The organism is Cobetia sp. PS-4MA, assembly GCF_057670765.1.
This window is the reverse complement of the sequence record NZ_CM173107.1, coordinates 2,476,225-2,589,750: the sequence shown is the minus strand read 5'-3', so window position 1 is coordinate 2,589,750 and position 113,526 is coordinate 2,476,225. Positions and strand designations below refer to the sequence as shown.

Annotated in this window: 100 protein-coding genes (2 of these 100 cut by a window edge); 57 read left to right on the top strand and 43 right to left on the bottom strand. The window is 63.8% G+C overall.

Going from position 1 to position 113,526, the window contains the following annotated elements; translation table 11 throughout:
• On the top strand, positions 1 to 945 hold the 3' portion of the coding sequence (serB, locus tag AC26AR_RS10955; protein ID WP_488107020.1) for a phosphoserine phosphatase SerB. It extends 267 nt beyond the left edge of the window; only the last 945 of its 1,212 coding nucleotides appear in the window; its start codon lies off the left edge, out of view; its stop codon occupies positions 943 to 945.
• 221 nt (positions 946 to 1,166) lie between these two features.
• Positions 1,167 to 1,415: a TIGR02647 family protein gene (locus tag AC26AR_RS10950; protein ID WP_488107019.1), complete on the top strand. Its 249-nt coding sequence runs from the start codon at positions 1,167 to 1,169 to the stop codon at positions 1,413 to 1,415.
• Positions 1,416 to 1,522: 107 nt separating this feature from the next.
• On the opposite strand, the gene AC26AR_RS10945 is transcribed toward AC26AR_RS10950, so the two are convergent.
• The gene (locus tag AC26AR_RS10945; RefSeq protein WP_077374236.1) at positions 1,523 to 1,882 is read right to left on the bottom strand and encodes a 5-carboxymethyl-2-hydroxymuconate Delta-isomerase; all 360 of its coding nucleotides are present in this window, start codon (positions 1,880 to 1,882) and stop codon (positions 1,523 to 1,525) included.
• Between the two features lie 174 nt (positions 1,883 to 2,056).
• Positions 2,057 to 3,223, bottom strand: a complete 1,167-nt coding sequence (epmB, locus tag AC26AR_RS10940; RefSeq protein ID WP_488107018.1) for an EF-P beta-lysylation protein EpmB — start codon at positions 3,221 to 3,223, stop codon at positions 2,057 to 2,059.
• A gap of 93 nt (positions 3,224 to 3,316) precedes the next feature.
• On the opposite strand from epmB, the gene efp reads away from it, so the two are divergent.
• Positions 3,317 to 3,883 (top strand): elongation factor P, encoded by a 567-nt coding sequence (gene efp / locus AC26AR_RS10935; RefSeq protein WP_077374233.1) that lies wholly within the window; start codon positions 3,317 to 3,319, stop codon positions 3,881 to 3,883.
• Positions 3,884 to 4,003: 120 nt separating this feature from the next.
• Complete coding sequence (gene epmA / locus AC26AR_RS10930; RefSeq protein ID WP_488107017.1) at positions 4,004 to 5,080, top strand: EF-P lysine aminoacylase EpmA; 1,077 nt, start codon at positions 4,004 to 4,006, stop codon at positions 5,078 to 5,080.
• Positions 5,081 to 5,564: 484 nt separating this feature from the next.
• Here epmA and asd read toward each other — a convergent pair whose 3' ends face one another.
• On the bottom strand, positions 5,565 to 6,473 hold the full coding sequence (gene asd / locus AC26AR_RS10925; protein WP_488107016.1) for an archaetidylserine decarboxylase: 909 nt from the start codon (positions 6,471 to 6,473) through the stop codon (positions 5,565 to 5,567).
• 154 nt (positions 6,474 to 6,627) lie between these two features.
• Positions 6,628 to 7,521 (bottom strand): sulfurtransferase, encoded by an 894-nt coding sequence (locus tag AC26AR_RS10920; RefSeq protein WP_488107015.1) that lies wholly within the window; start codon positions 7,519 to 7,521, stop codon positions 6,628 to 6,630.
• A 477-nt stretch (positions 7,522 to 7,998) separates the two neighbouring features.
• On the opposite strand from AC26AR_RS10920, the gene AC26AR_RS10915 reads away from it, so the two are divergent.
• On the top strand, positions 7,999 to 9,333 hold the full coding sequence (locus AC26AR_RS10915) for an NCS2 family permease (RefSeq protein WP_084208211.1): 1,335 nt from the start codon (positions 7,999 to 8,001) through the stop codon (positions 9,331 to 9,333).
• A gap of 100 nt (positions 9,334 to 9,433) precedes the next feature.
• Here AC26AR_RS10915 and AC26AR_RS10910 read toward each other — a convergent pair whose 3' ends face one another.
• The 9 genes from AC26AR_RS10910 to rsxA all read right to left on the bottom strand — a co-directional run bounded on the left by AC26AR_RS10910 (position 9,434) and on the right by rsxA (position 19,827).
• A complete protein-coding gene (locus AC26AR_RS10910; RefSeq protein ID WP_077374218.1) occupies positions 9,434 to 9,721 on the bottom strand; it encodes a hypothetical protein in 288 nt (95 codons plus the stop codon).
• A gap of 159 nt (positions 9,722 to 9,880) precedes the next feature.
• Positions 9,881 to 12,088, bottom strand: a complete 2,208-nt coding sequence (locus AC26AR_RS10905) for a putative bifunctional diguanylate cyclase/phosphodiesterase (RefSeq protein WP_488107014.1) — start codon at positions 12,086 to 12,088, stop codon at positions 9,881 to 9,883.
• 149 nt (positions 12,089 to 12,237) lie between these two features.
• Positions 12,238 to 12,873, bottom strand: coding sequence for an endonuclease III (gene nth / locus AC26AR_RS10900; protein ID WP_077374212.1), 636 nt, complete (start codon positions 12,871 to 12,873; stop codon positions 12,238 to 12,240).
• A 134-nt stretch (positions 12,874 to 13,007) separates the two neighbouring features.
• A complete protein-coding gene (locus AC26AR_RS10895; protein ID WP_084208213.1) occupies positions 13,008 to 13,718 on the bottom strand; it encodes an electron transport complex subunit E in 711 nt (236 codons plus the stop codon).
• Complete coding sequence (gene rsxG, locus AC26AR_RS10890) at positions 13,711 to 14,490, bottom strand: electron transport complex subunit RsxG (protein WP_279855250.1); 780 nt, start codon at positions 14,488 to 14,490, stop codon at positions 13,711 to 13,713. Before rsxG ends, AC26AR_RS10895 begins: the two co-directional genes overlap by 8 nt.
• Positions 14,487 to 15,527 (bottom strand): electron transport complex subunit RsxD, encoded by a 1,041-nt coding sequence (gene rsxD / locus AC26AR_RS10885; RefSeq protein WP_077374202.1) that lies wholly within the window; start codon positions 15,525 to 15,527, stop codon positions 14,487 to 14,489. Before rsxD ends, rsxG begins: the two co-directional genes overlap by 4 nt.
• A 91-nt stretch (positions 15,528 to 15,618) precedes the next feature.
• Entirely contained in the window at positions 15,619 to 18,597 is a 2,979-nt protein-coding gene (gene rsxC / locus AC26AR_RS10880) for an electron transport complex subunit RsxC (RefSeq protein WP_488107013.1), read from the bottom strand.
• Positions 18,597 to 19,244, bottom strand: coding sequence for an electron transport complex subunit RsxB (gene rsxB, locus AC26AR_RS10875; RefSeq protein WP_488107012.1), 648 nt, complete (start codon positions 19,242 to 19,244; stop codon positions 18,597 to 18,599). Before rsxB ends, rsxC begins: the two co-directional genes overlap by 1 nt.
• Position 19,245: 1 nt before the next feature.
• On the bottom strand, positions 19,246 to 19,827 hold the full coding sequence (rsxA, locus tag AC26AR_RS10870) for an electron transport complex subunit RsxA (RefSeq protein WP_077374196.1): 582 nt from the start codon (positions 19,825 to 19,827) through the stop codon (positions 19,246 to 19,248).
• Between the two features lie 341 nt (positions 19,828 to 20,168).
• Between rsxA and AC26AR_RS10865 the strand changes: the two genes are divergently transcribed.
• Positions 20,169 to 20,669: a DUF3465 domain-containing protein gene (locus tag AC26AR_RS10865; protein WP_077374193.1), complete on the top strand. Its 501-nt coding sequence runs from the start codon at positions 20,169 to 20,171 to the stop codon at positions 20,667 to 20,669.
• A 109-nt stretch (positions 20,670 to 20,778) separates the two neighbouring features.
• Here AC26AR_RS10865 and metG read toward each other — a convergent pair whose 3' ends face one another.
• Positions 20,779 to 22,830, bottom strand: a complete 2,052-nt coding sequence (gene metG / locus AC26AR_RS10860; protein WP_488107011.1) for a methionine--tRNA ligase — start codon at positions 22,828 to 22,830, stop codon at positions 20,779 to 20,781.
• 247 nt (positions 22,831 to 23,077) lie between these two features.
• On the opposite strand from metG, the gene AC26AR_RS10855 reads away from it, so the two are divergent.
• Positions 23,078 to 23,551 (top strand): tellurite resistance TerB family protein, encoded by a 474-nt coding sequence (locus AC26AR_RS10855; RefSeq protein WP_488107010.1) that lies wholly within the window; start codon positions 23,078 to 23,080, stop codon positions 23,549 to 23,551.
• A 122-nt stretch (positions 23,552 to 23,673) separates the two neighbouring features.
• Here AC26AR_RS10855 and AC26AR_RS10850 read toward each other — a convergent pair whose 3' ends face one another.
• Complete coding sequence (locus AC26AR_RS10850; protein WP_084208219.1) at positions 23,674 to 24,378, bottom strand: cell wall hydrolase; 705 nt, start codon at positions 24,376 to 24,378, stop codon at positions 23,674 to 23,676.
• A gap of 404 nt (positions 24,379 to 24,782) precedes the next feature.
• Between AC26AR_RS10850 and AC26AR_RS10845 the strand changes: the two genes are divergently transcribed.
• From AC26AR_RS10845 to AC26AR_RS10830, 4 genes are all read left to right on the top strand, one after another.
• Positions 24,783 to 25,496: an RNA pseudouridine synthase gene (locus AC26AR_RS10845; RefSeq protein ID WP_141392602.1), complete on the top strand. Its 714-nt coding sequence runs from the start codon at positions 24,783 to 24,785 to the stop codon at positions 25,494 to 25,496.
• Positions 25,497 to 25,668: 172 nt separating this feature from the next.
• Positions 25,669 to 26,469 carry an iron-sulfur cluster carrier protein ApbC gene (gene apbC, locus AC26AR_RS10840; RefSeq protein WP_488107009.1) on the top strand — a complete coding sequence of 267 codons (801 nt, stop codon included), beginning with the start codon at positions 25,669 to 25,671 and terminating at the stop codon, positions 26,467 to 26,469.
• Positions 26,470 to 26,596: 127 nt separating this feature from the next.
• Entirely contained in the window at positions 26,597 to 27,163 is a 567-nt protein-coding gene (dcd, locus tag AC26AR_RS10835) for a dCTP deaminase (RefSeq protein WP_043334107.1), read from the top strand.
• Positions 27,164 to 27,425: 262 nt separating this feature from the next.
• A complete protein-coding gene (locus AC26AR_RS10830; RefSeq protein ID WP_289864886.1) occupies positions 27,426 to 29,417 on the top strand; it encodes an autotransporter outer membrane beta-barrel domain-containing protein in 1,992 nt (663 codons plus the stop codon).
• A gap of 132 nt (positions 29,418 to 29,549) precedes the next feature.
• Here the strand turns inward: AC26AR_RS10830 and purN are convergent, their stop codons facing one another.
• Together purN and purM are read right to left on the bottom strand one after the other, a co-directional pair.
• Positions 29,550 to 30,326 carry a phosphoribosylglycinamide formyltransferase gene (purN, locus tag AC26AR_RS10825; protein WP_084208222.1) on the bottom strand — a complete coding sequence of 259 codons (777 nt, stop codon included), beginning with the start codon at positions 30,324 to 30,326 and terminating at the stop codon, positions 29,550 to 29,552.
• Positions 30,323 to 31,405, bottom strand: a complete 1,083-nt coding sequence (gene purM / locus AC26AR_RS10820; RefSeq protein ID WP_077374169.1) for a phosphoribosylformylglycinamidine cyclo-ligase — start codon at positions 31,403 to 31,405, stop codon at positions 30,323 to 30,325. Before purM ends, purN begins: the two co-directional genes overlap by 4 nt.
• Positions 31,406 to 31,713: 308 nt before the next feature.
• Here purM and AC26AR_RS10815 point away from each other — a divergent pair, with 308 nt between their 5' ends.
• The 3 genes from AC26AR_RS10815 to AC26AR_RS10805 all read left to right on the top strand — a co-directional run bounded on the left by AC26AR_RS10815 (position 31,714) and on the right by AC26AR_RS10805 (position 34,136).
• On the top strand, positions 31,714 to 32,823 hold the full coding sequence (locus AC26AR_RS10815; RefSeq protein WP_103751398.1) for an AI-2E family transporter: 1,110 nt from the start codon (positions 31,714 to 31,716) through the stop codon (positions 32,821 to 32,823).
• Between the two features lie 37 nt (positions 32,824 to 32,860).
• Complete coding sequence (gene hda, locus AC26AR_RS10810) at positions 32,861 to 33,559, top strand: DnaA regulatory inactivator Hda (RefSeq protein ID WP_084208224.1); 699 nt, start codon at positions 32,861 to 32,863, stop codon at positions 33,557 to 33,559.
• Between the two features lie 103 nt (positions 33,560 to 33,662).
• Positions 33,663 to 34,136 carry a phosphate-starvation-inducible protein PsiE gene (locus tag AC26AR_RS10805; protein ID WP_488107008.1) on the top strand — a complete coding sequence of 158 codons (474 nt, stop codon included), beginning with the start codon at positions 33,663 to 33,665 and terminating at the stop codon, positions 34,134 to 34,136.
• A 55-nt stretch (positions 34,137 to 34,191) separates the two neighbouring features.
• On the opposite strand, the gene AC26AR_RS10800 is transcribed toward AC26AR_RS10805, so the two are convergent.
• The 3 genes from AC26AR_RS10800 to AC26AR_RS10790 form a co-directional block, all read right to left on the bottom strand.
• On the bottom strand, positions 34,192 to 34,974 hold the full coding sequence (locus AC26AR_RS10800) for a hypothetical protein (protein WP_488107007.1): 783 nt from the start codon (positions 34,972 to 34,974) through the stop codon (positions 34,192 to 34,194).
• A 55-nt stretch (positions 34,975 to 35,029) separates the two neighbouring features.
• A complete protein-coding gene (locus tag AC26AR_RS10795; RefSeq protein WP_488107006.1) occupies positions 35,030 to 35,470 on the bottom strand; it encodes a secondary thiamine-phosphate synthase enzyme YjbQ in 441 nt (146 codons plus the stop codon).
• A gap of 148 nt (positions 35,471 to 35,618) precedes the next feature.
• Positions 35,619 to 36,527 carry a LysR family transcriptional regulator gene (locus AC26AR_RS10790; protein ID WP_077374153.1) on the bottom strand — a complete coding sequence of 303 codons (909 nt, stop codon included), beginning with the start codon at positions 36,525 to 36,527 and terminating at the stop codon, positions 35,619 to 35,621.
• 811 nt (positions 36,528 to 37,338) lie between these two features.
• On the opposite strand from AC26AR_RS10790, the gene AC26AR_RS10785 reads away from it, so the two are divergent.
• The 3 genes from AC26AR_RS10785 to AC26AR_RS10775 all read left to right on the top strand — a co-directional run bounded on the left by AC26AR_RS10785 (position 37,339) and on the right by AC26AR_RS10775 (position 40,751).
• A complete protein-coding gene (locus tag AC26AR_RS10785; protein WP_488107005.1) occupies positions 37,339 to 39,360 on the top strand; it encodes a TonB-dependent receptor domain-containing protein in 2,022 nt (673 codons plus the stop codon).
• A 428-nt stretch (positions 39,361 to 39,788) separates the two neighbouring features.
• Positions 39,789 to 40,250, top strand: coding sequence for a flavodoxin domain-containing protein (locus AC26AR_RS10780; protein ID WP_077374146.1), 462 nt, complete (start codon positions 39,789 to 39,791; stop codon positions 40,248 to 40,250).
• Positions 40,251 to 40,337: 87 nt separating this feature from the next.
• Positions 40,338 to 40,751, top strand: coding sequence for a hypothetical protein (locus AC26AR_RS10775; protein ID WP_077374143.1), 414 nt, complete (start codon positions 40,338 to 40,340; stop codon positions 40,749 to 40,751).
• Positions 40,752 to 40,852: 101 nt separating this feature from the next.
• Here AC26AR_RS10775 and ppnN read toward each other — a convergent pair whose 3' ends face one another.
• Both ppnN and AC26AR_RS10765 read right to left on the bottom strand, forming a co-directional pair.
• A complete protein-coding gene (gene ppnN / locus AC26AR_RS10770; protein WP_077374140.1) occupies positions 40,853 to 42,265 on the bottom strand; it encodes a nucleotide 5'-monophosphate nucleosidase PpnN in 1,413 nt (470 codons plus the stop codon).
• Between the two features lie 16 nt (positions 42,266 to 42,281).
• Positions 42,282 to 42,581: a hypothetical protein gene (locus AC26AR_RS10765; protein ID WP_077374137.1), complete on the bottom strand. Its 300-nt coding sequence runs from the start codon at positions 42,579 to 42,581 to the stop codon at positions 42,282 to 42,284.
• Positions 42,582 to 42,874: 293 nt separating this feature from the next.
• On the opposite strand from AC26AR_RS10765, the gene AC26AR_RS10760 reads away from it, so the two are divergent.
• Together AC26AR_RS10760 and scpC are read left to right on the top strand one after the other, a co-directional pair.
• A complete protein-coding gene (locus tag AC26AR_RS10760) occupies positions 42,875 to 43,816 on the top strand; it encodes a LysR family transcriptional regulator (protein ID WP_077374134.1) in 942 nt (313 codons plus the stop codon).
• Positions 43,817 to 44,100: 284 nt separating this feature from the next.
• Positions 44,101 to 45,792: a succinyl-CoA:acetate CoA-transferase ScpC gene (gene scpC, locus AC26AR_RS10755; protein ID WP_488107004.1), complete on the top strand. Its 1,692-nt coding sequence runs from the start codon at positions 44,101 to 44,103 to the stop codon at positions 45,790 to 45,792.
• Positions 45,793 to 45,945: 153 nt separating this feature from the next.
• Here scpC and AC26AR_RS10750 read toward each other — a convergent pair whose 3' ends face one another.
• The 5 genes from AC26AR_RS10750 to AC26AR_RS10730 all read right to left on the bottom strand — a co-directional run bounded on the left by AC26AR_RS10750 (position 45,946) and on the right by AC26AR_RS10730 (position 51,098).
• On the bottom strand, positions 45,946 to 46,275 hold the full coding sequence (locus AC26AR_RS10750) for a YkgJ family cysteine cluster protein (protein WP_077374131.1): 330 nt from the start codon (positions 46,273 to 46,275) through the stop codon (positions 45,946 to 45,948).
• Positions 46,276 to 46,354: 79 nt separating this feature from the next.
• Positions 46,355 to 48,760 (bottom strand): YjbH domain-containing protein, encoded by a 2,406-nt coding sequence (locus tag AC26AR_RS10745; protein WP_488107003.1) that lies wholly within the window; start codon positions 48,758 to 48,760, stop codon positions 46,355 to 46,357.
• 99 nt (positions 48,761 to 48,859) lie between these two features.
• Positions 48,860 to 49,828 (bottom strand): hypothetical protein, encoded by a 969-nt coding sequence (locus AC26AR_RS10740; RefSeq protein WP_488107002.1) that lies wholly within the window; start codon positions 49,826 to 49,828, stop codon positions 48,860 to 48,862.
• Complete coding sequence (locus AC26AR_RS10735) at positions 49,828 to 50,601, bottom strand: YjbF family lipoprotein (RefSeq protein WP_077374126.1); 774 nt, start codon at positions 50,599 to 50,601, stop codon at positions 49,828 to 49,830. The genes AC26AR_RS10740 and AC26AR_RS10735 overlap by 1 nt, the downstream gene beginning before the upstream one ends.
• Complete coding sequence (locus AC26AR_RS10730; RefSeq protein WP_488107001.1) at positions 50,601 to 51,098, bottom strand: hypothetical protein; 498 nt, start codon at positions 51,096 to 51,098, stop codon at positions 50,601 to 50,603. The genes AC26AR_RS10735 and AC26AR_RS10730 overlap by 1 nt, the downstream gene beginning before the upstream one ends.
• A gap of 1,284 nt (positions 51,099 to 52,382) precedes the next feature.
• Here AC26AR_RS10730 and AC26AR_RS10725 point away from each other — a divergent pair.
• The 11 genes from AC26AR_RS10725 (at position 52,383) to glmS (ending at position 68,258) form a co-directional block, all read left to right on the top strand.
• Positions 52,383 to 53,579, top strand: a complete 1,197-nt coding sequence (locus AC26AR_RS10725; RefSeq protein WP_084208231.1) for a polysaccharide export protein — start codon at positions 52,383 to 52,385, stop codon at positions 53,577 to 53,579.
• 70 nt (positions 53,580 to 53,649) lie between these two features.
• A complete protein-coding gene (locus tag AC26AR_RS10720) occupies positions 53,650 to 55,998 on the top strand; it encodes a polysaccharide biosynthesis tyrosine autokinase (RefSeq protein ID WP_488107000.1) in 2,349 nt (782 codons plus the stop codon).
• A 274-nt stretch (positions 55,999 to 56,272) separates the two neighbouring features.
• Positions 56,273 to 57,568, top strand: coding sequence for a sugar transferase (locus AC26AR_RS10715; protein WP_240499683.1), 1,296 nt, complete (start codon positions 56,273 to 56,275; stop codon positions 57,566 to 57,568).
• Between the two features lie 2 nt (positions 57,569 to 57,570).
• Positions 57,571 to 58,638, top strand: a complete 1,068-nt coding sequence (locus tag AC26AR_RS10710; RefSeq protein WP_077374117.1) for an EpsG family protein — start codon at positions 57,571 to 57,573, stop codon at positions 58,636 to 58,638.
• Positions 58,635 to 59,987, top strand: a complete 1,353-nt coding sequence (locus tag AC26AR_RS10705) for a polysaccharide biosynthesis protein (RefSeq protein WP_176504009.1) — start codon at positions 58,635 to 58,637, stop codon at positions 59,985 to 59,987. The genes AC26AR_RS10710 and AC26AR_RS10705 overlap by 4 nt, the downstream gene beginning before the upstream one ends.
• 100 nt (positions 59,988 to 60,087) lie before the next feature.
• On the top strand, positions 60,088 to 61,584 hold the full coding sequence (locus tag AC26AR_RS10700; protein WP_488106999.1) for a polysaccharide pyruvyl transferase family protein: 1,497 nt from the start codon (positions 60,088 to 60,090) through the stop codon (positions 61,582 to 61,584).
• Position 61,585: 1 nt separating this feature from the next.
• A complete protein-coding gene (locus AC26AR_RS10695; RefSeq protein ID WP_167592981.1) occupies positions 61,586 to 62,824 on the top strand; it encodes a glycosyltransferase in 1,239 nt (412 codons plus the stop codon).
• Positions 62,817 to 63,572, top strand: coding sequence for a glycosyltransferase family 2 protein (locus AC26AR_RS10690; protein WP_077374105.1), 756 nt, complete (start codon positions 62,817 to 62,819; stop codon positions 63,570 to 63,572). The genes AC26AR_RS10695 and AC26AR_RS10690 overlap by 8 nt, the downstream gene beginning before the upstream one ends.
• 43 nt (positions 63,573 to 63,615) lie before the next feature.
• The gene (locus AC26AR_RS10685) at positions 63,616 to 64,482 is read left to right on the top strand and encodes a glycosyltransferase family A protein (protein ID WP_167592982.1); all 867 of its coding nucleotides are present in this window, start codon (positions 63,616 to 63,618) and stop codon (positions 64,480 to 64,482) included.
• Between the two features lie 266 nt (positions 64,483 to 64,748).
• Complete coding sequence (locus AC26AR_RS10680) at positions 64,749 to 66,095, top strand: UDP-glucose dehydrogenase family protein (protein ID WP_141392678.1); 1,347 nt, start codon at positions 64,749 to 64,751, stop codon at positions 66,093 to 66,095.
• Between the two features lie 210 nt (positions 66,096 to 66,305).
• Positions 66,306 to 68,258 (top strand): glutamine--fructose-6-phosphate transaminase (isomerizing), encoded by a 1,953-nt coding sequence (gene glmS / locus AC26AR_RS10675; RefSeq protein WP_084208238.1) that lies wholly within the window; start codon positions 66,306 to 66,308, stop codon positions 68,256 to 68,258.
• A 124-nt stretch (positions 68,259 to 68,382) separates the two neighbouring features.
• Here the strand turns inward: glmS and AC26AR_RS10670 are convergent, their stop codons facing one another.
• Positions 68,383 to 68,679: a hypothetical protein gene (locus tag AC26AR_RS10670; RefSeq protein ID WP_303563997.1), complete on the bottom strand. Its 297-nt coding sequence runs from the start codon at positions 68,677 to 68,679 to the stop codon at positions 68,383 to 68,385.
• Positions 68,679 to 69,440 carry a sulfite exporter TauE/SafE family protein gene (locus AC26AR_RS10665; RefSeq protein ID WP_167592983.1) on the bottom strand — a complete coding sequence of 254 codons (762 nt, stop codon included), beginning with the start codon at positions 69,438 to 69,440 and terminating at the stop codon, positions 68,679 to 68,681. Before AC26AR_RS10665 ends, AC26AR_RS10670 begins: the two co-directional genes overlap by 1 nt.
• Before the next feature lie 500 nt (positions 69,441 to 69,940).
• On the opposite strand from AC26AR_RS10665, the gene AC26AR_RS10660 reads away from it, so the two are divergent.
• The 17 genes from AC26AR_RS10660 to AC26AR_RS10580 all read left to right on the top strand — a co-directional run bounded on the left by AC26AR_RS10660 (position 69,941) and on the right by AC26AR_RS10580 (position 90,361).
• Positions 69,941 to 70,945 carry a glycosyltransferase family 2 protein gene (locus AC26AR_RS10660; RefSeq protein ID WP_077374088.1) on the top strand — a complete coding sequence of 335 codons (1,005 nt, stop codon included), beginning with the start codon at positions 69,941 to 69,943 and terminating at the stop codon, positions 70,943 to 70,945.
• Positions 70,942 to 72,123, top strand: coding sequence for a glycosyltransferase family 4 protein (locus tag AC26AR_RS10655; protein ID WP_488106998.1), 1,182 nt, complete (start codon positions 70,942 to 70,944; stop codon positions 72,121 to 72,123). Before AC26AR_RS10660 ends, AC26AR_RS10655 begins: the two co-directional genes overlap by 4 nt.
• 113 nt (positions 72,124 to 72,236) lie before the next feature.
• A complete protein-coding gene (locus AC26AR_RS10650; protein ID WP_077374081.1) occupies positions 72,237 to 73,346 on the top strand; it encodes a glycosyltransferase family 4 protein in 1,110 nt (369 codons plus the stop codon).
• 1,142 nt (positions 73,347 to 74,488) lie between these two features.
• Positions 74,489 to 74,707, top strand: a complete 219-nt coding sequence (locus tag AC26AR_RS10645) for a hypothetical protein (protein ID WP_077374078.1) — start codon at positions 74,489 to 74,491, stop codon at positions 74,705 to 74,707.
• 27 nt (positions 74,708 to 74,734) lie between these two features.
• Positions 74,735 to 75,868 carry a polysaccharide export protein gene (locus AC26AR_RS10640; RefSeq protein WP_077374075.1) on the top strand — a complete coding sequence of 378 codons (1,134 nt, stop codon included), beginning with the start codon at positions 74,735 to 74,737 and terminating at the stop codon, positions 75,866 to 75,868.
• A gap of 5 nt (positions 75,869 to 75,873) precedes the next feature.
• A complete protein-coding gene (locus AC26AR_RS10635; protein WP_084208242.1) occupies positions 75,874 to 78,093 on the top strand; it encodes a polysaccharide biosynthesis tyrosine autokinase in 2,220 nt (739 codons plus the stop codon).
• Between the two features lie 54 nt (positions 78,094 to 78,147).
• Positions 78,148 to 79,458, top strand: a complete 1,311-nt coding sequence (locus AC26AR_RS10630) for an exopolysaccharide biosynthesis polyprenyl glycosylphosphotransferase (protein ID WP_240499685.1) — start codon at positions 78,148 to 78,150, stop codon at positions 79,456 to 79,458.
• Positions 79,459 to 79,554: 96 nt separating this feature from the next.
• Positions 79,555 to 80,697 carry a DegT/DnrJ/EryC1/StrS family aminotransferase gene (locus tag AC26AR_RS10625; protein WP_077374068.1) on the top strand — a complete coding sequence of 381 codons (1,143 nt, stop codon included), beginning with the start codon at positions 79,555 to 79,557 and terminating at the stop codon, positions 80,695 to 80,697.
• A gap of 3 nt (positions 80,698 to 80,700) precedes the next feature.
• Positions 80,701 to 81,534 (top strand): WbqC family protein, encoded by an 834-nt coding sequence (locus AC26AR_RS10620; protein WP_488106997.1) that lies wholly within the window; start codon positions 80,701 to 80,703, stop codon positions 81,532 to 81,534.
• The gene (locus AC26AR_RS10615) at positions 81,525 to 83,003 is read left to right on the top strand and encodes a lipopolysaccharide biosynthesis protein (RefSeq protein ID WP_488106996.1); all 1,479 of its coding nucleotides are present in this window, start codon (positions 81,525 to 81,527) and stop codon (positions 83,001 to 83,003) included. Before AC26AR_RS10620 ends, AC26AR_RS10615 begins: the two co-directional genes overlap by 10 nt.
• Positions 82,993 to 84,114: a glycosyltransferase family 2 protein gene (locus AC26AR_RS10610; protein WP_077374058.1), complete on the top strand. Its 1,122-nt coding sequence runs from the start codon at positions 82,993 to 82,995 to the stop codon at positions 84,112 to 84,114. The genes AC26AR_RS10615 and AC26AR_RS10610 overlap by 11 nt, the downstream gene beginning before the upstream one ends.
• Positions 84,111 to 85,127 (top strand): phosphoribosyltransferase family protein, encoded by a 1,017-nt coding sequence (locus AC26AR_RS10605; protein WP_488106995.1) that lies wholly within the window; start codon positions 84,111 to 84,113, stop codon positions 85,125 to 85,127. Before AC26AR_RS10610 ends, AC26AR_RS10605 begins: the two co-directional genes overlap by 4 nt.
• Before the next feature lie 52 nt (positions 85,128 to 85,179).
• Positions 85,180 to 85,977, top strand: a complete 798-nt coding sequence (locus tag AC26AR_RS10600; protein ID WP_341542219.1) for a glycosyltransferase family 4 protein — start codon at positions 85,180 to 85,182, stop codon at positions 85,975 to 85,977.
• An 8-nt stretch (positions 85,978 to 85,985) separates the two neighbouring features.
• Entirely contained in the window at positions 85,986 to 87,104 is a 1,119-nt protein-coding gene (locus AC26AR_RS10595; protein ID WP_077374048.1) for a hypothetical protein, read from the top strand.
• A 118-nt stretch (positions 87,105 to 87,222) separates the two neighbouring features.
• Positions 87,223 to 88,395: a glycosyltransferase family 4 protein gene (locus AC26AR_RS10590; RefSeq protein WP_488106994.1), complete on the top strand. Its 1,173-nt coding sequence runs from the start codon at positions 87,223 to 87,225 to the stop codon at positions 88,393 to 88,395.
• A gap of 326 nt (positions 88,396 to 88,721) precedes the next feature.
• Complete coding sequence (locus tag AC26AR_RS10585) at positions 88,722 to 88,916, top strand: hypothetical protein (protein WP_141392035.1); 195 nt, start codon at positions 88,722 to 88,724, stop codon at positions 88,914 to 88,916.
• 338 nt (positions 88,917 to 89,254) lie between these two features.
• Positions 89,255 to 90,361 carry a glycosyltransferase family 4 protein gene (locus tag AC26AR_RS10580; RefSeq protein WP_341542217.1) on the top strand — a complete coding sequence of 369 codons (1,107 nt, stop codon included), beginning with the start codon at positions 89,255 to 89,257 and terminating at the stop codon, positions 90,359 to 90,361.
• Between the two features lie 28 nt (positions 90,362 to 90,389).
• Here AC26AR_RS10580 and AC26AR_RS10575 read toward each other — a convergent pair whose 3' ends face one another.
• The 3 genes from AC26AR_RS10575 to AC26AR_RS10565 all read right to left on the bottom strand — a co-directional run bounded on the left by AC26AR_RS10575 (position 90,390) and on the right by AC26AR_RS10565 (position 93,813).
• Positions 90,390 to 91,646, bottom strand: coding sequence for an NAD(P)/FAD-dependent oxidoreductase (locus tag AC26AR_RS10575; RefSeq protein WP_176494388.1), 1,257 nt, complete (start codon positions 91,644 to 91,646; stop codon positions 90,390 to 90,392).
• Positions 91,647 to 91,847: 201 nt separating this feature from the next.
• On the bottom strand, positions 91,848 to 92,420 hold the full coding sequence (locus AC26AR_RS10570; RefSeq protein ID WP_176494387.1) for a carboxymuconolactone decarboxylase family protein: 573 nt from the start codon (positions 92,418 to 92,420) through the stop codon (positions 91,848 to 91,850).
• A gap of 64 nt (positions 92,421 to 92,484) precedes the next feature.
• The gene (locus tag AC26AR_RS10565) at positions 92,485 to 93,813 is read right to left on the bottom strand and encodes an aspartate aminotransferase family protein (protein WP_488106993.1); all 1,329 of its coding nucleotides are present in this window, start codon (positions 93,811 to 93,813) and stop codon (positions 92,485 to 92,487) included.
• Between the two features lie 164 nt (positions 93,814 to 93,977).
• Here AC26AR_RS10565 and AC26AR_RS10560 point away from each other — a divergent pair, with 164 nt between their 5' ends.
• The 4 genes from AC26AR_RS10560 to eat all read left to right on the top strand — a co-directional run bounded on the left by AC26AR_RS10560 (position 93,978) and on the right by eat (position 98,999).
• Positions 93,978 to 94,910 carry a MurR/RpiR family transcriptional regulator gene (locus AC26AR_RS10560; RefSeq protein WP_488106992.1) on the top strand — a complete coding sequence of 311 codons (933 nt, stop codon included), beginning with the start codon at positions 93,978 to 93,980 and terminating at the stop codon, positions 94,908 to 94,910.
• A gap of 295 nt (positions 94,911 to 95,205) precedes the next feature.
• Positions 95,206 to 96,612 carry an ethanolamine ammonia-lyase subunit EutB gene (locus AC26AR_RS10555; protein WP_271303283.1) on the top strand — a complete coding sequence of 469 codons (1,407 nt, stop codon included), beginning with the start codon at positions 95,206 to 95,208 and terminating at the stop codon, positions 96,610 to 96,612.
• A complete protein-coding gene (eutC, locus tag AC26AR_RS10550; RefSeq protein WP_488106991.1) occupies positions 96,609 to 97,496 on the top strand; it encodes an ethanolamine ammonia-lyase subunit EutC in 888 nt (295 codons plus the stop codon). Before AC26AR_RS10555 ends, eutC begins: the two co-directional genes overlap by 4 nt.
• A gap of 96 nt (positions 97,497 to 97,592) precedes the next feature.
• A complete protein-coding gene (gene eat / locus AC26AR_RS10545) occupies positions 97,593 to 98,999 on the top strand; it encodes an ethanolamine permease (protein ID WP_141392052.1) in 1,407 nt (468 codons plus the stop codon).
• Positions 99,000 to 99,092: 93 nt separating this feature from the next.
• Here eat and thiE read toward each other — a convergent pair whose 3' ends face one another.
• Both thiE and thiM read right to left on the bottom strand, forming a co-directional pair.
• Positions 99,093 to 99,716: a thiamine phosphate synthase gene (gene thiE / locus AC26AR_RS10540; protein WP_488106990.1), complete on the bottom strand. Its 624-nt coding sequence runs from the start codon at positions 99,714 to 99,716 to the stop codon at positions 99,093 to 99,095.
• Positions 99,706 to 100,545 (bottom strand): hydroxyethylthiazole kinase, encoded by an 840-nt coding sequence (gene thiM, locus AC26AR_RS10535; protein ID WP_488106989.1) that lies wholly within the window; start codon positions 100,543 to 100,545, stop codon positions 99,706 to 99,708. The genes thiE and thiM overlap by 11 nt, the downstream gene beginning before the upstream one ends.
• Before the next feature lie 379 nt (positions 100,546 to 100,924).
• On the opposite strand from thiM, the gene AC26AR_RS10530 reads away from it, so the two are divergent.
• Positions 100,925 to 102,016: an endonuclease/exonuclease/phosphatase family protein gene (locus AC26AR_RS10530; protein ID WP_488106988.1), complete on the top strand. Its 1,092-nt coding sequence runs from the start codon at positions 100,925 to 100,927 to the stop codon at positions 102,014 to 102,016.
• Positions 102,017 to 102,178: 162 nt separating this feature from the next.
• Here the strand turns inward: AC26AR_RS10530 and yghX are convergent, their stop codons facing one another.
• Positions 102,179 to 103,066, bottom strand: a complete 888-nt coding sequence (yghX, locus tag AC26AR_RS10525) for a YghX family hydrolase (RefSeq protein ID WP_141392026.1) — start codon at positions 103,064 to 103,066, stop codon at positions 102,179 to 102,181.
• A gap of 220 nt (positions 103,067 to 103,286) precedes the next feature.
• Between yghX and AC26AR_RS10520 the strand changes: the two genes are divergently transcribed.
• From AC26AR_RS10520 to AC26AR_RS10510, 3 genes are all read left to right on the top strand, one after another.
• Entirely contained in the window at positions 103,287 to 103,463 is a 177-nt protein-coding gene (locus AC26AR_RS10520) for a hypothetical protein (RefSeq protein ID WP_157109441.1), read from the top strand.
• A 181-nt stretch (positions 103,464 to 103,644) separates the two neighbouring features.
• Positions 103,645 to 104,058, top strand: coding sequence for a Lin0512 family protein (locus tag AC26AR_RS10515; protein ID WP_077374004.1), 414 nt, complete (start codon positions 103,645 to 103,647; stop codon positions 104,056 to 104,058).
• The gene (locus tag AC26AR_RS10510; protein WP_176504033.1) at positions 104,055 to 104,432 is read left to right on the top strand and encodes a Lin0512 family protein; all 378 of its coding nucleotides are present in this window, start codon (positions 104,055 to 104,057) and stop codon (positions 104,430 to 104,432) included. Before AC26AR_RS10515 ends, AC26AR_RS10510 begins: the two co-directional genes overlap by 4 nt.
• Before the next feature lie 144 nt (positions 104,433 to 104,576).
• Here the strand turns inward: AC26AR_RS10510 and AC26AR_RS10505 are convergent, their stop codons facing one another.
• Together AC26AR_RS10505 and AC26AR_RS10500 are read right to left on the bottom strand one after the other, a co-directional pair.
• Positions 104,577 to 105,608, bottom strand: a complete 1,032-nt coding sequence (locus AC26AR_RS10505; protein ID WP_084208260.1) for an HlyD family secretion protein — start codon at positions 105,606 to 105,608, stop codon at positions 104,577 to 104,579.
• Positions 105,609 to 105,630: 22 nt separating this feature from the next.
• On the bottom strand, positions 105,631 to 107,169 hold the full coding sequence (locus AC26AR_RS10500) for an MFS transporter (RefSeq protein ID WP_488106987.1): 1,539 nt from the start codon (positions 107,167 to 107,169) through the stop codon (positions 105,631 to 105,633).
• A 124-nt stretch (positions 107,170 to 107,293) separates the two neighbouring features.
• Between AC26AR_RS10500 and AC26AR_RS10495 the strand changes: the two genes are divergently transcribed.
• The gene (locus tag AC26AR_RS10495; protein WP_488106986.1) at positions 107,294 to 108,043 is read left to right on the top strand and encodes an IclR family transcriptional regulator; all 750 of its coding nucleotides are present in this window, start codon (positions 107,294 to 107,296) and stop codon (positions 108,041 to 108,043) included.
• A 149-nt stretch (positions 108,044 to 108,192) separates the two neighbouring features.
• Here AC26AR_RS10495 and AC26AR_RS10490 read toward each other — a convergent pair whose 3' ends face one another.
• The gene (locus tag AC26AR_RS10490; RefSeq protein ID WP_279856099.1) at positions 108,193 to 108,888 is read right to left on the bottom strand and encodes a haloacid dehalogenase type II; all 696 of its coding nucleotides are present in this window, start codon (positions 108,886 to 108,888) and stop codon (positions 108,193 to 108,195) included.
• 290 nt (positions 108,889 to 109,178) lie between these two features.
• Positions 109,179 to 109,697, bottom strand: coding sequence for a lactoylglutathione lyase family protein (locus tag AC26AR_RS10485; RefSeq protein WP_077373992.1), 519 nt, complete (start codon positions 109,695 to 109,697; stop codon positions 109,179 to 109,181).
• A gap of 221 nt (positions 109,698 to 109,918) precedes the next feature.
• Between AC26AR_RS10485 and AC26AR_RS10480 the strand changes: the two genes are divergently transcribed.
• Positions 109,919 to 110,794, top strand: a complete 876-nt coding sequence (locus AC26AR_RS10480; protein ID WP_077373989.1) for a LysR family transcriptional regulator — start codon at positions 109,919 to 109,921, stop codon at positions 110,792 to 110,794.
• Between the two features lie 26 nt (positions 110,795 to 110,820).
• On the opposite strand, the gene AC26AR_RS10475 is transcribed toward AC26AR_RS10480, so the two are convergent.
• The 4 genes from AC26AR_RS10475 to AC26AR_RS10460 all read right to left on the bottom strand — a co-directional run.
• Positions 110,821 to 111,789, bottom strand: coding sequence for a LysR substrate-binding domain-containing protein (locus AC26AR_RS10475; protein ID WP_141392023.1), 969 nt, complete (start codon positions 111,787 to 111,789; stop codon positions 110,821 to 110,823).
• 234 nt (positions 111,790 to 112,023) lie between these two features.
• Positions 112,024 to 112,500: a GFA family protein gene (locus AC26AR_RS10470; protein WP_077373983.1), complete on the bottom strand. Its 477-nt coding sequence runs from the start codon at positions 112,498 to 112,500 to the stop codon at positions 112,024 to 112,026.
• Between the two features lie 123 nt (positions 112,501 to 112,623).
• Positions 112,624 to 112,950, bottom strand: coding sequence for a gamma-glutamylcyclotransferase family protein (locus AC26AR_RS10465; RefSeq protein WP_488106985.1), 327 nt, complete (start codon positions 112,948 to 112,950; stop codon positions 112,624 to 112,626).
• 262 nt (positions 112,951 to 113,212) lie between these two features.
• On the bottom strand, positions 113,213 to 113,526 hold the 3' portion of the coding sequence (locus tag AC26AR_RS10460; protein ID WP_077373977.1) for an HD domain-containing protein. 286 nt of this gene lie beyond the right edge of the window; the window shows 314 of its 600 coding nt (coding positions 287-600); its start codon lies beyond the right edge, outside the window — the gene reads right to left on this strand; its stop codon occupies positions 113,213 to 113,215.

Genomic DNA, 113,526 nt, shown 5'->3' with positions numbered 1-113,526 from the left:
CTGGAGCGCCCGCGCTGGATTCTGACGCTGCTGGCGCCGCGGCTGCCGGCGGGCATTCTCGCCGAGGTCGGCGGCCTGACGGCGGAATTCGGTATCACCGTCGAGCTCATGCATCGCCTGTCGGGGCGTGAACCGCTGGATGGCGAGTCACCGGCCGAAGGCGCCTGTGTCGAGTGCTGGCTGCGCCTGCCGGAGCACGAGACCGACATCAATGCGCTGCGCGAGAAGGCGCTGGCGCTGGGCGCGCTGCATGGTGTCGATATCGCGATCCAGGAAGACGATATCTGGCGTCGTCATCGCCGCCTGATCTGCTTCGACATGGATTCGACCCTGATCAAGACCGAGGTGATCGATGAGCTGGCGCGTCGTCATGGGGTCGGCGAGGAAGTCTCGCAAGTCACCGAGCGTGCCATGCGCGGTGAGCTGGATTTCCAGGAAAGCTTCCGTGAGCGCATGAGCAAGCTCAAGGGGCTGGACGAGTCGGTACTGGCGGAGATCGCCGCCAACCTGCCGCTGATGGATGGGGTCGAGCGTTTGATGGCCAATCTCAAGGCGCTGGGCTATCGCACCGCGATTCTCTCCGGTGGCTTCACCTACTTCGCGCGTCACCTCCAGCAGCTGCTGGGCTTCGATGAGATCCACGCCAACGAGCTGGTGATCGTCGATGGCAAGGTGACCGGTGAGGTGCGTGAGCCTATCGTCGATGCCGAGCGCAAGGCGCTGCTGCTGCGCGATATCGCCGAGCGTCACGGCCTGCGCATGGAGCAGACCATCGCCGTCGGGGATGGTGCCAACGACCTCAAGATGCTTGCTGAAGCGGGGCTGGGCATCGCCTTCCGCGCCAAGCCGCTGGTACGTGAACAGGCGCGTCAGTCGATCTCGACGCTGGGGCTTGATGCCGTGCTCTATCTGATGGGCTACCGCCAGCAGGACCTCAAGCACTGAGTCTGCAGTGAGTGCCTGACGGTGCCTCATCGAAAACGCCCTCACTGCGGTTGCGGTGGGGGCGTTTTCGATGTTCGGGGCGGATGGGACGGGGCCTAGTCCCAAAGCAGCAGGGTGGTTTTGCGCACGGTGACTAGACTGGTGACAGACGCCGACGACTCGGAGTCTGTCTGTTGTCGCCATCCCAAAACGCCATTCGCCACGCCGTCAGGAGTTTGCCCATGCCGTCACCCTATGACGATGAACTGCACCTGCTGTGTCTGTTCCCGCATGACGCCGCCCTCAAGGGCTTGAAGATTCGCCACGATGCCAGTCCTGACATGGTCGCTGCGGCAGAACGTCTGCACGCCAAGGGCCTGACCACGCTGCCCGATGGTGGCTATCTGACCTCCGTGGGTCGTGAGGCTGCCGAGCATGCCCATCGTCTGAACGATCTGCTGCACGTTCCCCAGGTCATGACAGGGACCTGAACACCGCGCATGAGCCCCGGATACGGCGATATACGGGGCAGGTGCAATAACGCAAGACGCCCCGCGGCAGCCTGCCGGCGGGGCGTCTTGCGTTATCGCCTGAGGGGTCAGGCCTTGTGCTTGCGGTAGGTCGCGCGCGTGATCTCGACGATCTCCACGCTGACCTCGCGAGCGGCCTCGCAGTGCGGCTTGAGGGCTTCCATCAGGATGTCCGCCAGACGCGACTTGTCGTCATCGCTTCGGCCTTCCAGCTGATGGCAGTGAAGGTTGACGAAGCCATGCTTGTGCGCCAGCGGTGCCTGATTGCCCGCCAGGCGCCAGTGACGCCAGCTTTCCGCGCGCACCTTGATGTCGCTTTCCTTGAACAGGCCGCTTTGCATGGCGGCGGCATGCAGGTCATCCATGATCGCGTCCATGTCGAGGCTGGGGGCCAGACTGTCGGCATAATCAATGACGAGATGAGGCATGTGATGGGCTCCTTGAGCGTGGCCACGCCTCTTGGGGCGTGTGCCGATGGTGATGATGGCCAGCGATTCTAGCGAAATGGGGCCGCGATGGTAGCAGATTTTCGCAAGCGCACCGCGCATGGCGCAGTGCTGACCTCAAGGTCTGACCTCATCGGCTGATCTCATCGGTGGATTTCAACTGCGGGCAATCAGCGTGGCTCTCGTCGGGTCCGGATGGTCATCATGGCCGACAGTCTGGGCGTGGTCTGCAAGGTGGCCCGGGGAGTGAGCACCACTCAGGGGCGTCTTGGAGCGGCGCCCGGGGATCTCGCGTACCAGACGTGGCATCAGGAAGCCGGGCAGATGCTCCAGCAGTGCCTCCATCAGGGCACAGGCGTCTTCATCGCTGACCGCGAAGTGGGCGGCGCCCTGGACGGGGTCGAAGGCATGCAGGTAGTAGGGCAGCACCCCGCACTCGAACAGTCGCTCGGCGAGGGACGTCTGCGTTTCCACCGAGTCATTGACGCCGCGCAGGATGACGCTCTGGTTGAGCAGGGTGACCCCGGCTGCCTTGAGGCGTGTCATGGCCGCGGCGACCTCCGTGTCCAGCTCGTTGGCGTGGTTGCTGTGGATGACCAGCACCTTCTGCAGTCGCGTCGCCTTCAGCCAGTCCAGCAGCTCGGCATTGACGCGATCCGGTATCACCACCGGCAGGCGGGTGTGGATACGCAGACGCTTGAGATGCGGTATCTCGCCCAATGATTCCACCAGCCAGGCCAGTCGCCTGTCGGGAGACACGAGCGGGTCGCCACCCGAGAGGATGACCTCGTGGATGCGCTCATCGGCGCGCAGGTAGTCGAGAATGTCCTGCCATTGCGCGCGGCTGGGCTGGTGGTCTTCATAGGGAAAATGGCGCCGGAAACAATAGCGGCAATTGATCGCGCAGCCACCGCTGGCCATCAGCAGCACCCGGTTGGTGTACTTGTGGATCAGTCCCGGGAGCGGGGTGTGCTCCGCTTCTTCCAGCGGGTCGGTGACATAGCCGTCGAGCACGTCCGTCTCGCTGTCCAGTGGCAGCACCTGACGCAGCAGCGGGTCATTCGGGTCTTGGGGGCGGATGCGGCTGGCATAGGCCTCGGGAACGCGGATCGAGAACAGGGCATGGCCGTCGCTGGCGCCGGGAAGCCATTCGTGATCAAGTCCCAGGCGGTCCAGCAGCGCCTCGGGAGAGCGAATGACGTCGCGCAGCTGTGCACGCCAGTCACCGCGCGGGCTCGAGTGGAGTGCGAGGGGCGTCACATCGTGACTTTCGCACGTCTCATGCGTGATGGTATGCAAGGATGGCGAGGTTCGGGTTATCATGCGCATCACTTCTTAGTCATGGTTGCTGCCCGTGAGGCGGCAATCTGGAATTCATGGCGGGCAAGACCCGTTAACGAGTCGAGAGCGAGCAAGATGGCCAATTATTCTACCAACGAATTCAAGTCCGGTCTGAAAGTGATGCTGGACAATGACCCCTGTGCCATCGTTGACAATGAGCTGGTCAAGCCGGGCAAGGGGCAGGCCTTCAATCGCGTCAAGCTGCGCAACCTGAAGACCGGTCGTGTGTGGGAGCGGACGTTCAAGTCCGGTGAGAGCATCGAAGCTGCCGACGTCATGGAAGTCGACATGGAATACCTCTACACCGACGGGGAAATGTGGCACTTCATGCGTACCGATGGCTCCTTCGAGCAGTATGCCGTCGATGGCAAGGCGCTGGGCGACAACATCAAGTGGCTGAAAGAGCAGGTCGTCTACACCATCACGCTGTGGAATGACAACGCGATCGCGGTGACTCCGCCGAACTTCATCGAGCTGGAAGTCGTTGAGACGGATCCGGGCCTCAAGGGCGACACCGCCAACGGTGGCTCCAAGCCGGCAACGCTGTCTTCCGGTGCCGTGGTGCGTGTCCCGCTGTTCATCAACCAGGGCGAAGTGCTCAAGGTTGATACGCGCAGCGCCGAGTACGTCTCGCGCGCCTGAGCCTTTTCGCTCACGTCGTGACCCCTCTGATGCCTCGCCTCGTGCGGGGCATCATCGTTTGTGCCGGTCAATCCTGCAGGCTGGCCACTGTCCCTTGCTGATCCACTCGTCGAGCTCGCCATGTCAGACGTCGATATTCCCTCTGATTCTCCCCAGACCCCCTTGCCGCAAGACTGGGCGCCCACCGCGACGCGAGAGCGCCTCGTGCAGCGCGCACGACTGATCAATGAGGTGCGGGCCTTCTTCGCCGAGCGTGAGGTGCTGGAGGTGGAGACGCCGGTGCTGGGGCAGGCCGGCTCGACCGACGTGGGGCTGGCCTCGTTGTCATCGTCGTTGCAACTGCCCGGTGAGCGTGAACGGGTGCCGATGTGGCTGCAGACCTCGCCGGAATTCCACATGAAGCGTCTGCTGGCGGCCGGCAGCGGGCCGATCTTCCAGATCGCGCGCGCCTTCCGCGATGGTGAGGTCAGTCGTCGCCACAATCCGGAGTTCTGCATGCTGGAGTGGTATCGCCCCGGCATGAGTCTCGAGGGCCTGAGAGAGGAAACCTGTGAGCTGGTCCAGCGCGTGATGGCGCTCGGGGCGCAGCTGACCGGCAAGTCGTCGCTGCTGGACACCTCTGATGCATCAGACGCCTCAGGGGCTGGTCCTGCCGTCACGGCCTACCGAGATCTCTTCCGGCGAGTGCTGTCACTGGACCCGTTCAGTGCCTCTCTGGACGAGGTGCGCGCGGCATGCGGGCGTGAGTGCGCTGTCGATGCCAGTGACTGGTCCCATGAGACCTGCCTGGATGCGCTGATGAGTCTGGTGATCGAGCCGACATTGGGGCAGGGCGCCGTGGAGCTGGTGACGGACTATCCCGCGGCCCAGGCGGCGCTGGCACGCAAGCATCGGGATGCTGAAGGCGATTGGGTAGCCTCGCGTTTCGAGGCGTATGTCGCAGGGATCGAGTTGGCCAACGGTTACGATGAGCTGACCGATGCCGCCGAGCAGGCATCGCGCTTCGCGGCTGACAATGCCGAGCGTCATGCGGCAGGCCTGCCGCAGGTCGCGGCAGACCAGCGCCTGGTGGCCGCCTTGCACGCCGGGATGCCGGCAGGCAGTGGTGTGGCGCTGGGGCTGGATCGTCTGATCATGCTGGCACTGGGTGAGCGTGATATTGCCGCAGTGGTTGCCTTTCCGGCAGCACGTGCTTGAGGTGTCACGTTGCTCGCAAGCAATTGCGTTTATCTTTGACACGCTAGGGACATCTGAGTCGTCTAGACTGCAGGTATCAGACAGGGAGTCTGATGTCGTCATACCGGCGTCGTAGCGGGGCAGACATTCCCTCTGGGTACCTGCTCCATCGATCGGCACGGGGTGAGGCGATTCACATGACCGAAGGAGTGGCTGTCGGGCGCCTTTCATCGGGCATGGTGACAAGGTGTCGACAGGGGTCTCGCATGAGCTTCTCGGAGCCGCTCATGAGAGATTCCGGCAGTAGAGCCTCAAGAGAACTACGCCATTCAGGGAGGAAGACTCGCAGTTGGACGAACAGGCATGTCCAGGCACGTTGGCGAGATGCTGACGTGCAAGGATGCCAGAGGGGGCCGGTTGATACTGGTGCCTCAGTTGAAAAGGGAAGCCTGGCGGCTTCCCTTTTTTATGTGTCATCCATTGCCTTCGGCAGCGCTCCTGCCTGTCATTCGCTGTCTGGCGCGAAGGTTTTTTCATCGCCGAGGACCGACTCGTCAACGACCTGCGACTCGCAGGAGGCTGGCCGCATGCCGAGTGACTGCCCCATGCTGACCTTCTGGCCCGGCATCAGGGTGTCATCGAACTCGACGCTGTCCGGGAAGCACATCACCACGGTGGAGCCGAGCTGGAAGCGACCCATCTCGGCGCCCCGTGCCAGTTCAATGAGTTGATCGAAGCGGGTCGTCTCGACATCGCCGGACAGTGGCGTGACCTGGCCGCTCCACACGGTCTTGATCGCCGCGACGATCATCGCGCCGACCAGCACCATGGCCATCGGGCCGTGTTCGGTCTCGAAGATGCAGACCAGGCGCTCATTGCGGGCGAAGAGGCCCGGCACATGCGTGGCGGTGGCTTCATTGACCGAGAACAGGCGCCCCGGCACGTAGGCCATCTCCACCAGGCGGCCCGCCAGGGGCATGTGGACGCGGTGATAGTCCTTCGGTGACAGATAGACGGTAGCGAAGCGGCCGTTGCGGAAGGGGGCGGCACGCTCCTCGCTGCCACCCAGCAGCTGGGTCAGCGAGAAGGCCTGACCCTTGGCCTGCACCAGGGTGCCGTGGCTGATGGCTCCGAACTGCGACAGCACACCATCGGCAGGCGAGACGAGTCCTTCCTCGATGGGGCGGGCCTCTTGCTTGAGGGCACGGGTGAAGAAGTCGTTGAAGCAGGCGTAGGCGCGCGGATTCTCCTCGAGCGCCTCGCTCATGTTGACGTCGTAGGCCTTGATGAAACGTTCGATGAAGGTGTTCTTGACCCACGGGTTCTCGCAGGCGGCGATGCGCCCGATGAGGCGTGAGATCAGGTGCTGGGGTAACGGGTATTGGCTCAGAGAGAACAGCTTGGCACGATCCACGATGTTGATCCTTGCAGAAAAGAGAAGCCCGCCCCGAAGGGCGGGCGCTGACCAACGAGATGGCGGCCAGCAGGCTGGCAGCACCTTAGCCCATCGTCATTGGCCGCTCAAGCGCGGGGGCAGGCAGGGGCAGCAGCGAGCCCCCTCCGGCCGCTCAGCGTTCTATCGGCGTGTCCTCGCGATTGCCCCATTCCTTCCAGGAACCGGGATAGGCGCGAATGTCCTCGAACCCCAGTGCACGCCCCACCAGCCAGGTCAGGCCTGAGCGGTGGTGGCTCTGGCAGTGCGTCACCACATGCTGCTCGGGACTGATGCCCCGCGCGCCCAGCTCGGTGATCAGCTCGGCATAGTCACGAATGCGCAGGTCGCGCTCGCGGTCCATGGCCTCGGTCCACTCGAAGTGCACGGCGCCCGGGATATGGCCAAGGCGCGCGTTCTGGCCTTTTTCTCCGCGATACTCCTCCAGTGAACGGGCATCCCACACCACGACCTTCTCCTCGGGGGCCTCGGTGGACAGGCGCTCGAGAATGTCCTCGCGGGTCGCCATCACGCTGGTATCGACATAGGCGGCGTGATATTCGCTGGCCTGCCATGCGCTGGCAGCCTCACTCAGGGCAAGTCCTTCACCCTGCCAGGCATGCAGACCGCCGTTGAGATAACTGAAGCGCGTGTGGCCCAGCAGCGCGAGGGTCCACAGCAGACGACCTGCCCAGCCACCGCCTTCGTCGTCATAGGCGACGACATGGCTGTCCCGCGTGATGCCCAGCTCGGACATGATGTCGGACAGCGCCTGTGGGCTCGGCACGCCGGGGATCTCGTCCTCGTTGCTGCCGACCAGGCGCTTGAAGTCGAGCAGGCGTGCACCGGGCACATGACTGGCATGACTCTCGGTCTTGAGCGGAACATCGACGATCACGATGTCCGGGTGGTCAAGCAGCGGCAGCAGCTGTGCAGGCTCGACGATCAAGGGCAGCAGGTTCTGCTCGGAGCTGAACGAGGCGGAGGCCGTCGGGTCGCAAGACGTTGACTGGGAAGAGGAGGGTGACATGGCGTGGTCCTTGCTTCATCGATGGGGATGATCCTTGTGAGCATCATGGCATGCTGGCGGCCAGTGGCGTCAAGTCGCGGCTTGCGGGGCAGATGGCGGACGCCAGGCGGTAGATGGCAGGCACCGCCATGTGCCGCTGCAGCGGTCCTGGCGAGAAACGCTCAATTCGTGCTGACTTTGCGTCTATAATGCTGCCCGTCACATGCCGGGCGAAGAGTGTGACGCGCAAGTGGTGGCGAGCGCTGGTCGTCATGCACAGCGTCATGCACGGAGACGGTGCGTCATTCGCAGTGCCTTGCGCTGGTGCCATGCTCTGGCGCATCAGTGCCTTGCGCTGCGGCGGCTATCCGTCCCTGCCTGTCAGGGACGAATCGCCACATCCGGCAGTGTCCTGCAAAGCACACAGCCTCTGAAACGCCTGCAGTGAAATCCGTCTTGTCTCCAACCAATCGCGACCTAGTCCACGGGAGTCTCACCTTGTTCGAGCGCCTCTTTTCACTTCGCGCCGAAGGCACCACGACGCGCACGGAAGTGCTGGCAGGCATTGCCACCTTCCTGGCTTCGATGTACATCATCGTGGTCAATCCCGGCATCCTGTCCGCTACGGGCATGCCGTTCAGTGCCGCACTGACCGCCACCGTGCTGGTCAGCTTCTTCGGCAGCCTGATGATGGGACTGTACGCCCGCAATCCGATCCTGGTGGCACCGGGGATGGGCATCAATGCCCTGTTCGCCTACACCATGGTGCTGGGGACCGGCATGCGCTGGGAGGTCGCGCTGGGGTGCGTCTTCTGGGCGGGTGTCATCTTCGCCATCCTGGCGCTGTTCAACGTGCGACGTCTGGTCATCGATGCGATTCCCGCTCAGCTGCGCTATGCGATTGCCTGCGGTATCGGCCTGTTCATCACCCTGATCGGGCTGGTGAATGCCAAGCTGATCGTGTCCAACCCCGTCACCGTGGTCAGCGTCGCCCCCATGACGCCCTCGTTGGTGATCTTCATGATCGGGCTGGCGCTGACGGCGGTTCTGGTCGCCAGACGTATCCATGGCGCCTTGATCATCGGCATCGTGGCGACCACCCTGATGGCGGCCACCATCGGCCGTCTGTGGGGGGACGGGACTGCCTACTTCCCGCCCGAGATCGCGCAGCCGACGCTGGTCAACTTCACCGGCATCTTCGCGGCACCTGATTTCAGCGGCCTGCTGGCACTGGATTTCATGGGCTCACTGAAGATCGCCTACGTACCCTTCATCTTCGTCATCCTGTTCACGGTGTTCTTCGATGCCCTGTCCACCTTCATGGCGGTCGCTGAGGCGGGCAATCTGAAGGATGAGAATGGTGACCCGCGCAACATCCGTCGCTCGATGATGGTCGATGCCTTCTCGGCGCTGGTCTCCGCACCGCTGGGCACCAGCCCTGCCAACGCCTATATCGAATCGGCGGCCGGTATCAGCCAGGGTGGGCGCACCGGTCTCGTCGCCGTGGTCGTGGCACTGTGCTTCCTGCCGTTCCTGTTCCTGGCGCCGTTGCTGTCGCTGGTGCCTGCCATCGCCACCGCGCCGGCGCTGATTCTGGTCGGCGTGTTCATGATGGAGCCGATTCGCAAGATTCACTGGCACCAGTTCGATGATGCGATTCCGGCCTTCATCGCCATGGTGATGATCCCGCTGACCTACTCCATCACCCACGGGATCGTGTTCGGCTTCCTGAGCTTCGTGATCATCAAGCTGGGGGTCGGCAAGGCGAGGGAGATTCGCCCGACCATGTGGGTGCTGTTCGCGCTGTCGATCCTGCTGTTGCTGGAAGGCTGAGGGGACGCGATTGCGTCGGACGCCTTCTCTCGGTCGAGAACGAAAAAATCCCGCCAGTCTTGGACTGGCGGGATTTTTTGTGGCCGACGAGGTGGCGCGATCAGGCGATCATCCAGCCCAGGAAGGTCAGTCCGAGGAACACCAGCAGGATGCCGCCGATGATCGAACCTCTGAGCAGTGACGTGACGCCCTTGAACAGCAGATACAGCCCGAACACCAGGCCCAGCAGACTGAACAGGGAGGTGCTCATGCCCAGCTCACCGGCCAGACCACTGAAGAAGCCCTTGAGGGCGTCGTCGAAATTGGCGAAGAAGCCGCTCAGGCCCTCCACGATGAAGCGGATGGCGGCGCCAAGCTGAGTGCCGATCCAGTTGAAGAAGTCTTCCATTGCGCACGGTATCCGGACAGAAAAGAGGCCACAGTGTGCCATGAATGCGGCGTGGACGCTGTCGTGCTGTTGCACTGCGTCATGTGGGCCCGAGCCTCACTCCTCACTCACCTGCTCACTTTTACTCTCACTCCAAGTCCCACTCCTACTCCTGCAGCATCAGGTGTCCAGGTACCTGGCGGTGAAATCGTCGATCCCCATGGGCTTGTCCATCAGGTAGCCTTGCAGGGCGTCGCAGCCCATCTCCAGCAGCAGCTCTCGCTGTCTGGAGGTCTCAACGCCTTCCGCCACCACGCACATGCCCAGTTCATGCCCCAGCTGCACCATGAAGTTCACCATTCGGCGGTTCATCTCGTCGTTCTCGAGATCATTGACGAAGCTGCGATCCACCTTGAGCTCATCGAAGGGCAGGTGCTTGATGTAGGTCAGCGAGGAGAAGCCGGTGCCGAAATCATCCAGTGACAGCCGCAGTCCCAGCGAGCGCAATTCATGCATGCGTGCCACCGTGGCTGGCATGTCGGTCGCGAAGACATTCTCGGTCAGTTCCAGTTGCAGGTATTCAGGGGAGAGGGTGTGCTGGCCGAGCGTTCTGGCGACATTGCTGACGTAGTGCGGTGATTCCAGCTGTTTGACGCTGACGTTGACAGATAGATAGAGCTCGGCGAAACCGGTGCCGTTCTGCCAGCCCGCCAGCAGCCTGCACGCCTGTTCCAATACCCAGTCGCCGAGGCTGTCGATCAGCTGGCTCTTCTCGGCCAGCGGGATGAATTCATAGGGGGAGATGTTGCCGAACCGAGGATGTCGCCAGCGCAACAGGCATTCGGCGCCGACCAGCTTGAGCCCTCTGTCGTATTGCGGCTGAAGCTCCATGTAAAGCTCTTCGTGCTCGATGGCGCGACGCAGGTCATTTTCCAGCTGCACGGCCCGCTCAAGCTCCACGCGCATGCTGGGGTCGAAGCGCACGGTCTGGTTGCGTCCGGCTTCCTTGGCGCGATACATCGCGATATCGGCGCGGCGGATGAGCTCCTCCGCACTCAGGGCGCGATCATGGAACATGATGCTGCCCAGACTGGCCGAGCTGTGATGATCCAGTGGCTGCGACTGCGGGTCGGAGAGCGTATAGGGCTGGTTGAGCGCCTGCTGCAGACGTTCCATCAGCTCATCCAGTTCACGACAGGCTGCCTGCGGGTCATGGCTCAAGGGCTGTACCAGGATGACGAACTCGTCCCCGCCAAAGCGCGCGACAAGATCCGTCTCTCGCACCTGGCCGGTCAGGCGGTGGGCCACTTCGATCAACAGATGGTCGCCGGTGGTATGCCCCAGCAGGTCATTGATCTTCTTGAAGTGATCCAGGTCGATGAAGATGAGCGCCCCGTGAGTGTCTCTGGCGTCCGTGATGATGATCGCCTGCTGCAGCGCATCAATCAGCGTGGCGCGATTGGCCAGCTTGGTGAGAGGGTCGAAGCGACTGTGCTGATGCAGCAGGGCTTCTGATTCGACGATGCGCGTGATGTCGGTGATGGAACCGATCATGCGCAGGGGAGTGCCGTCGTGATCACGCTCGATCACGTCCCCCTTGTCGATGACCCAGACGACATTCCCGTCCCGTGTCAGCATGCGATGGCGATGGTAGTAGGGTGTCCCGCCTTCCAGGCAGTCCTGGATGGCGACCATGACTTCCGGCGTGTCCTCGGGATGCAGCAGGCTGGCGAATTCCTCGAGGCTGTTGTGCAGCTCGTCGTGGGGGACGTTCAGGATCTCGGACCAGCGCCGATTGTGCGTCACGGAGCTGTTGGTGATGTTCCAGTCCCAGAAGCCTTCCAGCGAGGTGTCATAGATATGATCGATATGACGGCTCTTGCGCTCATGCTCACGGACTTCCGCGGTGATGTTGTGCGCCAGCACGGCGACCAGCGGCTTGCCATGAATGTCATGGAAGGGCTGCTTGATGGAGCGGAAATGATTGATCTCGCCGGTGGTGCCGTCGGTGGCATCCTCGAAGACCTGCTCACGCTCGAACTTGCTGAGCACCTGCTCCACGCTGCGGCGGAAGAAGCGGCTCTGCTCGGTATTGCCGGTGTAATGACTGTCGTCGCGTCCGATGATGTCTTCAAGCGTGGTGCCGTAGAAGTCGGTCAGGGTGCGATTGGCGAAGCGAAACAGCCCCTTGGCATCCTTGATGAACAGGATGTCGGGATGGGTATCGACCAGCGTGCGCAGCAGATGGTTCTCGGCTTGCAGCGCCTCGAGACGTGACGACATGGCCTGCAGTCGTGCATGCAGGCTGTCGTCGTCAGACGCTAGGGTCTCGGTGGAGACTTCTGAATGCGAAGGGTGGCGTCCCTCGGCATCGGAAGGTGCGGCCATGGCGGGTTCCCGGGGCGATGGAGATAGCCTCCAGTCTACGTTGCCGCTCGGTTGAATAGGCAGGGAGGCGGGGTCCTCGCTCAGTCAACGTTCACGCCTGCCGGCCACGCATGGTCAAGCCCCCCGATAACGCCTGATGTTCTGATGTGTTAGAGGTCTACCTTGTCCTTGTACTCGCAGAGGTCCTCGATCACGCAGCTGCCGCAGCGTGGTTTGCGTGCCACGCAGGTGTAGCGGCCATGCAGGATCAGCCAGTGATGGGCGTCGACCAGAAACTCCTTCGGTACATGGCGCATCAGCTTGTGCTCGACCTCCAGCACGTTCTTGCCCGGCGCGATTCGCGTGCGATTGGAGACGCGGAAGATGTGCGTGTCCACCGCCATGGTCGGCTGACCGAAGGCGGTGTTGAGCACCACGTTGGCGGTCTTGCGGCCCACGCCGGGCAACGCTTCCAGTGCCTCGCGGGTCTGCGGCACCTCACTTCCATGCTGCTCGATCAGCATGCGGCAGGTCTTGATGACGTTCTCGGCCTTGGTATTGAAAAGCCCGATCGTCTTGATGTACTCCTTCAGTCCCTCGACGCCCAGCGCCAGAATGCTCTCCGGGGTATTGGCGACCGGATACAGCCTGGCGGTGGCCTTGTTGACGCCCACATCCGTGGCCTGCGCCGAGAGCAGGACCGCGATCAACAGCTCGAAGGGCGTCGACCACTCAAGCTCCGTGCGTGGCTCTGGATTCTCGTTGCGCAGGCGGGTGAAGATCTCGAGACGTTTCTGGGCGTTCATGGCAGCTCGGTGTCAGGTCGGCGAGGTTCGGTCAGTGTCTGTCTGGAGGAACGCAGCTGGCCTCCAGACAGGGAAAGGCAGACAGGGGAAACAGACAGAATAAAGCAGGCAGGCCCGGGGCTCAGGCCCGCGTATCAGGAAATCGTGCCGGTGACGCGCACGCGACGCGAGGCCTTGGGCGCATCCACGGCTGCTGCCTTGCGGCGCTGCTCGAGGCGCTCATCGATGGTCTTCTTGCCCGCGATGATCAGCCCCATGCAGAAGAAGGCGCCGGGCGGCAGCACCAGGAACAGGAAGGAGTAGTCCGGGAACAGCGTCAGCTTCCAGTCTGCGGCCACCGGCCCGAGCAGCAGCTCCATGCCCGCAAACAGCGTGCCCTGACCGAACAGCTCGCGCATGCCGCCCAGCAGTACCAGCACGGCCATGAAGCCCAGCCCCATCATCAGCCCATCGGTGGCCGCCGGCAGCACCGGGTGCTTGGCGGCGAAGGCATCGGCACGCCCGAGAATCGCGCAGTTGGTGACGATCAGCGGAATGAAGATGCCCAGAATCTGGTAGAGCTCATAGGTATACGCCTTCATCAACAGCTCAGCGCAGGTCACGAAGGAGGCGATGATCATCACGAAGGCCGGCAGGCGTACCGCCGACGGCACCAGATTGCGGATCAGTGACACCGCCACGTTGGAGCCGACCAACACCAGCAGGGTGGCAAGTCCCAGGCCGATGGCATTGACGACGCTGGCGGTGACGGCCAGCAGCGGACACAGGCCCAGCAGCTGTACCAGCGCCGGGTTGTTGTCCCACAGGCCGTCGCGGCTGATCTTGCCAAGTGAGATATCACTCATGTGGTTCATCTCCGCCGTGTTCAGAAGTCGCTGATGGCGCAAGCGTGCCGTCAGCGGAGGGAGCGTGTGCGGTGTCCTGTGCCTTGGCGGCGCGGCGTGTCGCGGTCAGCGTCTCGCTGTCGCCGGCCAGCAGCGCCGTGCGATGCGCCATGAAGTAGATCAGTGCCTGACGCACGGCCCCCACGACCGCACGCGGGGTGATGGTCGCGCCGGTGAACTGGTCGAAGTCTCCGCCATCCTTCTGCACCTTCCACTCCACCGAGCTGAGCGTCTGGTCGTCGAACTCATGGATCCATCCGGACTTGCGGGCTTCGATCTTGTCGCCCAGTCCCGGGGTCTCGGCGTGCTTGACGGCGCGCACGCCGGCCACGCTGCCATCTGCCCGGATACCGACCAGCAGGCGGATATCGCCGCTGTAGCCCTTGCCGGTGACCACCGGCAGCAGTACCGCGACGGTCTTGCCATCCCGAGTGGCGCGCCAGCCGGTGTCGGCGCTTTCCAGTCCCAGCACCTGGGAGGGCGGCAGGACGAAGGCATCGTCGAGCAGATCATTGTCGTGCAGTGACGGCGGGATGATCTCGGCAAGCGCGGCGCTTTGGGCGGCACGCTCGTTGTCCGCGATGGTGTCGGCGGTGGTCATCTGGGTGACGGCCACCACGCCGGCGGTGACGATGGCGAACACCGCCAGGCCCGAGGCGGCCCGCGCGATGTTGTGCTTCAGGCCTCGCGCGGCCTGGGCTTGCTGTTCCGGCTGATCCGGCGTCAGGCTCATGCCTTGTCCTCCAGCTTGATGCCGCGACGGGCCTTCTTGTGGCCATAGCTGCGGGGCTGCGTGTAGTAATCGATGAACGGTACGCTGAAGTTCATCAGCAGCACCGCAAAGGCGATGGCATCCGGATAGGCACCGAAGGTGCGAATCAGATAGATCAGCACGCCGATACCCGCGCCGTAGTAGAGCTTGCCCTTGTTGGAGGTCGCCGCCGTGACGGGGTCGGTGGCGATGAAGAAGGCACCGAAGATCGCCGCGCCGCATAGCAGGTGGAACAGCGGGCTGGCATGCTGATCGCCCTCCATCAAGAAGAAGATGCCCGAGATCACGCTCAGGCTGCCCAGCATCGCCACCGGGATATGCCAGGTGATCAGGCGACGTGCCAGCAGCACCAGGCCGCCGAGGCCCCAGGCGATGGCGGTCTGCTGCCAGGCCAGCAGGTTGGCGGCGGGCAGCAGGCTCGGGTCAGCCCAGAACTCGCTGCTGGAAAGCTCGCCCTTGTTGCGGAAGGCGTCCAGCGGTGTGGCGCCGGTCAGGGCATCCGGCGTGGCGATCATGCCGAAGAACTGCCTGAGGCTGTCGGCGAAGCCGAGCGTGAAGCCATCGGGGGCCGACCAGCGTGACATCTCGACCGGGAAGGAGATCAGCAGCAGCGCATAGGCGACCATCGCCGGATTGAACGGATTCTGGCCCAGGCCGCCGTAGAGCTGCTTGGCGACCACGATGGCCGCGACCACGCCGGTCAGTACCAGCCACCAGGGGGCCAGCGGCGGCAGCGAGACGGCCAGCAGCACGCAGGTGACGAGCGCCGAGTTGTCCTTGAGGAAGAAGCTGACCGGCCGTCCGCGCAGCTTGAGCAACAGCGCCTCGAGCGCGATGCCGGTCAGGCAGGCGAAGACGAGATTGAACAGCACGCCCCAGCCATAGTGCCAGCAGAGTACGGCGATGCCCGGCAGCGTGGCAGCCAGCACCCAGGCCATCACGCGCGAGGTGGCGGTGGGCCCATGGGCATGGGGAGAGCTTGCGTGCATCAGGCTCATGAGGCGTTCAGATCCTTGCGGTAAATGGACAATGACGTGTGGCGTGCGGTGCAGCGGCCTGCCAAGGGGGCGGTGAAGGAACGCGCGTCACTCATTGCGCGTCCACCAGTGCCTGTACCTCGGCCAGCGACTCGCGGGCGTGTTCCAGATTGCGGCGCGTACGGTCGACCTTGGTGGCCAGTCGCTGGCGGCTTTCATCATCCGCCTCGCTCAGTGCCGCCTCTGCCTTGCGATGGGCCGCCTCGGCCGCCTTGACCGCAATGGTGACCTGCTTGTGACGCTTGGCGAGGTTCTCGGCGCGCGATGCCTCGATCTCGGCCTGGGAGAGCGTCACGTTGCTGGCCATGCTGCCACGTCCCACCGATCCCGCGGCAGCCTTGGGGGCCTCGGGAATCAATTCACCCGCGCCCTTGGCGGCAGGCGGCGCGCCAGTGCCGTCAGCTTGCGCGCTGGTCAGGCGAACCTCGGCGGCGCGCAGGTTTTCCTGTGCGGTGGCCAGCAGGGTCTGCAGGTCCTCGATATCGCCCTCACCGCTTTCGCTGGCGCGGGCCAGCGCCTTCTCGGCCTTCTTGACCGCGATATTGGCCGCGGCACGCGCCGTCTTGAGCGCCTTGAGATCGGCAGCCGGCGCTGCGGCTGCAGGGACAGCCGCGCCTGTCGAGGAAGTGCTGGCCGGCGCAGGGGCAGCTGGCTCGCTGGTCTCGCTGGCGGCCTTGAGGTCGGCTTCGGCCTTGGCAAGTCGCGCTCTGGCGTCCGTGACGCTGGCCTCCAGCGCCGCAATGTCACCCTCACCGCTATCCTGTGCCGTCTTGAGGGCCTTCTCGGCCTTCTTGACGGCGATGTTGGCGGCGGCACGCGCCGTCTTGAGCGCCTTGAGATCGGCAGCCGGCGCTGCGGCTGCCGGGGCAGCGGCGCCTGTCGTGGAGGTGCTTGCCGCCGCAGGGGCAGCTGACTCGCTGGTCTCGCTGGCGGCCTTGAGGTCAGCTTCGGCCTTGGCCAGTCGGGCCCTGGCATCCGTGACGCTGGCCTCCAGCGCCGCGATGTCACCCTCACCGCTGTCTTGAGCGGTCTTGAGGGCCTTCTCAGCCTTCTTGACGGCGATGTTGGCGGCGGCACGCGCCGTCTTGAACGCCTTGAGGTCGCCAGCCGAAGCTGCGGCAGCCGGGGCTGCGGCGGCGGGGGCGGACGCGCCAGTGACAGCAGAGGCGGGGGCCGCAGCGGCGGACTCGCTCGCCTCGCTGGCGGCCTTGAGGGCGCTTTCCGCACTGGCAAGTCGGGTCTTGGCCGCGGTCACGTTGGCGTCAAGCGCCGCAAGATCACTGGCGCTGCTCTCGCCACTGTCCTGAGCCGCCTTGAGCGCCTTCTCGGCCTTCTTGAGGGCGATGTTGGCCGCGGCGCGTGCCGTCTTGAAGGCCTTGAGGTCCGTCGCCGCTGCCGGCGCCGACGGAGCGGCGGCACTCGCTGTGGACGTCGTGTCGGCGGCAGACGCGGTCTCGGTGCGCGCTGCGGCGGCCTTCTGGGCGGCCTGGGCACGCTGTTGGCGCTTGGCTTCCTTCTCGGCTTCCTCGCGTGCCATGCGCGCCTGCTTGAACTCGAAGCGGTGACGGGCGCGCTCTGACTTGCGCGCCTCGTGCTGGGCGGTACGAATCTCGCCCTTGGCGAAGCGGTAATACTGCACCAGCGGAATCTGGCTGGGGCAGACATAGGAGCAGGCACCGCACTCGATGCAGTCCGCGAGGTTGTAGAGCTCGGCCTTGTCGAACTCGCGAGACTTGGAGAACCAGTAGAGCTGCTGCGGGAGCAGCTCCGCCGGACATGCCTGCTCGCACATGCCACAGCGGATGCAGGGTTGCTCGACAGCGGGGGCCGGCACCGCCTCAGGTGAGGAGGCCAGCAGACAATTGGTGGTCTTGATGATCGGCAGGGCGTCACTCTCGAGGGTGAAGCCCATCATCGGCCCACCCATCACCAGACGGGCGATGCCGCTCGCAGAAGGAGCGGCCAGGCGCAGCAGGTCACCGATGGCGGTGCCCAGGCGGGCCTCGACGTTGTGCGGGTGCTGCAGGGCCTCGCCGGTCAGGGTGACGACCCGCGAGATCATCGGCTCGCCGAAGCACACCGCACGCTGCACCGCGCGCACGGTGCCCGGATTGTGCACCACCACGCCGACATCCGCGGGCAGGCCGCGACTGGGCACTTCGCGATCCGTCAGCAGCTTGATCAGCTGCTTCTCACCGCCGGAGGGGTACTTGGTCGGCACCACCACGACTTCCAGACGTGAATCCAGCGGCGGCAGGCGCTTGTCGGCACGCCGGGCGCGAATCGCCTGCTCCAGCGCGATGACGGCCTCGGGCTTGTTGTCCTCGATACCGATCAGGATGCACTCGGGGCCGATCAGGCTGGCGAGAATCTCGAGCCCTTCGATCAGCGCTTCCGGGTGGGTGCGCATGGTCAAGTCATCGGCGGTGATGTAGGGCTCACACTCCGCCGCGTTGAGGATCAGGGTGTCGATGGCGTGGCGCTCCCGCACCCGCGCCTTCACCGCCGAGGGGAAGCCGGCACCGCCCTGACCGACCACGCCGGCGTCCTGCAGGCGCTGGATCAGGTCCTGGGCTTCCTGCTGGCGCCAGTCGCGCCAGGCCTCAAGGCGCGCCCATTCATCGATCTCGCCGTCACGCTCGATCACGATGCACAGATCTTCCAGGCCCGAGACGTGAGGGATCTGGCGCGGCTCGATGGCGGTGACCACGCCGGTGATGCTGGCATGCACTGGCGCGGAGATCATGCCCTGGGCGCGAGCGATCAGCTCACCGGTCTTCACGCGCTGGCCGATCTCCACCAGCGGCTGGGCGGGCGCGCCGATATGCTGACTGAGCGGCAGTACCACCTCATGGGGCAGCGGGGCGGCCACCAGCGGGGCGCGATTGGAGAGTGCCTTGTGTTCCGGCGGGTGAATGCCGCCGTGGAAGTCGAATACGCGGGGAGCGCTGTCACTGCCTGTCGCGCGTGGGGCAGCAGTGCTCGTGGCAGAACGGGACGTCACCATGGACTTGAGCAACGACAGAACCATCAGGCGACATTCCTTGCAGTGGTGGCGGTAGCGCGCTCTTGCGGGGCAGCGTCAGTGACGATCAGGCTGCCGCTGAAGCGGGTATTGTCTCGGGCCGGGCCGGCCGGCTGTGGCCAGTGCCAGCTGCGCACGTCGGTGGCGACCGGCACCATGTCGATGCAGTCCACCGGGCAGGGCTCGACGCACAGGTCGCAGCCGGTGCATTCGTCGGCGATCACGGTGTGCATGTGCTTGGCGGCGCCCAGGATGGCGTCCACCGGGCAGGCCTGGATGCACTTGGTGCAGCCGATGCATTCGTCTTCGCGAATCACCGCCACCTTGGGAGTGTTGTCGGCATCGCCATCCAGCGGCGTGGCCTCGCGCCCCAGCAGGTGGGCCAGCGAGGCGATGGTGCTCTCGCCACCCGGTGGGCACTTGTTGATCTCGTCCCCCTCGGCGATGGCCTGGGCATAGGGCTTGCAGCCCGGATAGCCGCACTGGCCGCACTGGGTCTGCGGCAGCAGCTGGTCGATCTGCTCGACGATGGGGTCGCCCTCGACCTTGAAGGCCACCGAGGCGAAGCCGAGCAGGCCACCGAAGACGATCGCCATGGCCACCAGCGCGATGATGGCGGAGATCAGCGTATGGTCGTTGAGGAAATCGAGCATGTCAGATCTGCACCAGTCCGGAGAAGCCGAGGAAGGCCAGCGACATCAGGCTGGCGGTGATCATCGCGATGGCCGGGCCCTGGAAGGGGCGTGGCACATCGGCGAAGGCCAGGCGCTCACGCATGGCGGCGAACAGCACCAGCACCAGCGAGAAGCCCACGGCCGCACCGAAACCGTAGAGCGTGGCTTCCATGAAGCTTGAATTGCGGTTCAGGGTCAGCAGCGCCACACCGAGCACCGCACAGTTGGTGGTGATCAGCGGCAAGAAGATGCCCAGCACCTGGTAGAGCAGCGGACTGGTCTTCTTGACCACCATCTCGGTGAACTGCACCACCACGGCAATCACCATGATGAACGCGATGGTGCGCAGGTACTCAAGCCCCAGCGGCGCGAGGATGAAGTGGTAGGTCAGGTAGGCGCACATCGAGGACAGAGTGAGCACGAAGGTGGTGGCCAGCGACATGCCCATCGCCGACTCCAGCTTGTTGGAGACCCCCATGAACGGGCACAGGCCGAGGAACTGAACCAGCACGAAATTGTTGACCAGGATGGTGCTGATCAGGATAAGAAGGTATTCACTCATCAGGGGCGTCGCTCGGTCAGGGTGTTTCGAAGGCGCTCTGGTGTACGGTCGACAGGCATGACGCTGCGCTAGCAGAAGATCATGGCGCGTCGCTGTCGTGCGCAGTCAGGATGCGGCACGTCAGGAAGGAGCGTCGAGCGCGGCAGCATTATACGCAAGATACTGCCTGCCGACAGCCTGTAGCGTGGCAATCAAGGCGCAGTGTTGCCAGTGTGAGACGGCCATTGTTTCGTGTTTTGCTTGGCTCTTGAAGTAATAAAGAAGAATTCCTTTATTACTTTTTATGATTCTGGCGTTGCCAGTGTCTCTTCATCCTCAAGGGATTGCACAAGGAGTGGGATATGCGTCGATCGGGTTCGCGCGGCAGGCGGCCGTTGTGGGTCATTGTCATCGTGGTCATCCTGGCGGGAATTTCCCAGCTGACGGGCAATGGCAACCTTTCGCTCACACAGTTGTGGAGCGACTTCCGCTCTCCGCAGGCCGCGCAGGAGCAGGGCACCGGCTCCGCGGATGAGCAGCGCCTGCGCGATGCCATCCGCGCGCAGCAGAGTGATGTGCAGGTGCGCGGCACGGGGGAGGTGATACGCCTGCTCCGGGATGATCTCAAGGGCAGTCGTCATCAGAAGTTCCTGATTCGAGTGGCAGGCGGGACCACCATTCTGGTGGCGCACAACATCGATCTCGCGCCGCGTATCGACAGTCTTCAGGTCGGGGATCGCATCGGCTTCTACGGGGAATACGAGTGGACCGACAAGGGCGGCGTGATCCACTGGACGCATCATGATCCCGGTGGCCGCCATGTGGGCGGCTGGCTGGAGCATGCCGGTCGCCGTTACGAGTGATCGTGATGCTGCCGAGTCCTGAGCCAGATGCCTGAACGACGACGCCCCGCCAGAGACTCTCTGGCGGGGCGTCGTGCTGAAGAGGCTTCAGTGAGGCTGAATCAGCGGATCAAGTGACGCGCTGGCCCGGCTTGGCACCGGTGTGCGGCTCCAGCAGGTAGATGCCTTCGTCATCACCGGCGGCCAGCACCATGCCTTCGGAGACACCGAAGCGCATCTTGCGCGGTGCGAGGTTGGCGACCATCACGGTCAGGCGGCCTTCCAGGGCTTCCGGGGCGTAGGCGGACTTGATGCCGGAGAATACGGTGCGCGTCTCGCCGCCGATATCCAGTGTCAGCTTGAGCAGCTTGGCCGCCTTCTCGACGTGCTCCGCCTTGACGATCTTCGCCACGCGCAGGTCGGTCTTCATGAAGGTGTCGAAGTCGATCTCCTCGGCGATCGGGTCGGCGTCGAGCGGGCTCGGCGCGGCGGCAGCTTCCGCCTTGGCGGTGCCGTCCTTGATCTTCTGCTCCTCGACCAGCACTTCGCGCGAGGCTTCGAGCATCTTGTCGATGCGCTCCGGCTCGACACGGGTCAGCAGCGGCTTGAACTTGTTGATGGCATGATCGGTCAGCACGCTTTCGCGGCTGGCCCAGTCCAGGCTCTCGAGGTTCAGGAAGTCGCGCGCCTTGTCGGCCAGCTCCGGAATCACCGGCGCCAGATAGACCATCAGCTGACGGAACAGGTTGATGCCCACGGAGCAGACCTCGAGCACTTCCTGCTCGCGCCCGTCTTCCTTGGCCATCGCCCACGGCGCCTTGTCGGCGATGTAGGTGTTGGCTTCATCGGCCAGCTCCATCACCTTGCGCATGGCGCGGGCGAATTCACGGGCTTCGAAGTCCGCCGCGATGCCTTCGCCAGCGGCGATGAAGCGCTCGACCAGCTCCGGCTCGGCGCAGGTGGCGGACAGCTTGCCGTCGCCCAGTTTCTTGACGAAGCCGGCACAGCGGCTGGCGATGTTGACCACCTTGCCGACCAGGTCGGAATTCACGCGGGCGGTGAAGTCCTCGAGGTTGAGGTCGAGGTCATCGACGCCGGAGGTCAGCTTGGCGGCGAAGTAGTAGCGCAGGTATTCCGGGTTGAGGAACTGCGCGTAGGTGTCGGCCTTGATGAAGGTGCCGCGCGACTTGGACATCTTGGCGCCGTTCACGGTCACGAAACCGTGGCAGTTGACGCCGGTCGGGGTGCGCATGCCGGCACCTTCCAGCATCGCCGGCCAGAACAGGGCGTGGAAGTAGACGATGTCCTTGCCGATGAAGTGATAGACCTCGGCGTCGGAATCGGCCTTCCAGTAGCTGTCGAAGTCGATGCCCTGCTTCTCGCACAGGTTCTGGAAGCTGGCGAGATAGCCGATCGGTGCGTCCAGCCACACGTAGAAGTACTTGCCCGGCGCGTCCGGAATCTCGAAGCCGAAGTAGGGTGCATCGCGGGAGATGTCCCACTCGGCCAGACCCGCCTCGAACCATTCCTGCAGCTTGTTGGAGATCTGGCTCTGCACGCGGCCGCTCTTGGTCCACTGCTGCAGGAACTCGGCGAAGTTCGGCAGCTTGAAGAAGTAGTGCGTGGAGGTGCGCATTTCCGGGGTGGCACCGGAGATGGCCGAGACCGGATCGATCAGCTCGGCCGGCGTGTAGGCCGCGCCACAGGCTTCACAGTTGTCGCCGTACTGGTCTTCGGTCTTGCACTTCGGGCAGGTGCCCTTGATGAAGCGGTCGGCGAGGAACAGGCCCTTGACCGGATCGAACATCTGCTCGATATCGCGGGTGGCGATATGGCCGGCATCACGCAGCGCCAGATAGATGCGCTCGCTGTGGGCGCGGTTCTCCGGCGAGTGGGTGGAGTGGTAGTTGTCAAAGTCGACACCGAACTTGGCGAAGTCGGCCTGGTGCTCGTCACTCACGCGCTGGATCAGCTGCTCGGCGGTGACGCCTTCCTGCTCGGCACGCAGCATGATGGCGGTACCGTGGGCGTCATCGGCGCACACGTAATGGCATTCGTGGCCACGACTTTTCTGGAAGCGTACCCAGATGTCGGTCTGGATGTACTCAAGCAGGTGACCCAGGTGGATCGACCCATTGGCATAGGGCAGGGCACTGGTGACCAGAATCTTGCGCGCTGACATGAGGCCTCGTCTTGACGGTAAAGGGCGCCTGCTGCGTGAAGGGCAGCGGCTCGCCGGAATGACACGTGATAGGGGCGAACGCATCGCCCCGTCGGGATGAGCGCTACTATATCGCGAAGGTGCGGGCGGCGCGAAGGGCGCGTCGCGTCACCAGCAACGCCGCCATGCGCAACTGTGCGGTTGCATCCCTTCCCGGCGCCCTCATGAAGGATGCTATACGCCACTTTTCCCGTTTCTGGAGGTCAGCATGGCAGCTCAACTATCCGTCGCCGGTCAGATCAATCGTCTCATCCGTCAGGTGATGATGCCCGGCAGCAACGCGCGCCCCAACGATGAACCTGGCCCCGAACTTGCGATGGCCGTGCTGATGTTCGAGGTGGTGCGCGCCGATGACCACCTCGACGTGCGCGAGCGAGAAGCCCTGGCACGCCAGCTGGCCGAGCGTTTCTCGCTGGAGAAGGATGAGCTTGCCAGCCTGTTGTCCCAGGCCGAACAGGATGCCGAACAGGCCACGGATCACTACCGCTTCGTCAAGCAGCTCAACGAGCACATGAGCCTTGAGGAGCGCACCGAGCTGATCGGCATGCTCTGGGAGCTGGCGTACGCCGATGGCGAGCTGGATGCCCATGAGGAGCATCGCATCCGCCGGCTTGCCGGACTGCTGCACGTCAGTCACAGCGAATTCATCCGTACCAAGCTGGCGGCCCAGTCGAACAAGTAAGCGCAGCCGCTTTCATGCAGACGCCCCCGCTGCCAATGGCAACGGGGGCGTCGTGTTTCCGACTTCTGGTCGCAGTGTCGGTAGGCTCTCAACAGCGGTCATCCAGCAACAGCGGCTCGCGCTCAGTTGCGATAGAACAGGTGCTGACCGATGCGCGCGGTGCGCACGAAGCGCTTGGCCCAATAGGGCGTGGCGTAGCGGGCGTGGAAGTAGAGCGCGCCGTCGGTGACGTCTTCCAGCTGATGGTTGAGCGCCTGCCGGGCCACGTCGCGTGCCTCGGCGTAGGCTTCCGGCTCGCGAATCCTGTCGGAACGCCCGTCACACCACCAGGAGAACTGGCAGCTGCCGCTCTCGCCGCCCTGCTTGACCACGCCACAGAGGCTGTCGGGGAAGCGCGGGTCGGCGGCGCGGTTGATCACCACGTTGACGATGCCCTGCATGCCGCTTCGGCCTTCGCCCTTGGCTTCCCAGTAGGCGGCGCGCGCCAGACAGGTCAGCGGGTCGTCCACCGGTCGCTGGCCATTGGGGTCGATGGCGCGGGCGCCGGCCTTGGTCAGCAACAGCTCATCGGGGATGTCGTCCTGGCCTCGCACCAGCAGGCTCTCGAGGCGCTCGGCCTTGGCGGCGGCGCTGACGGCATTGGCAGCGGCAGGGGTGTCCGAGGCCTGTGGCGCCGAGCAGCCAGCCGCCAGCGTCAGCCCCGCGACAAGCAGCAGATGACGCAGTCCACGCAGCGTGGCGTGGCGGTCGATGCCGGCAATGCCGCGGCGCGGTGCCGGGGGTGTAGCGTGGGCACGCACGGGGTGCGCGGATGTCGATGGACGCATGCAGTTTACCTGTAGACATGTCCTGTAGGCTTGGGGTGGTGTGCCAATCTAGGCAGTGACACAGGCATCCCCCGGCGTGATGACCCTTCGGGCGCGATCGAGCAGTGATGGTCGCATGAGGGCGAGTCGCGCAGACGCGCCATCTTGCCCGATGTCATTCGTTCGATGCCCCTTGTCGGCTTCAACGCAACTCTGACGCAGCTCAGACGACGACAGTCGGGAAGAGTTCCCTGCCGCCATTGAATCACGCCGGGCGGCGGCGGGCATTCTCCCGTGTCATCGTGCCGGCATGTCGTTATCATGGCCGGTCTTCGTGATTGTCCATCGTGCATCACACTTCGTCATCCTGCGCTGGTGCGTGCCATTGCCTCCGGTCGCTAGCGTCGCTGTCCTTGAGAGTTTCCATGACTGAACCCGTCCGTCTATCCAAGTTCCTGGCCCATCAGCAGGGCATTTCACGTCGTGAAGCCGAGCATCTCATCGCCCAGGGCGTGGTGCGAGTCGCGGGCGAAGTCGTCGAGGCGCCGTTCTTCAAGGTCACGGATGAGGAAGTCACGGTCGATGAGGGCGCCAGCATGGAGCCCATCGCGCCGATGACTCTGGTGTGGTATCGCCCGCCGGGCGCTCCGCTGCCGGACCCGCTGACCCTGCGTGACGGCGCGCCGCGCAGTGCGCTGGACCACAGCGGTGCCGACTGGCTCAAGGTGCATTTCCTGTCCCAGCAGCCGCTGGCGGAGCTCGGCGAGGATGAATCCGGTCTCGCGGTGTGGTCACAGAATCGCGGCGTGATCCGCAAGCTCGGTGATGACCTGGACCAGCTGGAGCAGGAATACGTCGTCGAGGTGGAAGGTACGCTGGATGACGAAGGCCTCAAGCGTATCGGCTTCGCGCTGTGCGCCGACATCCGTGGCCGCAAGCCCAAGGTCAGCATCAGCTGGCAGAGTGATACCCGTCTGCGCATCGCCATGAAGCGCGTGCCGGTGGGGGGTATCCGTGGCGCGGTCGAGGAACAGGGCCTCAAGGTCATCGAGGTGCGCCGTCTGCGCCTGGGCGCGATTCTGCTGGGCCGCATGGCACCGGGCGAGTGGCGTTTCCTGCCGGTCGACGTGCGTTTCTGATCATGGTTCATCGGGTCATGACTCCTCGAGGCATGTCCCATCGGCTTGGCCCGTATCGCGGTGGCAGGCATACTGTGCCCATCGTGTTCCACGGCTTTTTTCGCTGACAGTTCAGACGTCTGCGCCTGCTGCGTTGACCGCGCGGCGCAGGCCGTCACAGGAGTTTCAAGATATGGAAGGTATCAAGCACATCGTGGCCGTCGCCTCCGGCAAGGGTGGCGTCGGCAAGTCCACCGTGACGGCCAATCTGGCACTGGCGCTGGCTCAGAAAGGCCTCAAGGTCGGCCTGCTGGACGCCGACATCTACGGGCCGAGTCAGGCGCAGATGTTCGGCGTGCCGACCGGTCAGCGTCCGGAGATGGCCGGTGAGCAGGTCTTCAGCCCCATCGAGGCCCACGGCATCAAGACCATGTCGATGGCTTACCTGGTCGACGTGAAGGACCCGATGGTCTGGCGTGGCCCGATGGTCGCGGGTGCCTTCCAGCAGCTGCTCAACCAGACTGCCTGGGGAGAGCTGGACGTGCTGTTGATCGACATGCCGCCGGGCACCGGTGACATTCAGCTGACTCTGTCACAGAAGGTGCCGGTCTCCGGGGCTGTCATCGTCACCACGCCGCAGGACATCGCGCTGCTGGATGCCCAGAAGGGCATCGAGATGTTCCGCAAGGTCAAGGTGCCGGTGCTGGGCGTGGTCGAGAACATGAGCACGCATACCTGCAGCCAGTGTGGCCACAGTGAAGCGGTCTTCGGTGCCGGTGGCGGTGAGCGCATCGCCGAGGAATACCAGACTCGCCTGCTGGGCCAGCTGCCGCTGACCCTGAGCATCCGCGAGAATGCCGATGGTGGTCGTCCCAGCGTGATCGCGGAGCCGCAAGGTGAGGTGGCCAAGTGCTTCCTCTCCATCGCGCGTCAGGTCATCGAGACCCTGGACACTGCCGAGGCGGACGAAGGCCCGAGCATCAGCTTCAGCTGAGCCTGAGCCGACACGCCGCCGTCGCCTCGTCGCGAGGTTTCCAGCGGCGCAGCGGGCCGGTATCATGCTGGCCCGCGTTCCATGGCGCTCACGCGTCTCTCCCCCATCAGTCAGTCAGGTACGCTCGATGAGCATCAAATCCGACAAGTGGATCCGTCGCATGGCCGAAAGCCACGACATGATCGAACCCTTTGAGCCCGATCAGGTGCGCTTTCACGATGAGCGCCGTGTGATTTCCTACGGCACCTCCAGCTACGGCTACGACGTGCGCTGTTCGGATGAATTCAAGGTCTTCACCAACATCCATTCGGCGACGGTGGACCCCAAGCACTTCGACGAGAAGAGCTTCGTGGACGTGAAAGGCGATTCCTGCGTGATTCCGCCCAACTCCTTCGCACTGGCCCGTACCATCGAGTACTTCCGCATTCCGCGTAACGTGCTGACCATCTGCCTGGGCAAGTCCACCTACGCGCGCTGCGGCATCATCGTCAACGTGACGCCGCTGGAGCCGGAGTGGGAAGGGCACGTCACCCTCGAGTTCTCCAACACCACCAACCTGCCGGCGCGTATCTACGCCAATGAAGGCGTGGCGCAGATGCTGTTCCTCGAGTCCGACGAAGTCTGCGAGACCAGCTACAAGGATCGCGGTGGCAAGTATCAGGGCCAGCGTGGCGTGACACTGCCGCGTACCTGAGGCACCGGTAGCGGTACTGCTTTCGCTGCCAGCCGCACCTGTGATTGCCAAAAGCGCCTCCCCCGGGAGGCGCTTTTCTTTGCGTGAACGCAGGCGAGATCCGTCGCGGATGTGCTCGCTGCTTGCTGCTTGCGAGCCGAAGCATTAGTCGGAAGTTGAACGAAACATTCGATTCAATCACTTGTTTTATTGCCTATGCTTGTCTGCAGGCCACCCCAGAGTGGCTGCAGGACGGATACCTCCCACAAGCAAGGGGCACGCCATGCCATCGCGTTCACATCGCGCTGTATTCCCTCCGACCAGCGCCAGCGGTCTGGTCCGACGTTTCACTCTGAGCAGTCTCGCGCTCGCCATCAGCACCACGCTGCTGGCGACTCCCGCGCAGGCCTATTCCGACATCTATCTCTTCGGCGACAGCCTGAGCGATTCCGGGCAGTTCCCCGATACCACCCTGGGCGGCCTCAACAGCCTGCGATTCACCAACCGCAGCGGGCCGGATCACGAGAACTCGCCCTATGGCAGTGTCTCGACCCAGTTGCTGGCCACGGAGCTTGGGCTTGCCGCTGAGCCTTCCACCTCGGTGATCTATCAATTGGCCGGCTTCAGTGACGGCACCAACTACGCCGTGGGCGGCTATACCACGGCGCAGATTCTGGCCTCGGTGACAGATGAAGATGGCTCCGAGGTGGTCATCCCCGCGGGCAGCCCGGGCGGTGGTACGGTGCTCAGGGTCGAGGATGGCTATCTGGTCAGCACCGGCGGCAGTGCCGACCCGGACGCGCTCTATTACGTCAATGGCGGTGGCAATGACTTCCTGCAGGGCGTGATCACCTCACCGGCCACGGCGGTCGCCTCCGCCGGCAATCTGGCCGCGGCGGTGGAGGCACTGGCGGCGGCGGGGGCGACCACCATCATGGTCTCCAACCTGCCGGATGTCGGCAGCACGCCGGCCGGTCAGTCGGCGGGTGCCGCGCAGGCGGCGGGGACCTCCGCGCTGGTGGGCGTCTTCAATGACGCGCTGGGCGAGCGATTGGCGGCGCTGGATGGTCAGGTCAACATCATCCGGCTCGACACCGTCGGCATTCTCGAGGAGGTACTGGCATCGCCGGCCGAGTTCGGCTTTGCCAGCGACGTGCCGCTGACCCAGGTGTGCTTCTCGGACAGCTGCAACGTCACGCCTTATGGGCTGGGCGGAGCTGCAGAAGACCCGGACTCCCTGCTGTTCAATGACGGGGTGCACCCGACCACCGCCGGCCAGGAGATTCTCGCCGACTACGCCTATGCGATGCTCGCCGCGCCCTCGGTACTGGGGTTGGCGCCGCAGCTGGGCACGGGGGCGCTCAATGCCAGTCAGCGTAGTCTCGCCGATGAATTGCGCCCCGGGGCGCAGCATCCGCACGCGGGAGGGGAGACGGGCGTGCGTGTGTTCGCCATCGGCTCGGCCACTGGCGGCACCGGCGGTGGCGAGACCTCCACCGGCCAGCAAGGCGTTGACAGCGAACAGCGCGGCGCGGGTGTCGGCGTGATGCTGCCGCTGGACAACGCGCTCGGCCGCGCCTGGGGCGGGGTGGCGGTCAGTCAGCGCCATGCGGACTTCGATGTCGACGACGGCAGTGAGCTTGAATTGGAAGGTCAGGTATTCAGTCTGTTCGCCCGTCAGCAGCTGGGCAGAGTTGGCATGCAGGCAGTGGCCAGCTACGGTGACTTCGAGTACGATCTCGACCGCCATGTCGCGCTGGGCCAGTCATCGCGCACCCTGTCCGGTGAGACGGATGGCGATGGCTTCAGCGCCGAGGCGCGTCTCGATTATCGCCTCACCGCCGCCGATTCGCTGTGGTACAACGCGCCCTTCGTGGCCTATCGCCACACCGAGTCCGACCTCGATGGCTACACCGAATCCGGCTCCGCCGCCAATGCCCTGAGCGTCTCGGATCAGACGCTGCGCGATCGGCGTGTCGAGCTGGGCTTCATGGTCGATCGCGCCGTCGCGGATGGCTTCGGCCTCTACGGGGAGCTGGCCTATGGCAAGCGTCTCGATGATGACGCCGAGAGCGCCGAGGTGCGTCTGGCGAGCCTGCCGACCAACGCCTACAGCGCCGAGGATCTCGATCGCGGCAGTGACAACTACCTGCGTGTCGATGGCGGCTGGCGCATGCAACTGGGCCGCAATGCCATGCTGCATCTGGGGGCAGGGTTCGAGACATGGGATGAGGTGACGGCGCGCGGCGAGGTGGGCGTGAGTTATACCTTCTAGAAGCGCAAGAGCCGAGAGAGAAGGGAAGCGTGAGAGACAAGAAGACCCCGTGACATTGGCATGTCGCGGGGTCTTCTGTTTTCAGCTCGCTGTCAGCTCAGCCTGCCTTGTCAGCAAGGCAGGCAGTGCGGATCAGTCTTCTTCGCCTTCCGGCAGCTCATCGCTGAGCTCTTCTTCCACATCGGCGTGGGAGAGGCGCAGACCGCCCACCGGCAGGTCATGGCCATCCAGCTTGGCCACTTCGCCGTCGAGCTTCAGGCGGCCTTCGAGGAACCAGCGCACCGCGATCGGGTAGATCAGATGCTCACGCGTGTGCACGCGTTCCTTGAGGCTGGCTTCATCATCACCTTCCAGCACGTTGGCGACGGCCTGGATCGCCACCGGACCACCGTCGAGCTCCTCGGTGACGAAGTGCACGCTGGCGCCGTGTTCCTTCTCGCCAGCTTCCAGAACCTTGCGATGGGTATCAAGGCCCGGCCAGGCCGGCAGCAGTGACGGATGGATGTTCATCAGTCGGCCGAAGAAGCGCTGCACGAAGATCGGCGACAGGATGCGCATGAAGCCGGCCAGCACGATGAGATCCGGCTCGTGGCGTTCGATCACCTTGATCAGGGCGCCATCGTAGTGCTCGCGATTCTCGTACTCGTCATGCGGCAGCACCACGGCATCCACGCCCGCTTCGCGCGCACGCACCAGGCCGTAGGCATCGGCCTTGTTGGAAATCACCGCGACCACGTCGCCGCCCAGCTCATCGTGCTCCTGAGCCTCCAGCAGTGCCTGCAGGTTGCTGCCGCTGCCGGAGATCAGTACCACGACGCGTGGGCGTACCGGCGTGTCATCCGCCTCGAAACCGTTGCCGAAGCCGCCGAGAGTGTCACCGTTGGAGGCGTTGGTAGTCGGTTCGATCATGCGGACAGATTCTCCAGCTGGACCTGTTCTTCTTCGCCCTTGCGTGCACGGATGGCACCGAGGGTGAAGACCGTCTCGCCCTGGGCTTCCAGGTGAGCGCGGGCGGCATCGGCATCCGCCGCGGCCACGACGACGACCATGCCGACGCCACAGTTGAGCACGCGGTGCATCTCGTGCTCCTCGACATTGCCCTGCTGCTGCAGCCAGTCGAACACGGCCGGACGCTTCCAGCTGGCGACGTCGATCTCGGCGGTGCAGTCATGCGGCAGCACGCGCGGGATGTTCTCGAGCAGGCCACCACCGGTGATGTGGGACATGGCGTGCACGCTGACATCGCTTTCCTTGAGCAGGGACAGCAGCGGCTTGACGTAGATGCGTGTCGGCGCCATCAGGGCGTCAGCCAGCGGCTGGCCGTCGATCTGCTGCTCCAGCAGCGAGGCATCGGCGACTTCGAGAATCTTGCGGATCAGCGAGTAGCCGTTGGAGTGCGGGCCGGAGGAGGCCAGACCCAGAATCACGTCGCCTTCGCCGACCTTCTTGCCGTCGAGGATCTCGGACTTCTCGACCACACCGACGCAGAAGCCGGCCAGGTCGTAGTCACTGCCTTCGTACATGCCCGGCATCTCGGCCGTCTCGCCGCCGACCAGTGCACAGCCGGACTGCAGGCAGCCTTCGCCGATCCCGGTGACGACGTCAGCGGCGATGTCGACGTCCAGCTTGCCGGTGGCATAGTAGTCGAGGAACTGCAGCGGCTCGGCGCCGGCGACCACCAGATCATTGACACACATGGCGACCAGATCGATGCCGATGGTGTCGTGACGGTTGAGGTCCATGGCCAGGCGCAGCTTGGTGCCCACGCCATCGGTACCGGTGACCAGCACGGGCTGGCGATAGCCTTGCGGCAGTTCGCACAGGGCGCCGAAGCCACCCAGACCACCCATCACTTCCGGGCGGTGAGTGCGCTTGGCGACACCCTTGATGCGTTCCACGAGGGCGTTGCCTGCATCGATATCGACACCTGCATCCTTGTAGCTCAAGGAAGTCTTGCTGGGCGAGGAGTCCTGGGGGCGTTGCGTCATGTGAGGTTCCTGTCGGTGCGGCCTGAGCGGTGAGACACGATCGATCGGGGGAAAGAAAGGCGGCTATTGTAGCATTGCGCTTCACGGCTGACACCGTGGCGTTTCACAAAAAATGGCCATGATGTGAAAGACACGCCCCGAGCGCTTTCCTGAGGGCGCGCCAGTCCCTTTGGCCATCTTTCGTCAGGTGGGTCGTCCCGTTCGCCGGGCGCTTGTGGGTGAGTCAGTGACAGGCAACAATGGGGGCATGCGTGGACCGTCGGCGACATGCCGCCTGTGAGCCACACGGCTTGTCTCAAGGAGTGATGATGCAGCGTAAATGGTGGTTGCTGGCCGCAGGCGTGGCCCTGCTCGGGTTGCTGGTTCTGCTGGAGCCGATTCTGATGCCGTTCTTCATCGGCATGATTCTCGCCTATCTGGGCGACCCGCTGGCCGACTGGCTGGAAGAGAAGGGCCTGTCGCGCCGACTGGCCGTCAGCCTGGTGTTCAGCGTGCTCTCGGTGGTGCTGCTGATCGCGCTGCTCATTCTGGTGCCGCTGCTCGGGCGTCAGCTGGCGCAGTTGATCAGCTTCATGCCGATGGTCTTCAACTGGATACGCGAGACGATCCTGCCGGAAGTGCAGGCCTTCACCGGCATGGATTTCAGCGCCGATTTCGATCAGGTGCGCTCGCTGCTGCTGGGCAACTGGAAGGAAACCGGTACCTTCGCCGCCGCTTTCCTGGGCACCGTCTCCAAATCCGGGCTCGCCATGGCCATCTGGCTGGGTAACCTGGCGCTGATTCCCGTCGTCACCTTCTATCTGTTGCTCGACTGGGACCGCATGAAGGAGAAGCTGCAGGGGCTCCTGCCGCGCCACATGGAGCCGACCGCCACGCGGCTGGCCCATGACTGTGACGAGGTACTGGGTGCCTTCCTGCGCGGCCAGCTGCTGGTGATGCTGAGTCTGGGCATCGTCTATGCCATCGGCCTGGCCATCATCGGCCTCAAGTTCGCGCTGTTGATCGGGCTGGTGGCGGGGCTTGCGAGTATCGTGCCGTATCTGGGCGTCATCGTCGGGGTGTTGATCGCGGCGACGGTGGCCTTCTTCCAGTTCGGCGAGTGGTGGGCGCTGCTGGCGGTGGGCGGTGTCTTCGCGCTGGGACAGCTGCTGGAAGGCGTTGTGTTGCAACCCCTGCTGCTGGGCGACAAGATTGGCCTGCACCCCGTGGCGGTCATCTTTGCCGTCATGGCCGGCGGGCAGCTGTTCGGGTTCACGGGCATTCTGCTGGCGCTGCCGGTAGCCGCCGTGATCATGGTGCTCTTGCGTTATCTGCATGATCGCTATAAAAACAGTACTTTATATGATCAACAGCGTGATTCTCGCCCCGTGGCCGCCAGTGAGCCACCCGCGCCTTCGGCGGCAGAGGATACCCAGTGATCGAGAGAGATCACGGCAACAACAACCAGCATGACGGATGGCAATGACACAGGGACAGATGGCACTCGGCGTCGGGGTACGCGACGCCGCGACCTTCGACAACTACCACTTCACCTCCACCTCGCTGGCAGAGGCCCTCAAGGGGCAGCTTGCTGACGGCGGGGAGCCCTTCGTCTATCTATGGGGCGGTGAGCAGAGTGGGCGTAGCCATCTGTTGCAGGCGGCATGCCATCTGGCGGGAGAGCAGGGCAAGCGTGCCTTCTACCTGCCGCTCAAGGAGATTGGCCACTTCCCGCCGCACATGCTGGAAGGGCTGGACGAGATGGATCTGGTCGCCATCGATGACCTCGAGAGCGTGATCGGCCGCAAGCGCTGGGAAGAGGCGCTGTTCCACCTCTACAACCGCCTGCGTGACAGTGGCCGCCACCTGCTGGTCAGCGCCAGCTGTGCGCCGCGCCTGCTCCCCGTCACCCTGCCGGACCTGGCCTCACGCCTCTCCTGGGGCGTCACCTTCCACCTCTCCGGCCTGGATGATGCCCAGCGTCTCGAGGCGCTCAAGCTGCGCGCCAAGGACCACGGCCTTGCGCTGCCCGATGAGGTCGCCCGCTACATCCTGCATCGCGGGCCGCGCAGCCTGCCGGGCCTGTTCGCCGCGATGATCGAGCTTGACAACGCCTCGCTCTCCGCCCAGCGCAAGCTCACCATTCCCTTCGTCAAGCAGACCCTCGGCTGGTAGGGCAGCGCCTGCGCGGGCTACTTGGCCCAATCTTGCCTTCATCACGACCGCGGCACCGATATTGCAGTCTCTTTCTCATCATCTCTGTCTGAGGACACGCGGCATGAACAGGCTAGACAAGCATCGGGAGCGCATGCACAAGCAAGCCAACTCGATCGGCAACTTCCTGGTCGAAGGCTTTCATTATCTCGGCCTGTTCGCCATCGGCGGGGCCATCGCCATTGCCTCGGTGTCGGCCTTCTTCGAGATGTTCGCCAAGGGCTCGGCGAGCGTCGATGATATCCTGCTGCTGTTCATCTATCTCGAACTCGGCGCGATGGTCGGCATCTACTTCAAGACCAACCACCTGCCGATCCGCTTTCTGCTCTACATCGCCATCACCGCGCTGACGCGCTACCTCATCGGCGATGTCTCCCACCACAAGGCCCCCGATATCGGCCTGCTCTACCTCTGCGGCGGCATCTTCTTCCTCGCCCTCTCGGTACTCGCCGTACGCTACGCCTCCTTCAAATACCCCTCCAGCAAATCCATCGACCCGATGGGCGGCACGGTAGGGGATGAGGATTCTGTAAAGTGAAATATGGGTTGAATGTTGAGGTTGATGTCCGAAGTTATATTTTAAATATAAGGCTCTATACATTCGGGTGATGTTGCATCGGCCCATGCCATGGGAAAGCTTCTAAAGTCTCTTGTAAAATACTTTGAAGTTTTTCCATGGACTCTGGAGATACATCAACCTCACCGTAATCTCCATCTGCTTTAGTTGAGCCATATTTTGTCCCGTTAAGCTGATTTAGTACTAAAACTCCACCGTTAGGTGCGTGTATTGCGCCGTTTGAGATAGGTTTTAAATCTAAATTTTTAGGTTTTCGACCCGCACCCAAAAAACGCGATCTATCCTCCATGTGTTGAACAGTATTTCTCACGCCTCGGAGGTCGGGAAAATGTTCGGTTAGTCTGGAGCTGAGAGATGATAAGATCTTAGGTGTATATTCCTCAGCAGCTATTACATTTAAGAACTTGTCAAAAGAGTCAAGCGAGTATAGGAATGATTTTGCATATAAAAATGGTAAGCTATGAGTGAATTCTCTTGCTTTACATCCTGCTGTCCATTTCTCACGCTTAAAGATTATTTCTGCTTCAAATCTAATGTTTTCATTGTGGCAGTGTTCTAATCCATATTCTTTTGCCAGTTTTTCTTCGATTTCACGCTTTCTCTGATTGTCTAATTGCCACTCTTCCAAGTCAGTTTGCTGATGTTGTGTAAGTATAGCTTCTGTGAATAAGTTAAGTGCGAGGTTTGCCTCTATGAATTGTGAAGTAAGAGAAGTGAGTAGGTTTTGTATTTTCCAGGCCCATTCTCGATTATCGCTTACTAACCATGTTCCTGGGGTCGTTATTTCAAATATATACATATTGTTGCCTCAAGATTTATGTATGATATACGACTTTAGTTTATGAGTTTTTGATTTATTTACTTGGTTCTCCACTCAGCGTCAGGCACAACCTGCGGCTGCCGCCGTGGTCGCGGTGTTCGCCGAGCCAGATGCCCTGCCAGGTGCCGAGAGCGAGGCGATTGACGCCGCGGCGGGCTTCGACGGGTAGCGTGAGTTGAGTGCCGAGTAGGCTGGCGAGCACGTGGGCAGGCATGTCGTCATCGCCTTCGAGGGTGTGGCGGAAGTAGGGCAGGTTGCCGGGCACCAGGCGACGCAGGAAGGCGTCCATGTCGTGGCGCACGTCGGGGTCGGCGTTCTCGTTGAGCGTCAGCGAGGCGGAGGTGTGCAGCAGCTGCACATGCAACAGGCCGACACTGACCGGCGGCATTTCGGCCAATGCCTGTTCCACCTCGTCACTGATGAGGTGAAAACCGCGCTTGCGGGCGGAGAGGGTGAGCGTGTCGCGTTGCCACATGAGAAGTCCTGCCTGTCGTTGATTCAGTCCATGCTAAACATGACAAGCCAGAACGCAAAAGGCCAGCCCCGGAGGGCTGGCCTTTTTGCTGTGTGCTGCGCTGGTTCATCTCAAGCGAGAGGGGGGCGACAGCATGGCACCGCTGCCATCACCCGGCAGTGGTGGCGGCTTCGCTGACGGTGCGACGGGCGGCCTTGGCGGTGACGCGCTCCGGTTCTGTCTTGCCGATCTCGCGGGCGAGCCAGTCGGCGAGCATGCGCACGCGGGTCGGGATGGGGCCGCGCGGCAGCAGCATGCCGATCTCGACCGGCGGGATCTCGTCGCATTCCAGACGCTTGAAGGACTGGCCGTTGCGCTCGCTGAGCGAGTTGACCCAGTCGATGGGCAGCACGGCGCGAATCAGGCCATCGGCGACGTAGTCGGTGAGGACTTCGAGGTCATCGGACTGGATGTGATTCGGGCGCGGGTCTTCCGGGTGACGCGAGAGCGAGGTGCCGGAGACCAGCGGTTCCAGCTCGCCCCACGGCAGCTCTTCGGGATGCTCGACATGCGAGGCCGCGTAGGCGGCTTGCTGCCACTGGGTCAGCGGGCGGAAGACGTGAGTGCTGCCGGCCAGGTGCGGGAAGCCGATGACCAGATGCGGCTGGTTCTCGAGAATCTCGCGACCGTTGTGCCACAGCTTCAGCTTGATATCGACTCCGTCATGCTCTGACAGGAAGCTGGTGAGAGCGTGACCCAGGAAGTGACGACCCAGCGCTGGGGTGGCGTGGATACGAATGGTGCCGGTGAGGTCCGACTGACGATCCTCGATGGCGCGGTGCGCTTCATCATCGAGGTTGGCCATCGATCGTGCGTAGCGGTAGAGAGTCTCTCCCGCTTCCGACAGGCGGATACCGCGATGGCCGCGTTCCACCAGGCGAGTGCCGAAGCGGCCCTCGAGGGCGTCGAGGCGACGGCTGACGGTGGATTTGGGCAGGCGCAGGCGTTCGGCAGCGCGGGACAGGCTGCCGAGATCCGCGACCATCAGAAAGGTGTTATAGGCGTCGATATCGCTCATCGAATAGGTCCGGTTGTTCAGGGGGTCGGGGTGTGTCGTCAGGGAAACACCCACCTTGTACGGGCCATGTCGGGCCCGTCGCAGCGCAGGGGCTGCACAACGGATTGCCTGTCGATGACCGTGCCCCTCGTACCGCGGGGGATGCCCCGGGCAAAGACGCGCTCATCGATCAACAACCGCTCCTGTCAGTCGTGCACCGCAGCGCACGTCGACAGGTCTTGCACTTGATTCTTGCCTTCAGCTCTTGCGGCCGGCTCGTGAAGCCCGGTCTTGAAAACCGGTCTCGAAACCCGGCTTCGCGCGCAGTGCCGCGCCAGAAACGCGAGAACGGTTTTCAGGCGCTGGATGACAGTGACTCTGAGCAGGCTAACAATATCACCATCCCGTCATTGTTGCATCCAAAGTCGCACGCATTGCGCAATTCCGATCTCCGTGAAACGTGACACCTCGGCAGAATGCGCAACGGCGGGGGACTGGCGTCATTGGCGGCATGACGGCTCAGACGTCAGTGACCGGAGATGGTTCCGTATCTGATGACAGACAGGTGAGAAAAAGTGTCTTTTTCGTGAGGCAAGGCGCAGGGCAGGTCCTTGCGCGGCTGGGGAGGGCCTTCTGCCGCGAGAAATCGGGAATCGGCGAGGGGGCAGATGGGCACGAGGCGAGTGGGCGTGCCCGTGAGGAGAGCACCCGATTGCAGGTTTCGAGAAGAGGCGTTGCAGAAACGGTAGATGACGGAAATGTGCAAGAAAGTGCATTATCTCGCCTGCAAAGAAGAATCATTATTATTATTAATCTTGGGAACGCTCCGCACATGACAGTCTGCCTCTCTTCGCGCCACACCGTCAGCGCTTCACGCGCGACGGTCTTCACTCCTCGTCCGCTGGTCGCGGCCATCGCCTTGCTGTGTGCCGGGACGGTCAATGCCGAGCCGCTGCAGATGCAGACACTGCAGGTCGAGGAGGATCGCCTCGAGGCCACGGCGGTGGTGGACAGCGAAGAGCTTGCCCTGCATCAGGCGCGTGATCTCAAGGACATCTTCCGCGATACGCCTTCCGTCTCCGTTGGCGGCACCACGGCCTCCTCCGAGAAGCTCTACGTGCGCGGGCTGGAAGATACCAACCTCAACATCAGCATCGATGGCGCCAGCCAGAACGGCTACCTGTTCCACCACAGCTCCAACTTCAACATCGAGCCGGAGCTGCTCAAGCGCGCCGAGGTCCAGGCCGGGCCGGGGGCGGCGGACAACGGGCCGAACGCGCTGGGTGGCAGCATCAAGTTCGTGACCAAGGATGCCCAGGACCTGCTCAAGCCGGGTCAGAGCGTCGGTGGCATGGTGAAGGGCAGCACGGAATCCGCGGCAGATGCCGTCAAGGGCACGCTGTCGGTGTATGGGGAGGTGGCGCCCAACGCGGGGCTGCTGTTCACCACCAGCGCACGCAACAGCGATGACTACCGCACCGGCGGCGGTGATGAGGAAGAGGGTACCGGCGGTCATCAGCGCAGCTATTTCGGCAAGTTCAGCCTGCTGGATCAGGGCGCGCACAGCCTGCGACTCAGCGCGGAGCACAATGAGGACACCGGCATCTACTGCGTGCGTCCCAACATGGAGTGTCAGCCGTTCAACAACGCCAAGGTCGATACCGAGCTGAGCCGTGACACCTATACCGCCAACTACGATTTCGAACCGGGATCGCGGCTGGTGGATGTGCACGCCAATGTCTTCCACTCCAGTACGGAAGTGGACCGCACGTCCCTCGCTACCGGGGCCAGCTCGAATGCCAAGGTCGAGAGTGTCGGGGGGGATCTCAACAACACCTTCCGCTTCGGCCCCGAGGCGATGAACAACCGTCTGACCCTGGGCAGTGATTACGTCGAGGATGAATCCAGCACCGCTGGCTTCGACGAGACGGCGCGCAACATCGCGCTCTACGCCCAGCACCGCATGACGCTCGGCGCGGTGGATCTGTCCTTCGGTGCCCGGGTCGATGACTACCGGACCGAATACGCCAATGGCGAGACGCTGGATGACACCGATGTCAGCCCCAACGCGAGCCTCAACTGGCGTGTCGGCGGGGGTGTCGAGCTGTTCACCGGCTATGCCACGGCCGTGCGTGGCAACAAGGGCCGCGAAGCCCTGTTGATCGACGGGGGCGTCGGCCCGGGCGAGACGCTGGTGGTCGAGCCGGGTCTCGAGGCCGAGACCTCGCGCAGCACCGAGGTCGGTGCCCGCTGGAAAGGCGAGGGCATCCTCACCCAGCGTGACCGTGCCGGACTGGAAGTCACCTACTTCGATACCCACTTCGACAACTACATCACCGAAGGGTCGGCGGGTGACGTGACCACCATCACCAACATGGAAGGTATCGTCACCAGCAAGGGCGTCGAGGCGCGAGCCACCTACGGACTGGGCGGCTGGGACATGACGCTGGGCTACCTGACCATGGACCTGGAAGACAACCAGGGCGAGACCGTGGTGGATGACATGGGGCTGGGCAACCAGACCGGAGACCGCTGGAGCCTGGACAACCGTTACACCTTCGCCGACCCGCAGCTGACCCTGGGCTGGACCGTGACCGCCTACGAGCGCCTTACCGACCTGCCGGATGACCAGAGCGAGCGTGCCGGTTACGCCACGCATGACCTCTACGCCAGCTGGGTGCCGGGTGACATGCCGGACCTGACTCTGACGGCCGGTATCTACAACCTGTTCGACAAGGAATACTCCGACCAGAACACCTTCTATCTGGAAACCAACAGCCCACGTGGCATCACGCCGGGCGCCATCACCAGTCCGGGGCGTGACGTGCGTCTGTCGGCGGCGTATCGCTTCTGATCAAAAGGTGCTGTCAGCCAGCGTGTCTCTGACGGAAGGGCATCGCCAGCGGTCGTGATCCAGGCTCGCACCCCGGGAGGCTTCACTGACGCGTAGCCCCGCTCCAGAGAACGAGGTAGCGACACGGCGGCAGCGGCAGCACCGATGCAAGGGCATCAGCGCAGGAGCATCAGCGCAGGAGCATCAGCGCAGGAGCATCAGCGTAAGAACATCAGCGCAAGAACAAGACAGCGCCATCGTGATTTCACGGTGGCGCTGTCTTGTCTTTGGAGTACGCGTGCTCCATGGCGCGGGCCCCGGCCGGCCTGCGTCCCGCGGGCAGGCTGTGCTACCATCGCGACCAAATGTCGGAGAGCCGCTGCACGACTCTTCGCACCGCACTCACGTTCCCGCCCGTGGCGGGTGATCGTACGAATAAGGAAGGATGCATGGCGCTTCTGAAGATTTTTGTCGGCACGATGTATGGCGGCTCACTGGATGTGGCCGAGCAGGTGCAACCGCTGTTCGAGCAGGCAGGCTATACGGTGGAAGTGCTTGACCAGCCGACACTGGAAGACTTGACGGAGACACGCCCGGATCTGGCGCTGTTCGTCACCTCCACCACCGGCAGTGGCGATGTGCCGGGCAACCTGAGCGGCTTCCTCAATGCGCTCTCGGCCCAGTCACCGGCGCTGGACTGGCTGCGTTATGGTCTGATCGCTCTCGGCGACAGCTCCTACGGCGAGACCTACTGCGGTGCCGGGCGTCAGCTGGACGAGCGCCTGGCGGATCTGGGCGCCACGCGCCACGGCGAGCGCCTCGAGATCGATGCCATGGAGACCTTCATGGCGGATGACGCGGCCCTGCCGTGGGTCGAGAGCTGGATTCCGACGCTGCCGGCGACCGCCTGATCCCGTCACGCCGGGCGTGCCCGGCGTCCGACTTCTTCGTCGTGTTCGATTTCCACGTTGCCCGACCTTTCCTCGAGACTGCTGCACATGCCGAAACTCAATCCTGATCATCCGCGCGCCCGCAACCTGACACCGCAACGTGTCTCCGTGCTGGCGGGCCTCGCCATCGTGATGGTCGCCAACATTCCGCGTTTTCTGCTCAGCGGTGACACCACGCGCCTGATGCTGATCAGTGGCTTTGCCGTGGCCGTCGCGGCGCTGGGGGTCTACATCTATCGCCAGCTCTCCGATGTCGCCCAGGGCGAAGTGCCGAGGCTGATGCGTCGCGTGTTCGTGTGGCTGGTGGTGGGCCTGGCGGCGATGGCAGCCTTCAACTTCGCCGCGCCGATGCTTGACCGCCCCAGGGAAGGGGCGCTGGAAGTGCTGGTCGATGGCCTGACACTGGGGCTGGTGGCGCATGTCATCAGTCTGTGGATGCATCGGGGCCGCAAGAGCGACTGAGCCCTGTCTGCCGCCTGCCGCAAACGACGACGCCCCCGGCCAGTGATGGTCGGGGGCGTCGTCGTATCAGGCCCGGGGCTGATGTCCCGGGCGTCACGGCCTCACTTGCACAGCGTGTAGCAGGGCTCGTAGTCGCTGCCCGGCAGCTTCATGCGGCCCTGGGCCACGAAGGAGGTGAGCAGGGCGTCGAGACGCTCCATCAGCTCGGCTTCGGCGGTCAGGCGGAAGGGCCCATCGCGCTCGATCTCCTCGATGCCTTCCTTCTTGACGTTGCCGGCGACGATGCCCGAGAAGGCACGACGCAGGTTGGCGGCCAGCTCATGCACCGGCTGGTTGCGATGCAGCGCCAGGCTCGACATGTTGGCGTGGGTCGGCGCGAAGGGCTGCTGGAAGTGCGGGGCGATATGCAGACGCCAGTTGTAGTAGAAGGCGTCGTGATGCTGACGACGGAACTCCGCGACGTCATCGATGCCACCTCGCATGGTGCGCGCCACCTCGACCGGATTGTCGATGATGATGGTATAGCGCGAGCGCGCTTCCTCACCCAGCGTATAGGTGATGAACTCGTCGATCTGCTGAAAGTAGTCGGCGCTGGAGGCCGGGCCGGTGAAGATGACCGGGAACGGCAGGCCTTCGTTTTCCGGATGCAGCAGGATACCCAGCAGGTAGAGAATCTCTTCCGCGGTGCCCACGCCGCCCGGGAAGACGATGATGCCATGCGCGGTCCGCACGAAGGCCTCAAGGCGCTTCTCGATGTCCGGCATGATGATCAGTTCATTGACGATCGGGTTGGGCGATTCGGCGGCGATGATGCCCGGCTCCGAGATGCCCAGATAACGGCCCTGCTTGCGACGCTGCTTGGCATGCGCGACGTTGGCCCCCTTCATCGGGCCCTTCATCGCGCCGGGACCACAGCCGGTGCAGATGTCGAGTTCGCGCAGGCCGAGGTGATAGCCCACGTCCTTGGTGTACTCGTATTCCTCGCGATTGATCGAGTGGCCACCCCAGCAGGTGACGAGGCTCGGTTCACGCGAGGACTTCAGGGCACCGGCGTTGCGCAGGATATGGAACACCGCGTTGGTGGTGCCTTCGGTGGTGGAGAGATCGAAGCGGGGCGTGTTCTGGATCTCGTTGGCCACGTAGACGATATCGCGCAGCACGCTCGAGAGGTGCTCACGAATGCCGCGGATCATCTTGCCATCCACGAAGGCATCACCCGGCGCATTGTCGAGCTTCAGACGGATGCCACGATCCTGCTGCAGCACCTCGATCTCGAAGTCCTTGTAGGCATTGAGCACCGAGACGCTGTCATCGGTCTGGCTGCCGCAGTTGAGCACCGCCAGCGCGCAGCGGCGCAGGATGTCATGCAGGCCATTGGAGGAGGTGTCGCGCAGGCGATTGACCTCATCCTGGGAGAGAACTTCCAGGCTGCCTTCCGGTGAGATGATGGTGGAGACCAGCGTCGAGCTGGCATCGCGGGAGTAGGTGGTAGCTTCACTGGTGACAGAGTTCATGACCGTCTTCCTTGTGTCAGGCGCCCACGGCTGACTGGGCGCGGTTCCGGGCTTCTGCCCAGAGTTCGGCGATGCGCTCGCGGTCGTCCACGCTCATGCCGTCCTGGGCAAAGGCGTGCTGCATCCACTCTTCGAAGGTGGCGTCAAAATCTTCCGCGACCACATCGGCGGCATCGTAATCGGCGTTCTCGAGAACCAGTTCCACCTGGGGAATCATGTATCCCAGCGGGAAGAGGTCGACTTCGGCGCATTCGCTTTCCATGGCGAGCAGTGCCTTGTGGATGGCTTCGCCGCGCGCGGCCAGTGGATCAAGCATCTGGAGCATCTCGTGATTCGGGCCAGTCGCGAGGACTGGTCGGGGCAGAGGAAAGGCGCCGAGCCCTGCCGCGTCATTCGGGCATCGCCCACGAAAGACGCAGCCAGAGCGGCACCTGGCAATGAGGATGATGCTAACACGCGAGGGCGCCACGGCGCAGCGCTGCGCATGGCGGCTGGCTCTGGTAGAATCATGGCCTTTGCGGGTCGGTGGCCCTGTGCAGACATTCAGGCAGCTATCGGCAACACGACGCGCCGAGTCGCGTCCCCCGTTCGTGAGTGGTCAGTGCCTCCATGTTCAACGCCCAGTATTTTCGTACCTTCATCACCCTGGTGGAGACCGGCAGCTTTACCCATACCGCGCGCAAGCTGGAAATGACCCAGCCCGGCGTCAGCCAGCATATCCGCAAGCTGGAGCAGTACCTGGGGCGCTCGCTGCTCAACCGTCAGGGACGCAAGTTCTCGCTCACCGCAGCGGGGCGTCGCTGTTACGACTACTCCGTCAAGCTGTTTGCCGAGCACACCCAGTTCATGCACTCGCTGGATGATGACTCGCCTGACAGCGGGGAATGCCGTGTGGCCAGCCCCTCAAGCGTCGGGCTGATGTTCTATCCGTTCACGCTCGGCTATCAGCAGCAGCATCCGGGGCTGACGGTCAGCTACAGCTTCGCCTTCAATTCCGAGATCGTGCAGGACGTGCTGGCGGGGCGCTTCGATCTTGGCATCGTCACCGAGCCGGTCAAGCATCCGGATCTCAACTTCGAGCTGTGGCATCAGGAGCCGCTGTGCCTGGTGGTGCCCGCCGACTTCGCCGGCAACAGTCTCAATGAGCTGATGGCGCTGGGCTTCATGAATTACGCCGACGGCGTCAACAACGCCAGCGCCTTGCTGCGTGAGAACTTCGCCGGTGAATTCCGCTCGATGAGCCACTTCCCGCAGCAGGGTTTCACCAACGACATCGGCATGGTGCTGGATGCCGTGGCACGTGGCCTGGGCTTCACCGTCGTCTCGCGCACGGTGCTGGAGACGTCCCCGTGGCAGCGCCAGGTGCGCGAGATGCCGCTCACCGAGGCCGTCTACGAGAACCTGTACATCGTCACGCGTGACAATGCCGAGGTGCCGCGTCGCTATGAGCAGCTGCTGGGCGAATTCCGCCTGCAGCGCCGCAACACGCTCTACGGCTACGCCGATGCCCCGGAAAGCTTCGACAACATGGACCTCGACGGCATGGTGTAACGCCTGCCATGACGTGACAGGGCTCTCCTCAAACTTGCCCCGGAAACACGAAGACCCGCTCCTCGAAGCGGGTCTTCGTGTTTCCGGGGCAGGGACAGGCCCGCGTCAGGGCGTCGCTTGGAGCGCACCGTCCTGTTTCAGTGCGCGACCCCGGCTTGCGACCAAGGCCTGATGCGACGCCGCCACGGCGCGTGGGATGCTGGATGACAGCCTGACCAGTGTCGTGAGGTGTTTGCGCGACTTGCTGCCTACCCCTTGTTCGTTGTCATCGAGGAACCCGTACCGTGTCTTCTTCCAAGTCCCGATTCGTTGATGCACCGCCTGCCGCGAGCGACGTGGCCGATGCCCAGTCCTTTCGCCAGTCGTTCTCGCTGCTGTCGCGCATGGAGGTGACGGAGCTTGACGAGGCGCTGCGTGGCGAGCTCGCCCGGCGCTGTCGCTGGCAGGGATGGGAGTCACGCCACATGAGCGCGAGCCAGGCCGCCGAGCTGATTCGCGATGGCATGACGGTGGGCATGAGCGGCTTCACGCGGGCGGGGGAGGCCAAGGCCCTGCCGCTGGCGCTGGTGGAGAAGGCGCGCCGCGAGCCATTCGCCATCACGCTGATGACCGGCGCCTCGCTGGGCAATGACCTGGACGGTCAGATGGCGGACGCCCACATGCTGGCGCGGCGCATGCCGTTCCAGGTCGATCCGGTGCTGCGCCGTGCCATCAACGCCGGCGAAGTGATGTTCATGGATCAGCATCTCTCGGAGACGGTGGAGCTGCTGCGCAACCATCAGCTGAGTGACATGGACGTCGCGGTGGTCGAGGCCAGTGCCATCACCGCCGAGGGCGGGATCGTGCCGACCACCTCGGTGGGCAATTCGGCCAGCTACGCGATTCTGGCCGACAAGGTGATCATCGAGCTCAATCTCGAGTCCCCGGCGGCACTCGAGGGACTGCATGATATCTACATTCCGCAGATGCGCCCCAGCCGTCAGCCGATCCCGGTGGTGGCGCCGGATTCGCGTATCGGCACGCCGTACATCCCCATCGACCCTGCCAGGATCGCCGCCATCGTGCTGACGCGTGGCAAGGACAGCCCCTCGACCTGTACCCCGCCGGATGAGGATACCCGGCGGATGGCGGACCATCTGGTCGAACTGCTCAAGCAGGAGGTCACGCTGGGGCGTCTGACGCCTGCGTTGCTGCCGCTGCAGGCCGGGATCGGCAGCATGGCCAACGCGGTGATGAGCGGACTGAAGGAGGGGCCCTTCGAGCACCTCACCATGTACTCGGAGGTATTGCAGGACTCCACCTTCGATCTGCTGGATGCCGGCAAGCTCGACTTCGCCTCCGGCTCCTCCATCACCGTCACCGAGGAGCGCGGGCGCACCCTGTGGAAGGACCTCGAGCGTTACCGTGACCGTCTGATCCTGCGTCCGCAGGAGCTGTCCAATCATCCGGGCATCGTGCGGCGTCTCGGCGTGATCGCCGTGAATACCGCGCTGGAATTCGACATCTACGGCAACGTCAACTCCACCCACGTGTGCGGCACGCGGATGATGAACGGTATCGGCGGCTCCGGGGACTTCGCGCGCAATGCCCAGCTCTCGGTGTTCATCACCAAATCACTGGCCAAGGGCGGGGATATCTCGAGCGTGGTGCCCTTCGTCAGTCACGTGGATCACACCGAGCATGACGTGGACATTCTGGTGACCGAGCACGGCCTGGCGGATCTGCGGGGGCTGGCACCGCGAGAACGTGCGGTACTGGTGATCGAGAACTGCGCCGACCCGCGCTATCGTCCCGCGCTGCGGGCCTACTTCGAGGAGGCCTGCCGGCGGGGCGGCCATACCCCGCATTGCCTGGAGCAGGCGCTCAGCTGGCATCGCGAGGTGGAAGTGCACGGCAACATGCGCGCCCTGTGCACGCCTGAGCAACCCGGCGATGTGCCGGCGGAGCAGGCAGGTGAGAAGGTCAGCGCCGGCTAGCGCGGCGTTCAGGCCGCTCTCGCCATCGGGGCGGCCAGAGGCCAGCCACCAGACGCCAGAAACCAGCGCGGCTCAGGCGACTGACTCAAGTGATTGACTCAAGCGGCAAGCGACAGGCGACGAAAGCCAAGCGACAAGCGACAGGAGGGCGGATCACTGATCCAGACCGTTTTCCTTGCGCTCGTCTTCGCATTCCGGGCTGCCCATCTCATAGTCACGGCATAGCTGGGGGCGGCGATCATAGATGGTGCACATCAGCGTCTCGCGATCGACGGCGGCACACCAGCCATCATCGAGGCGGCGCATGACTTCGCCCCCCCACTCATCCTCGTCGATCAGATAGTCCGGCACGCCGGTATCGGTGAGCAGGATGACCTCAAGCCTGCAGCAGCAGGCCTGGCAGTTGCTGCAGGTGATCTCGGGATTCACAGGTGTCGTATCGCCGGTAGCGAACGGCGATACGTCGGTAATCGGAATATTCATCGGGTCAGGGTCAGCCACAGTGAGTCAGGTGCCATCATCGGCACGCTTCAGCCGGCAGTGAAACATACTCACGCACGGATTACTTGTAGACCTTGTCGATCCCTTCCCAGTAGCCCTCGGGGTCCCGGTCATCGGTCATGTAATAGAGCTGGTAGCGACGATTGAGGCGCGCACCACCATCACGGGTCAGCGGTGCCCAGGCAAAGCCGGTACTGCCCTTGCTGGAGGTGGTGAAGAAGGCGTCCAGCGGAATGCTGACGTAGAGCCCCTTGTCGAAGCTGCCCTCGCCATAGTCATCGCCGGCATCGGTCATGGTCGCCCAGGCCCCGACGCTGACCCCGTTGGAGAAGCGGCGGGATAGATCCAGCGTCGCGCCGATATCGCCGGCCAGATAGCGCCCCACCGAGCCCTTGACCAGCACATCGTGCCAGCCGGACTGCCAGTAGGCGGTGGCATGGCCGGTGGTGACGGAATAGTCGCGCAGGCCGAATTGCTGATCGAATTCCCGCTGGCGGACGCGGTTGATATCCAGCCCCAGTGCCAGCGAGCTGTTCATCGGGCGATAGAGCACCTCGGCACCGACACCGGCATACATCATCTCGAGAATGCCGCCGTAGGCCTGGGCATACCAGTCACGTCCGAACTGATGAGTGCGGGTGTACTGCAGATTGGTGATGCCCAGATCGGTCTCCTTGACGTAATCCCCGACGTAGGTGCGCACGCGTGGCAGGTCGGAGTCAGCGATGTACTCGTAGTTCTCGTAGTTGTCGGCCAACTGATAGGTGGCCACGCCGGAGAACCAGCCATTGCGATCGGTGCGCCACAGGGCATCCAGCTGCAGGTTGAGCTGGTAGAGATAGCCGTCCGGTCCGCCGAAGTTCTGTTTCAGGTTGGGCGAGAATCCCCAGTTGAAGCCGGCGGGTTCCCTGTCCAGCAGCGTGGCGGCCTCCGCGCTGGCGTCGTCGTCAGGCGCGGGAGAGGCGGCGCGAGCGGTGATGGAATGCTCGTACTCGGCACCGAAACGTCTGTCGTTGGCGGCCGCGACGAAGGCCTCTCGCGGATGCTCATCCTCGCGCAGCGCCAGGCCGTTGCTGCTCAGGCGGTAGCGGAAGTGGGTGATCTCGGCGGGCAGGCGGTTGTGCAACACGCGATTGGCGCGGCCTTCGGCCTGCAGGTCCTTGCGAAAGCGCGTGGCCTCCGCCTCGATGATCAAGGTCTCGCCCTCTACCCGCAGGCGGGAGACTTCAAGCCCCGTCTGGGCACGCAGCGTCGCGGCCAGTGCCTGCCAGTCGACGTCCTCCAACCGTATCGGCGCTGGCGGGCTCCCGGCGGGCTCGCCCGTGGTGGCACTCGGGGAGGTCGGCAGCGTCAGCAGGCGGCCTTGAGGCGCAGCCTCGTCGCCGGTCAGCGAGGGCGTTGAGGCCGGCGTGGCACCGGCGGGACGTGGCGGGCGATCCGACGGGACTGTCTCGCTGTCCCCGCGATTGACGGCATCCAGCGAGCGCACCCGGAAGGCTTCCGGGGTCTGGTCATGGCGGTAGCGCGAATGGTGACTGGGGGCGACATCTTCCGGGGTGCCGTCATCCTTGGCCTGAGCCAGCCCCGCCAGATTGGTGGACAGCGACAGTCCCAGCATGGCGGTGTTGCCGCGCTCCCAGCCGCCATGCAGGGACAGGTTGTCATTGACCTTGAACGTCGCGCCCAGATTGAATGGTGAATCCTGGTCTATCTCCACCGTCAGGGGCTCGTCGGAGTAGTCGTTGCCCTCGTATTCCAGCATCAGGGTCAGCGGGTCCCAGGGCGTCTGATATTCGATGCCACCGAAGACGGCCGGGCTGCCACTGAACATGCTGCCCAGCTGGAAGTCGCCCCCGTTGTCGCTGGTGGTGTCGCTGCGCGTCTCGAGGCTGCTTCTCACCAGCGCCAGCGGGTTGCTGAAGTCGCCCCGCGTGCCCAGATAGCCCCAGCCAAGCCCCAGACTGACATCAAGATCACCATAGCGCTTGCTGGCCACCAGATATTCAGAGCTGAACAGCCCCGTACCACCGAGATCTCGCAGACCCACCGCAAGTGCCGGGCGATAACGGTCCTCTTCCCAGAGCCGGAACTTGGTGTCGAAGGATTTATCCAGGTAGTCGCGGTCCGGGGCGGCCTCACCGTAGCTGACCGTTTCCACCGAGACATAGCGAAAGCCCAGCTCCATCCACTCGAAGGGGGCGGCGTTGACGCTGAAGCGCTTGTAGGGCTGGGTACGGCTGTAGGTGAAGCTCAGCTCGCCCTGTGGGGCGAAGCGTGCCGTGGGAGTCTGCATCAGCCCCACGCCGCCGAAATCACTCTGGGATTCCCCGGTGGCGGCGTGGGCGATCTGGGCGCCGAGCAGGCCTCCCGCCATGCCGAGCGCCAGCCAGCCGGTGCGTGCCGGAGCAGGGCGCTGCTCGTCTCGGGGGCGCGTGGAGGGATGGGCTGGGCGAAAAGGACTCGACATGGGCGTCTCGCATGCTCCCGCGCGACAGGCGCGTGAGCGTGAATGAGGGTATGGAGGATAGAAACATCGAGGCGATGCCGGCAGTGCCGGGAACGACCGCTAGCGGGCCGGCGCTTGCGGGTCACTGCCTGACGTCCCGGGAGCTGTCGGCTCGTCGTCCGCTGACGGCAGCGAGGCGGCGTCCAGCTGCCAGCTGTGACAGTTCTCACCGGGCAGGCGGCTGGCCAGCCATTGCGGCAGCGCCTCGTTGACCCATTGCTGCGCGGTATCGATACCGGGGGTATGGATCACCAGACTGGCTCCCGGCGCGACCGGCAGGTCGGCTGCGCCACGCGTGAGGCGATTCCAGCTGGCGATGGGCCGCGTGAGCACCTGCCCCTGGGGGGTGACGAGGCTGGCTCGTGCCGCCTGGCCCAGCGAGTCGGCGGCGCGGCGCTCATCGATCAAGGCGTCCAGTGTCAGGCCGGGGCTCCACTGGCGCTGGTGCACGCCACTGGCGTCCAGAATCACCACGTCGCGGGGGGCCTGACAGGCGCCGATCACCATGCCGGGGGCGATGCGTATCGCCCGCGGGCCATCGCGCATGTCAGTGAGCGGATTCAGCTGGCCGGGCAGGCGTGCCAGCACGCTGCGTGGCTCACCCTGTTGACGGCCCTGATCGAGATAGCGCTGCCAGGCGTGCAACCCCTCGACATAGGCGGCCCGAGAGCTGCCTTCGGGCGCCCCCACCGCGTAGCGAGCCGCGATCAGTTCAATCTCGGCGCTCAGGCGGTTGGCGGTCGCGGCCATCTGCCGGCGAATCAGCGGCGTGCTGACGAAGCTGTAGCGCCAGTCCAGCGCCATGCGGGTCTGATGGGAGGACCATTGCTGTTCCAGTACCTGACTGGCCAGTGGCGTGCTGGCGGCGCTGAAGGGCAGCGGCGTCTCGTTCGCCCGGGCGAGGGTCGGGGTCAGCAGGGCGGCCAGGCACACTCCCGTGGGCAGTGCGCGGGCGAGGGCGCGCAGCGGTCCCTCGACGCGGGCCGAATCGTGTGCGGGGCGAGCAGAATCAGGTCGTGAAAAGCGCATTACCATGCCTTGGCGATCTCCCAGCCGAAGCGTGGCCCGTCCGGCCAGGCCGTCATGTCGGCGGCCCACACCCGAGTGGCATCGCGCCATATCTCGTTGGTGGTGGTGTGGCCATCGTCCCATGCCAGGGTCTCGGTGCAGTGTTGCAGCGACAGCTCGGCCAGTGGCAGCGCGTGTGGCGCGGCGGCCTCACAGCGCAGATGTGCATCGGCTTCATGCACCTGCATCACCGGCACGTCATCTTGATGCTGACTGCCGGAGGAAGCGGCATCTGCCCGCTCCAGCCGGCGTGGATAGGGGCTCAGGGCGCTGACACTGACGCGATAGCGGCTGTCGTCAGCCATCAGCCAGGCCGGACGCGCCAAGGCGCGCCCGGTAGTGCTTTGCTCATGCCTGTCCGCGATGTCTCGCGTGAAGCCGGATGTTGCGGACAGTACGCCGTCGCGCAGTTCGATGATGCCGCGGTCCTGGCTCTCGAAACGCGCGATGCGTCCCTCATCCTCGAGCGTGGCCAACACGACCAGTGCCGTGTTGTTGCCATGCAGGAACTTGAGGGAGGCGTAGGGCAGTTCACTGGCGCGCGCCGCCTCGAAGTCATCCTTGCCGAAGGCATCGCCCACCGAGCTGGCCACTATCTGGGCACAGCCGCTCACTGACACGGCACAGGCAGTGATGCCCAGCAGCGTCAGCGAGCGCCGGATGCCTGGAAGGTGCCTGGCTGGCGATTGGCGATGATTCGCGCCTGAACGACGCGATGCGGAGCGCGACGTCATCAACGTGTCCCGGTAGAGCCGGTGGTACCCGTCGTGCCGGTGGTACCGGTGGTGCCGGTCGTCCCGCCACCGACGGTGCCCGTGGCCGCGCCGGCCGCGATGCTGCCGCCGTTGGTGCTCGGGGTCACGCTGCCGGACGCGCTCTGGCTAGCCGTGCCGCTGCCAGCGGCGCTGCCGGTGGGAACGCTACCGGTCGTGCCGGTGGTGCCAGTCGTGCCAGTGGTACCGGTGGTGCCAGTCGTGCCGGTGGTGCCAGTCGTGCCGGTCGTACCGGTCGTACCGGTCGTACCGGTCGTGCCGGTCGTGCCGGTAGTACCAGTCGTGCCGGTGGTACCGGTCGTGCCAGTGGTACCGGTCGTGCCAGTGGTACCGGTCGTGCCGGTCGTCCCCGTCGCAGCCTGCCCAGCGGCAGGTGCCTCCTCTTCCGCCATGGCGTTGCCTGCCAACAGCAGGGCACCGGACAGGCCGAGAATGGCGCCGATATGTGACTTGCGCATATGAAGTCTCCTTGATGAGCATTGCCGGTCATCTGCCAGTCAGGGCGCTGCGATGACTGGGCTCGGTGATGGGTGGCCAAGGCCAGCGTCGTGCATGCCGGATGCCGTGCTGTCTCTGACCATCGGCAACACTGCTGCTGAGAGTTGCGTCGTGGTGTGCGTGAGCAAGCTCACGCCTGTTCCATGATGTGCAGGGCGCCGTCCCTGATACCGTCCGTAGCATCTTCCCTGGCGCAGCCTCGTCCTGAGGTGTTCCTGCCATGGCCGCATTCCCTGGCCACCGTATTGCTCGCTTTCGAGGTGATGACATCGCCGTCGTCATGAGAAATGTGCATGCACATTTCAGACGGACGCCTCTCTCTATCCCCCCGTGAAAGCGAGGCCCATGTTAACCAGAAAATGTCGGCTGTCTAGCGAGAGAGGTCGCGTCGATGTGGCGTTGATGGAAAGCGAAATATTTATGTAAAAAAGAGTAATCGTGGTGTGGATAAAAGCAGACATGCCTGTCGATCTTTCAGACACCGTGGGCGCTGGACTTGATCCGCATGGCTGCTGAAATTCTTGTGAAGGATGTGTCGATTTGCAGACGAACCCAGCGTTTCACTGTCTGTAATCGGCTACGTCGCCATGTGGCGGTTAGCGACACACGTCGTGCTGATGATGATACAAAGCAATGTTTTTATTGGATTTTTGTAACAGCGCTCGATTGGCGAGCGGCGTGGATCAGGTAAAATGCGCAACAGATGGAGTCTGGTCACTCCACTCTTGATGCCCATGAAGACGACGCAGCGGACAGTGCGATAAACGTTGCCATCACGTTGTAGAGCCTGTGCCGTCAGGTGGGTGTGGTGGGCACTGTCGATGGCGTGAATGTGTGCCTGTAAAATGTGTCATCGATGTGCAGCAGAGACGTGATTTTATGAGGAAGACTTCGTGTAAATCGAAGGATCCTCAATCACATTCATCGTCTTCATGGGCCAGCATTCGCGTGATTGCTCAAGGGAGTGTTCGCGCCATTGCCAGACAGGCGCAAGCCGTCATGCAAGGGCCGGGACGCCAGCAGGCGCAAGTACTCAAGCAAACCAAGACATGACACCAGCACGAGGGATCACCCTCGGCCCGAGGTCACCGTCGTTGCAACCGTCGTTGCACATGGGGCCATCGCGTTACGCAAGGCGAACCGAAGACGTTATCGAATTGGTCCCGGCGTCAGCGTGCGGCGGGAATGATCGGGGCAGCCTCGCATCAATCGCTGCTCGGGTCTGTCGACTCAACGGACTTCAGATGAAAAATGCACTGATCGCACGACTTCTGGGCGCCAGCTTGAGCCTCGGCGCCCTCACCGGACTGGCGGGCTGCGTCTTCGCGCCCGGCGGCGACATCGACTATGACACCTCGGCCGCGCCGGTGGATGACATCGTCGATGTGGAGCCCATCACCTTCGGCCTGATCAAGGCCCAGGCGCGGGCGGATGCCCAGGCACGCCAGGCGGCTCGGGGTGACGGCACCCAGCGCGAGCTGGAGCAGGCGCTGACCCAGGAGCTCAACAGCAGCACCCGTGCGCAACTGGCGCCGGATTATCAGTACCACGTGGGGCCGGGCGACATTCTCAATATCGTCGTCTATGACCACCCGGAGCTGTCGTTGCCCACGGGCTCCGAGCGCAGCGCCCAGGAAGCCGGCAACGTGGTGCATGCCGACGGCACGCTCTTCTATCCCTACATCGGCCGTGTCCAGGTCAGCGGCAAGACCCTGGACGAGATCCGTCGGGTGCTGGGCGAGCGCCTCCAGCCCTACCTCAACGAGCCGCAGATCGACGTCAAGGTGGCGGCCTTCCGCAGTCAGAAGGTGCGGATCAGCGGTGAGGTGGAGCAGCCTGGCGTGCAGCCCATCAATGATGTGCCGTTGAGTCTGCTCGATGCCATCGCCGCTGCCGGCGGCATGACCGGAGACGCGGACTGGCACAACGTGGTGCTCAAGCGCAATGGCGAGGAGACCGTCATCTCGCTCTATGAGCTGCTGGCACAGCGCAATGCGGCGACCGGCGAGGCACGTGATCGGCTGCTCAAGGACGGTGATGTCCTGTATGTGCCGGATGTCGGGACCCGCAAGGTGTTCGTGATGGGTGAGGTCGACAAGTCGGTCAGCCTGCCGCTGGGCAGAAGCCCCATCTCGCTGACCGATGCCATCGCCCAGGCGGGCGGCATCAAGGAAGACTCCGCGGATGCCTCCGGCATCTTCGTGGTACGGCGGGACCGGGAAGACCCCGAGAAGCTGGCCACCGTCTATCAGCTGGATGCTCGCAACACCACGGCCCTGATTCTGGGCGCCGACTTCGCGCTCAAGCCGCAGGATGTCGTCTATGTCACGGCCGCGCCGGTGTCGCGCTGGAACCGCGTGATCAGTCAGTTGCTGCCCACCGTGAGCTCCATCTACTACAGCACCGAAATCCAGGACAACCTCGATACCCTCGGCCAGTAAGGTGAGGGGTCGTCAAGGCGTCCCTGCCCGTCGCGATGCACGGGCAGGACACCAGGAGAGTGACTCAACGATGTCGATTCGCAATGCCCATTCCTCCCGTCAGACGGGGGCCACCGAACCCGCAGCGGTACCGGCGCGCACCAGTCTCGATCTGGGCCGCATGCTGGGTCAGCTGTATGACAGCCGCCTGACGCTGGCGCTGATCACCGGCACCTTCACCGTGCTGGCGGTGCTCTATGCGCTGCTGGCGACGCCGATCTACAAGGCCGATGCGCTGGTGCAGGTCGAGGATGGTGGCAGCAACATGAATCCGCTGCGGGATGTCTCCAGCATGCTGCGGGGGGAGGCGCCGCCGTCGGAATCCGAGATCCAGATCATCACCTCGCGCCTGGTGCTGGGCGAGACCGTCAAGAAGGAGCAGCTGGATCTGGTGGTCAAGCCTTACCAGTACCCGGTGATCGGGACCTTCCTGCGCAGCCACGAGGTGGAGCGCCCGAGCTGGCTGTCCGGTTCCAGCATGGTGTGGGCCGGCGAGTCACTGGAAGTGGCCAGCCTGGCCGTGCCCAAGGCCTGGGACAACGTCCCGCTGACGCTGGTGACGCTCGGCTCGGGTGAGCAGGGCCGCTATGAACTGCGCTACGACGGCAAGGTGCTCGGCACAGGCTCGGTGGGCAAGCGTGAGCGTTTCGAGGGGCCGCTGGGCGAGGTGAGTCTCGAGGTGACCTCGCTCACCGCGGGCGAGGGAGCCGAGTTCACCCTGATGCACCAGTCCACTCTGGAAGCCACCAATGCGCTGCGCGCGCGCTTCGCGGTGGCCGAGATGGGCAAGGAGACCGGCGTGCTGGGGCTGGCTCTGGTGGGGGAAGACCCGCTGCGCACCCAGCAGGTGCTTGAGCGCATCACCCAGACCTATCAGCAGCAGAACATCGACCGTCAATCGGCGGAAGCGGAGAAGTCGCTCGAATTCCTCAAGGAACAGGTGCCGACCGTCCGCAAGAAGCTGACCGAGGCCGAAGAGCGTCTCAATGCCTATCGCGGCAAGAGCGACAGCGTGAATCTGGATCTCGAGACCAAGTCGGTGCTCGAGCAGCTGGTGAACATCGACAACCAGCTCAACCAGACCCAGCTCGAGGAAGCGGAGCTCTCCGGCAAGTTCAACCCGAGTCACCCAAGCTACGTGGCACTGCGCAAGAAGCGCGCGGATCTTGAGCGCACGCGCAGTGAGCTCGAGAAGCAGGTGGGGGATCTTCCGGACACCCAGCAGGAGATCCTGCGTCTGGAGCGTGAAGTCGAGGTCAATCAGCAGATCTACGTGCAGCTGCTCAACAAGACCCAGGAAATGAACATCGCCCAGGCCAGCACCATCGGCAACATCCGCATCCTGGATGAGGCCGTGGCGCAGCCGCACCCGGTCAGCCCGCGCAAGGCGATGATCGTGGTGATCGCGACCCTGCTGGGCGCCATGCTGGGTGTGGTCTTCGTGCTGCTGCGCTCGCTGCTGCATCGTGGCATCGAGACACCGTCGGAGCTTTCCGATCTCGGCCTCAACGTGCATGCGACCCTGCCGCTCTCCGAGGAGCAGGCGCGCCTCAATCGTCGCCTGGCGCGAGGCATCAAGCGCTTCTCCTCCTTCAAGCTCGGCAAGGGCGCCACGGCGGCGGCCGGCAATGCCGCGCCTGGCCTGCTGGCGGTGCGCAATCCGGCGGATCTCTCCATCGAGGGTCTGCGGGGTCTGCGTACCAGCCTGCACTTCGCGATGATGGAAGCTCCCGACAACCGCCTGATGATCTGCGGCCCCAGCCCGGGCATCGGCAAGAGCTTCGTGTCCGCCAACCTGGCCGCCGTCTGTGCCCAGGCAGGCAACCGCGTGCTGGTGATCGATGCCGACATGCGCCGTGGTCACGTGCATCAGAGCATGGCGGGCCAACAGGTGGGCGCCGTGGCACCGGGGCTGAGCGACTACCTGCTCGGCAAGGTGGAGCGCAGCGCCATCATCCGCAGCATCGCCGACGAGAGCCTGGCGGTGGTCGGTGAAGGCGGGGAGACGCCGGACACCCTCTGCTACGTGGCACGCGGCACCTCACCGAGCAATCCCTCCGAGTTGCTGCTGCAGGCGCGCTTCTCCGAGCTGCTCGAGTGGGCCAGCGAGAACTTCGACATGGTCATCGTGGATACGCCGCCGATCCTGGCGGTCACCGATGCGGCCATCGTCGGTAAGCTGTGCGGCGTCAGCGTGATGGTGACGCGCTTCATGCACAACTCGCCCAAGGAAATCGAAGCGGCATTGGAGCGCTTCGCTTCCAGTGGCGTGAGCGTGGATGGCGCCATCCTCAACGCCGTCGAGCGCAAGGCGACCACGGCCTACAGCTACGGCTACAGCTATCACGACTACCAGTATCAGGGCGGCGCAAATACGTGAGTGCTGACTTGCCATCCACGGCGACGCCCCTATGTCTGATGACAGCTCGTCAACAGACACCCAGGCGGAAGACGACGTATCGCAAGACCCGGTGTCACTCGACACCACGTCACCGACACGGCGTGGCATGCCGGCCTGAAGGGCGCATGCGGCGTGATGAGAAGACAGCACGATTTGCGATAGACCGGTGCAGGCCGCAAGGGCGGCGGGAGACGGCACCGGGTGTGATGAACGGAAACACCACTCGAACGCAAACCAAGGGGGAGACAGGCACATGAACACGACGACAAATCCAGCGACGACCGGACTCGAGGGGCGTCAGCGACATTCGCGCATGTACGAACGTCTGATGTTCAACTCGCTGTGTCAGGCGCTGGTGGGTCTGATTCTGGCGGTGGGTGTCCCGCTGTTGCTGATCAATGGCCTGCGCCCCTGGGTCAGCGAGATGCGCATGCACAGCGTCATCGCGGCCAGCGGTGGCTTCCTGCTCGCGCTGCAGGCGATCCGTCACATGTCGCGCTACCCCGGTGCCAAGGCGTTCGCCTACGTGCTGCCGGCCATCACCATCAGCTATCTGCTGGCGATGAGCGTGCTGATCGCGCTGGATCTGCGCTTCAGCCGTATCGTGCTGGGCAGCTCCTGGCTCGCGGCGATGCTGATCTGCTCCATCGGCTTCTGGGCCGAGCAGCGCACCCGCATCCGCAAGCTGGCCGTGGTGCCGTTCGGTGACTATCGCAACCTGTTCACCACCCGTGGGGCGCGCTGGAACCTGATGCGCGCACCGGACCTGGGCCAGGAGCGCTACAACGGCGTGGTCGCGGATCTGGAAGCCGAGATGCCGGCCGAGTGGCAGCGTTTCCTGGCCAACTGCGTGCTCAACCGCATTCCGGTCTACGACGCCAGTGAAGTGCGCGAGTCGCTCACCGGTCGCGTGGAGCTGAACCAGGTGCGCGAGAACAGCTTCGGTCAGCTGGCACCCAACAGTGAATATGAGCTGTTCAAGCGTCTGTTCGACGTGCTGGCCGTGCTGGCGGTGGCCCCGTTCGTGCTGCCGATCTGCCTGGTGACTGCCGTGCTGATCCGTCTGGATTCGCCGGGTGGCGTGTTCTTCGTGCAGGAGCGTGTCGGTCAGGGCGGTCGTCCGTATCGCATGTTCAAGTTCCGCAGCATGTGCCATGACAGCGAGAAGTCCGGTGCCCAGTTCGCCCAGGCCAACGACATGCGCGTGACCCGTATCGGCCGCGTGATCCGCAAGACCCGCATCGATGAGCTGCCGCAGTTCATCAACGTGCTCAAGGGCGAGATGAGCCTCATCGGTCCGCGTCCGGAGCAGGTCAAGTTCGTGAATGAATTCGCCGAACAGATCCCGTTCTACAACTACCGTCACGTGGTACGTCCTGGCATCACCGGCTGGGCGCAGGTGACCCAGGGTTACGCCTCCGACGCTGACGAGACGCGCGAGAAGCTCGAGCACGACTTCTACTACATCAAGCGCTTCTCCGTGTGGCTGGATCTGTTGATCGTCGGTCGTACCATCAAGACCATGCTGACCGGTTTCGGGGCACGCTGAGCATGCTGACCGTCAGTGGCTATTACGTCGGCTTCATGGCCCTGCTGGTGGCAGTTCTGCCACTGGCGGCCAGCGAGCGCACCCGCATGGTGGGTGCCTGGCTGGGTGGCGGGCTGTGTCTGGCGTTCATGGCATTGCGTTACGACGCAGGATACGACTACTTCTCGTATCGCCAGATGGCCACCTGGCAGGTCGACCTGAGCTTCCTCGAACCCGCGCCGGCGGCACTGGCGCGCATGGCTCGGGCCTGGGGGGAACCGCAGCTGTTCTTCTTCATCACCGCCTTCCTCTACGTGTCGTGCTTCGTCACCGCACTGGTGATGAGCCGCCGCAACCTGGCTTGGTGCCTGCTGTTCTTCGTCTGTCTGCCGCTGATCTATCTCTCGGCCTTCGGCTTCGTCAAGCAGCACGTGGCGATCGCTCTGTTCATGGTGGCGATGGCCTGTCTGGAACGCGGCATGCGGCTGCCGGCGCTGGTGCTGATGCTCGTCGGCACCAGCTTCCACTACACCCTGGCGCTGTATCTGCCGTTGCTGGTGCTCTACCCGCTGCTGCGACGCGCCTATCCCTTCTGGGTCTATCTGGGGCTGCTGCCGCTGTGTTTCGTGGCAGGACCGCTGGCCAAGAGCGCGCTCAGTGCGCTGGGGCTCTATGCCCACTATTTCGAGGATTTTTCCGGGGGCGGGCAGAAGCTCTATGTCATCTATCTGCTGATCTGCCTGGGGACGCTGGGACTCTGGAAGCATTTCCGCCTGTCACTGGACCCCTGGGCCTTCAATCTGATGTTCATCGGCGTGGCGCTCTACACCCTGTTCATCACCTATGGTGAGCACGTGGCCCGCGCCAGCTACTACTTCCTGCCGTTTGCCATCTTCGTCATCTGTGACGTCATCGAGCACTTCCGCGACAAGCTGCTGCCCAGTCTGATCAGCGGTGCGCTGATGATGGCGTTGTTCTTCATGTCGCTGAAGGTGGCGGCCGGCAATCAGGATCATGATTTCTTGAACAACTACCAATTCTATTTCTTGAGCGATGAAGCACTGGTGGTCGGCAATGGAGGTCAGTCATGAGCGAAGCGCTGATCTTCTCGCTGTTCAACCTGATGGCGCGTGGCCTGTCGTCCGCGGCGGGCCTGCTGCTGGCGCGAGCCGTGGCGCCCGAGGCCTTCGGGGAATATGCCCTGGCCCTCAACTATGCGGTGTTGCTGGGCGTGCTGGCGCGCATGGGCGGCAACGAGGTGCTGCTGGTCACCGAAGATGGCGCCAGTGGCGCGGCGCTGCGCCGCTGGATGGGCGTCGGCATCGGCCTCTACGCCTTGCTGGCCATCGCCTTCGCCGTGGGCATCGCGCCGCTGCTGGGGCTGTCTGCCTTCATCTTCGCCTTCTGTGCCCTGCGTGCCGGGGCGGAGCAGGTCGGTCTGCAGATGGTCAATTCGCGCCTGCAGCGTCAGGAGCGCCTGGGGCGCGTCAATCTGATGACCGTGCTGATCTCGCTGGCGGTGGCGATCGCGGTGGCCTGCGCGGCAGGTCCGGCGCTCTATCATCAGGGCGTCGCGCTGCTGACCGGCGCCGAATTCAGCGCCGAGCTGACCACGCCGTCCGGCATGTTCGGCCTGGCACCGGTGGCCACCTTCGTGATGGTCAGTGCCCTCGCGCTGGTCATCGTGATGGCGCTGGGCATGTGGCTGTCACATGACGCGGCGGCGGATGCGCGGGCGGCGGCTGCCAGCCGCGATGGCGCAAGCTCAAGTCGCCTGCCGAGCAAGGCGGACTTCGCGCGCGGACGCGGCTTTCTCTACAACAACCTGATGTCGTTCGCCTACCTGCAGGCCTGGGTGATCCTGGCCGGGCTCGCCTTCGCACCCGCCCAGGTGGCCAGTGTCTCGGTGGTGACCTCCATCGTGTTCGCGCTCTATGTCTTCCCCACCAGCCTGTATCGCTACTACCTGCCCAAGCTGACCCAGGGTGATGGCCGCCTCAAGGAATACCTGATCATCGCCAGCGGCTTCGCGCTGCCGGTGGCGGGCGGTCTGGCACTGGTGGCGCCGTGGCTGGCCGAGCACTTCCTGAGCGGCGCCTACCCGCGCCTGACCATGACACTGCGCGCCTTCGCGCTGGTCTACCTGGTGCACGCCTTCGTCACCTGCGCCTTCACGCGTCTGGCGGCACTGCGCCTGAATGGCAAGCGCCTGCTGTGCCAGAGCACCGGGGCCATTCTGGTGGTCGGTGGGGGCCTTTCGATCGCGGCGCTCAATCACTCGCTCGGCAACGCGTCCGGCGAGAGCGGCAGCCTTCTGGGCATCGACCTCTACCACCTCTTCCTCTGCGTGCCGGTCACCGCGGAGCTGGTGATGCTGGCGATGGCGATCCTCTTCCAGCCGGCTCGCCAGCAAGAGGCGGCCGCGACGGCCAGCCCTTGACGTTCGGCCTTGGGGCCGACGAGTACACGACATTTCACGTGGCGATGCCCGGGCATCGTGCACACCGAACAGCGACATTACGGACAGAAGGACGAACAGCATGGCCAAGATATGCATGACGCACGGATGGCATGACGACAACAAGGGCGACTCCGCCATCCTGATGGGCACCATCGACTTCCTCGACCAGCTGATCGATGCCGAACACGGCCGCAGCGATGTCTCCGGTGAAGGCGTGGCGAAGGCCGAAGGCCATCGCATCGATATCCTGCCCATCGATGATCAGGTGTTCGCCACCGAGCGCGGGCCCTTCCGCCACATTCGTCGCCGCTACCGCGAGCGCGTCACCGTCGGTCAGCCCTTGATGCCGCCGATGCGTGACAAGCTGCGCTTCGTCACCTCGCTGCTGGGGCTGGGGGCCAAGATGGCGTTCGGCAAGCAGGGCAAGAGCGGCAACGATGTCATCGATGGTGCCGACCTGGTGGTGGTGAAGGGCGGTCATATCTTCCACAACGGCAGCTTCAAGAAGACCCTGTCTTCCTGGCTGGCGCTGATCGGCTATCTGGCGCCGGTGATGCTGGCACGCAAGGCCGGCAAGCGCGTGCTGTTGCTGGGCCACTCCTTCGGCCCGTTCAAGACCCCGGCCCAGGAGCGCTTCTTCCTGCGCACCCTGAGCGACTGCCTGGTGGTCTCGCGTGAGGAGATCACCCACGCCATGACCCAGAAGGCCGACCCGAAGCTGCCGCATGCGCTGCTGGGCACCGACATGGCCTTCGCCATGGCCCCGCGGGCGAGCGATGAACATGCCGAGGTCAAGGCACCGGGCGGCGTGGCCTCACCCTATGCCGTGATCACCCTGCGTGACTGGTGGGGGCTGGATCAGCAGGCCTTCGCCGAGCGTGTCGAGGTGCTGTCGCGTTCACTGCTGGAATCCCGGGAGCGTCTGGGCATCGAGCGCCTGATGATCGTGCCGCACGTGCTGGGCCCGACCGATATCGAGAATGACCAGCGCATCTCCCAGCTGGTGTTCGATCACCTGCAGAAGGCACTGGCCGCCACTGACGGGGGCCAGGAGCTCGCCACGCGCATCGAGCTGGTGCAGGGCGACCCGAGCCCGGATGCGCTGGTGGATCTCTACCGCGACGCCGAATTCCTGGTGGGCACACGTTTCCACTCGGTCATCTTCGCGCTGATGTCCGGCACGCCGGTCTACGCGCTGTCCTACTGTGGCCCCAAGGCGCCGGGCATCATGCGTGACTTCGGGCTTGGCGACAGCGTTCAGGACATCGAGAACTTCGACCCGGCACGCATCGTGGCCGACATCGAGGCGCTGGTGGCCGACAAGGCCTTCCCGGCGCTTGCCGAGCGCGTCATCGCCGACAAGCTGGCGATCACCGCCGACATCACGCGGGACTTCCTGCGCCGCGCACCGGGACGCGCCGGTGTCTGGGGCCAGCGTGAGCTCAAGCTCAATGATGACGCCTATCCGGCGCCGACGGCTGCCAAGGCACCTGACGCGACGGACCCCGTGGCCACGGACGCCCCGGCCGCTGAGCACGCCACCCACGACAGCGAGCCTGTCGTGCGAGGAGTCTGACATGGCCCATGTCGCTCTGTTGATCCAGGACATCAGCGCCTGCGGTGGCGTCGAGAAGGTGATGCACGGCCTGGCGCGTGATCTGCGCGACAGCCATCAGGTCACGCTGGTATCGGTGCGTGAAGGCGAGCCCTACTGGGGCCGTCTCGAGGGTGTCGAATACCGCACCCTGGGACTGCCCGCCACCGGTACGCGCAAGAACTTCCGCCACTGGGTGACGCATCTGCGTCGTCTGATGCTGGAGGCGCGCATCGAGGTGATGGTCAGCGGCTACTTCGCCTTCCATCTGGCGGCCCAGCTGGCGGCACGTGGCACTGGAGGCCGTGACGAGGCGGGCAATTCGCGCCCGCTGACCCGCGTCATCGCCCAGGAGCACAGCGCCTACCATCACGATCGTCGCGCCAAGCGCGTCATCAAGCACCTGCTCTATCGTCATCTCGATGTCCTGCAGGTGCTCAACGAGGTGGATGCGGAATGCTGGCGGCGGCGTGGTCTGCAACCGACGGTGATTCCCAACTATCTGGATGATCTCGCGGAGCGCGAGACGCGCGCCGAGTGCGAGCGTCAGGCCGACGTGGTGATGGTGGGGCGTCTGGCGCCGATCAAGCGTGTCGATCTGGCGATCCGCGCCTTTGCCCATTCGGGCTACCGCCGCGGGCGTCTGGTGCTGGTCGGGGATGGTCCGGAACGTGAGTCCTTGCTGGCGCTGTGCCACGAGCTGGGGCTGAAGGTCTTCCAGGGCGCCAACGACGACAGCGTGCCGGATGATACCCGGGTGCTGTTCACCGGCGCGCTGCAGGACGTCTCGCGTGAGTTGCGCCGAGCCCGTCTGCTGTTGCTGACGTCCGAGCGTGAATGCCTGCCGATGAACGTGCTGGAAGCCAAGCGTGAGGGCCTGCCGTGCCTGTCACGCCCGGTGCGTTCAGGCCCGCTGGCATTGATTCGCCACGATGTCGATGGCGTGCTGAGTGCCGAAGCGGACAGTGCCGGTGAGGTGGAGATCGTGCAGGAGCTGGCGCATGAACTGGCGCGTCTCGAATTTGACGACCATCGCCTGCTGCATCTCTCGAAGGCCGCACGCGAGAGCTTTGCCCACTACAGCCGTGATGCGGTGCTGCCGGACTATCAACGCCTGATCACGCGCCTGGTGCCGGCCGATTCGCGCCAGCGCGCATTCGTGAACGGCGTCAGCGTCAGTGGATCCCACTCGCCTCATTCCAAGGAGAAGGCCCATGGCTGATGTGTCCGTCATCATGCCCAACTACGGCTATGACCGCCGCCTGCATGCCGCCGTCGATTCCGTGCTGGCCCAGAGCGAGCCGGTGCGCGAGATCCTGATCAGCGACGATGCCTCACCCGATGGTGCCGCCGCGCGACTGCGCGAGGATTTCGCGGCGCTGGAGACCGGCGACGTCGAGATCCGCATCCTCGAGACCGACACCAACGGCGGGCCGGGGCGTGCCCGCAACCGTGCCATCGCCGAGGCCCAGGGCCGCTACATCGCCTTCCTGGACGCCGATGATGCCTGGCTGCCGGAGAAGATCGAACGCCAGATCGCCTTCATGCAGGAGACCGGCGCCGGACTGTCCTACACCGGCTACGAGATGGTGGATGAGCAGGGCAACCATGTCTCCCACTTCGCACCGCCGGCGCGTCTGACGCGTGACGACATGCTGCGCTCCAACTCCATCGGCTGCCTGACCGCCATCTATGACGCGGGGCGCTTCGGGCGTTTCTACATGCCGACCATCCGCAAGCGTCAGGACCTGGCGCTGTGGCTGATCATCATTGGTCAGCTGGGCCCGGCGCAGGGCATGCCCGAGCCGCTGGCGCGTTACACGCGTCGCGAGAGCAGCGTGTCCTCCAACAAGTTCAAGGCCGCCGCCTACCAGTGGCGTCTGTATCGTGAGGTGCTGGGGATGGATGTGATCAGCGCCAGTCGCAACTTTGTCCATTACGCGGTGAACGGTTATGCAAAACATCGTTGATGAAACTATCTCCGTCGATCCCGCTCGTCATGCAGGCCGCCCCATGCAGGAATCCCGTGCTCGTGTGCTGAAGCATCAGCGTCAGGTGGAAGACAGTGCCCGTCGCCAGGTGCCGGAACTGACCTTCCTGATCTCGACCCTGGATGCCGGGATCTACAGCGTGCCGCGTTATGACGAGCTGCCCGGTGCCCGCTTCCTGATCGTGCATCAGCTGTCGGAAGCCCACCAGGACGAGGCGCAGCGCGATATCTTCCGCGAGTACGTGCTGGCCCATTTCGACAGCCGTTTCGAGTATCTGGCGGTCGCGGGGCGTGGTCTCTCCAAGAGCCGCAATATCGCGCTGGCGGCCTGCCCGACACGCTACGCCTACATCCTGGACGACGATGTCCAGCTGCATCCCCAGGCCGTGTCGCTGGTGATGGAAGCCTTCACCTGTACCGAGGCGGCGGCGATCAGCTTCCCGCACGTCAAGGCCTTCCCCTTGCACGAACGGGACCCGGATCGTCCGGCACCGCCGGTCGCCTTCAAGGCCCACACCCTGATGTCACTGGCTCGCGTGCGCTCGGTGGACATGGCGCTGGATCTCTGCCAGTTCCATGCCCGCTTCGATGAGCAGTTCGGGCTGGGCACCGACCAACCCTCCGGCGAGGAATTCATCGTGATGAGCGATGCCCGCCGTCAGGGCGCGCGCCTGATGCGCGCCAATCTGGGCATCGTCGCCCATGCGGGGGTCACCTCCGGCAGCGACTTCTACAGCTCGCCCGCCAAGGCGCGCACCAAGGGGCGGATGTTCGCTCGGGTCACTGGCAGTCGCTTCTCGCCGCTGGCACTGGCCTTCCTGGTTCGCAAGGCCCCGATCGCCTTCAAGCGCGGCTATCTGGCGACCTTCGTCGGCAATTTCTTCCGCTAGTCGCCCGCGCGACACATACGTACGCCCGAATCGGCATGGGCAGACGCCGATGGATGGCAGTCTCTGCGCTTTTCTCTCTCCCCACTGACGTTGCCCGTCAGTGGGTTGGGTAACGTCACGCCGGATTCGGGCCGAGGGGCGATCTGTCAGTGGTTCACGGTCTCCCTGCAGTGGGAGATCCGCCCCGACCGGTATCGCTCATGCATCGCTTTGGCGCATTGCGTTCACACTCGAGATGGCCGTCAGGCCAACAAGGATGACATTCAATGAAGATCACGATTTTCGGAAGCGGTTATGTAGGCCTGGTTACCGGTACCTGCCTGGCCGATGTGGGACATGATGTGGTGTGCATGGACGTGGACGCCGCCAAGATCGAGCGCCTCAAGCAGGGCGAGATTCCCATCTATGAGCCGGGACTCGAGAGCATGTTGCTGCGCAACGTGGAAGCCGGCCGTCTGAGCTTCACCACCGACGCCCGCGAGGCCGTCGCGCACGGCGTGCTGCAGTTCATCGCCGTGGGCACGCCGCCGGATGAAGATGGCAGTGCTGACCTCAAGTACGTGCTGGCGGTGGCCGAGAGCATCGGTGAGTACATGGATGACTACAAGGTCATCATCGACAAGTCCACCGTGCCGGTGGGCACGGCAGACCGCGTGCACGCCCGCGTGGCTGAAGTGCTCAAGCACCGCGGCGTGAGCGTGGATTTCGATGTCTGCTCCAACCCGGAATTCCTCAAGGAGGGCGCGGCGCTGGAGGACTTCACGCGTGGGGCCCGCATCGTGGTCGGCACCGATTCCGAGAAGGTGCGCGAGCGCATGCGCGAATGTTACGCCCCCTACAACCGCAACCATGAAAAGCTGATGTTCATGGATGTGCGCGCCGCCGAGCTGACCAAGTACGCCGCCAACGCGATGCTGGCCACCAAGATCAGCTTCATGAACGAGATCTCCAACCTGGCCGAGCGCCTGGGCGCGGATATCGAGGAAGTGCGCCGCGGGATCGGCAGTGACCCGCGCATCGGTTACCACTTCATCTACCCGGGCTGTGGCTACGGTGGCTCCTGCTTCCCGAAGGATGTCCAGGCGCTGGCGCGTACCGCCAGCCAGATCGGCTATGAGGCCGAGCTGCTCACCGCGGTGGAATCCGTCAACAAGCGGCAGAAGGTCACGCTGTTCGAGAAGCTGTCACGTGCCTTCGATGGCGATCTCGCCGGCAAGACCATCGCCGTCTGGGGGCTGGCCTTCAAGCCGAACACCGATGACATGCGTGACGCGCCGAGCCGCACGCTGATGGAAGCGCTGTGGGCGGCGGGTGCCAAGGTGCAGGCCTATGACCCGGAATCCATGCGTGAGACACGCCGCATCTACGGCGAGCGCGATGACCTGGTGCTGGTGGCGGATCGCATCCAGGCGGTCAAGGGCGCGGATGCGCTGGTGATCTGCACCGAGTGGAAGGAATTCCGCACGCTGGATGCCGGCTGGCTCAAGACCCAGCTGGCCTTCCCGGTGGTGGTGGATGGCCGCAACCTCTTCGAACCGTCCGCCATGAAATCTGCCGGCCTGATGTATTACGCGGTCGGCCGTGGCGACACCCTGGCGCTGACGCGCGACTGACCCAGGCGGCGGCCTGCGACACGTGCGGTTGCAAGCCGTCGTCGCGGCATCCCGACTCAGTCTTTGACTCAGCCCTCTGGCTCAGTTCTCTGACTCAGCCTCTCGGCAAGGCGGTCGCGTCCGTGACCTCTGCAAGGGCACCGCCTTGCCCCCCATTCGTTCGAACCGCTCCGTGCCTGGCACGGGGCGGCAGCAGACAAGGAGCTTTCCATGTGTGGCATCGTTGCCGGCCTGGCTCAGCGTGACATCAGCAAGATTCTCATCGAGGGGCTGCATCGCCTCGAATACCGGGGTTACGACTCCGCTGGCGTGGCCGTGATCGACCCCGCCGGTGAACTGCGCCGTGCGCGTGCCGTCGGCAAGGTCCGCGCGCTGGAGGACGAGCTGCGTGAAGCGCCGCTGTCCGGTGCCATCGGCGTCGCCCATACCCGCTGGGCCACCCACGGGCGTCCGGCCCAGCACAACGCGCACCCGCACCTCTCGAGCGAGCGCGTGGCCGTGGTGCACAACGGCATCATCGAGAACCACGAGGCGCTGCGCCGTGAGCTGGAGCAGGAGGGCTATGACTTCACTTCCGAGACGGACACCGAGGTGGTCGCGCATCTGGTCGACCGCGAACTGCGCGCTGGCCGTGCGCTGCCGGAGGCGGTCAATGTGGTCACCGCGCGTCTGGATGGCGCCTTCGCGCTGGCGGTGATGGAACAGCAGAATCCCGAGCTGCTGGTCGGCGCCCGCCAGGGCAGCCCGCTGGTCGTGGGTGTGGGAATCGAGGAGCACTTCATCGCTTCTGACCCGCTGGCACTGCTGCCGGTCACCGACCGCTTCATCTATCTGGATGAGGGCGACATGGTGGCCATCAGCCCGAGTGGCATCCAGGTGCTGGAACGCGGCGCCGAGCAGGATGAGCTCACGCCGGTGACCCGCGAAGTGGTGCGCTATGAGCACAGCGTCGAAGCGGCGGGCAAGGGTGAGTATCGCCACTTCATGATGAAGGAGATCATGGAGCAGCCCACCGTGCTGTCGCGTACCCTGGCCGAGCGTCTCGACCCGCAGGGCGTGCGCCTGGAGGCCTTCGAGGTCTCGCGCCATTCCTTCCTGGCCGCGGATGATGGCGCCGAGAAGGGCAGGGAAGTCGTCGATGTCGAGCGACTGACGCAGCTGCTGGCCGATGTGCGTCAGGTGCAGATCATCGCCTGCGGGACCAGCTATCACGCCGGCATGGTGGCGCGTTACTGGCTCGAAGAGGTCGCCGGCATTCCGGCGCAGGTCGAGGTGGCCTCGGAGTTCCGTTACCGCGAGCGTGTCGCGGCCCCGGGCACGCTGTTCATCACCCTGTCGCAGTCCGGCGAGACCGCCGACACGCTGGCGGCCCTGCGGGATATCCAGAAGCTCAACCGCGAGGGGCCGCAAGCAGGGCATTACCTGGCGAGTCTGGCCATCTGCAACGTGGCGGGAAGCTCGCTGGTTCGTGAGTCGGATCTGTCACTGCTGACCCATGCCGGGCCGGAGATCGGGGTGGCTTCCACCAAGGCCTTCACCACCCAGCTGGTGGCGCTGATGCTGACCACGCTGGCCCTGCGCCAGAGCCGTCGACAGCCGCAGGACGAGGAAGATGACCTGCTCACGCGTCAGCTGCTGATGCGTCTCAAGGACCTGCCGCATGTCATCGAACAATCGCTGGGGCTGAACGGGGAAATCGCCCAGTTGGCCGAGAAGTTCATGCATCGCCATCACACCCTGTTCCTCGGGCGCGGCAGCCAGTACCCGATCGCGATGGAGGGTGCGCTCAAGCTCAAGGAAATCTCCTATATCCACGCCGAAGCCTATGCGGCGGGTGAGCTCAAGCACGGCCCGCTGGCCTTGATCGATGAGGACATGCCGGTGGTGGCGGTCGCGCCGATGGATGACCTGATGGAGAAGCTGAAGTCCAACCTTCAGGAAGTCCGCGCGCGTGGCGGCCAGCTGTTCGTGTTCGCCGACCCGGAAGTCAGCCTCAAGGCCGGTGAGGGCGTGCACGTCGTCACCGTGCCGGGGGTGTGTCGCTTCCTCGCGCCGATCGTCTATGCGGTCCCGCTGCAGCTGCTGTCCTATCACGTCGCCGTGCTCAAGGGCACCGATGTCGATCAGCCGCGCAATCTCGCCAAGAGTGTCACGGTAGAGTGATCCCGCGCGGGCACTGAATTGTGTCTCGCATGAAGACGAAAGGGACTGCCCATGGGCAGTCCCTTTTTTCGTGTGCGCGCATCATGCCGCCGGCGGTTGCCTGACGCTGCCTGCTTGATGCAGCTCAGCCCGGCAGGACCCATGACGACAGACGGCGCCACCAGCTGCGCCGCCCGGCTGTGGTGTCCGTCTCGCAGGTGTCCGGGGGCTCGGGGGTGGGGCCCTGATGACGAATACAGAAACGATCTCCCCCCGGCCCCGTGATCCAGCGTGAACTGCCTGAGCTGACACGCCCCGCCTTGACGTCATCGTCGAGTTTCCTGCCCGCGGCCTTGATGGCCTCCAGTGTGCCTGGCGCCAGTTCGATGAAGCCTTCCTCTCCCGGCGCTTCCTCGACCTGTGACGGTGGAATATCGCGCATCAGATCAACCCCTTGAGGATCAGATTGCCACTGGAGACCAGCAGGATGGCGTAGGCCACCTGGCGGAGGTGATGGTCACTGAGCGGGGGTGGGAAGCGGCGTGCGAGCTCCGTGAAGGCGATGACCACGAACACGCCTGCGGCACCGATCATCAGCAGTTCACTCAGGTGCTCGCCGGCGCGTCCGGGAGAGATGATCGAGAGCCCCATGCGCATGGCGCCCCCGACCAGAAAGACAGCGAACAGGGTGCAGCGGATCGCCACCAGCGTCATCGGCTGGCGGTAGAGCATTACCACCAGCGGCGGCCCGTTGGCGGCGAACAGCCCACCCATCAGGCCCGAGAGCCCGCCGGCGGCATGGAAGTGCCAACGGGGAGACAGCGTCTCACGCGGCTTGGGTTGCATCAGCAGTGCCAGGCAGGCGATCAGGATCACGCATCCCAGCAGCATGCCGAGCAGGGGCGCGCGCTCCTCTCCCAGCCAGGTGGCCAGGTAATAGCCGACCGGCAGCAGCGGCAGGCTGGTGACCAGCAGTCGCCGCGCGAGGCGCAGGTCGATTTCTCGCCAGTGGCCCCGCAGTGCCATGCAGTTGTTGAACAGGCTCAAGAGGGCGCATAGCAGGGCGGCGCTCTCGATGGGCAGGACATCGAGAGTGGCCAGCAGGCCCATGACGATGAGCCCGAAGGCAAAGCCGGTGAGGGTCTGGATGTAGCTGGCCAGTGCCAGGCTCAACAGGATGGCAGCGAGTTGCCAGAGGGTCATGGTGACTCCGTTGGGTGGCCCCGTTCGGCGCGAGGGGAGGGTGGAGGCATTGCGCTGCCATGATAGCGCGGGCCAGCCGCAAAAGGGCGACAGTCTCGTGGCTGCCAGCCGGCGAGGGTGAGTCATGTGAGCTTTCGCGGATGAAGCGTGTCAGCAGCTCGGCCCATCCTGCTCAAACTTGCATAGGTAATTTAGTGGTCTTGAATTGCTTAGTTTACGCATGAGATGCAAGGAGTTTGCGACATGAACCCTCATGAATTCGGTTTTTGGCGACATGTCGCCTTGTTTGAATATCAGCAGCTTATTAGTCTGTGGTGAACAAGGGGGCATGAAGTGTCGCCATTTGCGGCCACATGATGTCGCTGGTGGCTTGGGCCGGGCTTTGGCAGGGCAAGCCAGCCGACAGATTCATTGGCCTCCTTGCTTGATGCCTGGCAGTGATGAACACGGCCTGAGCGTGAGCCCCTGATGGACAAGCACCGCCACATGGATATCCGGGCATGGAACGCAACGCAGCACAATCTCCTTTCTTCACCATCGTGACGCCGAATCACAATTCGGGTGACGGGCTAGAGCGCTGCATCGCCAGTCTCGCGGCCAACGACACCGCTTACGAACACATCATCATCGATGATGCCTCTTCGGATGATTCCTTTCTGCGGGTGGAGCGCAGTCACGCCGCCCGGCCACCGACCTCATTGGTACTGCGCCGCAATGCCGAGAATCTCGGGCCCGGGCCGACCCGCAACCATGGCCTGAGTCTGGCACGTGGCCGCTATGTGCTGTTCTGCGATGCGGATGACACCTTCGTGGCCGGCGCCCTGGATACGCTCAAGGCGCAGATCGTGGCCTTCGATTGCCCGCAGGTGGTGGTGTTCCGTTATTGCCTGCAGGGGCCACAGGGAGAGCGGGAGAGCACGCCACTGTGCAGCCAGCCCCTTGAGCGCACCCAGATGCAGGCCTTCACCGATTTCATGCACGACCGCATCGTCTCCGCTCCCTGGGGCAAGGCGATCCGCGCCGATCTCGCCTGCGCCCTGAGCTTTCCTGACCTTCCTGTTTCCCAGGATGGTCTCTACAACCTCGAGCTGTTCGGTCGGGCGGCACGCGTTCTCTATCTGCCCCAAGTGCTGTATCGCTTCGACAAGCGCAGCGACGGTTCTCTGACCCGCAAGCCCTTCGGCAATCGCGAGCTGGCCCGATTTCACCGCAGCTGGCAGGTGTTCGATTCCCGCTACCGCGAGCAGTTCGCGGCCGCCCACGGCCTGGCACTGCTGGAGATTCGCGCCCTGCGCTTCGTCGGTGTGAGCTTCATCATGCGCCAGGCCATCAACAAGACCCACGACGATGACCAGGTGAGGCAGGTGGTGATGTCTCAGCTGCGCCAGTCATCCTGGGCGGCATTGCGTCAGCTGTCGTTGAAGGAAAAGGCGTTGCTGATGAGCTATGCGTTCAGTCCTTCCCTGTCCCGGCAATTGATTCGGCGGAGCCAATACGCGTCATGAGCACTCGCAAGCATATCCTGTTCTACACCGGCGCCCAGTCGCGCACCGGCGGCACCGAGCGTGCCTGCGCCGATACCGCCAACATGCTGGCGGCCAGCGGTGACTATCAGGTGGAGGTGGTCAGCGAGCATGGCCCTGCCGACAGCCCCTATCCCCTGCACGAGGATATCGTGCATGAATCGCTGTATCCAAAACGTCAGCATCTGGGGGCGCTGCGCGGCGTGCTGCTGTTCCTGCGGCTTTTCTGGATGGTGCTGCGCAAGCGACCGGACGTGGTGATCGTGGTCGAGAGCATCGGTTTCCTGCCATTCTTGCTGCCCAGCTATCTGCTGCGGCGCACGCGCTATCTCTGCTGGGAACACTTCAATGCCACCTCGGATCTCGGCGTGCCACGGCGCAATGCCGCGCGGCGTCTCGCGGCCAGGCGGGCCGATCGTATCGTGGTGCTTTCCCATGAGGACCGCGAATACTGGGAGCAGCTGCTCCCCCAGTCCACCGAGCGTCTGAGCGTCGTGCCCAACCTCAATCCGCTGGAGCACGAGATCCTCCAGCGTCAGGCCCGGCTGCAGGACGCCGCCGCCGCGCCGCCCGCAGTGGCGCCTTCTGAGACCGTCGCGCCGAAGGTAGCGGTGGCGGTGGGGCGTCTGACGCACCAGAAGGGCTTTGATCTGCTGCTGGAGGCATGGGCGGCGATTCCCGCCGAATCGCGTGATGGCTGGGTGCTGCGCATCGTCGGCGAGGGTGATGCACGCGAGGCGCTGGAGGCGCAGGCGGAGCGGCTTGGCATCACGCGCCAGCTTCAGATGCCCGGCCAGTGCAGCGACATCCGGCGCGAGTACGCCGCGGCAGACCTGTTCGTGCTGTCATCACGCTTCGAAGGCTTCGGGCTGGTACTGGTCGAGGCGCTCAGCTGTGGCGTGCCCTGCATCAGCTTCGCCTGCCCGGCCGGGCCCCGCGAGATCCTCAAGCATGGCATCAATGGCTATCTGGTCGAGCAGGGCAATGTGGCAGCGTTCAGTCAGCAGCTGGGCGCCGTGCTCGGTGATGATGAAGTGCTTGCGCGCCTGCGTGCCAATGTCGATTACGGCCTGGAGCGGTTTTCGCGCCGTACCGTCGAGGCCAGTTGGCAGGCCGTGCTGGAGGGACTGGAAGCCCCGGCACTGCTACGTGTCATCTGAGCTGAGTCAGGCACCAGACATGTGATTTGCGAGCCCTCCTTTCGGGGCTCGCGTTCGCGCTATCGGATACGAATCTTCAGGTACGACAGCAGGAGGCTATCGCCGTGAGAATCATGCATGTCATCTCGACCCCCGCATCAGGAGGTGCCGAGGTCTACGTCAAGGACCTGAGCCTTGCCATGGTCGCGGCGGGGCACAGCGTTCATGTCACGTTTCTGGAAACCGCTGAGCAGTGCGGGCGAGATCTGGACTATGAAAGGCACTTCCTGGCCCAGCTGAGTCAGGCGGGCATCAGTCATTCGTTTCTGGGCGCCGACACGCGTCGCCGTCCCTGGCGGGGCGGCACGCGGCTGCGCGCGGAAGTGAATCGATTCGCCCCGGATGTGGTGCATTGCCATCTCTACTACGCGCTGATGTTCGCCTTCCTGCTGCCACGAAAGCTTGCGGTGATCATGACCGTGCACAGTATCGAGCTGGGGGCGCCCAACTGGCTGTTTCGACTGTTCGATCGTCGCGTCAGCGCCTATGTCGGCATCTGTCACGCCTGCACGCGCAAGCTTGCGCCGCTGGTCAGGCGGCCGGTGGTCCAGATCGACAATGCCGTCTCGGGGGCACGCCTCAAGCACAGCGGCTGGCAGATGACGGCGCTGGATACCCCGGTGAAGCTGGCAGCCATCGGACGTCTCACCGAAGCCAAGCAGTATCCCTTGATGCTCGAGAGCTGCCGCCGCCTCAAGGCACAGGGGTTGAATGTCACGCTCAGCATCGCCGGGGAGGGGCCGCTCAAGGCCGAGTTGGTCACGCAGATCCGTGACGCCGGGCTCGAGGATCAGGTCACCTTGCTGGGCAACATCTCGGATGTGGCGGGGCTTCTGGCCTCATCGGACATCTTCCTGATGTCGTCTGCCTGGGAAGGACTGCCGATCTCGCTGCTGGAAGCCACGCTGAGCGGGCTGCCGGTGCTGGTCACCAACGTCGGTGGCTGCGCAGAAGTCGTGCATCGGGTCGGCAACGGGCTGGTGGTGGATGAGCAGACGCCGGCGCGCTATGCCGATGCTCTCACCCGCCTGGTGGCTGACGAGGAGCTGCGACGCAGCTGTGCGCGCAACGCGCGACGCCACGGCGGCAGCTACCACATCAACACGGCGCTGGCCGGGCATCTGGAGCTCTACACCAGCCGGCTGCAAGGCGAGCTGGATGCGGCACCCGAAGTCTCGGTCTGAACGCGCAGGGCGAGGGTGGCGAATGGGAGAAGAGTGCGCATGGGGCCCTGCGGGGTTGAAGAATGGGGCCTGAGGTGCGGACCTGAAAGGTGCGGACCTGAAAGGTGCGCCTGAAAAGTGCGCTTGAAAAGCGGGCTTGAGATGCGGGCTTGAGATGCGGGGTCTGGCGCTGGACATGGCAGTCAGAAGAGTGGGCAATCGATGCGATGATCGGTTGCCCTTTTTCTTGTCCTGGAAATGGGGAATGGCGCTATGCGGCCACCTGAATGAGACGTCTCATGCCAGATGATGGGGAGCGCTGGGTCATGAGGTTCATGCGGATGTCAGTCAGGTGTGGCATCAGGATGAGTGGCTCTCAGCGGTTGGCGATTCATTCATGTCATCGCTCTACTAATACTTGAGATGAGAGAAAGCAGTCTAAAGTGAAGTGCGGCAATACAATCGTCGTGAAAGAGAGTTTACGCCTTGCTGTTGTGGTCGATTAATTTATTATCAAGTCCGTAATCAGACATTGAAAATCAAGCAGATCGCCACCTCATGAAATATCGATGATGTCACGCCGATTAAGACGTGATTATTCACGATTCATCGTAGATGAGAGGGTGATTTGATGATGGTCAAGTGCCGAATCCATCACGAAATCCCTGTGACGTTCTGATCGCTGCTGTCAGTCTCGATGGCGCCAGTTCGTGGCATGGGAGAAGAGAATGGAAAGGCCGACAGGAAGTCAGGCAGGTACGAACTGGTCGCAAGTTGCTGTATTTCATTGTGTCTCACCACTCCAGAATACGTGAATGTCATCTTCTCCTGATGCCGGATGCAGAGGGTTCGCCCTTGCTCATCCGGTGATGCAATGCGGAGATTGACGTTTCACGATTCACCCAGGCCTTCTCGTGATGCGTTGTTGATACTCGGGAAAGTGTCGAGAGATCTCTGAAATACCGGCGAAAATGAGTCCTCATTTTCGTTCTTATGCCCTCCTGTAATGGCTGATCACGCTATCAGTCATCCTTCAATGACGATACTGATGATGTCGAGTATGAGAGTCATGAGTCATCGATGAAGATGCCGTGATTATCTTTCATGTCGTCATGATGAGTTGTGCTGATTCTTCAGACCGTGTCATGGACCAGGATGGTCTGATGCCGTTGGATGATTTTCATGATCCGGTACATGTCGGGATTGGGTCGATCCTGACAGGTCACCGTTCGTTCAACGGCGCGCTGGCGGAGGCAGGGAATGATTCGCGCCTGTCTCGCAAGGGAACGTCACAGAATTTCCACGTGCTGCAGGGGAGAAAGCCGATTCCTCGGGGCGGTAGCGTGTCCGGATACACGATGAATGCGCCGATCAGGATGTGATCGAGCAGAGCGCAGGGCTTACAGGGGATGACAGAGGTTATGAAGAGATCGACCAGATCGACGCTGCGGGGAGTTTCCCTGGCGATAATGCTGGCCGCCTTGGGAGGCTGTGCCTTCGCCCCTGGCGGCCATATGGACTATGAGGTCGAGACGGCGCCGCTGTCGGACCATGTCACGGTCAGCCCGATCACGCCGGCCTTGATCAGCAGTTATCGCGCACTCCCGGCTCAGACAGCCCCGGCCGATGACGCGCTGGTGGATGACATCAAGCGCTACGTCTACCGCGTGGGTGGCGGTGACATCCTGGCCATCAATCTGAGCACGCCGCTGGATCTGGCCCAGGAGACGGGCGTTCAGCGCCAGACGGTGGAAGCGCTGACCTACATCGTGCAGCCGGATGGCACGCTGTATTACCCCTACGTCGGGCGCATCAACGTCAAGGACATGACCGTGGATGAGGTGCGCGCCTCGCTGGTGCGTGGCCTGTCACGCTTCATCACCGACCCGCAGGTCAACGTCTCCGTCGCCCAGTTCCGCTCGCAGCGCGTCTATCTGAGCGGCGCGGTCCGTGAGCCGGGCTTCGTGCCGGTCACCGATGTGCCCCTGACCCTGATCGATGCCATCAGTGCCAGTGGTGGTGTCACCGAACTCGCCAATACCCACGACATCACCCTGACCCGCGACGGCCACCAGGAGCACCTGAGCCTCTATCAGCTGCTGCAGCAGGGCAACATGCGTGAGAACCGCCTGCTGCACGATGGCGACGTCATCAACATCCCGGTGGCGACCGACCAGAACGTCTTCGTGCTGGGGCAGGTCCTCAAGCCCGGCAACATGCCGGTGGGCAACGAGCGTCTGAGTCTGACCGATGCCCTGTCACGCGCCGGTGGCGTGGATGAGGACCGTGCCGACCCCTCCGGTGTCTTCGTGGTCCGTGAGAACGGCCCGGACGCTGACAAGCTCGCCACCGTCTATGTGCTCGATATCTCCGATGCCACCTCGCTGATGCTGGGGGCACGCTTCCCGCTGCAGCCCAGGGATGTGGTCTATGTCACCGCGGCGCCGGTCAGCCGTTGGAACCGCGTGCTGAGTCAGTTGCTGCCGTCGGTCACCAGTACCGGGGCCTTCGTCTCGGTCATCGACGACATCGAGGGAGATTGAGGTCCATGAATCAGTTCACTTCTCCCATGCCGCCATCTTCCGGTGACGCTGGCCGGGACGCGACGCGTCGCCTGGACTTCAGCACCCTGCTGGCACTGCTCTGGCATCGTCGCTGGTGGTTGATCGCCAGCACCGTGCTGCTGACGTTGATCGGCATCTATGTGGTCGGCAGCCAACAGCGCATCTATCTGGCTGACTCGCTGATCCAGATCGAGGACAAGGGCGGCAGCGCCAGCCTGCTGGGCACGCTGACGGGTCAGTCCGGAGGCCCCGAGGAGGGCAGTACCAGTGACGAGCTGGAGATCCTGGCCTCGCGGCTGGTGCTCGGGCAGGCCGTGGCGCGTGAGCGTCTCAACATCGTCGTCACACCGGTGCGCTACCCCGTCATCGGCGACTGGCTGTCCCATCGCGGAATGCGTCTGCCGGAGAGTCTCGGCGGCAATGAATATGCCTGGGGGGATGACGTCCTGAAGGTCACCACGCTGGAGCTTGGCGGCCAGTGGCAGGGACAGACGCTGACCCTGGAAGTGGTCGATGAGCAGCACTATCGCCTGCTGGACGCCGAGGGCAACCTGCTGATGCATGGCACGGTGGGCGAGAATGCGCTGTCCGGTGACATCAAGGTCTTCGTCCAGCGCATGGAGGCCAGCCCCGGGGCGCGCTTCGCGCTGACCAGCATCTCGGACCTCAGTGCCATCAACTCCATCAAGTCGCGTTTCACCGCCGAGCGCAACGGCAGCGATACCGGCGTGGTGACCCTGAGTCTGTCCGGCAGCGACCAGCAGGCCATCGTCAGCACCCTGGACACCATCACCGACGTCTTCCTGCAGCAGAACATCGAGCGCGAATCCGCCGAGGCCGACAACCAGCTGGGCTTTTTGGGTGACCAGATCCCGACGCTGCGCGGCCAGCTCGATGAGGCGGAATCCGCCCTCAACGACTATCGCCGCCGCCGCGATTCCGTGGACCTGACCGCCGAGAGCCAGCAGGTGATGGAGAACCTGGTGGGGCTGGACAACCAGCTGACCGAGATCAAGCTGCGACTGGCGGAGCTGTCGCGTGCCTACACCCATGAGCACCCGGCCTATCGGGCACTGGTGGCGCGTCGTGACTCCCTCAATCAGGAAAAGGCGCGGGTCCAGAAGCAGGCGGAACAGCTGCCGGCGGCGCAGCGCGAAGCGCTCAATCTGAACCGCAACGTCAATGTCAGCCAGGAAATCTACGTCGCGCTGCTCAACAAGCGCGAAGAAGTGCGCCTCAAGAAGGCCGGTACGGTCGGCAACGTGCGGATTCTAGATCCCGCCGTCCTGCAGCCTGGCCCCATCTCGCCGAGAACCTCGCTGATGATGGTGGTCTTCGCGATGGCCGGTTTCCTGCTGGGCGTGCTGGGCATCCTGCTGCGGCATTCCATGCGCAAGGGCATCGACAGCGCCGAACAGATCGAGTCCCTGGACCTGCCGGTCTACGCCACCATCCCGCTCTCGCCGCTGCAGCAGGGCATGATGCGTCGCGTGCGCCTCAAGGGCGAGAAGTCCGGGCGCGAGATCTATCAGGGCGTACTGGCGACCTCGCAGCCTTCCGACATCAGCATCGAGGCGCTGCGCAGCCTGCGCACCAGCCTGCACTTCGCGCTGCTGGACAATCAGCGCAAGTCGGTGATGTTCACCGGCCCGAGTCCGGGCATCGGCAAGAGCTTCGTGAGCCTCAACCTGGCCGCGGTGAGCGCCGAGGCCGGCCAGCGCGTGCTGCTGATCGATGCCGACATGCGGCGCGGACATCTTCACCACGCCTTCCAGCGCACCTCCGAGCAGGGCGGCCTCTCGGATGTCCTCAGCGGCGCAAGTCCTCTGGAAGAGGTCATCTATCACACGCGCATCGACAACCTGGACTTCCTGGGCCGTGGGGTGGCGCCACCGAATCCGTCCGAGCTCCTGATGCAGGAAAACTTTGCCCAGTTGCTGGAGCAGCTGGGAGAGCGCTATGACCTGATCATCATCGATACCCCGCCGGTACTCGCCGTCACCGAGGCGCTGATCATCGGGCGCCATGTCGGCGCGAGCCTGATGGTGGCGCGCTTCGGCATGAACCAGGTGCGTGAGCTGGAACATGCTCGCAAGAAGCTCGAGAACAACGGCATCCACGTCAAGGGCGCGATCTTGAATGCCATCGAGCAGCAGGCCGGGGATAAGCAGCACTACGGGTATTACAACTACAGCTATACCTGATGCCGTGTCGCGGCACGGCTCTCATGACGCTTGAATCACGGAGGAGATGGCACGATGAGCGGTTTACCCTTATCGATGGAGCACCAGCGTCGTTACTCGCATCATTACGAGCGCTTGATCGCCAGCAAACGCCTGCAGCTGGTCTTCGGCATGCTGGTGGTGGTGATCGCGCCGGCACTCTACCAGGCGGGGCTCAACGAGCTGGTACCCGGTGACCACGGCTGGTGGCTGACCAGCGATGCCCAATGGCACGCCATGATCGGCACGGGGGTGGCCTATACGCTGTCCATCACCGCCGTCAATCGCCTGTCGCGCCTGCCGGGGACCCGCTCCTACCTCTACGTGGTACCCACCATCGTCATCTGCTATCTGATGCTGATGCTGGCGCTGGGGGTCTTCGATCTCGACTACTCGCGCCATCAGGTCGGCCTGTCCTTCCTGCTCGCCGTGAGCCTGTGCACGGCCTACTACTACATCGACACCCATGTCCGGCGCATGCGCTTTGCCGTGGTGCCGTTCGGCAAGGCGCCGGCGCTGTGTCAGCGTCGCGAGGTCGAGTGGCTGACGCTCAAGGGGCCGGACCTCGTGGGCATGCGGCGCATCGATGGCGTGGTGGCAGACCTGCGTGCCGAGATGCCCCGTGAGTGGGAGAGCTTCCTCGCTGACTGCACGATCCACCGCATTCCCGTCTATCACGCCACCCAGGCCCACGAGATGATCACCGGCCGCGTGCTGCTCGATCACCTCTATGCCAATGAATTCGGCTCGCTGATGCCGCGTGAGGATTACGAGGTCATCAAGCGCTGGATGGACTTCAGCGTGGCGCTGGTGCTGCTGCCGCTGCTGGCACCGGTGATGCTGCTGACCGCGCTGGCCATCCGACTGGACAGCCCGGGCCCCGTGGTCTTCCGTCAGCCACGCATGGGCTTTCATTGCCGTCCCTTCACCGTCTACAAGTTTCGCAGCATGTATGACGGCATGAAGGGGGCCGGCTTCACCCAGGAAGGCAGTGACCCGCGCATCACCCGGGTCGGGCGCTTCATCCGCAAGTGCCGTCTCGATGAACTCCCGCAGCTGTTCAACGTGCTCAAGGGTGACATGAGCCTGATCGGGCCGCGTCCGGAATCGATGAATCTGGCGGACTGGTATCGCAAGGATGTGCCGTTCTTCCATTACCGCCATGTGGTACGCCCGGGCATCACCGGCTGGGCGCAGGTCGAGCAGGGCTATGCCGCGGAAGTCGAGGGCATGATCCGCAAGCTTGAATACGACTTCTTCTACATCAAGCACTTTTCCTTCTGGCTGGATCTGCTGGTGGTGATTCGCACCATCCGGATCGTGATCAGCGGGAACGGGTCGCGCTAGCCGACCCTCCTTCTTCCGGTTACCCCTGGCACTCGCGACCTGACAGGGGCCCATGAGCTACCACCCATTGTCTGATGCACGAAAGGAGTCGAGATCATGATCACGGTGACGCGCCCCTATTTTCCCGAGCGGAAGAATTTCGATCGTTATGTGGATGCCATCTTCCAGAGCCGCTGGTTGACCAATCATGGCCCGCTGGAGCAGGAGCTGACCCGGCGCCTGGAGACCTATCTGGGCGTCAAGCATCTGCTGCTGGTCAGCAATGGCACCCTGGCACTGCAGGTGGCCTATCGCGCGCTGGGGATCAACAACGTGGTCGGGCAGCGCGAACCCGCCGAGGTCATCACGACTCCCTTCACCTTCATCGCCACGGCCAGCAGCCTGAAGTGGGAAGGAATGCAGCCGGTCTTCGCGGACATCGATCCTGCCACCCTGTGCCTGGACCCCGCACAGGTCGAGGCAGCCATCACGCCGCGTACCCGCGCCATCGTGCCGGTGCACGTGTTCGGCAACGCCTGTGACGTGGAAGCCATCGATGCGCTGGGGGAAGAGCACGACCTCAAGGTCATCTATGACGGCGCCCATGCCTTCGGCGCGACCTACCGTGGCAACAGCCTGCTGTCGTACGGGGATGCCAGCACCCTGAGCTTCCATGCCACCAAGCTGTTCCACAGCATCGAGGGCGGCGCGATCATCTTCAAGCGCAAGGAAGACCTGGAGCGTGCCCGCAAGATGATCAACTTCGGCATCACCGGTCCCGAGTGCATCGAGGAGCTGGGCATCAATGCCAAGATGAACGAGTTCCAGGCCGCCATGGGGCTGTGCGTGCTCGACGAGATCGAGGGCAACCTCGAGAGCCGCGCGCTGGTCTGGCATGCCTATGCCCAGGCGTTTCAGGGCAACGTGCAGCTTCAGGCACGTCAGCCGGGCGTCAGCCTCAACTACGCCTATTTCCCGATCATTCTGGAAAGCGAAAGTGTCCTGCTGGAGGTGATGCAGCGTCTGGAGCGGGAAGGCTACCAGCCGCGGCGCTATTTCTGCCCGTCGCTGGAGTCACTGGCATTTCTGGGGCGACCGGCGGCAGACCTGCAGGACGCGGACTTCCAGCAGCCCGAGATCGTGCATTCCAGAGACATCGCCAGCCGTATCCTGTGTCTGCCGTTGTTCTCGGGACTTCAGGTCAGCGAGATTCTCGCCGCGGTGCGCGTCATCGTCGATCGGCATCAGAAGGCAGCCTGAACAATGAACATCGCGATCATGCAACCCTACCTGTTGCCGCATCTGGGCTACTTCCAGCTGATGCACGCCTGTGACGAATTCCTCATCTATGACGACGTCGCCTACATCCCGCGTGGCTACATCAACCGCAACAGCGTGCTGCTGGGCGGCAAGGCCCATCGCTTCACGCTGTCGGTGCCGGATGCCTCACCCAATCGGCGCATCAGCGAGCTGTCGTTCGCACCGACCCCCCAGTCACTGTTGACCACTCTGCACCATGCCTATGCCAAGGCGCCGCATTACGCAGAGGTCATGCCGCTGCTGCAGACGATTCTCATGCATGAGGATCGCCGCATCGGGGCACTGTGCCAGTTCAGCTTCGAGACGATCTGCCGCTATCTGGGGCTCGAGTGTCGCTTCGCGCTGACCAGCGAGATGGATTACGAGCGCAGCCAGTCGGCGCAGGACCGTCTCATTGAACTTTCCCGCCAGCGCGGCGGGCGCGGCTACGTCAACAGTATCGGCGGGCGCAAGCTCTACCGGGGGGAGGCCTTCGAGCAGGCAGGGCTGTGTCTGTCCTTTCTCTCCAGCCATCCGAGTGATTACCGCCAGGCGACGCCCGGCGCACGTGAGGGCGAGTTCGTCGGCAGTCTCTCGATCATCGATGTGCTGATGTGGTGCTCGCCCGCCGACGTCGTCTCGCGGCTGGCGGAGTACACCCTGCTGTCGGGAGATGCACCTTGGGGGCCCGCCGCTGAGGGCATGGATCAGCTCTGGCAGCCATCGCTTGCAGAGCCTGCTTCGCGCCCGCGCGCCTCTTCACGAGAAGCAGCCGGAGGCGTCGCCGCGTGTCACTGACCCACAAGACGACCATCGGCATCCTGTGGAATTTCATGGATCAGCTGTTGCGCCGTGGCATGGCCAGCATCGTCACCTTGCTGCTGGCCCGTCTGCTGCTGCCGGAAGACTTCGGGCTGCTGGCCATGGTGCTGGTCTTTCTGACCATCGCCTCGGCCATGATGGATTCGGGCCTGCAGCAGGCCATCCTGCGTCTGCCGACTCTCGGCCCGCGTGATGCCAGCACCGCCTTCTTCAGCAACATCGGCTTCGGGGTGGTGGCCTATGCGCTGCTGTACTTCAGCGCCCCGTTGATTGCCGATTTCTACGCCGAACCACGGCTTGTCGTGCTGGTGCGTATCGGCGGGCTGGTGGTGCTGATCAACGCCTTCGAGGTGATCCAGGGCGCGATGCTCAACCGGGCACTGGATTTTCGCACCCGCATGAAGGCCGGCATCCCCGGCAGCGTGATCTCGGGCAGCGTCGCGGTGTTGCTGGGCTGGCTGGGCTTCGGGGTCTGGGCGCTGGTGGGCCAGATGCTGACGGCGGCCTTCGTGACCACGGCACTGATGTGGTGGTGGGGCAGCTGGCGTCCGCACCTGACCTTCGACATGGACGCCTTCAAGGCCATGTTCAGCTTCGGCTACAAGATGTTCCTGTCGCGCATGCTGGACGTGGTGTTCGTCAATCTCTACGTGCTGGTGATCGCCAAGCTGTTCGCGGCCTCGGTGGCGGGGCTGTTCTTCTTTGCGGATCGCCTCAAGGAGCTGGTGCTCAATCAACTGGTCGCCGCGATCCAGAACGTGACCTTCCCGGCCCTGGCCAGCATCCAGCATGACCCGGTGCGGCTGAAGGATGCCTATCGACGCATTCTGCAGCTGATGGTCTATCTGCTGTTCCCCGGGGTGCTGCTGATGGCGGCGCTGGCCCGTCCGCTGTTCGAGGCACTGTTCCCCGACCGCTGGCTGGACGCCGTGGCCTATCTGCAGTTGATGTGCATTGCCGCCGTCATGTATCCGCTCAGTTCGCTCAACCTCAATGTGCTCAAGGTCAAGGGGCGCTCGGACCTGTTCCTGGGGCTTGAGGTGATCAAGAAGCTGCTGATCTGCGTGGTGCTGGCGCTCACCTGGCAACACGGCGTGATCGCGATCCTGATCGGTCAGATCGTGGTGGCAGTGCTGTCCTACATCCCCAATGCGTGGTTCTCGCGAACGCTGATCGATTACAGCATCCGCGAGCAGTGCGTCGACTTCCTGCCGAGCCTGATGCTGTCATCGGTCATCGCGCTTTGCTGCTGGCTGGCGGTGGAGCATCTGGCGGCATCGCCAGACTGGTCTCCGTGGGCGGCGCTGCTGGGACTGGGATGTCTCTCCGGCGCAAGTTACCTGTTGCTCTCTTGCCTGCTGCGCTTTCCGGCCTGGCAGTCGGGTGTTGGTCTGATACGAGATCGTCTTTCACAACGGAAAGTGGAGAATCTTCATGCTAGCTGAATTGAGCTATTCCCAGGCGCAGGGTACCCCGGTCACGGGGGGCGCCCTCGAGGAAGGGCCGATTCCGGTTCCCCCGGCGCCGGCGGATGAAGCCACCATCATGGCGGACTGGGAGGGGAATCTCTCCACGCCGCGTGTCTCGGTGATGTGCTTCGCCTTCAATCACGGCGACTACATCGCGATGGCGCTGGATGGTTTTCTGATGCAGCGCACGCGGTTTCCCTTCGAGATCGTGGTGCATGATGATGCCTCCACCGACGGCACGCGCGAGATCATCGAGGAGTATGCCGCGCGTTACCCCTCCATCATCCGGCCGATCCTGCAGGACGTGAACCAGTACTCGCAGCACGTGTGGCCCATCACCTTCTGCATGCCGGTGATGCGCGGCGACATCATCGCCTACTGCGAAGGGGATGATTACTGGGTCAAGGCCGACAAGCTGGCGCGTCAGGTGGCGCTGTTCGATGCCAACCCGCGTGCCACCGTGTGCTTCCACCCGGCCATCGAGTATGACGAGCATCGCGATGAGCATTCGATCATCTGCCGCTATGCCGACAGCGTCGCGCGCCTCTCCCCCGAGGCCATCATCGGGCTGCGGGGCGGCTCCATTCCGTCACCGGCGCTGACCTTCCGCCGCGTGGAGTCGCATGTGGACGCCATGCTGGAATCCTACCGTGGTGCGCCGATCATGGACTTCTTCCTGCAGGCCTACATGGCGCTGCTGGGTGAGACGCTCTATTACGAGGATGCCGCCTGCGTCTATCGTCGCAACGCCAAGGGCTCCTGGACCTCCCAGCAGCAGGATCATGAGGTCGAGCAGCGCTACCAGCGCGACATGCTGGCCGCCATCGACACCTTCTATGGCGCCACGCGCACGCTGCCGGAAGCCGATACCCTGTATATCCCGCTCTATCACTATTTCAAGCAGTACGTGATGGCGCCCGGCACCACCCAGCAGCGCCTCGCCAACTTCCGCCGCGGGCTGGGCTATCTGCACCACATGCAGCGCAACAAGGTGCTGTCGCTGGTCCGCCGCGACATGTTCGCCAAGCTGACGCGTCGCAAGGCTGCCACGCCCGGGCAGGCGAAGGACACGGAGGCAGCGGCATGAACTATCGCAGCTACGGCGATCTGGGTCGTGACATCGCCAGTCAGATGTCACGCCTGCAGGCAGGGGACTTCGACCTGATCGTCGGCATTCCGCGCAGTGGCATGGTGCCGGCCTACATGATCAGCGCGATGCTCAATCGTGCCTGTACCGATCTCGATACCTTCCTGGCGGATGGCGTGCCCGGCAAGGGCATCACGCGCAAGTTGCGCGAGTCCACCGCCGACGAGGTGTCCGAGGAAGGCACACGTTCCGCCTGGGCCTATCGTCGCGTGCTGCTGGTGGATGACAGCCTCAACAGCGGTGCCTCGCTCAAGGCCTCCCTGGCGCGCATCCCGGCGGGTTGCCCCTGCGAGATCATGACCTGTGTGATCTACGCCAACCCCGGGGTCACCAATGAAGTGGATCTGGCGCTCGTCGAGCTCGAACACCCGCGCGCCTTCCAGTGGAACCTCTTCCACCATCCGGCACTGGAGGATGCCTGCGTGGATATCGATGGCGTGCTGTGTCTCGATCCTTCTCCCGAAGACAACGATGACGGCCCGCGCTATCGCAGATTCCTGCTCGAGGCGACCCCGCTGCATCTGCCCACCTACCGGGTGCACTCGCTGGTCACCAACCGTCTCGAGAAGTACCGCCCCGAGACGGAGGCCTGGCTTGCGCGCCATGGCGTGACCTATGAGCGACTGATCATGCTGGATCTGCCGAGCAAGGAAGCGCGACTGAAACTGGGCTGTCATGCCAGCCACAAGGCCGGCTATTACCGCGAGTCGGGCTGTCGGCTGTTCATCGAGAGTGAAGTGGGGCAGGCCAGCAGCATCGCGCAGATGACCGGCAAGCCGGTCTACTGCGTGGATGCCCAGCAGATGGTCAACCCCGAATGGCTGGCCATGCTGAAGTTGCAGCGTGGCAAGTGGGTGACACGCCAATGCAAGCGTGGCATCCGCCGGGTGATGAAGCTGCTGCCGGCTTCCTGGGAGCGTCAGGCACGGGGCGTCTTCCAGCGAGTGGCATGAACCTCGCGCGGACACCCCCTCGGGGGTGTCCATCCACTGCAAAGGAATCGTTATGAAAACGCACAGGATGGCGCTATTCGTCTCGGCCGGCTCCGATCATGGCGAGACTCGTCAGATGCTGGCGCTGGCCGCGGGTCTGACCCGCCTGGGACACGAGGTGGATGTGGTACTGCCGCATGCCGAGGAAGACGTCGTCACGTCGCTGGCGCATGGCGTGCGTCTGGTGGAGCTTGGCAGGCAGGGGCCGTTGGCCCTGTCATTGGCCCTGACGCGCTACCTGGCGCGCCACAAGCCCTGTGTGCTGATGTCCAGCGGTCTGGAAGCCAACCTGACGGCGCTCAAGGCGGCGCGCCTCAATCGGCGGCGCGTGCCGGTGGTCATCCACCACGTCGCGGCGCTGGCGCAGGAGCTGGCAGCGGCGGGGAATCGTCGCGACGCGGCAAGACGTGCGATGGCGCTCAAGTATCCGCAGGCGGCATTGGTGATCGGGGCCAGCGAGGCGATCACTCAGGCACTGGCCAGCGAGGCAGGCATCCCGCAGGCGAATACCGCGCAACTGGATCTCGCGCCACAGCGCATCGGTGGCGCGGCGCACGCCGGGGAATCGTCTGCGGCGCTGGAAGAAGGGCCCTTGATGCGGTGTCTGTGGCTCTTGATGCAGGCGGCAGGCATGAACACGCAAGAGCTGGAAGACAGCCCGTCAGTCGCGTCCGCGACTCCCGCACGCGTGCAGGGACGGGACACGCAGACCGTGCCGGTCACCGCGTTTGCGGGTGACAGGGCATCGGCGACGTATCGCGTCACGGCCAATGCCGGCCTGTCTGCTACACACACCGACGTCAGGGACTGAGCCGTTTCATGGAAGCCATACTGCTCGACCTGCCCAATCTGCTCGTCTGTCTGGTACTGGTGATGGTGGGCTTCGTGCGCGGGTGGGTGACCCGCAACGTCGCGATCATCCTGAGTCTGAGCAGCCTGGTGCCTTACCTGCTCAACAATGTGCTGTTCTCGCCGGAATACATGCCGGACCAGTTCCGTTACTGGGAGCAGGTACTGGCCATGCGCAGCATGGACTGGGACTCGATGGATCACTCGCTGACCGTCTCGTTCTCCTCGAGCCTGCTGGCCCTGCTGCCATTGCCGCTGGTGGAGACGATTTCCAGTCTGGGATTCTTCAACAAGTTTCTCTACATCGGCGGGCTGATGGTCATGCTGCGCCGCGGGATCATCTCGCATGCGGTGCTGCTGTTCCTGCTCTGCTACCCGAGTCTGGTGCTCTACAGCTCGCTGAGTCTGCGCGACACCCTGGTGACGGGCTTCATGCTGGCCAGCTTCCTGCTGGCCATCGAACGGCGACCGGGCTGGGCACTGCTGATGCTGATGCCGCTGTGGCTGATCAAGTTCCAGAACATGCTGATCATGCTGGTGTTCCTCGGCGTCTACGTGGTCTACGACGTCAGCCGCCGTGGCCTTTCCACCAAGCGCTTCTGCTGGTTGCTGGTCGGTCTGGTCGCCAGCGTACTGATCATCTATCCGCTGGCGGTGGACCAGATCAACTTCTTCCGCGCGGCCATGTACATCGAGGATGGCGGCAAGAAGGAGGATGTCGAGATCATCCAGGGCTTCGGCGACTTCGTGGTCACGGGCATCCAGGGGGCGCTGTACTTCCTGATCAAACCGCTGCCCTGGGAGGCGGCCAACCCGCTGCAGCTAATCCAGGCCGGCGAGAATCTGCTGGTGGTGGTCTTCCTCGTCTGGCTGACCCTGCAATGCTGGCAGGTCCAGCGCGAGAAGACGCTCTTCTGGCTGCTGTACCTGATCGGCGCCTTCACCATCTATGGACTGGTGGTCTTCAACTACGGGACGGCAGTGCGCTACCGCTTTCCGTTCCTGGTCATCTACGTGGTCTGCATGGCCTACGACACCGGGCTGATTCGCCGCTGGCAGCAGGAACGCCGCCCGGCCTTGCTCGACTGACGCCTCGCGCTGATCGCCTGCCCGTACACCTCCCGCCGCTCCTGTGGCTGGCAGATCACCGGGCAGGCGATCCGTGCCCCTCGCTTGTTCCTCTGCATCACATGCCAAGGATAGCCACATGCCGACATCAGATTCCCGGCCCGCCACGGTGGTGCTGGTCTCCAACTCGTCCTTCTTCCTCTACAACTTCCATCGCGGTGTCATCGAGGGCCTGCGCGATACGGGCTATCGCGTGGTGTGTCTCGCTCCCACCGATGCACACAGTGCGCGCCTGGTCGATGAGCTCAAGGTCGAGCATCGGCCGCTGGGGATGGAAGGCAAGGGCACGTCACTCGTGGGTGAGGGCAAGAGCCTGATGGCGCTGTTGATGACGCTGTTCAAGCTCAGGCCACGCTATGTCCTCAACTTCACCATCAAGGCCAATATCTACTCGGGGCTTGCCTGTCGCCTGCTCAACATCCCCTACACCAACAACGTCTCGGGACTGGGTACCGCCTTCCTCCACGACAGCTGGCTGTTCCGCCGGGTACGGGCGCTCTACGGCATCGCCAATCGCGGCGCACGCTGCGTGTTCTTCGAGAACCGGGATGACCAGGCGCTGTTCCTGCGCATGGGGCTGCAGAAGTCGACACCTTCCGTGGTGCTGCCCGGTGCGGGGATCGACCCTGAACGCTTCGCCTTCACCGAACAGCCCCAGAGCCCGCCGCTGACCTTCGTGATGGTCGCGCGGCTCATTGCCGACAAGGGCGTGCGGGAATACGTGGCAGCGGCGGAACGCCTGCATGAGCGTTATCCCCAGGCACGCTTCTGGCTGATCGGGCCGTCGGGCATCAGCAACCGTACCGCGATCAGTGACGAGGAAATCGCCCAGTGGCGTGCGCGGGGCGTGCTGCATTATCTGGGGGAACAGCGTGATGTCAGGCCGTTCCTGGCCGAGTCCAACATCCTGGTGCTGCCGTCCTACCGAGAAGGCATGCCGCGTACGGTACTCGAAGCGGCCTCGATGGGGCGTCCCGCCATCGTCAGCGACGTGCCCGGCTGTCGCAGCTCGGTGCTGCCGGGGGCCACTGGCTGGCTGTGCGAGGCCGGCAGCATCGACTCTCTCGAGCAGCACATGCAGGCCTGCCTGGAAATGCCCCGCGAGGCCCTGGAGGCGGCGGGGCTGGCCTCACGGGAGCGTATCGAGCGCGAGTTCGATCAGGCCATCGTGGTACGGGCCTATCTCGGGTGCATGCAGCACACCCTGGCGCCGGAAATCGGACGGGGACGCGGCGCGATGTCACCGGCCTGAGCGGCGAAAGCATGACGGATTTGCTGCTATGCAGTGCGGCGAATATCGGAAACGGCGTGCGCGCGAGAGGCGCATAATGGACAGACCACGTTACCTGTCAGGCCGTCATCCTTCTGGTGCCTGCGCCGCCGTTACCTTCACGTCGTCATCGCCTTGTCGTTACCACGCCCACACGGCGCGAGCCCGCGGTGTCAGTCTGCCGAGTAGAGGGCAGCGCATGATGGCGATTGCGCCATTTGACTGTCCTGCCAGTTGCCATGCACGTAATGGAAGCATCTCGGGGTCGTGCCCGGGATATCTGAGAATACATGGAGTAGAGAGTCATCATGCGTGGATATCGTTTCTGCACCCAATGTGGCGGTGCCAGCGTGCACCGTATCAAGCGCCACTGGTGGCAGCGGCTGATCGGGCTGCCGCCTCGCTATCATTGCGAGGACTGTGGCGTGATTGACCAGGTCTCCGACAGGGAGCATCACCCAGCTCTGCATGAGGCGAAGCCGGGCGGTAGAGCCTCCTCCTGAGCGACGCATGATGTCTGGTGACACCGCGATCGTGGGCAGAGCTCGCGATTGTCAGGCGAGACAGCGCGATGGCCATGCGTGATCGACCCTCGCCAGAGCCCCCGGACATGGCTTCTCGCCAGGGCCCCTCGAACTGGCTTACGAGTTAGCCTTTCGAAATGGCTCACTCGATATCGTCCACTCGAAATAGCCCTTCAAAATAGACCCCGCCATCGACACTCGTCGGTGGCGGGTTTTTTCTGCGCCGGAGATTGTCATGTCTGGTGCACCGCGCCCCTAGCTGCGCCTGCCGGACACGGCTCTCCTGCGTGAATTTCCCTGCACGGAGCGCATGAGAAATGAAGATCCTGTTCATCGTCGGCAATCTTTCCAGTGACGGCGGTACGGAACGCGTGACCTGCGAGATCGCCAGTGGACTGGCACGCGCGGGACATGATGTCACCATCGCCAGCCTGTTCGGTCCCGCGACCACCTCCTTTCATCTCGATGACGCTGTCATGACCAGTGAGCTCAAGCTCAAGGAAGCGCGCGGTGGCGTGCGCCGCTTCATGGGCATCAGCTCGGGTCTGCTTGCCAAGGTGCGCCGCCATCAGGCGGATGCGGTGATTCTGGTGGACTCCATCCTGTTCGCCTTCTGTGCGTCATGGGCACCTTTCGTGCGTTCGCGACTGGTGTGCTGGGAGCACTTCAATCTCGGCACGCATCATGGCTCGCACCTGCGCACGGTGGGGCGCTCGACCGCGGTGCGTCTGGCGGATGCCATCGTGGTGCTGACCGAGCGGGACGCCACGGCGTGGCGTGCACGCTATGGCATCACCGACAAGGTGCAGGCGATCTGGAATCCGGTGCCGCGCATCCCCCAGGAGGATGCGCCGACTCAGGCATCGCGCACCGTGCTGGCCGTCGGCCGCCTCACCGAGCAGAAGGGATTTGATGTCCTGCTGGAGGCCTGGGCCAGGGTCGCCCGTCAACATCCGGACTGGCGACTGCGCATCGTCGGCTGGGGAGAGGATGAGAACGCCCTCAAGGCCCAGGCCTGGACGCTGGGACTGAGCGAGAGCGTGGTCTTCGTCGGTCGCACCTCCCGGGTGGAAGAGGAGTATCAGCGGGCGGCGCTGTTCGCGATGAGTTCGCGCTGGGAGGGATTGCCGATGACGTTGCTGGAGGCGCAGTCCTTCGGTCTTCCCGTGGTCTCCACCAACTGCGAGACCGGCCCGGCGGAGATCCTCCAGGGCGGCAGTGGCGTGCTGGTGGATGTGGAAGATGCTGCGGCACTGGCGCGTGAGCTCTGCCTGCTGATCGAGGACGCGCCGCGGCGCCAGCAGATGTCCCTGCTGGCGCGCGAGAACGCGGCACGCTTCGATGCCGACGTCCTGTGTGACGAGTGGCAGCAGCTGCTGGCGCGCATGCTGCCCGGGGAGCGGGTGCTGGACAAGGCATCCTGAGGCTCGGCCTCGAATGCCTCGCGCAATATCAGAAACGTGCCGGGGAGCAGGGTGCCAGCCAGTCAGGTAAGCCTTCGGCTAAACACTCGCTGACAAGTCGCCCGGTCACGCCCGCCAGGGTCACGCCGATATGCTGGTGGCCATAGGCATGGATCACGCGCGGCTCGTTGGGTGACGGGCCGATCACCGGCACGGAGTCCGGCAGGGTGGGGCGAAAGCCCAGCCAGCGCCGGGCTACTGGAGCATCCAGTCCCAGCACCCTGCGCACTCGGGTTTCCAGATAGTCGAAGCGGGCCGGGTTGGCGGGCCCCGCAAGCGAACTCAACTCCACGGTGCCTGCCACTCGCAGACGCGGCCCTTCGGCGCCTCGCAGAGGCGTCATGTAGAAGGCGCTCTCCACCGGACAGGTCGGGCGGTTGAGCGGCGAGTGCTCGAGATCGAATTCGATGTGGTAGCCACGCTCGGTATCCAGCGGAATCCTGTCGCCGATCTGGCGGGCGAGATGTGCCGACCAGGCCCCGGCCGCCAGTACCACGCGGTCCGCCATCAGCCGTCTGCCGTCGGCGTACTCCAGCAGCATGCCGGAGGCCTGAGAGCTCAGGCGGGTGACCTCGGCGGTGACGAGTCGGCCCTCCTCACGCAGCGGAGCGGCCAGGGTATCGATGAACACCTGCGGGTCATCCAGATGACAGGAAGAGGGGAACAGCACGCCGCCGGCGGTATGGCCTGCCATGGCGGGTTCCAGCGCGATCAGCTCGTCCGCTGTCAGAACCTGCTGCTGGATGCCGAGCTGGTCACGCAGCCGGATATCGCCCTGTGCGGCCTGCAGGTTCTCGGCCTTGCCGTAGGCATACAGACAGCCCTTGCGCTGGATCATCCCGGCCGCCGCCGGGGCAGCGTCCAGCAGCGGCTGATAGTCCTCATAGGTGTGACTGAGCAGACGCGCCAGCATCTCGCTGTTGGCTCGAAAGCGCGTGGCGTTGCACTGACCCATGAAGCGCATCAACCACGGCGAGAGCCTCGGCAGGCACTTCCAGTCGATGACGAAGGGGGAGTCAGGTGACAGCAGCAGCGAGGGCATGCTGCGCCAGATCTCGGGGCGAGCGATGGGCAGGCAGCCATAATCCGCGAGGGTACTGGCATTGCCGAAGGAGGTGCCGCTGGCGATGCCCTCGCGCTCGATCATCGTCACCTCGTGGCCGCTGCGCCGCAGCCACAGGGCGCAGGCGACACCGACGGCGCCCGCGCCGATCACGGCCACTTCCGTGTGTTCGCTATCACTCATCGAATGCTCACCATGTTGTCTTGTCGTTGTTGTCGGGGTGCTTGCGCCGCAATGCATCGCGCCCCGGAGTCAGCCGGGGCGCAGAGTGTGACAACCCGAGCATGCCTCGCAGGGGAAATCTCGGCAAGGGCGTCCTGCGTCTCGGCAGCGTGTCCGCCAGGGCGATGGGCGCCAGGCGATGAGCGACTTGCGGCGAGCGGTTCAGGAGCCGTTCGGCTCCTCGAAGGGCAGCGGGATGTCATCGCCACGCCGCACGGCGAAGACATTCAGCGTCATCGCCACCAGAGCGTAGTAACCCAGTATGCCAACCAGTTCGACCACGACCGTCTCGCCGAACATCGCGACGGCCTCGGCATACAGCGCATCATCGATACGTCGCTCGGCGTAGAGTGCGCGGGTGACGCGATGGATCAGCCGCTCATCATCGCGGTCGAACTCAGGCTCCCGCTCCTCGCGCAGTGCCGTGATGACATCCGGCGAGAGACCGGCCTGCTCGGCGATCGGCGCGTGGATCTGCCATTCCGCCTGGGACTTCCACCACACCGCCGTGGTGAGAATCGCCAGCTCGCTCAGGCGCAGCTCAAGGCCGGTGGCGTAGCGGCAGAAGGCGCCGAGGCGCTGGGCGTGATTGGCAAGCTCCGGACTGTGGACCCAGGCCAGAAACGGGCCGTCGAGGTTGCCGCGCGGGCCGCTGAGAATCTCGGCGATCACCTCGCGTTGGGCTGCGCTCATGCTGGCCTCATCCAGTTCGGTCAGGCGCGATGTGATCGCCATGAAAGTCACTCCATTCAAATCCATTCAAAGATCGTGGGTAGGCAATGCGCCTGCAGCTGAGCCGTCACAGGCTGGCAAGGGTGGTGTCGATGGCACGCCCCAGCCTGTCGGTGATCTCGTCCAGATGTGAGTCTTCCAGCATGAACGGCGGCGCCAGCAGGATGTGATCGCCCTGGCGGCCATCCAGGGTGCCGCCCATCGGGTAGCACATCAGGCCTTCGGCCATGGCGGCCTTCTTGAGGCGTGCGTGCAGCTTGAGAGAAGGGTCGAAGGGGCGTTTGCTGTCGCGATCCGCCACCAGCTCAAGCCCCTGGAAGAGACCGCGACCACGGATGTCGCCGATGTGGGGATGGTTCGCGAAGCGCTCGCCCAGGCGTGCTTGCAGTCCCTCGCCGAGGACGTTGACACGTGTGAGCAGATCGCGGGACTCGATGGTCTGCTGGACCGCCAGCGCCGCGGCACAGGCGGTGGCATGGCCGATGTAGGTATGGCCGTGCTGGAAGAAACCGGAGCCATTGGCGATGGCATCACGAATGCGCTGGCTGACCAGGGTCGCGCCGATCGGTTGATAGCCGGCGCCCAGCCCCTTGGCGATGGTGATCAGGTCCGCCGTGACACCTTCCTGCTCGGCGGCGAACAGGCTGCCGGTGCGTCCCATGCCGCACATCACCTCGTCGAGAATCAGCAGCACGCCGTAGCGGTCACAGACCTCGCGGATGCGCGTGAAGTAGCCCGGCACCGCCGTGACGGCCCCCAGGGTGGCACCCACGACGGGTTCTGCCACGAAGGCCATCACGTTCTCACCGCCCAGCCGCAGGATTTCCGCCTCAAGCTCGGCGGCGAGACGCACTCCCATCGCCTCGGGCGTCTCGTCGGGTTGCTGGTCCCGATAGGCGTAGCAGGGGCTGACGTGACTGACGTTGATCAACAGCGGCTCGAACTGCTGGCGGCGCCAGGCGTTGCCGCCAGTGGCCAGCGCGCCCAGCGTATTGCCGTGATAGCTCTGACGCCGCGCGATCAGATGCTTGCGTTGGGGCTGGCCGATCTCGACGAAATACTGACGGGCCAGCTTGAGCGCTGCCTCGACCGCTTCCGAGCCACCGGAGACGAAGTAGACGGAGTCGAGCCCCTCGGGGGCGCGCTCGATGAGGAAGTCGGCCAGCTGCTCCATCGGCTCGCTGGTGAAGAACGAGGTATGCGCGTAGGCCAGTCGGCTGACCTGATCCTTGATGGCCTGAGCTACCGCTTCGTCGCTGTGGCCCAGGCATGACACGGCAGCGCCACCGCTGGCATCCAGATAACGGCGACCCTCTCGATCGACGATGTAGGGGCCATCGCCCTGCACGGCGGTGGGGTAGTCCTGATGGAGGTTGCGATGGAAGACGTGGCTCATGGGGGCTCCGTGGGAAGACGCGCGAATACTGAATGCAAATATGCAGTGCATTTGTCGGTTATGCAATAAATAATTGCATATGGTCGCTTGTGCCTCCGGACTCGACCGGCCAGAGATGCTACCGTTGCCGCCATCTGTCCTGTCCCTTGCCAAGGAGGCACCCCATGCCCCCATCCTCCCGAGCCCCCGGGCCCGCATCCCCTGACTCGCCGCCGGAGACCCTGGAAGGGTTGAAGCAGCTGCTGGTGGCGATCGACCGTCGTGAGGTGGAGATCCGCCTCGGGGCGAGTTCCCGACGCGTGCTGGCCGTGCTGATCGAATCGCCGCAGCGCACGGCGGTATCTTCCATCAGCCAGCTGGCGGAGATGACCGGCGTGAATGCCTCGACCTTCTCGCGTCTGGCGCAGCGCCTGGGCTATGAGGGCTTCAGCCGGTTTCAGGCTGTCTTCCGTCAGGCCGTGACGGATGGCCAGCATTTCTACAGCGCCCAGGCGGCGCAACTGTCGACCCGTGATGCGGATAGCACCGCCATGGCGCAGCTGGCGCGGTTGGGGCGACAGGAAAGCGCCAATATTCTCGGCATGTTGGAGAGGGTGGACGCCGCGGCCTTCGAGGCCGCGACCACCTTGCTGGCAGAAGCCCCGCGCGTGCGCCTGCATGGCATGCGCCAGTTCAATTCCTTGGCACTGTTCATGGCCTATGGACTTGGCATGCTGCGCTCGGATGTGGCGCCGCTGGATGCCAGTCGTCAGGGCGTGGCGGATGCGCTGGCCCAGCTGGCGGCCGGCGACGTGCTGGTGGTGGCCAGCTGCTTCCCCTATACCCCAAGCGTGGTGGCCTGCGCCGAGGTCGCGGTGAAACGCGGTGTCGTGGTGATCGCGTTGACCGATTCGGCCAGCTCCCCGCTGGAGCCGCTGGCGCGCCACAGTTTCCATGTGCCCAATCACAGCCTCTTCTACAGCAACAGCATGAGCGCCTTCATGTTTCTCGCCGAAGGCCTGCTCAGCGAGGTGGCCAGCAAGCTGGGAGAGGCAGGCGTGGCCTCGCTCAAGCAGCGCGAGGCGATCATCACGGAGCTGGGAGGCGCACGTCGCTGATCTGGCGCCGATGCACTTGTCCCATCTCATGCGACATGGCTGGGCGGGCGCACCAATTGGCAGCATCTGTCTGCTCGCCTCCGTTCGCGAATGACTGAAGGCGCGCCAATCTGGTGCGAGGGTGTCGCCGCGGTGATGTTCACTCTCGCCGTGCAGGCGTGTCAGTCATGCAGGCACGCCTTGCAGCGTGGGATCTGCAGGCATGTGCAGGACCAAAGAGGGACCTGAAGAAATTGGCGTGATTCCTGCAAAACGACTGAGATGAAATGACATCTGTCAGTGCAAGGAATCACCCATGAGTCGCGAATACCGTTACACCCTGGGCAGTCAGGTCCATCGCTTCGCCAGTCTGGCCGAGCTGATGGCCAAGGCGACCCCCGCCCGCTCCGGAGATCGCCTTGCTGGCGTGATCGCGGAAACCGCCGAGGAGCGAGTGATCGCTCAGCTGTGTCTGGCCGAATTGCCCCTCAAGACCTTCCTGAACGACGTGCTGATTCCCTACGAACAGGACGACATCACCCGCCTGATCATCGATGAGCATGATCCGGTAGCCTTCCTGCCGATTGCCCATCTCACCGTCGGCGACTTCCGCAACTGGCTGCTGAGTGATCTCGCGACGCCCGCGGTACTGGCGCAGGTGCGTGCCGGCATCACCCCGGAAATGGCTGCGGCGGTCAGCAAGCTGATGCGCAATCAGGACCTGATTCTGGTCGCGAAGAAGTGTGAGGTGGTCACGGCCTTTCGCAATACCATCGGCAAGAGCGGCCATCTCTCCACGCGCCTGCAGCCCAACCATCCCACCGATGATGTCACCGGCATCGCTGCCAGCATTCTCGATGGCCTGCTCTACGGCAACGGCGACGCCGTGATCGGCATCAATCCGGCCACCGACAACGTGGCCCAGAGCATCAAGCTGATGCGTCTGATGGATGAGGTGATCCAGAAATACGAAATCCCCACCCAGTCCTGCGTGCTCACCCACGTCACCAACACCATTGAATGCATCGAGCAGGGCGCCCCGGTGGATCTTGTCTTCCAGTCCATCGGCGGCACCCAGGCCACCAACGAGAGCTTCGGCGTCGAGCTTTCCGTGCTGGCGGAGGCCCAGCAGGCCGCGCTGTCGCTCAAGCGCGGCACGGTGGGCGACAACGTGATGTATTTCGAGACCGGCCAGGGCAGTGCGCTGTCCGCCGATGCCCATCACGGCCTGGACCAGCAGACCTGCGAGGCGCGCGCCTATGCGGTGGCCCGCAAGTACTCGCCGTTGCTGGTGAACACCGTGGTCGGCTTCATCGGCCCCGAGTATCTGTTCAATGGCAAGGAGATCATCCGCGCCGGCCTCGAGGACCACTTCTGCGGCAAGCTGCTGGGCCTGCCGATGGGCTGCGACATCTGCTACACCAATCATGCCGATGCCGACCAGAACGACATGGATACCCTGCTGACGCTACTCGGGGTGGCCGGCTGCAACTTCATCATGGGCATCCCCGGCTCCGATGACATCATGCTCAACTATCAGACCACCTCCTTCCACGATGCTCTCTATGCCCGGCGGGTGCTGGGCCTGGGCCCGGCGCCGGAATTCGCCGCCTGGCTCGAGGAGATGCAGATCTTCACCGATGTCGCCCAGCAGAAGCTGCCCGCTGACATGCCATCCTGCTTTGCCGATTCCCTGCGTCAGGTGTCCGGAGGTGAGGCATGAGCCACGACTCCTCCCCCAGTGATGCGTCATCCGCGGCTCGCGAGGGCCAGCAGGGAACGGCTGTCAGCGAATCGCCCGCCATCGTCACGCCCAATGCCTGGCAGTTGCTGGGGCAGTTCACGGATGCGCGCATCGGCCTGGGCCGCGCCGGCATCAGCCTGCCGACCCAGCGCTCGCTGGAATTCCAGCTGGCGCATGCCCGCGCGCAGGACGCCGTCCATCTGCCGCTGGAGATTCCCCGACTGATCGAGGATCTCAATCAGCTGCCCGCCCTCGAGAACGCCCCGGACCTCCAGCGCCTGCACAGTCGCGCCGTGGATCGCACCACCTATCTGCAACGCCCCGACTACGGTCGGCGTCTTGATGAGGCCTCGTGTGAGCAATTGTCCAGCCTCGCACCGGAGCCTGCGGATCTGGCCATCGTGATCGTCGATGGGCTCTCGTCTCTGGCGGTCCAGAACAACGCCGCGCCCTTCATCGCGGCATTGCTGGAAACGCTTGCCGAGGATGGCCCGGATGCCTGGACGCTGACACCCATCAGCGTGGTGGAGCAGGGACGGGTCGCGATCGGCGATGAAGTCGGTGAACTGCTCAAGGCGCGGGCGGTGCTGGTGATGGTCGGCGAGCGCCCCGGTCTCAGTTCTCCGGACAGCCTCGGCCTCTATCTCACCTGGCAGCCGCGCGTCGGCCTCAGTGATGCCAGTCGCAACTGCATCTCCAACGTGCGCCCGGCAGGGCTTGACTTCGCCATGGCTGCCCAGCGTCTGCATTACCTGCTGCGCGAGGCCCGCAAGCTCGGCCTCACCGGGGTGGGGCTCAAGGACAGAAGTGGTGACAACTCGCTGGAGAGCGGGGGCGGTATCCAGAACTTCCTGCTGTCCTGACGGGATGGCAGCGCATCAGCGGGAATCTCCCGATCCAACAATGACAATGCTTGACGGAAACTAGGCGGCACCATGACTCGCGACACGAATCACGACATGAATCACGACACCAACGAGCAGGACTATCTGGCCAGACGGCAGTTGAAGAAGGGCACGGCGGGCTGGATTCTGCTGGCGGGACTCGGGGTCTCCTATGTGATCTCCGGTGATTTCGCCGGCTGGAATTTCGGTATCGCGGAGGCGGGCTGGGGCGGCTTCGCGATCGCGGCGCTACTGATGGGCATCATGTATCTGGCGCTGGTGCTGTCGCTGGCGGAAATGTCAGCGGCGATACCGGCCGCCGGCGGCGGTTACAGCTTCGCGCGCCAGGCCATGGGCCCGGCTGGCGGCTATCTCACCGGCCTTGCGGTATTGATCGAATATGCGCTGGCACCCGCAGCCATCGTCATCTTCATCGGTAGCGCGGTGGAGTCGCTGCTGGGCATCAATGGTCCGATCATCTACGCCATCTTCTACCTGGTATTCATCGGCATTCACCTGGCGGGTGTTGGCGAGGCGCTCAAGGTGATGATGGTGATCAGTGGTCTGGCGGTGTTCGCGATCATCGCCACCGCGGTGGCGCTGATCGGTGACTTCGACAGCAGTCGCCTGTTCGACATCGCGCCGACGGATGCCTGGGGTGCCAGCGATTTCATGCCCAATGGCTGGTATGGCATCTGGGCCGCGCTGCCCTTCGGCATGTGGCTGTTCCTGGCCGTGGAAGGGGTACCGCTGGCGGCAGAGGAATCGCGCAATCCGGCTCGTGATGTCCCGCGTGGCATCATCGGCGCCATGCTGTTTCTGATGTTCACCGCCGTGCTCGTCGTCTTCCTGCTGGCCGGTGCCGCCGGTGCCGAGGCGATCGGCAGCAGTGCCGTGCCGTTGGTGGATGCGCTGAACGCGACCGGCAGCGAAGGGCTGGCGACGCTGGTCAACGTGCTGGCACTGGCTGGACTGGTGGCCTCGTTCTTCTCGATCATCTACGGCTACAGCCGTCTGGTGTTCGCGCTGTCACGGGCCGGCTATCTGCCCAAGACGCTGTCGCTGACCAGCAAGCGCAAGGCGCCGACCTGGGCGCTGGTGGTGCCGGGCGTCTTCGGTTTCCTGGTCTCGCTGACCGGTGAAGGCGATCTGATCCTGGGCATGGCGGTGGTGGGGGCGACCGTCTCCTACGCACTGATGGCCGCCAGCCATATCCTGCTGCGCCTGCGCCAGCCGCAGATGGCGCGTCCCTATCGCACGCCGGGTGGCATCGTGACCTCCTCCATCGCGCTGGTGCTGTCGCTGATCGCGCTGACCGGGGTCTATGCCTTTGACCCGCGCGCCTTCAACTACACTCTGGTGCTGTTCGTGGTGGGCATCGCCTACTACGCCATCTTCAGCCGCCATCAGCTGGTGGCGAAGACCGCCGAGGAAGAGTTCGCGCTGGTGGCCAGTGCCGAGAGTGATCTCGCGGCCAGCTGATCCGCTCAGGCAGACCCTTTAGCAAAGACGACAACGCCCGCCATGGCTGACCATGGCGGGCGTTGTCGTCTCTAGCTGATGGGCAGGATCAGATCAGAAAGGATACTGCGCCAGAAATTGCTGCGCGGCAGCGGCGGGGTCTTCGGCACAACACAGCGCCGAGACCACGGCGAGGCCGTCAGTGCCGCTGCTCATGACGTCTCCCGCATTGGTCAGCGAGATACCGCCGATGGCCACCGTCGGCAGCGGGCTTGAGCGCACCAGCTGGGTGAGTCCTTCGGTGCCCAGCGGTGCGGCGTGATCGGGCTTGGTCGCGGTGGCATAGACCGGGCCGAGGCCGAGGTAGTCGATGCGCTCGACATCGACGGCCTTGAGCTGCTCAAGCGTCTGGACCGACAGGCCGATCAAGGCGTCCTCGCCCAGACGGCGACGCGCCTCGACCGGGTCGCCATCGCTCTGGCCGATGTGCAGGCCATCGGCGCCACTGGCCAGCGCGACCTCGATGCGGTCATTGATGATCAGCGGCACCTCGTACTCGTCCAGCAGCGTCTTGAGGCGGATGGCCTGGGCGATCATCTCCTCGTCGCTGGCGTGCTTGTCGCGCAGCTGCACGACACTGACGCCGCCGCGCACGGCGGCCATCACGGTGGCTTCCAGGCCGCGCTCGGCGCACAGCGCGGGGTCGGTGACCAGGTAAAGGGATAGATCAAGTGACATCGGTCAGCTCCAGGCGAGAGGCAAGCAGGGTGGAATCGGCGTCGAGAGTATACAGGGCATCCAGGAAGCGTGGCACGAAGCTGCCTGGGCCCTCTACTGACTGGCCCGCCGTCTCACCGGCCTCGGCGTAACAGGCCAGCGCGGCGGCGGTGGCCTGCAAGGTGTCGTCATGTCCGTCGAGTGAGGCGGCGAGGAAGGCGGCGACCACGCTGCTCAGTGCGCAGCCCATGGCGGTGACGCGGCCCATCAGCGCATGGCCGCCCTGAATCGTGATTTTCCGCTGGCCATCGGTGACGACATCGACGTGGCCGGTCATCGCCACCACGCAGTTCTGCGTGCGCGCCAGGGCGACGGCGGCCCGGCTGGCGCGCTCCAGCGCATCCTCACTGTCATCGCCGCTGTCCACGCCACGGCCCTGATTCATCTCGCCGGCCAGCGCCAGCACCTCCGAGGCATTGGCACGTATCACGCTGGGGCGATATTCCAGCAGCGCGCGGCACGCGTACTGGCGCAGGCTGGAGGCGCCGATGCCGACGGGGTCCAGCACCCAGGGTTTGCCATCGCGGTGGGCGCACATCGCCGCCAGCTGCATGGCCTCGATCCAGCTGGGCGACAGGGTGCCGATATTGATCGACAGCGCCGCACTGATGGCGGAGATCTCCTGGATCTCCTGCTGCGCATGCGCCATCAGCGGCGAGGCCCCGATGGCCAGCAGGGTATTGGCGGTCGGGGTCATGGCGACATGGTTGGTGATGTTGTGCACCAGCGGCGTGCTCTGGCGCAGACGGCGCAACGCGTTGCCGGGGGAGTGGGATGGCAATGTCATCATGGAAGCTCGTGGTGAAAGACAGGGAAGACGCTGTGAGTCGAGGGTAAGAGCTTGCGCTGCAAGGTCAAGCGACGACCGTCGTGAGCGTGTGGCTGACCCGGTAGTCATCGAAAGTCGCGCAAAGGGTAATAAATAACATCATGGTTCTATAAACCTTGACGACAAGTCCATAAGATACAGGGCCTTACGGTCTTTTGTGTACGAGTCATCAGTCAAGGGTCATGCAGTGATACGCACAGGTCATCGCGGCAGCGTCAGCAATTCGAGCAGCAGTCACTCAAATATCGCTAGCAACAGCAGTACGAGTAGCATCAGCAAGAACACGCGCGGCCGGCAGCCCTCTGATGGCTCTCGGCTTGAGCGGATTGTCAGGCGGGTGGTGACGGCGCTGGCAGTCCCCGTGCTGTTGGGCGCTGCGGCCACCAGTCAGGCGAATGCGGTGATTGCCAGCTGGAATCTGAAGCATGCCGGCTGGAACAACGGCAAGCATCTCGAGCAGGTCGCGGCGGTGGCCAGCCACATGGATCTGATCGGCCTGCAGGAGGTGATGAAGGAGGAGGTCGTCAGCGAGCTCGAGCAGCAGCTGGAGGCCCTGACCGGCGACGAGTGGGACAGCCTGGTCAGCCATGCGGTGGGGCACAGCACCTATACCGAGCGTTATGCCTATCTGTATCGCGACAAGACGATCGCCTATCAGGGCGGGGCTACCGTCTATCTCGATCCCGAGGATGTGTTCTCGCGCGAGCCGCTGCTCGCCACCTTCGTCGAGAAGGACACTGGGCGGGCCTTCAGCGCCGCCAACGTGCACATCGTCTATGGCGACAGCAAGGCGGATCGCTCGCCGGAAATCCGCGCGCTGGCCGATATCTATGACCTGATGAAGGAAATCTCGCCCGGCACCCCGGCGATCATCATGGGCGACTTCAACATGGCACCGTCCGAGCCTGCGTGGGGAGATCTGCGTACCCTCGGCCTGCGCCCGCTGATCACCGAAGGCGCAACGACACTCTCCAAGACCGATGGCCGCTATGCCTCGCTCTACGACAACATCTGGTATGTGCCGAGCGAATGGCCCAAGGCCAATGGCGATGTGTTCCGCTTCCCGGACTATCTGGGCATCAGTCATGAGACAGCGCGTGCCGATGTCTCGGACCACGCCCCGATCTATCTGTCGGTGACCGGCGAGACACTGGCGTTGCTGCCGCTGGAGGGTGGTCAGCCGCAGGCAGCCGGGGCAGAGGTCGCCTCCCGCAGGGCGTCAAAGACCTCCAGCTCGGCGAGTCAGACCTGCATCGACCTCAACACCGCCAATGCCGACCAGCTGGATCAGCTGCCCAATATCGGGCCGGCGCGTGCCGCAGACATCATCCGTCAGCGTCCATGGAGTTCCAGCGGCCAGCTGACCCGTATCAGCGGTATCGGCCAGGGCACGCTCAGCGAGATCGTCGCCAGTGGCTTGCTGTGCAGCTGAGCTTTTTTCAGAACTGGCCTGTTCTGAACTGTTCAGGCCTTAGCCTGAAGGGGCATCGGCCCCGGTCACACGGAAATGACGAAGCCAGCCATCACGCAATCCAGGTGATGGCTGGCGTCGTCGTCTTGAGGCTGGTGGCAGTTTACCCGGTGCCGCCTGAGGTCAGCTCAGATACTTCTCGAACCAGGCAAGGGTTCTGTCCCAGGCGAGCTTGGCGGCCTGTTCGTCATAGCGTGGGGTCGAGTCGTTGTGGAAGCCGTGGTGGGTGCCGGGGTAGAGATAGGCCTCGTAGACCTTGTCGTGTTCCTTCAGCGCGGCTTCATAGGCGGGCCAGCCGGCATTGACGCGCTCGTCATGCTCGGCGTAATGCAAGAGCAGCGGGGCCTGGATGGCCGCGACTTCCTCGGCGCGTGGCTGGCGGCCGTAGAAGGGCACGGCGCAGGCCAGTTCCGGGTAGGCGACGGCGGCTGCATTGGAGACGCCCCCGCCGTAGCAGAAGCCGGTGATGCCGATCTTGCCGGTGGTGCGATTCTCGGCCATCAGGTATTCGATGGCGGCAAAGAAGTCGTTCATCAGCTTTTCCGGGTCTACCTGTGCCTGCAGCTCCTTGCCCCTGGGGTCGTTGCCGGGATAGCCGCCCACCGAACTGAGGCCATCCGGCGCCAGCGCGACATAGCCGGCCTTGGCCACACGCCGCGCCACATCCTCGATATAGGGATTCAGGCCACGGTTCTCGTGCACCACCACCACGCCGGGCAACGGCCCGCTGGCATTGGCCGGTGTCACTCGATAGGCGCGCACCTCGCCGTGGCCTTCGGGAGAGGGGTAGGTGATGTACTCGGCCACGATGTCGGGGTCGGTGAACTCGACCTGTGAGGCCAGCGCGTAGTTCGGGCTTAGGCTGGCCAGTATCGAGGTGGCCGTCATGCCCGCGACGGCAAAGGCTGCCGCGCGATCCAGAAACTGGCGGCGGGTGATCTGGCCATGCACATAGCCGTCATACAGCTCCAGCAACTCGGGGGCAAAATCCTTTGCGGTCAGGCGGGTCATGTCAGACTCCTGTGATCAAGGGAATTCTGAACATAGCAACCCTGAGGTGACGCCACCATGTCAGCGCGAGTCTTTTTGTCGGATAGGCGAAGGGAGGCTGAATTCGGCATTCTTCCTGTACTACGCTCACCAGAGCGGTGGCCAATCGCTTGAGGCAAGCGGCGGGTGAGCGGTGAGCCGCCTGAGAAGCGTGCTCAAGACGTCTGACGTGGAGGCCAGCATGACAGAGGCGGAGTATCAGAGATTGCGCTGGAGAAGCATCGCGCTCACCAATGCCCAGTTGGTGTCGGCCGGTCTGGCGGTGGTGAATCTGTTTCGCGGCGATTTCGCCTCGGTGGTGGTGCTCGTCGGGGTCTGCTGGGTGCTTGGCTGGTTCAAGCCACGCTGGGATGTCTAGCGCCGATGGCGGGCCTATCGCGCCAGTTGCGGATGGATATTCATGAAAGTGGAACGTATTGTATGGAAAATTGATGTTTGATGGCGGATGATGGCGGAGCAGGCCGAGAGATTGCTCTGACTTGCCTTCATTTCCGTGCCATCGCCATGGCGCGGTGCACGACGTTTCTCAAGGAGGCCACATGTCCAGGACACGCATGGTGACCCAGTTCGGTATGGGCACTTCCATTCGCAGCCAGAACTACACCGAGGCGGCGGCCCGCGGGATTCGTGATGCCCTGTGGCACAACTCCCTGAATGTGGCGGATGCCTTCGGCTTTCCCAAGGAGGCGATGCTGATCGAGGTCGAGATCGGCGTGCAGCAGCCCGACAAGGTCGACAGTGACGCCCTGCTGGGGATCTTTCCCTATGGCCAGCCCAGCGTGAAGGTGGTCAAGGGCGGGTTAGACGTGACCAAGCCGGATGGCAGCGGGGTGAGCGTGATCGCCAATGTCGCCCTCATCGTGTCGTTTGACATGCTGGCGAGCGGTACCGACATGCCGGAGCACCCTCAGGCTTCGCGACAGACCCGCCATCCGTCAGGAGGTCAGGCATGAGCGAGCAGCGCATCATTCTCGAGATGGGCACCGGCAATGACCTCTACGGAGAGGACTACACCAAGGCCGCCTGCCGCGCAGTGCAGGATGCCCTGCATCATTCCTCCATCGTGCTGTTTCAGTCCCTGGGCATCGACCATCGTCAGATGCGTGTCGAGGTCACCATCGGCGTACAGACACCGGAGGCCGTGGATGTGGATGTCGTGACACGCGAGTTGCCACGCGGGCGCGCCGAGGTCACGGTGGTGCACGGTGGGCTGAATGTGCATGATGAGGCCAATGGCCAGACCCATGTCATCGCCTCGGCCGCCATCGCGGCAATGCTGGAGATCGAGCACGACGACTGGCAGCTGTGCCCGCCATCGTCTGGATAGTCCGGAGTGTCCAGGCAGGCCGTATCGCCTGCATCGCCTGTCTGCAAGGGCACGCAAGACAAGACGCCCCATCTGTCACTGACAGATGGGGCGTCTTGTCTTGCCGGCTAGCCGGCCGTCGCGTCCGGGAGCGAGTCCCTTTGATCAGGAGGCGTCCCGAGTAGTGACGTGGGTGATCACCGACATGCCGATGCGCACCTTGTCGAAGTCGGGTTGATCGGGGTCAAACGCGATCTTGACCGGCATGCGCTGGGTGATCTTGGTGAAGTTGCCGGTGGCGTTCTCGCTGGCCACTGCCGAGAAGGCGTTGCTGGAGGCCGGTGCGATGCTCTCGACATGACCATGGAAGGTCTTGCCCGGCAGGCTGTCCAGCGTCATCTCTACCGGCTGGCCCGGCGCCATCTCGGCCATCTGGGTCTCGAGATAGTTGGCGACCACGTAGGCTTCCTTGTGTGGCACGATGGCCAGCAGCGAGGAGCCCGGCTGCACGTAGGCACCGACACGCAATGAGCGCTGAGTGACGATGCCATCCTTGGGGGCGCGGATGGTGGTGTAATCGACGTTCAGCGCTGCCTGCTCAAGCGTGGCGCGCGAGCGCTCGACCTCGGCGCGGGCCTCGACGCGTTGAGCCTGCAGGACACCGATCTGTTTCTCGGCCGAGCGCTGAGCGGCCTGATACTGCACGAGTCGTGCCTCCCAGATGCCCTGTTCCTCATCGGCCTTTTCCTTGTCCTGCTGGGAGGCGGCATTGGTCATGCGCAGGCTGCGATAGCGTTTGGCATCATTGCGTGCGTAACGCAGTGACGCCTCGGTCGCCTTCACTTCGGCGAGGGCTTGCTGGACCACCGCGCGCTGACGTTCGATGTTGGCGTCCAGATCTCCTACCGCCGCCTGACTGGCGGCGAGATCCGCCTGGGCGGAATGCAGGGAGGCCTGGTAATCACGGTCGTCCAGCGTGGCCAGTATCTGCCCCTCGTGAACCACCTGGTTGTCTTCCACCCGTACCGTGTCGATCTGGCCGGCCACCCGTGGGGTGACCATCACGCTATCGGCACGCACGTAGGCGTTGTTGGTGGCCTCGCGGCCATCGTGACCCTTCCAGTAGAGCGCTGCATAGAGAATCAGCAGCAGCAGGGCCAGTCCGCTCAGCAGCAGAGTCGTGCGTGTCTTGTTCATGGCAGTATCGTGTTCTCGCTTTTCAGGTCGCAGGAGAGTGGGTGTGCTGGCGGGCGGCAGGTGCCGGTTGCGGCGGGTAGGCGCGCACCGGCAACACCATGACCAGCACCAGCAGGGCCACCACGAAGGGAATGATGGCGAGGTAGGCATCCGCGTAGCTCATCACCGCGGCCTGCTCGGAGAGGCGCGTGGCGATATCGCGCGCGGCGTCCAGCGGGATGAGGCCGGCGGGCTGATTGCCCTGCAGGCCCAGCGCCTCGCTCAGACGGGTCGAATGCAGGGCATCACGCTGGACGATGAAGCTGCCATAGACGGTGGCGGCCACCACCGTGAACAGCGCCCGCAGCGAGTTGACCATCGCGGTGGCGAAGGGGCCGTCCAGCGGACTGATGGCGCCGGTGGCATTCATCAAGAGCGGCACGACCACCATCGGTTGGCCCAGGGTATTGAGCACCTCGATGAGCAGGAAGTTGTCACGGTTCCAGTCGCTGGTGAGCTGCGAGCCCAGCAGGCAGCTGATCAGGATCAACACCAGGCCCGTGGCCATCACATAGCGGCTGTCGACGTTCCTGCGATTGATCAGTGTCGCCACCAGCGGTGCCAGCACGAGCTGCGGCAGAGCCATGGTCAGCATCACCGGGAACAGCTGCATGGGGCGATAGCCCTGTACCTCGCCCAGGAAGGCGGCGGGAATGGTGCCGGCGGCCAGGGTCAGGAACATGAAGGTACACAGGGTAAGAATGCCGAAGGCGAAGTTGCGATGGGCCAGGAGCTGCAGCTTGTAGAGCGGCAACGGGTGGAACCATTCATGGATCAGGAAGGCAGCGAAGGCCAGTCCGCCCGTGCCCAGCAGGGCGATGATCACGGGGGAGTTGCCCCAGTCGAGACGCTCGCCCTGGGTCATGCCGGCCACCAGAGCACAGAGACCGGTGACGCCAAGCAGGGCGCCGAGCCAGTCGAACTGCTTGAGGCGCTCCAGCTTGAGCGGGTCCTGTGGCAGTCCCCAGGACACCAGCGCCGCCGCGATGAGACACATCGGCGCGGTTTCCCAGAACACCAGATTCCAGTCGCCCAGGTCGCCATAGAGCGCGGCCAGCGGTGCCGACAGATAAGGGCCGAAGGTGGCCGTCATCGCATAGGCCGACAGGCCATAGAGCTTGCTGTGCCACGGCAGAAAGCGCAGCGCCGACATCATCAGCAGCGGCAGGATGCTGCCGGATGCCAGCCCCTGGGCAACGCGCAGCCCCGCCATCAACGGGAAGCTGTCGGCCAGTGGCACCAGAAGCGAGAACACTGCCAGTGACAGGCAGGCACCGATGGCGAAGCGGCGCAGGCTGAAGGTGACGGCCAACCAGCCGGCCAGCAGCATCATCGAGACTTCAGCGGCGCTGTAGAGGGTGGTCAGCCAACTGCCTTCATCATGGGAAAAGCCGAAATGACCGATCACATCCGTCAGCACCGTCTGAGTGACTCGCTCGCCGACACCGGACATCAGCGAGGCGAGCAGGATACCCACGAGGCCGAGAGCGATTCGTAGATTGAAGGGTTGAGCAGCAGCCACTGGCAGGTTCTCGCGTCTGACGGAAAGGGCAGGAAGATATCGCGGTGGGTGTTTCGTTATGCGGTACACTGTACCATTCAGTGGTTTTGTTGAACAAGTAGTTAGCTTGTTAAGGAGATGTGACTTGACCACACGTGAAGGCGGTGGCGTACAGGTCGTGGCCAGGGTCGCGGCGATTCTCAAGAGCCTGGAAGGCAATGAGCGGGGCATGAGTCTGGGGGAGATCGCGCAGCGCAGTGAGCTGCCGCGTTCCACCGTCAAACGGCTGGTGGACGCGCTGGCGCAGGAGGATCTGCTGGAGATTCATGGGCATGGCGGTATCCGGCTGGGGTCTGCCTTGATGCGACTGGCGCGGCATAGCCAGCTCGACATCACCACGCACGCCAAGTCATTTCTGGAAGCCTTGAGTGTCACCATCGAGGAGACGGTGGTGCTCTGCAGCCTGAGCGGCAACGAGTTGCTGATACTGCATTCCGTATTGTCCCCGCAGCCCCTGCGGGTATCGCCGATGGCCGGCAACTTCCTCTCTCTGCACGCGACGTCCAGTGGCAAGGTCCTGCTGGCACACCTGCAGGACGCGCAGGTCAAGCACTTGCTGGGAACCGCGCTCACGGCCTACACGGACAAGACCGCGAACATGCCCGAGCTGCTCGAGCAGCTGGCGGAGATTCGTCGCTGCGGATACGCATACGACGCCGGTGAGCACACTCGCGGGGTCGCGGCCATCGCCATGGGGCTCGAGACCAGTCAGGGGCATTACGCCATCTCGGTTCTGGGCCCGGAATGGCGCATTGCCAGCCGGCATGCCGAGATCAAGACGGCCCTCGGCCAGACCCGTGACGAGATGCTCAAGACGTTCCGGTCACTGGAGTGAAGGCATCGACAAGAGGCAGGGGGCAGAAGAAGGCTGCAGATCACCAGGAAGGTGGAGGTGAGGTGGGGGAAGAGGTAAATCAGACACGCCACGGGCCTTGAGTAGGCGCCGTGGCGTGTCTGTCATGCGGCTTTCACCAGCGGGGGAGATCAGGCGTGTCGGGTGGCGATCAGGTGATCGGCCAGGGTCATCAACTCATCGGCCACATGGTCCGGTGTCGGGACATTGCTTGCCGGCAGCACGGCATTGTGCGGACGCGTCAGGAGTGCACCCTGCATGCCGGCTGCCTGGGCGCCGATGGTATCCCAGACGTGACAGGCGACCATGCACATGTCATCGAGCTTGACCTCGAGTTGCTCGGCCACGTGCTGGTAGGTCGCGGGCGCCGGCTTGAACTGTTCCACGGCTCCGACACTGAAGTGCTGCTCGAAGGCCTCGCTGATGCCGGCCTTTTCCAACGGTGTCGGTGAGGCACCGGCGGGAGAGTTGGTCAGGGTCACCAGACGGAAACCGGCCTGCTTCAAGCGCTCGAGCGCCGGTGCGACGTCGGGGTGAGCCGGCATCTCGGCCATGCGCGACTTGAGCTCATCGATATCGCTGTCCTTGAGCGTGACCTGATGGATATCGGCGACCATCTTCAGGACACCCACGCCAAGCTCACCGAAGGGGGTATAGCGATGCGCAAGCGTCAGGGTCTGGGAATACAGCACCAGTTGCGCGAACCATTCACGCAGCACGCCTTCATCGCCGAAGACGCGCCCGAACAGCGGTGAAAGGGTGGTGATGTCGAGCAGGGTCTCGTTGACGTCGAATACCAGAACGGAGACGGGCTTTGGGGTGGACATGAACACTCCTGGACAGACTGGGTGTGGGGTGTGGGCCTGGGGAGGCAGTACAGCGGATGTCGGTGAAAGGAATCTCCCTGCATTGCTGGCCCGGTAGCGCCCATCGATTGCCTACCAGCTTACGCAAATTTGAATGATTGCTCAACAATCGGCAGGAGGCGATCATGGTGGGGCCTGGCCATGACGAAAAAAGCCCCTTGCCCCCCTGATGACAGGGGGCAAGGGGCGCTGGTTCGATGCACGCATGCGCCGGTCATCGACTCATGCGTGCATCGCTGCCTGGGGCTTGATCAGTCGTTCTGATAGGCACCGGCGGCATAGGTCATTTCATAGCTGTGGCTGTAGACCTCGAGGATGTTGCCGAACGGGTCTTCCATGTAGACCATGCGGAACGGCTTCTCGCCCGGGAAGTACTCGCGTACCGGCATGCGCTGCTTGCCGCCGGCGGCCACGATGCGTTCGGCCAGCCCTTCGACGTCCGGGTCCTGAACGCAGAAGTGGAAGATGCCGGTCTTCCAGTACTCGAAGTTGTTCTCCGGCGTCTCGTGGTTCGGGAATTCGAAGATCTCGACCCCGATACGATCACCGGTGGACAGGTGGGCGATGCGGAAGCTGCCCCAACCCGGACCGAAGACATCGCTGCACATCACGCCGATGGCGGAGTCGTCTTCGGTGATGGTGGTCGGCTCCATCACCACGTACCACCCCAGTACCTCGGTATAGAACTTGACGGCGGCTTCCACATCACCGACGGACAGGCCGATGTGGGAGAAGGTGCGCGGATACGGTGTGTGCTTTTCGCTGCTCATGATTCACCTCGTGAAGGGAGTCGTGAAGGGAATTGGCTCAGTCACTGTCTGCGTGACGTTGGATGCCATCTTGGGCGTCATGAGCAATAATGAAAACTACGTAGCTGTTATGATAGTGATAAGAGTTCGTTATGGCGGACCGGCGTCGTCGCCGATCAGGACTGCCTGCTGTCAGGCCAGACACGTCCCGGGTGCCATGACTGTCGCAACGAGGAGCCGACATGCTGCAACCCCAGTGGTTACGTACCTTCCGCACTCTGGTGAGTGTCGGCAATTTCACGCGCACCGCAGAGCAGCTCGATCTGACCCAGGCCGCTGTCAGCCAGCATGTGCGACATCTGGAAACCCAGCTGGGCAAGCTGTTGATTCGACATCCTCGCAAGCTCGAGCTGACACCGGCCGGCCATGCGTTGCTGGATTACGCGCGCGAGATGGAGACGGCTGAGCAGCGCCTGGCCCAGCGCCTGGCCGGCAATGAAGACAGCCACGGGGATATTCGGCTGATCACGCCGGGTAGCATCGGACTGGCGCTTTACCCCCGCTTGCTGGCGCTGCAGCAGGCGTCACCCGGTCTCAATATCCATCATCGCTTCGCCCCCACGCGCGAAGTGGTGGAGTCAGTGCTTGAGAATCGCTTCGAGCTGGGCATCGTCACCCAGAAGCCGGATGACCCGCGCCTGAGCGTGACGGAGCTGACCCGCGAGCCACTTGAGCTGGTGGTGCCGGCGGGTGTCGAGATCCATGACTGGCGCGATCTCGAGACGTTGGGCTTCATCGATCATCCCGATGGCCAGGACATGGCGTCACGGCTGCTCAGTCGGCGTTTCCCGGGCAATCCGGGGGTCCGCTCATTGCCGCGCAGTGGCTCCACCAATCAGATCAGCCTGATTCTGGAACCGGTGGCCTGCGGGCTGGGCTTCAGTGTCGTGCCTCGCCATGCCCGTGAGGCCTTCCAGAATCCTCAGGCCATCAAGGTGGTGGCACCCGCAGACGGGGATGTCGAGGTGGTGGATACGCTGTGGTGGATCACGCGGGCGGAGTGGCCGCTGTCAGCGCGCGCCAGACGGGTACAGCGCGATCTTCAGGCCGGTCTCTGAGAGCTGATGAGTGAGGAGGGCGGGCGTCAGGCGTCAGGCAATGTCAGGCCTGAGAATTCGCGCATCAACCAGCGGGTGATGGGCTGGATCACGGCGCTGTTGGGATGGCGGACGCTCATGCGATAGCCATGACGGTCACGCGAGATATGCGGCGTCAGGGCGATCAGCGAGCCGTTGTCGAGCAGGTCCTGGATGACGTGGCTCCAGCCCAGCGCGACCCCCTGATGGTTGACGGCGGCGTTCAGCGTCAGCGGGAAGTTGTTGAAGGGAAAGGCCTTGTCGAGACGTGGTACCGGCAGTCCCGCATGACGACACCAGGTGGCCCAGTCCAGCCAGCGGCTATCGCGCATGTCCAGATGCAGCAGCGTGATGCGCGACAGCGCCTCGGCATCCAGCCCCTTCTCCAGCCCATGACGCCGCGCGTAATCCGGGGAGCAGACAGGAAAGGCGCGCTCCGCGACCACCAGCGTATCGCGATGATCGCCCGTCAGCGGCGGGCCGAAGCGGATCGCGATATCGGCCTGCTGCATCTGCGGGTCTTCATCGCGATCGATCGGCAGCAGCGTGAAGTGACACTCCGGAAAGGCCTGCTCCAACCGCTCCAGCCGCGGGCGCAGCCAGACGTGGGCGAAACCGGCACCCGCGGCGATGGTGATGCGCGGTGTCGGCTTGTGCACCTTGCGACGTGCTTCCGTGACGGCGCTGCAGACCTGGCCAAGTCCGCCTGCCAGTTCGGCATGGAAGCTCTCGCCGTAGTGGTTGAGGATCAGCCTGCCGCCCTGGCGATCGAACAGCGGATGGCCCAGGTGCTCCTCCAGCGCGCGGATGCGCTGGGAGATGGTGGGCTGGGTGGTATCCAGCTCATTGGCCGCAGCCGTCATCGAGCCCAGGCGAACCGTCACGTCAAAGGCGACCAGCCCGCGCAGGGAGGGCAGGTCATCCAGAGGGCTGGCGGTATCGTCTGGCGCAGGGGAGCGTGTCTTTCGGGCCGGCACGGGAGTCCTCGCTGTGATGCACTGTCACGGCGGTCCTGTCCTGGAATATCCGGGCCTGCGAGAGGCTTCACGCCGTACACCGCGGATATCAGGCAAGAGCGCCGCCTTGTATAGGCGGCACTTATACGCGACGCAGCGAGTGACATCAACGCTCAGCCCGGCGAATCAGGGCGCGAGGTCGCACCTGATCCTGACCAGGGTCGCACCTGTTCCTGTTGGAGGGCGTCCCTGAGCTTACTGAGTGCCGCGCTCGGCAATTCGCGCATGCCAGGCCGCGATGCTCTCGTCGGGATACTCGGCGTGATGGGCATCACGCGCCTCGTGCGCGACTTCCACCCAGTTGGCCTTGCTGTCGAGCATGATGTGGACATGCTCCGGTGGCACGGGCAGCGGGGTGTCTATCGCCCCCGCCTGCGGGTGGATCAGTTCTGGCCAGCGGGCATCGTAGAGCCACAGTGCACTGCCGCAGTGCTTGCAGAAATGACGTTCCGCCGGGCTTTCGACCCCGTCGATCACCGCGTGATAGATCGAGATGTGCTCGCGGCCTTCCACCTTGAGGGTGCCGGCGTCGCCCGCCAGGTTGATCGCATGGCCGCCGCTGCCTGCCGTCTTGCGACAGATCGAGCAGTAGCAGCGCTGGTACGGGTAGGGATGCGGCGACTCAAGCTGGAATGTGACGGCCTTGCAGTGGCACGAACCTTCAAGCTGCATGAGAAATTCTCCTTGTGATGCCTGGGCGAGGGTGCTGGCGAGGCTGGGGCGAGAGGGTGACGCGATCCAGAGGCAGGGGGATCGCTCTGTCACTTGCAGCTCTGCCTGCCCGGCAGGAGATTCTCACATCGCCAGCGCATAGACATAGACCTCGAGTTCACGATTGTCGTCGAGAATGACGGTGGTGACGCGACGCTGATAGATGGGGCCCTCGAAGTCATCGAGAGCGTCCCAATGCTCGAGCAGCTGCGGTGAGGAAAAGACGTGACCGCGTATCACCTGCCCCGTGTTGTCGACCACCAGACCGGGGAAGTTGTGCTCGGTACCCTGATCGCTGTTCTCGAGTCGGCCGCGCAGATAGGCCGGACGCCATTCGCCATCGATGTTGGCGATGACATGTTCGTTGAGTCCGCCTGGCCCCAGCGGGCCATAGATGAAGAGGTGTTCCATGTGTCTGCCTGTCGGGTCGGGGAGGGGGGAATGTGTCTCAAGGAGCGAGACTGCCGCATCATCAGGGACAGTCTTCATGGATACTTGCCTTGCCCCACGATGATGAAGGCTGAGTGGCGAGGTTCAACCCCCTGTTGGCGTGGTGCGCTCAACGCAACGCCCACAAACCACATTGCCCCCACTGGGCGGGCCAGTGGGGGCAATGGTCAATCACAGGAGTGGAGCAGGTTAGGCGCGATTCATGCGCCCGCCATCCACACGTTCAGACGCGGCTGTCGAAACCGCCGGCGGGCTCTTCGCCGATCACATCCGGATCGAAGGGCTTGCGTGCGAAGACGCGACGCAGAGCCGGCTCGAAGTGCTCCAGCGGCGGGGTCGGATAGTCCGGATCGAAGGCCGCCTGATCATAACGCTCGCAGAAATCCACACACTTCTGATACCAGGGGTGATCCTTGTAGATCTCGCGCTCGTTGCGGTCTTCGCCGTAGAAGTGACCGTAGTAGAACTTCTGGAACAGTCCATGGTGGTGGATGATCCAGGTGACCTCGGCACGCACATACGGGCGAATGATGGCGG

What these genes read in the sequence shown, in the direction of transcription:
- AC26AR_RS10950 (WP_488107019.1), top strand. Translation starts at nt 1,167, where the DNA reads ATGCCGTCACCCTATGACGATGAACTGCACCTGCTGTGTCTGTTCCCG.
- AC26AR_RS10945 (WP_077374236.1), bottom strand. Translation starts at nt 1,882, where the DNA reads ATGCCTCATCTCGTCATTGATTATGCCGACAGTCTGGCCCCCAGCCTC.
- epmB (WP_488107018.1), bottom strand. Translation starts at nt 3,223, where the DNA reads ATGATAACCCGAACCTCGCCATCCTTGCATACCATCACGCATGAGACG.
- efp (WP_077374233.1), top strand. Translation starts at nt 3,317, where the DNA reads ATGGCCAATTATTCTACCAACGAATTCAAGTCCGGTCTGAAAGTGATG.
- epmA (WP_488107017.1), top strand. Translation starts at nt 4,004, where the DNA reads ATGTCAGACGTCGATATTCCCTCTGATTCTCCCCAGACCCCCTTGCCG.
- AC26AR_RS10920 (WP_488107015.1), bottom strand. Translation starts at nt 7,521, where the DNA reads ATGTCACCCTCCTCTTCCCAGTCAACGTCTTGCGACCCGACGGCCTCC.
- AC26AR_RS10910 (WP_077374218.1), bottom strand. Translation starts at nt 9,721, where the DNA reads ATGGAAGACTTCTTCAACTGGATCGGCACTCAGCTTGGCGCCGCCATC.
- AC26AR_RS10905 (WP_488107014.1), bottom strand. Translation starts at nt 12,088, where the DNA reads ATGGCCGCACCTTCCGATGCCGAGGGACGCCACCCTTCGCATTCAGAA.
- nth (WP_077374212.1), bottom strand. Translation starts at nt 12,873, where the DNA reads ATGAACGCCCAGAAACGTCTCGAGATCTTCACCCGCCTGCGCAACGAG.
- AC26AR_RS10895 (WP_084208213.1), bottom strand. Translation starts at nt 13,718, where the DNA reads ATGAGTGATATCTCACTTGGCAAGATCAGCCGCGACGGCCTGTGGGAC.
- rsxG (WP_279855250.1), bottom strand. Translation starts at nt 14,490, where the DNA reads ATGAGCCTGACGCCGGATCAGCCGGAACAGCAAGCCCAGGCCGCGCGA.
- rsxD (WP_077374202.1), bottom strand. Translation starts at nt 15,527, where the DNA reads ATGAGCCTGATGCACGCAAGCTCTCCCCATGCCCATGGGCCCACCGCC.
- rsxC (WP_488107013.1), bottom strand. Translation starts at nt 18,597, where the DNA reads ATGGTTCTGTCGTTGCTCAAGTCCATGGTGACGTCCCGTTCTGCCACG.
- rsxB (WP_488107012.1), bottom strand. Translation starts at nt 19,244, where the DNA reads ATGCTCGATTTCCTCAACGACCATACGCTGATCTCCGCCATCATCGCG.
- rsxA (WP_077374196.1), bottom strand. Translation starts at nt 19,827, where the DNA reads ATGAGTGAATACCTTCTTATCCTGATCAGCACCATCCTGGTCAACAAT.
- AC26AR_RS10865 (WP_077374193.1), top strand. Translation starts at nt 20,169, where the DNA reads ATGCGTCGATCGGGTTCGCGCGGCAGGCGGCCGTTGTGGGTCATTGTC.
- metG (WP_488107011.1), bottom strand. Translation starts at nt 22,830, where the DNA reads ATGTCAGCGCGCAAGATTCTGGTCACCAGTGCCCTGCCCTATGCCAAT.
- AC26AR_RS10855 (WP_488107010.1), top strand. Translation starts at nt 23,078, where the DNA reads ATGGCAGCTCAACTATCCGTCGCCGGTCAGATCAATCGTCTCATCCGT.
- AC26AR_RS10850 (WP_084208219.1), bottom strand. Translation starts at nt 24,378, where the DNA reads ATGCGTCCATCGACATCCGCGCACCCCGTGCGTGCCCACGCTACACCC.
- AC26AR_RS10845 (WP_141392602.1), top strand. Translation starts at nt 24,783, where the DNA reads ATGACTGAACCCGTCCGTCTATCCAAGTTCCTGGCCCATCAGCAGGGC.
- apbC (WP_488107009.1), top strand. Translation starts at nt 25,669, where the DNA reads ATGGAAGGTATCAAGCACATCGTGGCCGTCGCCTCCGGCAAGGGTGGC.
- dcd (WP_043334107.1), top strand. Translation starts at nt 26,597, where the DNA reads ATGAGCATCAAATCCGACAAGTGGATCCGTCGCATGGCCGAAAGCCAC.
- AC26AR_RS10830 (WP_289864886.1), top strand. Translation starts at nt 27,426, where the DNA reads ATGCCATCGCGTTCACATCGCGCTGTATTCCCTCCGACCAGCGCCAGC.
- purN (WP_084208222.1), bottom strand. Translation starts at nt 30,326, where the DNA reads ATGATCGAACCGACTACCAACGCCTCCAACGGTGACACTCTCGGCGGC.
- purM (WP_077374169.1), bottom strand. Translation starts at nt 31,405, where the DNA reads ATGACGCAACGCCCCCAGGACTCCTCGCCCAGCAAGACTTCCTTGAGC.
- AC26AR_RS10815 (WP_103751398.1), top strand. Translation starts at nt 31,714, where the DNA reads ATGCAGCGTAAATGGTGGTTGCTGGCCGCAGGCGTGGCCCTGCTCGGG.
- hda (WP_084208224.1), top strand. Translation starts at nt 32,861, where the DNA reads ATGGCAATGACACAGGGACAGATGGCACTCGGCGTCGGGGTACGCGAC.
- AC26AR_RS10805 (WP_488107008.1), top strand. Translation starts at nt 33,663, where the DNA reads ATGAACAGGCTAGACAAGCATCGGGAGCGCATGCACAAGCAAGCCAAC.
- AC26AR_RS10800 (WP_488107007.1), bottom strand. Translation starts at nt 34,974, where the DNA reads ATGTATATATTTGAAATAACGACCCCAGGAACATGGTTAGTAAGCGAT.
- AC26AR_RS10795 (WP_488107006.1), bottom strand. Translation starts at nt 35,470, where the DNA reads ATGTGGCAACGCGACACGCTCACCCTCTCCGCCCGCAAGCGCGGTTTT.
- AC26AR_RS10790 (WP_077374153.1), bottom strand. Translation starts at nt 36,527, where the DNA reads ATGAGCGATATCGACGCCTATAACACCTTTCTGATGGTCGCGGATCTC.
- AC26AR_RS10785 (WP_488107005.1), top strand. Translation starts at nt 37,339, where the DNA reads ATGACAGTCTGCCTCTCTTCGCGCCACACCGTCAGCGCTTCACGCGCG.
- AC26AR_RS10780 (WP_077374146.1), top strand. Translation starts at nt 39,789, where the DNA reads ATGGCGCTTCTGAAGATTTTTGTCGGCACGATGTATGGCGGCTCACTG.
- AC26AR_RS10775 (WP_077374143.1), top strand. Translation starts at nt 40,338, where the DNA reads ATGCCGAAACTCAATCCTGATCATCCGCGCGCCCGCAACCTGACACCG.
- ppnN (WP_077374140.1), bottom strand. Translation starts at nt 42,265, where the DNA reads ATGAACTCTGTCACCAGTGAAGCTACCACCTACTCCCGCGATGCCAGC.
- AC26AR_RS10765 (WP_077374137.1), bottom strand. Translation starts at nt 42,581, where the DNA reads ATGCTTGATCCACTGGCCGCGCGCGGCGAAGCCATCCACAAGGCACTG.
- AC26AR_RS10760 (WP_077374134.1), top strand. Translation starts at nt 42,875, where the DNA reads ATGTTCAACGCCCAGTATTTTCGTACCTTCATCACCCTGGTGGAGACC.
- AC26AR_RS10750 (WP_077374131.1), bottom strand. Translation starts at nt 46,275, where the DNA reads ATGAATATTCCGATTACCGACGTATCGCCGTTCGCTACCGGCGATACG.
- AC26AR_RS10745 (WP_488107003.1), bottom strand. Translation starts at nt 48,760, where the DNA reads ATGTCGAGTCCTTTTCGCCCAGCCCATCCCTCCACGCGCCCCCGAGAC.
- AC26AR_RS10740 (WP_488107002.1), bottom strand. Translation starts at nt 49,828, where the DNA reads ATGCGCTTTTCACGACCTGATTCTGCTCGCCCCGCACACGATTCGGCC.
- AC26AR_RS10735 (WP_077374126.1), bottom strand. Translation starts at nt 50,601, where the DNA reads ATGACGTCGCGCTCCGCATCGCGTCGTTCAGGCGCGAATCATCGCCAA.
- AC26AR_RS10730 (WP_488107001.1), bottom strand. Translation starts at nt 51,098, where the DNA reads ATGCGCAAGTCACATATCGGCGCCATTCTCGGCCTGTCCGGTGCCCTG.
- AC26AR_RS10725 (WP_084208231.1), top strand. Translation starts at nt 52,383, where the DNA reads ATGAAAAATGCACTGATCGCACGACTTCTGGGCGCCAGCTTGAGCCTC.
- AC26AR_RS10720 (WP_488107000.1), top strand. Translation starts at nt 53,650, where the DNA reads ATGTCGATTCGCAATGCCCATTCCTCCCGTCAGACGGGGGCCACCGAA.
- AC26AR_RS10715 (WP_240499683.1), top strand. Translation starts at nt 56,273, where the DNA reads ATGAACACGACGACAAATCCAGCGACGACCGGACTCGAGGGGCGTCAG.
- AC26AR_RS10710 (WP_077374117.1), top strand. Translation starts at nt 57,571, where the DNA reads ATGCTGACCGTCAGTGGCTATTACGTCGGCTTCATGGCCCTGCTGGTG.
- AC26AR_RS10705 (WP_176504009.1), top strand. Translation starts at nt 58,635, where the DNA reads ATGAGCGAAGCGCTGATCTTCTCGCTGTTCAACCTGATGGCGCGTGGC.
- AC26AR_RS10700 (WP_488106999.1), top strand. Translation starts at nt 60,088, where the DNA reads ATGGCCAAGATATGCATGACGCACGGATGGCATGACGACAACAAGGGC.
- AC26AR_RS10695 (WP_167592981.1), top strand. Translation starts at nt 61,586, where the DNA reads ATGGCCCATGTCGCTCTGTTGATCCAGGACATCAGCGCCTGCGGTGGC.
- AC26AR_RS10690 (WP_077374105.1), top strand. Translation starts at nt 62,817, where the DNA reads ATGGCTGATGTGTCCGTCATCATGCCCAACTACGGCTATGACCGCCGC.
- AC26AR_RS10685 (WP_167592982.1), top strand. Translation starts at nt 63,616, where the DNA reads ATGCAGGAATCCCGTGCTCGTGTGCTGAAGCATCAGCGTCAGGTGGAA.
- AC26AR_RS10680 (WP_141392678.1), top strand. Translation starts at nt 64,749, where the DNA reads ATGAAGATCACGATTTTCGGAAGCGGTTATGTAGGCCTGGTTACCGGT.
- glmS (WP_084208238.1), top strand. Translation starts at nt 66,306, where the DNA reads ATGTGTGGCATCGTTGCCGGCCTGGCTCAGCGTGACATCAGCAAGATT.
- AC26AR_RS10670 (WP_303563997.1), bottom strand. Translation starts at nt 68,679, where the DNA reads ATGCGCGATATTCCACCGTCACAGGTCGAGGAAGCGCCGGGAGAGGAA.
- AC26AR_RS10665 (WP_167592983.1), bottom strand. Translation starts at nt 69,440, where the DNA reads ATGACCCTCTGGCAACTCGCTGCCATCCTGTTGAGCCTGGCACTGGCC.
- AC26AR_RS10660 (WP_077374088.1), top strand. Translation starts at nt 69,941, where the DNA reads ATGGAACGCAACGCAGCACAATCTCCTTTCTTCACCATCGTGACGCCG.
- AC26AR_RS10655 (WP_488106998.1), top strand. Translation starts at nt 70,942, where the DNA reads ATGAGCACTCGCAAGCATATCCTGTTCTACACCGGCGCCCAGTCGCGC.
- AC26AR_RS10650 (WP_077374081.1), top strand. Translation starts at nt 72,237, where the DNA reads ATGCATGTCATCTCGACCCCCGCATCAGGAGGTGCCGAGGTCTACGTC.
- AC26AR_RS10645 (WP_077374078.1), top strand. Translation starts at nt 74,489, where the DNA reads ATGCCGTTGGATGATTTTCATGATCCGGTACATGTCGGGATTGGGTCG.
- AC26AR_RS10640 (WP_077374075.1), top strand. Translation starts at nt 74,735, where the DNA reads ATGACAGAGGTTATGAAGAGATCGACCAGATCGACGCTGCGGGGAGTT.
- AC26AR_RS10635 (WP_084208242.1), top strand. Translation starts at nt 75,874, where the DNA reads ATGAATCAGTTCACTTCTCCCATGCCGCCATCTTCCGGTGACGCTGGC.
- AC26AR_RS10630 (WP_240499685.1), top strand. Translation starts at nt 78,148, where the DNA reads ATGAGCGGTTTACCCTTATCGATGGAGCACCAGCGTCGTTACTCGCAT.
- AC26AR_RS10625 (WP_077374068.1), top strand. Translation starts at nt 79,555, where the DNA reads ATGATCACGGTGACGCGCCCCTATTTTCCCGAGCGGAAGAATTTCGAT.
- AC26AR_RS10620 (WP_488106997.1), top strand. Translation starts at nt 80,701, where the DNA reads ATGAACATCGCGATCATGCAACCCTACCTGTTGCCGCATCTGGGCTAC.
- AC26AR_RS10610 (WP_077374058.1), top strand. Translation starts at nt 82,993, where the DNA reads ATGCTAGCTGAATTGAGCTATTCCCAGGCGCAGGGTACCCCGGTCACG.
- AC26AR_RS10605 (WP_488106995.1), top strand. Translation starts at nt 84,111, where the DNA reads ATGAACTATCGCAGCTACGGCGATCTGGGTCGTGACATCGCCAGTCAG.
- AC26AR_RS10600 (WP_341542219.1), top strand. Translation starts at nt 85,180, where the DNA reads ATGAAAACGCACAGGATGGCGCTATTCGTCTCGGCCGGCTCCGATCAT.
- AC26AR_RS10595 (WP_077374048.1), top strand. Translation starts at nt 85,986, where the DNA reads ATGGAAGCCATACTGCTCGACCTGCCCAATCTGCTCGTCTGTCTGGTA.
- AC26AR_RS10590 (WP_488106994.1), top strand. Translation starts at nt 87,223, where the DNA reads ATGCCGACATCAGATTCCCGGCCCGCCACGGTGGTGCTGGTCTCCAAC.
- AC26AR_RS10585 (WP_141392035.1), top strand. Translation starts at nt 88,722, where the DNA reads ATGCGTGGATATCGTTTCTGCACCCAATGTGGCGGTGCCAGCGTGCAC.
- AC26AR_RS10580 (WP_341542217.1), top strand. Translation starts at nt 89,255, where the DNA reads ATGAAGATCCTGTTCATCGTCGGCAATCTTTCCAGTGACGGCGGTACG.
- AC26AR_RS10575 (WP_176494388.1), bottom strand. Translation starts at nt 91,646, where the DNA reads ATGAGTGATAGCGAACACACGGAAGTGGCCGTGATCGGCGCGGGCGCC.
- AC26AR_RS10570 (WP_176494387.1), bottom strand. Translation starts at nt 92,420, where the DNA reads ATGGCGATCACATCGCGCCTGACCGAACTGGATGAGGCCAGCATGAGC.
- AC26AR_RS10565 (WP_488106993.1), bottom strand. Translation starts at nt 93,813, where the DNA reads ATGAGCCACGTCTTCCATCGCAACCTCCATCAGGACTACCCCACCGCC.
- AC26AR_RS10560 (WP_488106992.1), top strand. Translation starts at nt 93,978, where the DNA reads ATGCCCCCATCCTCCCGAGCCCCCGGGCCCGCATCCCCTGACTCGCCG.
- AC26AR_RS10555 (WP_271303283.1), top strand. Translation starts at nt 95,206, where the DNA reads ATGAGTCGCGAATACCGTTACACCCTGGGCAGTCAGGTCCATCGCTTC.
- eutC (WP_488106991.1), top strand. Translation starts at nt 96,609, where the DNA reads ATGAGCCACGACTCCTCCCCCAGTGATGCGTCATCCGCGGCTCGCGAG.
- eat (WP_141392052.1), top strand. Translation starts at nt 97,593, where the DNA reads ATGAATCACGACACCAACGAGCAGGACTATCTGGCCAGACGGCAGTTG.
- thiE (WP_488106990.1), bottom strand. Translation starts at nt 99,716, where the DNA reads ATGTCACTTGATCTATCCCTTTACCTGGTCACCGACCCCGCGCTGTGC.
- thiM (WP_488106989.1), bottom strand. Translation starts at nt 100,545, where the DNA reads ATGATGACATTGCCATCCCACTCCCCCGGCAACGCGTTGCGCCGTCTG.
- yghX (WP_141392026.1), bottom strand. Translation starts at nt 103,066, where the DNA reads ATGACCCGCCTGACCGCAAAGGATTTTGCCCCCGAGTTGCTGGAGCTG.
- AC26AR_RS10520 (WP_157109441.1), top strand. Translation starts at nt 103,287, where the DNA reads ATGACAGAGGCGGAGTATCAGAGATTGCGCTGGAGAAGCATCGCGCTC.
- AC26AR_RS10515 (WP_077374004.1), top strand. Translation starts at nt 103,645, where the DNA reads ATGTCCAGGACACGCATGGTGACCCAGTTCGGTATGGGCACTTCCATT.
- AC26AR_RS10510 (WP_176504033.1), top strand. Translation starts at nt 104,055, where the DNA reads ATGAGCGAGCAGCGCATCATTCTCGAGATGGGCACCGGCAATGACCTC.
- AC26AR_RS10505 (WP_084208260.1), bottom strand. Translation starts at nt 105,608, where the DNA reads ATGAACAAGACACGCACGACTCTGCTGCTGAGCGGACTGGCCCTGCTG.
- AC26AR_RS10490 (WP_279856099.1), bottom strand. Translation starts at nt 108,888, where the DNA reads ATGTCCACCCCAAAGCCCGTCTCCGTTCTGGTATTCGACGTCAACGAG.
- AC26AR_RS10485 (WP_077373992.1), bottom strand. Translation starts at nt 109,697, where the DNA reads ATGAGCAGCGAAAAGCACACACCGTATCCGCGCACCTTCTCCCACATC.
- AC26AR_RS10480 (WP_077373989.1), top strand. Translation starts at nt 109,919, where the DNA reads ATGCTGCAACCCCAGTGGTTACGTACCTTCCGCACTCTGGTGAGTGTC.
- AC26AR_RS10470 (WP_077373983.1), bottom strand. Translation starts at nt 112,500, where the DNA reads ATGCAGCTTGAAGGTTCGTGCCACTGCAAGGCCGTCACATTCCAGCTT.
- AC26AR_RS10465 (WP_488106985.1), bottom strand. Translation starts at nt 112,950, where the DNA reads ATGGAACACCTCTTCATCTATGGCCCGCTGGGGCCAGGCGGACTCAAC.